A 115,343-nucleotide genomic window follows, 5' to 3' on the forward strand; every position below is an offset into this window, starting at 1 on the left:
TAAGATACAGTCAAATTCCTGATTTCTTACTTCTTCTGCCGGAATGTCGTGAACATTATCCGTCCAGGAGAAGTTCTGTAAACGCCCACCATAGCCTTCGGGTTTGCCAGGTTTAATCGGTAAGTAAAACTGGTGAGGCACCTGAGTTAGATAATACAGGTAACTACCGTGAACGTGCCAGGTCAAAATCCGTAATGGCTGCATTGGCTCTCCTACGGTGATTGCAAAGTGAAAGGAATGGGATGGGCAAGAGTAGGGTGAGCATTACTCACCTCACGAGGTTCTAAGTTCCTACCATCGGTCAATTCCTCAAGCTCAAATCCGGCTGCTTTGAGTAAAAACAAGTGACGTTCTTGCGGATGAATATTGCTGCTGGGCGGCTTGACATAATGAGACAGAATACTTCCACCAAACTCTTGAGACTGGCCTATTCGAATGGTGACTCCCGCTAGGTAGCAGATGTAGGCTAGAGCGTAAGGCGATCGCCCTTCACCTGTAAAGATAATGGCAGCATCGAACTGCTGCGCTCTAATCACCCTGATCAAATTCACTACATCACTGAATCCATTTGAATTTTGTTTTGCAGAGGTGATACCCACTTCTCCCAAGGCAGAAGCGTCTGATTCTAAGGTTTTCCAGCCGTCGGTAGAATGCATTAAAGTTTGATTAGTCCAGGGGGACAGTGAAAGCAGTTGATCGTCGGAATGAGCGGTCAAGAGTGTGATATGAGCCTGTGGTAGCGCCGAGCGCAAGGCTTGCAGTGCCAACTGTAGCTGCATCACTGTATTTAAGTCATCTAAACAAATCACTACGAGACGATGCACCGTTTGCCAGTAGTCAGGGAGCATAGGCTAGCTCTTTGAGTAAGTCATTTGCGTGGGAGAGGATAGTAGAAGGATGAAGGATAAGGGATGAAGGATAAGAAGAGAAGTCAGGGTTGGCGTATCGGGGGCTGATAACGATGCGGTGAAGGTGACGATTGAGAGGTGCCCAGCGGTTGGGGTCGGAGGCGGAGAAGATGACTACACTTTTGACCTGGAGGGCAGCGGCAAGGTGAGAAATTCCAGTGTCGTTGCAAATCAGGAGTTGAGCCTGTTTGAGCAAAGCGGCGATCGCCCCTAAACTGGTTTTGCCAGCCAGATCAACACACGGTGAGTTCATTGCAGTGGCGACAGCTTGAGTCAATTCCGCTTCTACGGCTGTCCCAGTGAGGACAATTTGAAAGCCTTGAGCCGCCAGAGCATCGGCAACAGTGGCAAACTGAGCGGGTTCCCAGCGGCGACTGCTGACGCTAGCGCCAGGATGAATGCAAATGTAACTTCCAGGCTGCAAATCGTGAGTAGTGGCGATCGCCCAAAAGTCCTGCCAGTCTGACTCCCAAATCGGAAACTCCAACTCCTCTCCCTGCGCTGGAATCCCCAACGATGTGATTAACTGTAAGTTTCTCCTGATTTCTGGTTCACCTTCTGGATAAGGGAGAAAATACTCAGGATCAGGACAATACTGTCCAGGGATAAAAAAGCCTGCACTTACCTGTGCGCCTAACAAGACGGTAAAAGGATTTGTATAAATGCCGCTACCGTGCATTTGCAGTGCTAAATCAAAACGTGTCTGTTGAACCTCAGTAAGAAACGAAGTGAGACGTTGGGGCGACAGTGTTACTTCTGGAATGCCAGGATAGCCCGGAAACTCCAGCCACTCATCCAAATAATGACTGAACCGCTGCACAAAAGTTTGTGCCAAAGGCAATCCAACGAGTGTAATGTGTGCCTGTGGCAACGCTGCTCGCAATGCCCGGAATGCTGGAACAGCGCACAGCAGGTCGCCTAATCCAGAGAGCGATCTCACCACTACAATCCGCTGAGGCTGTAAATTACAAATTTTGAATTCTGAATGGTTCATCACTTCGCTTTTGCAACCCATTCCTCAGTCACTTTGAGACATGTACTAGAAAGAATGGTACGAAGCGACTTCTAGAAATTCATCGGTCACTTGACCAAGGAAACATCAGACGTAATTCTAATCAGTTGTGCAATTGCACAATTACACTTTCTTGAGCAAAGAACATACAGAAACTATAGTCAAGACCTCTTCCTTTGTGTAGAGATTTGTTTGGTTAACCGACAAAATTTTCACATCTAGCCTTCCTAAATCAGCCTTCACAACGCTGTAGGAACGGGTCTACTCGCAGAACTTCGATTTCATAAAGGTTCAACAGTGAGATCTCTCCCACGAGATTTATGTTTAATTAAACAGGTTGAACATTACTTAGCTGGATTCATGACTGAAGCAGCATAACGAGAACTGGAGATAGACTGATCTCTGTTTGATAGAGAAGCAGCTACTCTTGATATAGAAATATAGGCGTTGCACATTTGACGAACGACTTTTGTCGGGGCACGGCAATACCGTGCCCCGACAGGGGCGATCCGAATGTTATAAATTTCCGAATCATTCTCAAGTTGTGCAATGCCGAAATATATATTGCAGTAAACCTGGGTCAAGCTGCTTGGCGCGATTCCAAGTAAGCATTATTTGCCCAGGCTTTTGGCATCACTCTACTTCCTTAACCCAGTAGCCTAATTTCTATTTGCGTTATCCAATAAGTATTGGTCGATTGCACGGATAAAGTGCTCATCCTCCATGGTCTCAGGAGATAGACGATTCTGCGCGATCGCTGCATTGACCAGGTCTTGAGCGGTTACATTACCAAACCTGTAAGCATGAATTAGACTACCGTGACTAGGGATTCCCTCTTCCTCAAAATAACCGTTACGAGCGAGATTAAAAATGTCATTTGGAGTCGTTTCGTTGGCGAATGCAGCTGTTGAGAAACTTGCTGTCAACAAAATTGCCGATGCCGTAGCAGCTAATACTCGTTTCATAATGAACTCTCCTTCATTTTTGAGAAATTTGATCGATCAGCGAACCTGTAGATAAACAATCAGCGGTATAAAATTCCAGTTGACTTGAAGTTAGACCGCTTAGCTAATTAAGTTCAGTTGAGTGCAATTGAATGCTTCTGCCCGCCTCATCTAAATTGAGTAATTGAGAAAGGTATCTCAAATCCTGCACTAACCGTTGATATAACTCAATGAGCTCCTGATGAGACAAATTTGCCTCAATAGGATAAGCAGGAGTATGTGGCAAATCTGGACAGAGTGAAAGTTTTGTGGTGAGCTGCTCTACTGAACGACGCTCAGCGGCTACATAATCAGCTTCATCAAGCCGTAAGCGAAACGCTGCAAAGAAGGTTTTCAGGGTTCGCTTGTCTACCTTAACTTCACAACTGAGAATGCGGCTGACGGTGCGTTCATTGAGGAGCGATCGCTCACTGAGCCTTTCGTAAGTGTAGCGATTGCCTAACTCATCATGGAGAACATTAGCCTGAGCCAATTTCTGCCATCCCTGCTCAGATAGCACCACGCCCCTATTACGGTTGCGTTTGTGAGAGGCAATAGGGTGCAGTTGAGCACAATTAGAAGATGAAACCTGGTACATAATTCTGCTCTCTGTCTTTCAGAGGTTTCGGATTTGGAAAATAGACGATGTGAAACCTAACTGGTTCTTATGAGTGAATGTCAATCGTGCTAGGGGTTTCTTTGCCAACAGTGATAGATGATATAAAACATTGAGAATTTTGCAAGTAGATGTTAAATGTTTTGTGTATCGCAAATGACAGCCTCTTTCAGCGCTATCTCCCTCATCCATAATGGCAGGTCAACCGAGTTTCAGTAGCCAGTGGATAAAATGTCATTGATGCACTATGCCAAAGCAATTTCTACTCCACTGTGTAATTCATACTTCGGTATCAACTCTGGTGAGGAATACCTTTAATTTAGGGGATTAACTCAAATCTGTCGCCAGTTCAAAGTCTATGATTAAGGCAACAAAACGATCAGTCGTTAGGTAATCTGAAGTATTAGAGTTACATCAAACTTAAGTTCAGGTTTATATTCAAACTTAAGTTCATATTGGTGAAAACTTCTGTATTTGAAATCACCCTGTGATCTGAATAGCACTAGGCAGAACCTAATGCACTGATGTTCTCAATAGCTATTTGTGATACAACTCAGTGGTGTGTTACCTTAATCAGGTTTGGAATGTTTTGATCAATTCCAGTGTAATGTTCCTTGCGATCGCCCACGCTTTGCCAAATTAGTGTAATAACTACTGCGTGAACTAGACACGCAGTTATCACAGTGGCGATCGGTTGGAGTTGAGCTAATTATCACACTTGGCTCACTCAAGGCGCAGAAATTGTAATTGTGAATCGGGACAGACAGCCATGAACCAATCAAACGTCATTTCAAGTGTGATTCGTATTCTGATTGTAGATGACCATCCCATCGTCCAGCAAGGATTAGCAGCCCTCATTAATGAAGAATCAGACATGGCTGTAATTGGTCATGCAAAGGATGGTATTGAGGCAGTCCAGTTGTTTCGTCAGGAACAGCCAGATGTGACTTTAATGGACTTACGAATGCCTCAGATGGGAGGGGTTGAAGCCATTACTGCAATTCGTGCTGAATTCAACACGGCTCGTATCATTGTGTTGACAACCTATGACGGAGACGAAGATATTTATCGAGGTTTACAGGCAGGTTCAAAGGGCTATCTGCTGAAAGACAGTAAGCCTAACGAACTGCGAACTGCGATTCGCACTGTGCATAGTGGGCAGCAGTATATTCCACCTCACGTTGGCGCTAAATTAGTGCAGCGCATGAACAATCCAGAGTTAACCGATCGCGAATTGGAAGTTCTTCGATTGGTGGCACAAGGTATGAGCAATCTAGAAATCAGTGCTGCTCTAAGTATTACTGAAAGCACCGTCAAATCAAACATTAATCGAATTTTAAGCAAATTAGGAGTTAAAGACCGTACCCAAGCAACCATTATTGCTTTGAGACGAGGAATTGCCAGTCTGTAAGAATATCATTCTGAACCTGCTTCCGATTCACGATTACTGGGACGAGCGATGCTTAGATCCGTTCCTTCAGAATCATCTGTACGCCTCTAGCTGGAGTAAACGTAACTCCTCGGCGCTGAGGATATTCAGGAGATTGATCTGTCAGGGCTAATCGATAATGAGAGATCAGGGTTGCGACGACTAATTTCATCTCAAATTGGGCCAATGCTTCCTCAATGCAACGGCGCGCACCACCCCCAAATGGCAAAAATTCGTAAGGAGAAAACTGCCGTTCTAAAAAGCGCTCTGGCTTAAACAACTTAGGGTTTGGATAAAGATCTGGGCGTTGATGAGTTAGATAAATGCAACCATACACTCTCGTTCCAGGTTCTAGTTGATAACCCATCAGTTCTATAGGATCTTTGACCTCCCTAGGAAAGGTAAGCGTTGCAACGGGAAAAAGGCGCAGAGACTCATTACAAACGGCAGTGAGATACGGCAACTGCACAACGGCGATTGGATCTGGAGCTTTTCCTAGCTGATTTAGTTCTACAAGTAACTTTTCGCTAACTTCGGGATGGCGATGAATCCAGTACAGTGCCCACGCGATCGCACTTGCAGTGGTTTCATAACCCGCTAACAGCAGTGTCAATAACTCATCATGCAATTGGGTATCACTCATTGGTTCACCCGCCTCATCACGGGCTGACATCAATAAACTCAGAATGTCCGAGCCCATCTGATGCTGGTTGCGACGATTGGAAATTTCATCATAGATAAGCTCTCCAATCTGCCGTTTCAGATGCTTCAAATAGCCCCAAGGGCTTTGTATTCCCCAATCCTTTTGCAGAGATGGGAAAAACAGCAAACCGCCAATAAAAGGAGACTGTAGTGAATCTGTGAACTGAATAATGAGTGACTTTAAACGGTGAAATCGTTCCTCTTGCTCAATTCCAAAAACGACCTTAAGAATCACGGCTAAAGAGATTTCTTGCGCTAACTGACGAGCAGAAAACTGAGTATCGATTGATAGCGAACTCATTGCTTTATCAGCCAATTCACAAATCAATTCTCCATAGGTTCGCATCCGTTCGCCATGAAATGGAGGCATCAACAACCGACGTTCCCGACGGTGGCGAGAACCTTCCAGGGCAAAAAGGGAGTGGTCTCCAAGCAGCGGTTGTAGTAGTTGATTCGGTGGAGTAACAAGCTGCTTTGTGTCATTGAAGAAAATTTGCTGAATCGCTTGGGGATTGCTGACAAACAACACAACTGGGTGATTGCCAATAACAGGAGCATTAAAAATTTCTCCGTAACGTTGTGCAGCAACTTCCATATAAGCGATCGAATCCCGTGCGTACTGGATTTTTTGCAGCCAGCGAGGGGCTTGGGAACCAGCAGGAAGGTTGTTTTTTGGAGTCATAACGTTAGGTTCTACTCTTGTGTAGTCCAAATTCAGAGAATTGCTATTAGTATGAATGGTTGCCATCGCAACTGAGCGAAATTTGCAAACGCTAGAGAGAGGCTATTGACTCCATTCATCCCAGGCTGCCTTTGCCACTTTTGCAATGACTTCCTCACGGGTTGTATCGCTTGCTCTAGAATCTGAAACGAAGACGGCGATCGCCAAATGTTGCCCATTTGGAAGCGTTACGAGCCCCACATCATTAGTTGCAGCCGTCACTCCATCAACAGTAGCTGAAGTCCCTGTTTTATGCGCTACAACTGTTCCCTCAGGCAATAGTCCCTTAATACGGTTTGGACCTGTCGAGGTCTCTATCATCCATTGTCGCAATGAGTCCTGACTGGAGTCTGAAAGCCCTCGCCCTTCATGGAAAGCACGTAATAAATTAACGGCTGCATCCGGCGTTGCATAGTTACGATATTGCAATGTTGGATCTTGCTCGAACTGAATCTCGTTCTCTGTGTTCGCTACAACGATATCATTTACGCCAAGACGGCTTAAATACTCCATGACACGCTGTGGTCCACCGATGAGTCGTAATAGGGCATCACAAGCCGTACTATCACTTTCAGAAACCATGTACTGTAACAATTCAGCTAAACGGAATTCCCTTCCTTGCGAATTCTCCTCTAGAATTTGACTATCTTGAACGATATCGCTTGCTTCAATCCGAATTTTTTGGTTCAACTCCAGATTTCCTTGATCGACTTGAGCCAAAACTGCCATCGCGATCGGAAACTTGTAAACGCTCTGCATTGGAAATTGTTGACCTCCATTCAGAGATGCTGACTCTTCGGTTTCCAGTACGGTGGCCGTTGCCCCAACCCGCCCTTGAGCAACCTGAGAGATTTGTTCAATGCGATCGCGTAATTGGTTGTTGCGATCGGTGTTGGATGTTGTAATTTCGCTTGGCGTACGAGTTTGACTGCTTGAGGTCGCTTCCCTATTATTGGAGTTAATACTTGTACAACCGAAAGTGAGTAGAACAGTCAGCAAAAACAGGCAAAATGGGCGAAGCCAAGCTTTTTTAATCCCTTGAATCATAAACTTTAACCTGGAGTTGGGAACAGCTAGGACTACACTCACTATTCCTAAAATTTCGGAAGCGGTTCTCCTGAATTTTGTTATTAACCAATCTTGTGTGATTGCATCAGGTGTTCGGGCTATTGCATAAATGCCATATCGACTCAAATTTTCTGTGTCGCCCCAAGCCTCAAAGACGGGAACAGGATTTCAGTATTCACGCTTATTAATCGCGCCAGCGATAATCTACAGGAATCCAGGTATAACCCTCGTCCTCTGCACAGAGATGCCCTATTCCTGGAAACGGTAAATGTGCAGTTGCAACCAAGCGACGTGATGCTTCTAAACGGGCAAACTGTGTCGCTCGTTGTTCCGCTGCGGCATTGGCATTGACATCGTAAACAACAGTAATTTCAGGATTTGCAAATTGAAGCGAAGCAAAGTGAACAATATCACTGCAAAACTCGATACTCTCGCTCCCACTTTCAACGGCATAAAAGCTGTGTCCCGGTGTGTGCTCCGGTGTAGGAAGTGCGGTGATGCCTGGTAAGATGGCTGTCTCACCAGAAAACGTTCAAGCTTACCTGCATTGAGATAGGGTGTAGTCGTCCGAACTGCTTCATCGAAATATCTGCGGTCGAGATGAGATCGCTCTACATTCGTGGGATCAAGTCATAAATCAACATCAGGCTTACCAACATAAACGGTGGCAGCCGGAAACATGAGTTGCCCGTACTCATTTAACGTCTCAAAAGGCTGCAAACCGCTTCAACATGAGTTGAGCAAAGCAAAATTTAACTTTTTTACTGACTTCCTAATTACCGCTCCCAGCGAAATTTGCGTTCGGACTCTTGAATAGGTACGTCGTTAATGCTGGCAAATCGTCGCATCATTAAACCGTTTTCGGCAAACTCCCAGTTTTCATTGCCGTAAGCGCGGTACCAAAAGCCAGAATCATCATGCCATTCATATTCAAAGCGCACAGCGATGCGATTATCCATAAAGCACCAAAGTTCTTTTTTCAAGCGGTAGTCTAGCTCTTTTGCCCATTTGCGCTTGAGAAATTCTTTGATCGCGGTCCATCCATGCAAAAACTCTGCTCGATTTCGCCACTCGGAATCTTCGGTGTATGCTAGAGCAACTCGCTCTGGGTCTCGCGTATTCCAGGCATCTTCGGCTGCTTGAACTTTGGCTGTTGCGGTTTCTAGTGTGAAGGGGGGAAGGGGTGGCTTGATTTCCATAGCGTTAGGTTCCTGCGTAGAAAGTGAATTATTTTGATTCAGAGTGAGCGAGGGCTGAGGGATTGCCATGAACTGGTTTGAGCTAAGAAAGGTGAGAACTTTGGCTCTGACCAGAGTAAGGGAAGGCTACCCTCCACTCGATAACCCTTCTCAAGCTGGAAGCGCAGCAGTCGCTCTGCTCCAGGGTAAGCCCTGATTTCAGCTCCCTCCCAAATCACTTGGGCACTGCCAGTGAGATAAAGTAAGTTTCCTCGCTCAAAGTCGAGGAACAACAGTCCTGCACGAGGATTCAACTCTAGGTTGCCAAAGGTGTTGAATTGGTGATTGCCAGAAAAGTCGGGAATGGTGAGTGTTTTATCATCGTCGATTCGCACAAAACCTGGTTTGCCGCCTCGATGGGAAACATCTACTCCTGATGCTGACCCGGCTGAGTCAGACTGATAGGCAGTTGCGATAAAAAATGTATCTGCGATCGCTATCATGGACCGCTCCGCTTCTCCCAAGGTTTCAACTGAGTAAACGGGTTTAGGCATCATCACATCATGGTCCTCTAGCTCAAACATCCGTGCCTGAATGTATTGAGGGCAGTTGCCGAAACTTTGACCTACCTGCACATCAAAGCCCTCAGAACGAACTGCGGTGACGGTACCATTCATCCGATTGCGGCGACGAGTATGCAACTCAATCCCGAGTAAACCAATGTCAATGCCACTCGCAAGTGTAGTTGTTAGGGGATCGCCAAAGAGCGGCGCAGCAGCGACTTGTAAAGTGCGATCGCTCGGTGAGGAGATGAATCCCGGTTGCCCAACCAAAATAGAAGCCCAAGGATTACCTGCTGTATCTACTGTTCCGACAATTAGATAGGGAAGTTGGGCAAAGAACTGGCGATGCTGTTCAGGAAGATAATTGCGAATGCCTCGTCGCCCTTGCTTATCAATTTGCTCCTGCACGCCCAGACGGGTCTGGATGGCTAGTTCACCGGCATGAAAAGGGGATTCAGAGTGTGACCAACCTGATGCAACCATAATCTTCCTCCTTATACTCCTGCCATTGGAATGTAGTGAGGCAAGTGTTTAACGCGATCGATCCATGCCAACACATTAGGATAAGGTGAGAGGTCAATTTTGCCATCGCGAACCAGAGCAACGTAGGGGAAAACCGCAATATCAGCAATGGTAGGACGCTCAAATTCTAACCAGGTGCGATCGCTTAAATGTTTATCGAGTTGCGCCAGGATGTACTCTGCCTTTTGAGTAGCTCGCTCGATGTTAATATTCGTCATCCTAAATAAATGATAGAGTCGTGCATTCTCAGGACCTTGGCGCACTTCGCCCGCAGTCGTTGAAAGCCAACGAACCACTTGCGCTAGGGGTAATGCATCCAATGGGAGCCACTCCTCTCCACCGTATTGCCGTGCCAAATACACCAAAATTGCTTGTGCATCTGCAAGTTTGGTCTCGCCATCAATCAGCATAGGTACCTGTCCAAAGGGGTTAAGGGCAAGGTACTCGGGTGACTTATGTTCTGCTTTCATCAAATCGACTTTAATCCACTCAAAGTCTAGATTTAGCAGAGACAAAAACAATTGAACTTTGTAGCTATTGCCAGATAGTTCGTGACCATAGAGCTTAATCATTTTGATTTTCCTTTGATTTTATGTACCGAACGTTCGGTACGCTGCTACTGTACCGAACGTTCGGTAGAATTGTCAATAAGGTCAAAAATCTCTTCTTCCGTAGTTTCAAAACCTATAGTTTCAAAACCTATGTCTAAATCAGCCACATCCAAACAAAATCATGTGTTAGAGCTGCTTGACCTGTTTCGGCAGTTTGGCTACGACGGGGCAACACTTTCAAAAATTTCTCAATCTACAGGTCTAGGGAAGGCGAGTCTTTACCACCACTTTCCGGGCGGCAAAGATGAAATGGTAGAAACAGTGTTGACGACACTAGAACAAGGGCTACAGCAAATTACTTTAGAAGCGCTGCAAACTGAAGGAGATGCGCTGACGCGGCTGCAAAAGATGTGCGATCGCCTCAACAAAGCCTATGACAGTGGACAAAAGCCCTGTTTGCTGGCAGCTTTGATGTTGGGATCAGCCAAAGATATGTTTCAGGGTAGAGTCAGCAAGCTTCTGCAAGTATGGATTGAGGCGATCGCTGCTGTTCTAATTGATGCTGGAATGGACGAGACAGTGGCTCGGCAACGAGGAGAAGATGGGGTCATCCTGGTTCAAGGAGCACTTATCCTAGCGCAAGGGTTAGAAGACCCGGCTCCATTCCGACGGATTATCCAACAGCTACCTGAAACGCTTTGCCGACCCGCATAAACCTGAAGTTTCTAAATATGGGTAAGATCAAAAGGGTGAGTGAGGCGATCGCTCTGCCCTAGTGATAGGTTAGTGAGGATAGGTGGAACTGAAGCAGGGGACACTACAGTCAACCACATGAAACGGGATAGCCCGACAGCGCGCCCTCTGCTTTGCATCTTATGGATACCTATGCTTGTACAGGTGCTTGTACAGGCTCACTCTTGGGCTATTTAGGATAATCGTTTGTTTCGAATCGAAAACTCATTGTTGCGAATCATAACGTTAATTATATTTCTCTTCGATTTATTGCTTATTGATTATCTCAATAATTGTCTGTGTGTTATCCCAATAATTGTCCATGTGTTATTTGTTTGCAATACCCGCAGTACATCAGAAGAACACCCACACATTTTGATAGGAAATTAGTATGAGCAGCGGAAGCGGATGCCCATTTACGGGCGGCGGTCAGAAATCTCAGCCTCGTCATATGCCGTCAAACCGGGACTGGTGGCCGCATTATTTGAATCTGAGTATCCTCCACCAGCACACCCCCCAAGCAAATCCTATGGGTGAGGAATTCAACTATGCTGAGGAGTTCAAGAGGCTTGACTTAGCTGCCCTGAGGGCAGATATCTATGAGTTGATGACCACCTCCCAGGACTGGTGGCCAGCCGACTACGGCCATTACGGACCGCTCTTCATCCGGATGGCTTGGCACAGTGCCGGCACGTATCGTACTGGCGACGGTCGCGGCGGCGCGGGCTCGGGTAGCCAGCGGTTTGAGCCCCTCAACAGTTGGCCTGACAATGCCAACCTTGACAAGGCGCGCATGTTGCTTTGGCCAGTCAAGCAGAAATACGGCAAGAAGATCTCGTGGGCCGACCTTATGATCTTCGCTGGCAATTGCGCACTTGAGTCAATGGGTTTCAAGACGTTAGGCTTTGCTGGTGGGCGCGTGGATGTCTGGCAGCCAGAAGAAGACATCTACTGGGGTTCTGAAAAAGCCTGGCTCGGCAATGAGCGTTACGAAGGCGATCGCGTGCTCCTGAATCCTCTTGCCGCCGTTCAGATGGGACTGATCTACGTCAACCCAGAAGGTCCAGACGGTGAGCCTGATCCGATCGGATCAGGGCGCGATATTCGCGAGACCTTTAGTCGGATGGCGATGAACGACGAGGAAACAGTCGCGCTCACCGCTGGTGGGCATACCTTTGGCAAGTGTCACGGTGCGGGCGAAGCGACACACGTAGGTCCTGATCCAGGGGGGGCTACCGTCATCGATCAGGGACTCGGTTGGAAGAACGCCTTTAACACGGGTGTTGGTGTCGATGCGATCACCAGCGGCATCGAAGGCGCATGGACCCCCACGCCGACGCAGTGGGACAACAGCTATCTCGAAACCCTGTTCAAATATGACTGGGAGTTGACGAAGAGCCCCGCTGGTGCGTGGCAATGGAAGCCCAAGGGCGACGAGGGTGCAGGTACGGTGCCCGACGCACACGATCCGTCGAAACGTCACGCCCCCATGATGACTACAGCGGACATGTCCATGAAGATGGACCCCATCTACAACCAGATTGCGCAGCGTTATCGCGACAACCCAGATGAGTTCGCAGAGCAGTTTGCCAAGGCGTGGTTCAAGCTAACTCACCGCGACATGGGACCGCGATCGCGCTATCTCGGACCAGAGGTTCCTCAGGAAGAGTTCTTGTGGCAAGATCCCATTCCCGCAGTCGATCATGACTTAATTGATGAGCAGGACATCGCCGCTCTCAAAGCCAAGATTCTTGCTTCGGGACTGTCTGTCTCCCAACTGGTTTCAACCGCTTGGGCGTCGGCCTCAACGTTCCGCTGCTCCGACATGCGCGGTGGCGCGAATGGGGCACATATTCGCCTCGCGCCGCAAAAGGATTGGGAAGTCAACCAGCCAGACCAGTTAGCAACGGTGCTGCAAGCCCTGGAAGGAATCCAACAGGAGTTCAACAGCTCGCAGTCTGGCGGGAAGCGGGTTTCGATCGCTGACCTGATCGTTCTGGGCGGCTGCGCAGGCATTGAGCAAGCAGCAAAGAACGCTGGTCACGAGGTCACGGTTCCCTTTAAGCCGGGACGCACGGATGCGCTGCAAGAGAAAACGGATGTTGAGTCCTTCGGGGTGCTTGAGCCAACTGCGGATGGGTTCCGCAACTACACGAGCGGCAAACACAGCGAATCGCTCGAAGAGCTGTTGGTCGATCGGGCGCAGTTGCTGAGCCTAACAGCCCCTCAGATGACGGCTCTCCTGGGCGGCTTGCGCGTCTTGGGCGCAAACTTTGGCGGGTACAAGCACGGCGTCTTCACCCACCGACCAGAGACGCTGACAAATGACTTCTTCGTCAATCTGCTCGACCTGGGCACCACGTGGAAGGCGACCTCTGAAGCTGAATATGAGTTTGAGGGGAGCGATCGCAAAACCGGCGAACAAAAGTGGACCGCTACCCGTGTTGACCTCATCTTCGGCTCAAACTCCCAGCTCCGAGCCCTTGCAGAAGTCTATGGAGCGGTGGACTCGCAGCAGAAGTTTGTGAAAGACTTTGTGGCGGCATGGGACAAGGTGATGAACCTTGACCGTTATGATCTTCGCGCAGTCCAAGCGACAAGCTCTGCGAGAGGTTTCTGAGCGTAACGTCAGCCAGTCATCAGTGATTATAGGTTGAGGCTACGCTAACCTGCGACAATCCTGAACGCGGGTAGAAGCGAGAGACAACAATGAGAGCGGCGTTTCAACTTGTCTTGAAATGCCGCTCTCTGCTTTAAACCCTGCGTCAAAGTATTTATAGTCCCAACGAACGGACGCTGGTTATATCGCAAAAACTTCTAGAGATAAGCGATCGCTGCCGATCTCATCTTCTCAAACACTGACTCCAAAGAGCGTTTCGATAGACTTTACTACAGATCCACCGTCCCCTTGAGTGCAAAGCAGGAGTTTCTGCTCAAGCCGTTCGCAGCCGTTCAATGTCCCGCATTGGTGGCGCACCAAACATCCGGGAATATTCACGACTAAATTGCGAAGTACTCTCATATCCAACTCGATAAGCAGCCTGAGTTGCATCGATCGCCTCACCAAGCATCATCTGACGCGCTGTTAACAGTCTCAGATGTTTTTGATATTGCAGAGGACTCATTGAGGTGACTGTCTTGAAGTGGCGATGGAACGAGGCAGCAGACATGTTCGCCTGTTCAGCTAACTCCTCAACTCGCAGTGGTTTGGTAAACTCTGCTTTGATTTGTCTGATCACTTCCGCAATGCGTTGCATATTACTGCCAGAGGTGGCAATTTGACGAACCGCTTCACCTTGTTTATCGGTGAGTAGACGGTAATAGATTTCGCGGACAATCATCGGAGCGAGAAACGGAATATCCTGCGGTGTATCTAACAACGTTGCTAACCGAATGGCGCAATCAATCAAGGACGGGCCGGCATCACTAACGCACCATCCTCTCACAGAGTTTTCTTGCTTATCGATATCTGGATTCGTTTGAGCAATAATCTCACAGAGTTGGACGGGGTCTAGCTTTAGCTTCAAGCCGAGATAAGGTTGATCGGGTGTCGCTTCTATCATGCAGACGCTCAGCGGCAAGTCCACCGACATCACCAAATATTGAGCAACACCATACTGAAAGACTTCGTCATTGAGCGATAACTTTTTTTCACCCTGCACCACGATAGCAAACAGTGGTTCACTAACATCCTGTATAGTTTTGGAATTATCACAACGCACAAACACTAAGGGATCGATCGCGGTTGGATAATAGCCGCTTCTCTCACTGCTCGTGTGCCGATCAACTAATGCCGCCAATTCTGCACATTTGGCGATCGCCAAGCGCTGCTGCGCTAGCAAAGCCTCCCTACTAGGAGAAGCGCCGATCGCAGCTTCATGGTTTAGTGTCTTGACCGTCATGCTGATTTCCTGACTGATGGAACACTTTTCATGGGTTCATTATAGAGAATGTTTTCTCTAACTAACGCCCTACTTGAGAGGATTAGGCAATCATTTGCAAGGACTATGTATTTAGGCAAAAGCGGATTCAGCCTACGATAAACCTGTCCGTGAAAAAGCAAAAAGCGTTTATTCTTCAAGCTGCTAACTAGTAGGTGAAGCTAAATCTTAACGGCAATTATCACCCTTTCATTTAGGAGAGATAGTCTCATGACAACTAACGAAAATACCCAAAAAGTTGTGCTGATTACAGGCGCGAGTAGCGGTATTGGTGAAGCTACTGCTAGATTACTTGCTCGTGAGGGTTTACGGGTTGTATTAGGGGCACGACGCACCGATCGCCTCGAAGCGATCGCCTCCGAAATCCGTGAGAAAGGTGGCGTAGCAGAATATCACGCTCTGGACGTGACTAGCCTTGAGGAGATGCAAGCCTTTGTCGAGTTTGCCAAAGACAAGTTTGGTCGCCTTGATGTAATGGTGAACAATGCAGGCATAATGCCGCTTTCTAAGTTAGACGTGTTAAAGATCGACGAGTGGAATAGCATGATTGACGTAAACATTCGTGGTGTCCTTCACGGCATCGCTGCTGCCCTGCCGACCTTTAAGCAGCAACACTCTGGGCAGTTCGTGAATCTATCCTCGATCGGCGGACACAACGTATATCCGACAGCCGCCGTGTACTGTGCAACCAAGTTTGCAGTCTGGGCCATCTCTGAAGGACTGCGGCAAGAATCGACGGATATCCGGGTTACGGTGATCTCACCTGGAGTGACCCAATCTGAACTTCCCAACACTATCACCGATGCTGAAGCAGCACAGTGGGTAGAAGAATTTCGCGGGGCGATCATCCCAGCAGAGGCGATCGCCCGTGCCATTGCCTTTGCGATCGAGCAGCCCGCAGATGTAGATGTGAATGAAATCATCGTTCGACCGACCGGGCAGAGCAGCTAAGCACTAACTGATGTTAGAGTGTTGAAATCAATACCTCTTGGCTAAGTTGTTCGACTACCAGGCCCCTCCAGCACCGCCTCCATCACTACCGCCACAGCTACCACCATCACCACCGCCATAGGTATCAGTTCCATTGCCGCCATAGATGGTGCTGATATCTTTCCCAGTGCTGCGATAGTAGTTAATGCACTCCCGAAAGTTATCTTCGCTGATACCCTCAAAAGTGCTTCTAGGCGAACCTCTTAGCCAACCGAAGACGGCAACGCTACCACTTACAGCAAATAGGAGAGAAAAAGCTAACCAGGCTGGAAACGAGGTATGGCGAGAACCTTGCAAGACTTGAACCAGCGCTTGAACGCCAACTAAAATTCCACGGTCAAACCGCTCTAGCCTGAAAGATGACTGCATCTGTGCAATAATTCGCTGAACGCGGCTATTTGGCAACATTCCAATAGCTCTGATTCCAGTCCGAATTTCAATGCGGCGATCGCCCCTAGAAACCAGTAGCAAAACTCCAGGAACTTGAGCCGAGTGATCAATGTCCCAACGGTCAAATAAGCTGGCAGCAAATTGTTTTGAGGTAATATCTGCTGGAGTTTCTGTCACAGTTATAATCACCACCTCACTGCCCTTCTCAGTATTTAACTTTGAGACAAGCTGATTCAACTCTGCCTCTGTGTCAGGGCTAAGCATTTCAGCCATATCTGTTACCCTTCCATTAAACTGCTGGAGATTGGGTACGGCATCCAAAGAAACGGCCAGAGCAGTTGGCGTAAATAACATGAGTGATAGCAGCAAAAAAGCAATCCCAAAAATTCGCTTGAGCATTCATCGTTCTGCCAGCAACCTCATAGCTTGATCCTACTGGTTCTAAACAGACTTTGTCCTCCGTATCGATAGAATGCTTTGAAATGCGGCAAAACGGGTATCTCTATGAAATGGTCTCCAGCCTTCTGCGACTTTCTTCTAAAGCTTGCTGCTCTAACTCATTCCTTAAATCTGCCTTCAACAAAGCATCCATCGCCTCATAATACAAATCTTTATCATAAGAGATGAGAACGAGATCAACTCCTGCATTAATCGCTTTAACCGTTGCATTTCTCAACCCATCCTTACTGCGATAAACAGCTCCCATACTGAAATCGTCCGTAATCAAAATGCCATTATAATTCCAGTCATCTCTCAAAATTCCTGTCACCACTGATTTAGAAAATGAAGTTGGGTGTTCAGGGTCTACCGCAACTAGTTTTGCATGACTCAGCATGGTAAGAGACTGAGTATCAGACATTAGTGTCCGAAAAGGTATCCAATCTTCACGGGCTAACTCCTCAACCGGAGTCTGAAGCTCTGCATCTTCAAGGTGAGTATCTGTCTCCACTCTTCCCAGTCCAGGAAAATGCTTTAAGGTACATCTCACACCATATTCTTCTAGAGTTTGGCAGTACCAGGAAGCTACCTTTGTGATAATGTTTGCATCTGTAGAAATTGCTCTTTGATAGATTTGTGAGAATTTATCGTTGGGGCTAATAACGCCTTTGTTTAAATCCACAACTGGCGCAAAGTTCAAATTAACTCCAACTTCGGCTAACTCGCTACCGTGAGTTTTTGCATAGTTCACAACTTCGTCTTTGCTTCGGTCAATGGCTGCGCTGTCAATCAGGCTTGAAAGTTGAGGTAGCAGCGTCAGCGGCGGAGACAATCGAGATATCATGCCTCCTTCCTGATCGGTAGCAATCCATAGAGGAGGCAATCCCTGACCTTGGCGAATTGTTTGTAAGGTCTGAATCTCCTGCTTGATTTCGTCCTTTGTTTTGTTTTGCACATTACGAGCAGTGATAAAAACTCCCCCGATCGCCCGCTTAGAAACTAACTCTCTAACTTCATCAAAGTTCCTATACCCCACCACAAAATGCCGACCTAAATTCTCTAATCGGATAATTTCTGTGTTGAGTACGCTGTGTTTAATCCAGTTGAATCTGGCTTCTGTACCGGTTGCAATGAAAAAGCCAGAACTGGCGATCGCCACCACCAAAAACTGAATAATGAGTTTTGTTTTTGTTCTTTCTCCTTTCCAGGTAATGAGTTCAGAAGCAATAATTCCTAAACTGATGAAAAGAATTAACCCAAAAGTCCATCCTCTCAACCCCGCAGCAAAAGGAGTTCTGAAGATACAGGCAAATAATAAGGTGGCGATCACCAGAAGCAGCTTTAAACTTTTAAGCAGAAAAAACATGAAGACGAATCAACCAAAGATTGCTCTATTTTAGATACAACCTCCTGGATGCTCTTTCGCAATTCAACAGCGACCCATGGTAGGTATTTTTCCAAGCTCACCTCTTCACGAGATACTAAGTTTCCTATTCCACACGTTGGATTGAGGTAATTTTGGGGTCAATGATTTTTTGGCTGATGCCAGGAAATTTGACAGCGAGGCAGATTTTGTTGCCTGCACCAAAGATGTGAGTGACTTTGCCTTCTCCAAAGGCTTTGTGGATAATGCGATCGCCCACCGTCCAGTCATCCTCATGGGTGTTGGGCAAATCAGCGACTTTTTGCTTAATCTCGGCATTCGGCTGCGTCCAGCGCACAGGAATTGCCTTCGCACTATTTGAGAGCAGCATGTCACGAGGCAGCTCTGCCAAAAACAACGACGGACTGGCAGGTTCACGAGAGCCATACAGCCGTCGTTCACGGGCATGAGTGAGAAACAGCCGTTCCTTCGCACGAGTAATGCCCACATAGCAGAGACGGCGTTCTTCCTCAATCGCGGCAGGGTCTTCCAGAGAGCGGAAGTTGGGAAACAACCCCTGCTCCATGCCTACCAGGAAGACAACTGGAAACTCCAGTCCCTTAGAGGAATGTAACGTCATCAGCGAAACTTTGGACTGCTGCTCTTCCTGCAAGTTATCCAGGTCAGAAGCAAGTGAGGCATTTGCCAGAAAGGACGATAAGTTCGCGTCCTCGGTATCTTCTTCAAATTGCAGAACCGCGTTGTAAAGTTCTAGAACGTTGCCCAGGCGCTCTTCTGCTTCGTCGGTGCCCTGAATCTTCAGGTCTTGCAAATAGCTAGAGTCATCTAAAATGCCCTGAACAATTTGGGAAGCAGGCAAAGAATCGGCTTTTTCCTGCCAGGATTGGATGACCTGAGCGAAGTTAAGGACGGATTTAGAAGACCGTCCTGCCAGAGTCTTCACAGAAGTCTCATCGCTGAGAATCTCCCACAGCGGCACGTTCAACTCTCTGGAAGCAGTCTCAAGTCGGTCGATCGTGGATTTACCAATGCCGCGACGGGGAGTGTTGATGATGCGCTTCAGACTCACAGTGTCGGCAGGGTTGGCGATCGCCCTCAAATACGCCAACACATCCTTAATTTCCTTACGATCGTAGAATCGCAGCCCACCCACAACCGTGTAGGGAATGCTGCGCTTTAGTAGCGAATCCTCAAACGAGCGAGATTGAGCATTAGTGCGATAGAGAATGGCAAAACTGCCCCAGTTCAATTCTGGATTCTGTGCCGCCATCTGCTGCATTTGACCAATTACAAACTCTGCTTCGGCGACTTCATCGTCCGCTCGAAAGCAAAAAATCGTTTCGCCTGCTCCCCGTGTTGGACGCAACACCTTATCAATCCGCTCAGTGTTGTTTTCAATCAGGTGGTTGGCAACTTGCAGAATGTTTTCAGTAGAGCGGTAGTTTTCCTCTAGCTTCACCATTGTGCGGGTGTCGTCATCGGGCAAACCATCACCAAAATCTTGCTGAAAGTCCAGCAGAATAGTGAAGTCCGCCATCCGAAAAGAATAGATTGACTGATCTGCATCACCTACCACAAAGATGGATCGGTAGTTCCAGTCATCAAACTTACGCGAATCTGCACCGTTGGTCACCAGTAAGCTGATCAAGTTGTACTGGGTGCGGTTAGTATCCTGGTATTCGTCTACTAGAATGTGGCGAAATCGCTTGTGCCAGTATGCTAAAACCTGCTCATTCTGGCGGAAAAGCTGCACCGGAATCAAAATCAGGTCGTCAAAATCAAGAGCGTTGTTTTCAACCAGGGCACTCTGATACATAGAATAGACGTTGGCGATCGTGCGTCCCCGAAAGTTCGCTTGCTCCCGCTCCATATCAGCAGGCGACCAGCCCTGGTTTTTGGCATTGCTAATGGCATAGCGAACGGAACGCGGATCAAACTTCTTGTCATCCAGGTTGAGCTGGTTCACGACAATATCTTTGACCAGTCCTTGAGCATCCGATTCGTCAAAGATCGAGAAGTTTTTCTTCCAGCTTCGCCCCTGCGGGTCTTGATACTTGTCGATGTCAAACCGCAAAATCCGAGAGCAGAGGGCGTGAAAGGTGCCGATCCACAGTTCTTTGGTAATGGTCTTATAGACGTGCGATCGCAGCTTTACCTGATCTCGCTCAGGCAGAGCTTCTAGAGGCTTGCCATACTTTGCCTGCGCCTCCCGGTCGGCAAACAGTTTCTCAATCCGTTCCTTCATCTCCCGTGCCGCCTTATTCGTGAAGGTAACGGCCAGGATATTTTCCGGGTCAACCCGATGCGTCTGCACTAGATTGGCAATTCGGTAAGTCAGTGCCCGTGTTTTGCCGGAACCTGCCCCTGCTACAACCAGCAGCGGGCCACAAAAATGTTCAACTGCTTGACGCTGAGATGGATTGAGATGACTGAGATAATCGATGGTTTGGGTCATGGATGGCTAGAGCGACAGTCAAGCGACTTAAAGAGAAGTTGCTTCTAGTCAAGAGTATCGTATTTATAAGCTTCATGGCGGAGGCAGGGCGATCGCCTATCCGCCAGTATCTCCACAGCAGACAAGTACCAGCGCCTCCACGGAAATACTGAACGCTTTTGATTGACCCACAAATTTGAGGGAATTTTGTGGGCTAGTAGATGCAGTCCAATTTGTTGAATCGAACAAACCAAAAAGTCTATTAGGGCAAAGTCGTCAACCCTTCAAATTGCTCACTTTAATTCACGTTAACCAACACAAATTTGCATTTTAGCAGTACCAAATCAGCACAGATACCGAGAGTGAAAGATTCCTCTGTAAATTTACTTCATGAACGAAACTGCCCGTAGTCAGTTCCCCATCAGTTTCATCTTCTGTAAAAAAACGGATTGTGCGAATTACCAAGAGGGGATGGGTACTCTAATCAAAGCCTCAGTTTAAAGGTGTATCAGAGACGATCCAAAGCTCTACAGCATGAATGTATATCCGTAGCAGTAGCAACTTTACGAAACACGATCCTAGTGAAAATCCTGAGAACTTCTTAAGCACATCAGAGTTTCCTCACCTAGTTAAGTGATCTTTCTGATGGAGAAGAACTCTCTTATAGAGCATTCTCACACTGCGAGAACTTTAACTGATTTTGAGAGCGGAAATCTTAAAATCAACACTTCCTTTTGCTTTTCAGTCAAATACTAATCCTGGTCGAGGGTGATTAAACATGGCAACTATCAATGGCAATTCCAGAAGCAATTCACTTCGGGGCACTAATAGTGCTGACTCTGTATTTGGGCTTGCCGGTAACGATGTACTGTTTGGTTTAGATGGCAACGACCTGCTAGATGGCGGTGACGGTAGTGACACCCTCAATGGTGGTACAGGTACAAACACCCTCAGAGGCGGTGCTGGTAACGATATCTACGTAGTAGATAGTGCCAGTGACAGAATTATTGAGGGAAGTAACCAGGGTATAGATACGGTTCAAGCATCTGCCAGTTGGGCGTTAGGCAGTAACTTGGAGAATCTCACCTTAACAGGCAGGGCAATCAGAGGAACAGGTAACGCCCTCAACAATAGAATCACTGGAAATACCTCCAACAATATTCTGAACGGTGGAGCAGGCAACGACATCGTGATAGGCGGTGCGGGTAATGATAGCCTCATCGGTAACAGTGGCAATGACATCCTTCAGGGAGATGCAGGTAATGATACCTTGAATGGTGGAATTGGCATTGATGCAATGAGAGGGGGTGTGGGTAACGACCTCTATTTTATTGACAATGTCAGAGACACCGCTATCGAAGGCGCTAATGCAGGAACGGACACCGTCAACGCGACTGTTTCCTTTACCTTGGGAAGCAATGTTGAAAACTTGACCCTTACAGGCAGCGCAGCCATCAGTGGAACAGGTAACAGTCTCAACAACACCATCATTGGTAATGGTGGCAGCAACATTCTCACGGGTGGGCTGGGTGACGATTCCCTCAGAGGTGCAGCAGGTAACGACATCTTACAAGGTGGTGATGGCAATGACTTCCTGGATGGCGGCATTGGTGACGACAGCATGGCGGGTGGAGCTGGTAATGATACTTACATCGTTGACAGCCTTAATGACACTATTAATGAAACTCCTGGTGGTGGCGTTGATAGAGTTATTTCCAGCATTGATTTTGTTTTGGGCGACGAGGTCGAGAATCTGATTCTAACGGGTACTACCAACCTCAACGGCATCGGTAATGCCTTGAATAACACTATCATTGGTAACAGTGGTGCCAACACATTAGAAGGGCGCGCAGGAAACGACTATCTCAATGGTGGTGAAGGAACTGACACCTTAGCAGGTGATGATGGGGATGATACCTATGTCATTGATAACGAAGGAGACATTGTCACCGAAAACACCGATGGCGGCGATGATACTGTAATCTCCGCACTCCGTGCCTACACTCTGGCTGACAATGTTGAGAATCTTGTCCTGGGTGGAACAGACGGGATTGAAGGCACAGGTAATGACCTGAACAACCGAATTACAGGAAACAGTGGTGACAACAGTTTAAGTGGTGGCGGTGGAGATGACACCCTCACTGGCGGCACTGGTGACGATACTTTAGATGGTGGTGACGGAACGGACACCCTGATCGGTGGTGCAGGGAATGACCTCTACATTGTTAACGACACGAGTGACACTATCGTTGAAGCAGCAGGCGGTGGAATTGATACGGTCGTTTCTATCGATACTTTTACTCTTAGCAACAACCTGGAAAATTTAGTCCTTAACGGCGAAGCTGATATCAATGGAACAGGCGATGCTGCTGCTAACAGCATAGTTGGCAACAGCGGCAATAACATCCTAACGGGTGGTGCTGGCAATGACACCTTAGAGGGTGGCGTTGGCAATGATACCTTAGAGGGCGGTGTTGGCAATGATATTATGCGAGGTGGGGCTGGCGATGATATTTACACCATCGATGGCATTGGCGACACAGTAGTCGAAAATGCTGAAGAAGGAACCGATTTGGTTAATTCCAGCGTCTCTTTCACGCTAGGTGCCAACTTAGAAAATCTGACGTTGACTGGCAACGCCAACATCAATGGAACAGGCAATGCTCTAGGGAACTCAATTACAGGCAACAACGGTAACAACACTCTGAACGGTGGTGCAGGTAATGATGTTCTCGATGGTGGTGTAGGCAGTGACACGATGTTGGGTGATATAGGCAATGATGTCTATTTCTTTGATGCTGTGGGCGATCGCGCCATCGAAAACATAAATGAAGGAACAGACACCGTCTTTGCCACAAGCGCAGCTAATGGCACCACCTTTACCCTCAGTGGTAACCTAGAAAACCTGACTTTGGGCGGCACAGCCAATCTAAACGGTACAGGCAACGACCTTGCTAACACAATAACGGGTAATGACGGCAGCAATACAATCAGTGGTTTAGCAGGTAATGATGTCCTTAGTGGCGGTGCTGGTGATGACACGTTGCTAGGTGGATTAGGAAATGATCTCCTAGACGGAGGCGTAGGTAACGACACAATGACTGGAGGCGCGGGCAATGATACTTACATTGTTGACGCGTCTACCGATGTTGTGACTGAACTGGCTGGAGAAGGCACTGATACTATCCTGGCAGGAAGTACCTTTACTCTAGTTGCGAACATTGAAAACTTGACCCTAGAAGGAACAGGAAACTTCAACGGTACAGGTAATGACCTGAACAACACCATCATTGGGAACAGCGGCAACAATATTTTAGATGGTGGACTTGGAGCAGATGCATTAAGGGGTGGCTTGGGAAATGACACCTACGTTGTAGATAATGTAGGCGATGTTGTTTCTGAAAATGTTAATGAGGGAACGGATACCGTAAATGCTAGTGTTAATTTCACCCTGAGTGCTGGGTTAGAAAACCTAACCCTGACTAGTACAGGGAACATCAATGGTACAGGTAATGAGAGTGTAAACACAATCATTGGCAACAGCGGCAACAATACCCTCGGCGGTGGTGGGCAAGATGATGTCCTAGTTGGTGGTGCGGGTAACGACATCCTGGACGGAGGTGTAGGCAACGACTCGATGGTAGGTGGCATCGGAGATGATACCTACTTTATCGATGCTGCTGGTGATGTTGTGACTGAAGCAACTAGCGAAGGGATTGATACAATCAACTCTAGTATTGGTTTTGCCCTAGCTGCAAACTTTGAAAATCTGACCTTAACTGGTTCCGCTAACGTCAATGGAACAGGTAATGATGTAGCTAACACCATTACTGGCAACAACGGTAACAATACGTTGAATGGTTTGGGTGGCAATGACACACTCTTTGGGAACGGCGGCAACGATACTCTAGACGGTGGTGCAGGTAATGATGTAATGAGTGGTGGTGCAGGTGATGACACCTACATTGTTGACAGCATTAACGACCTTGTCTCAGAAAACTCTAACGAAGGACTTGACACGGTCAGATCCAATGTCAACTATACGCTCGGTAATAACCTTGAAAATCTCACCTTGACAGGATCTGGAAACCTCAATGGTACGGGTAATGCTGGTGCCAATACCATTACTGGTACTGATGGCGACAATATCCTGGATGGTGGTGCTGGAACCGACTTACTAATTGGTGGCTTAGGAAACGATACTTACATTGTGGATAATGTGGGCGATCGCATCCAGGAAGTCTCTGGTGTTGGCATCGACGCAGTTGAATCCAGCGTCTCGTTCAATCTAGCAACCAATGGCGAATTCGTTGAAAACCTCTTCCTCACGGGTTCGGATAACATTGATGGTATTGGTAACGCCTTGAACAACACCATCATGGGCAACAGTGGCAATAACAGACTCGATGGAGGAACCGGAGCAGATAGCCTTAATGGTGGCACAGGAAATGACACTTATATTGTTGATAATGCAGGCGATCGCGTCACTGAGCTTCTAGATGCTGGAATTGACTTCGTAGAATCTAGTGTCAGCTTTGCTTTAGGCAACAACCTTGAAAACCTGACCTTGACTGGGACAGACAACATTAACGGCACCGGCAACGCCCTCAACAATACCATCATTGGCAATAGCGGCAATAACCGGATTGATGGTGGTGCTGGCGCAGATGAGATGACTGGTGGCTTAGGAAACGACACCTACGTCGTAGACAATCTGGGCGACACAATCATCGAAGCTTCCAATGCAGGCATTGACACTGTTGAATCAAGTGTCACCTTTGTTTTGGGAACCGAGCTTGAGAACCTGACTCTAACCGGCGCACTGGACATCAATGGTACAGGTAACGCAGGCAATAATACAATCAGAGGCAACAGCGGTAACAACCGAATTGATGGTGGTGCTGGCGCAGACATCATGAGTGGTGGTGCAGGCAATGACATCTTCATTGTGGACAACGTTGGCGATACTGTTACTGAATTGCTCAACGAAGGCATTGACTTGGTTCAATCGAGTATCACCTTCACACTAGGTGACAGCGTTGAGAACTTGACGCTGACCGGAACTGAAAACATCAACGGTACAGGTAATTCTGGGGTTAACACGATCATCGGTAATTCTGGAAACAACAGATTAGATGGTGGTGCTGGCGCGGATGAGTTGGTGGGTGGCGATGGCAACGATACCTACGTGGTTGACAATGTAGGCGAGCGCATCATTGAAATTGGTACAGGACTAGATACTGTCGAATCCAGCGTTACCTTGACGCTAGGGGACAACCTGGAAAATCTGACTCTGACTGGAACCAGCAATATTGACGGTACAGGTAACGAACTCAGCAACACTATCAGAGGCAATGCCGGAAACAACATCCTCAGAGGCGAGGCTGACAACGATGTCTTAGAAGGAGGTATTGGCAGCGATGTTCTAGATGGTGGCACAGGTGCCGACCTGCTCAGCGGCGGCGATGGCAACGACCTCTATATCACTGATAACGAGGGTGATGTCATTAATGAAGTAGGGACAGGAATTGATACAGTTCGTTCTAGTATTACCTCCACCCTCGCTTCTAACCTTGAAAACCTGGAACTCATCGGTGTCGGAAACATTGATGGTATTGGCAACACGGGCGACAACACCATCATCGGCAATGGAGCCAACAATATCCTCTCTGGCTTGGCAGGCAACGATACTCTGGAAGGTGGAGCCGGAAACGATATTCTCAATGGTGGCGCAGGCATTGATGTTATGCGCGGCGGGCTGGGCGATGACATTTATGGCATCGATAACCTCAGCGACACTGTGTTTGAAGACGCAGACGCGGGCATTGACCGAGTTGAATCCAGTGTTAATTTCACGCTGGGGGCTAATTTCGAGAACCTGACCCTAACTGGAACAGCTACTAACGGTACAGGTAACGCGCTCAGAAACACAATCATCGGTAACGGCAGCAACAACCGATTGGATGGGGGTGCTGGCGCTGACGTAATGAGTGGTGGAGCTGGCAGTGACACTTATGTGGTGGACGACATTAGCGATACCGTCATCGAAGCAGAAAACGCTGGAATTGATGCAGTTGAGTCTAGCGTCAACTTCATTCTGAGTGAAAACGTCGAAAACCTGACACTGACCGGAACCGGAAATATTAACGGTACAGGGAACGGACTGGCAAACACCATCGTTGGTAACAGCGGCAATAACCGAATTGACGGCGGGGCAGGGGTAGACAACCTGAGCGGTGGATTGGGCGCTGACATCTATGTGGTTGACAACGCAGGCGACATCATTATCGAACTATCTAACGCTGGCAATGACACTGTTGAGTCTAATATCACCTATACCCTTGGGGCAAATCTAGAAAACCTGACTTTGGTCGCAGGGGCAGGTGACATCAACGGCATAGGCAATGCTGAAAATAACACCATTCGAGGCAATGAAAGCAGCAACCGCTTAGACGGTAGTGCAGGCGTTGATGAACTGATTGGTGGAGACGGCGATGATACCTATGTGGTCGATAATTTAGGCGATCGCGTCATCGAAACCGGCACCGGAATCGATACCGTTGAAGCCAGCGTTACATACATCCTGGGCAACAATCTAGAAAACCTGACTCTAACAGGGACTGCAAATATCGATGGCACAGGTAATGCTCTCAATAACACCATCAGTGGCAACAGCGGCAACAACCGAATTAACGGTGGTGTAGGTGCTGATGTAATGAGAGGGGGCAACGGTAACGACACCTATGTAGTTGACACTGTTACCGATACTGTAGTTGAAGAAGTCAATGCAGGCATCGACACCGTTGAATCTAGTGTCAGCTTTACCCTGAGCAACAACGTTGAGAACTTGGTTCTTCTAACAGGTGCAGGCAACATCAACGGTACAGGCAACGGTTCTATCAACACAATCACTGGAAATGAAGGAGACAACAGGCTAGATGGTGGTGTGGGTGCCGATGAACTGATTGGCGGAGCAGGAAATGATACCTACGTGGTGGATAATGCGGGCGATCGCATCACTGAAACCACAGGCATCGACACTGTTGAAGCCAGCATCACCTATACCCTCGCCACTAATCTAGAAAACTTGACACTGACCGGTTCAACCAACATTGATGGGATTGGCAATGCCGAAGCAAACACAATCCTGGGTAACAGCGGCAATAACCGTCTAGAAGGACGAGTCGGTAATGATATTTTAGACGGCGGTGAAGGCGCTGATACGCTAGTTGGTGGAGTAGGCGACGATACTTACTTCGTTGATAACAGTGGCGATATCGTTACCGAAAACGCTGGGGAAGGCGTTGATACTATTTTCTCTAGAGCATCTTACACTTTGGGTGCAGGCACCTCGGTAGAGAATCTATTTCTAACAGGTACTGAGAATATTGATGGTAGAGGCAATGAATTTACCAATACCATCACAGGTAATGCAGGCAACAACATCTTGGATGGTAGAGCTGGTGCCGACCTGTTAAGTGGTGGAGCAGGTAACGATACTTATTTTGTAGACAACACAGGCGACGTTGTTTCTGAAACGATTGGTGGTGCTCAAGGTGGAATAGATACGATTGTTTCGAGCATTTCCTTTGACTTGAGCAATGCCAGCGGTGCCAACATTGAAAATCTCACTTTGGCAATCGGTGCCGGAAACATCAACGGTACAGGCAACGCCGAAAACAACACGATCACAGGTAACGAAGGCAACAATATCCTGAATGGAGGAGCAGGCGTAGATCATTTGAGAGGTGGTGCAGGTGACGACACCTACATCATCGACGACCTGAGCGACACCGTTTTTGAGGAAGCTAACCAGGGAATCGATACCGTTCGTTCCAGTGTCTCCATTAGCTTGAGTGATAACGTTGAAAACCTCATCCTGACTGCTGGAGCTGGCAATATTGCTGGCAATGGCAACGCCTTGAATAACACCATTGTCGGCAATGAGGGCAGTAACGTTCTGGGCGGCGGCGCAGGTGATGACTTCATCGATGGCGGAACTGGAGCAGACACAATGAGTGGTGGAGAAGGCAATGACACCTACATCGTGGACAATTTAGGAGATACCGTCACTGAAGCTGGGGATGGGCTGGATCTAGTTCGCTCTGGCGTTAACTTCACTTTGGGGGGCAATATCGAAAACCTGACCTTGACTCCTGGAGCTGGCGACATTAACGGTACTGGTAATGAGCTTGCCAACACAATAACAGGGAATACAGGCAACAACAGGTTAGATGGTGGAGCTGGTGCAGATCGACTGATCGGTGGAACAGGAAATGACCTCTACATTGTGGACAACGGTGGTGATGTCATCGTCGAACTAGAGGCTCAGGGAACTGACCAAGTAAACTCTAGCGTTACGTATACGCTGGGCAACTTCGTCGAAAACTTGACTTTAACTGGGTCAGCTTCTATCAACGGTACAGGTAACGCTTTAGCTAACACCATTATCGGCAATAGCGGTGACAACATTTTGGATGGTCGAGCAGGCGCTGATGAAATGAGTGGTGGTTTGGGCAACGATACTTACTTCATTGATGATGCAGGCGATCGCGTCGTCGAACTCCCTGGCGGCGGCATTGACACCGTTGTAGCAGGATTCACCTTTGTGCTGGGTGATGATGTTGAGAACCTGACCCTGACTGGAGAAGACAACATTGACGGTACAGGTAATGCCCTCAGAAACACTATCATTGGCAATGCTGGTAACAACAGACTAGATGGTGGTGCCGGTAACGATGTTCTAATGGGTGGTGCAGGCAATGACACTTACTATGTTGATAGTCTGCTCGACCAAGTTGATGAAATGGGTGGTTCTGGAGCTGATTTAGTCATCTCTAAAGTTACCTTTACTTTAGGAGCAGGCGTTGAAAACCTGACCCTAGCGTCGGGCGCAGGCAACATCAACGGCACAGGCAATGGACTTGCTAACCGCATTATTGGTAATCAAGGTGACAACATTTTGACTGGAGGCGATGGCGCTGACATCTTGGAAGGCGGTGGCGGCAATGATACCTACATCGTTGATGACCTTGACACTATCTTTGAGGCAACCGATGGAGGATTAGATACCGTTCAATCTACTTTTAATTTCACTTTGAGTGATAACCTGGAAAACCTATCTCTAACTGGTGATGCCCTCATCGGTACGGGCAATAATTCCAGCAACACCATTACTGGAAATGGAGGTAACAACACACTCTCTGGTTTGGGTGGAAATGACGATATCTCTGGCAGTGAAGGAAATGACCTCCTATTTGGAGGAGCTGGGAATGACATTTTGAACGGCGACAACGGGGATGACATCCTCAATGGGGGCGCAGGAAATGATGTTCTCAAAGGTGGGACTGGAATTGACCGTTTTGTCTATGACACCGGCAGTGTGTTTGCAACTGGCGATGTGGGATCAGACCGAATTGAAGGATTCCAATCCAACACCGACAAAATTGTGTTGGATAAAACTACCTTTAGCCTGCAAAGCGGGCCAGGTTTAGCTTTTAGCCAAGAGAGCGATTTTGCAATTGTTGAAACTGACGCAGGAGCAGGCAGTGCCAACATTGTCTACAGCTTGGGTACTGGAAACTTGTTCTACACAGGTGTTCAGTTTGCACAGTTAACTACAAACACTGGCTCAATTCCATCCATTACGGCGAATGATTTTGAGATTCGAGCATGATGGAATAGAGTCACCTTAGGATGAAAAAGCAGAGAGGGAAGGGCGATCGCCCTTCCCTCTCTGCTTTTGATGGTTCTTGTCAATTTTCTAATTACTGACTTCTAAGTTTTCTAAGATCATGTTTGCTCTTGGATCAAAGCCATCACCGTATTCAACCGGAGCGTGAGTTATTACGTAGAAAGCTTCACCGTTCTGTTCGCCAATGTAAACAACGCCTGTGTAGATTTCGGCTTCAGTATCTTGCTCATAAATGATTTCCTCTACTGCCCAGGGATAGGCAGAAGAACTGTTTTGACTAACTTCATCCCAATTGTTGGCTGCTAACAAGCCTTTACCGCCCAAAACTAGTTCCTTCACGTCCTCAGAGCTAGAAGCCCCTTCTGGAAAAACGATCTGGACGTAGGCTTTTTGGTCTGGCGTACCCGTTGGGCTGAAGTAGAAGCGATCGCCCTCTTCTTTGCTTCCTCCTGCTACCTCTGGCATGAAGTCCTCAGCGGGAAAGTAAGTGATAAAAGGTGAAGACTCTGAGACAAAGCGTTCTAGCTCGATTTCAGTTGTTTCCCCTTCTACACTGAGTTGAGCCGTTTTAGTCTCAGGGGCAGATGACTCGCTATAGCTTTGAGCTTCAGGGGATGATTCATCTGAAGAAGCTTCACTTTCGGGTTGGATATCCTGGCTTGCAGAGGGCGTTTGGGTTGATGGAGGAGCGCAGGCAACTACAGCAGCCAAAAGAACTCCAGTCAATATATGTCCTAAATTTCGTAGTTTCATGGGTTTGTCCCGTCTGAGTGGCTGCTGATCCTATCTCTACAATGACATAAGGCAGGATGAGCTACATCCTGCCTCAGTCAGAAACTATTTGTCAGCTAATTAGAGCGAATCCGATCGGGTTTAGACCACTACAAAGTTCACCAGTTTCCCAGGCACTACAATCACTTTTTTAACTTCCTTATCTGTGATGTAGCGCTGGGCGATCTCTGACTCACGGGCGTACTGTTCCAGGGCAGGCTTGTCTGCTTGGGCAGGCACCTGAATCGTACCTCGCGTTTTGCCGTTAATTTGAATCACTAACGGAATTTCGTCCACAACCAGTGCCGCTGGATCAGGCGTAAGCCAGCTTTGCTGATGCACTGAGCCAGAATGTCCCAACACTTTCCATGCTTCATCTGCGATGTGAGGCGCAAAAGGAGCCAGGAGCAGAACTAAAGCGTTGATTCCTTCTGCGTAAATGGGTGAGTCTTTGCAAGTGGAATCTGCTAAAGCATTGCTCAGCTTCATCAATTCTGAAACCGCAGTGTTGAATTGATATTCGCCTTCCAGATCTTCACTGACCTCTTTGATGGCGTAATGGATGGCAAATCGCAGTTCCTTTTCAGGCTTGGTTAACTCGGCTGCTGGAGTTGGAGACGCGGCAGGCGATCGCCCCTTTTCAGCAAACTCTGCCACCAAGCGCCAAACTCGGTTTAAGAAGCGAAACTGACCTTCGACATCCGCATCATCCCACTCCAGATCCTTTTCGGGTGGAGCCTTAAATAGAATGAACATCCGAGCAGTATCCGCGCCGTATTTTGCCAAAACCTGTTCTGGATCGATGCCGTTGTACTTTGACTTTGACATCTTCTCGTAGGAGACTTCCAGCGGCTCACCTGTTTCAGGATCTTTAGGGTCGGCAGGGTTAATCTGACTCGGAGGAATGTATTTACCTGTAGTCCGATTTTTGTAAGCAGCCGCCTGGACCATACCCTGAGTCAATAGACGTTGGAAGGGTTCGTCGAAATTGAGCAGGTTGCGATCGCGCAACACTTTTGTAAAGAACCGCGAATACAGCAAATGCAAGATCGCGTGTTCAATACCGCCCACGTACTGGTCAACCGGCATCCAGCCGTTCACCTTTGCCGGATCAAACGCCTGCTGACCATTCTTAGCATCCGGGTAGCGCAAGAAATACCACGAGGAATCGATGAACGTGTCCATCGTATCTGTTTCGCGCTTTGCCGGGGTGCCGCAACTGGGGCAGGGCACGTTAATCCAGGATTCTAACTGTGCTAGGGGGGAAGGTCCACGTCCCGAAAACTCTACGTCTTCTGGCAACTGCACAGGCAAATCTGCTGCTGGAACCGGAACAGCTCCACAGTTGGGACAATGAATGATCGGAATGGGTGCGCCCCAATAGCGCTGACGAGAAATCAGCCAGTCGCGCAGGCGATAGGTTGCGGTGCCTTTGCCTTTGCCGTTTTTCTCCAGCCATTGAACAGCCGCTTCAACACTTTGCCCTGGGGCTTTCCCAGCCGCAACCCCATTCAAGTCTTCAGAGTGAACGATTACCCCTTCACCGACAAAGGCTGCGGTCATGCTATCCGCATCAAGAGTCTGGTCGTTTGGCTGAACAACGACTTTAATTGGCAAATTAAACTTTCTGGCAAACTCAAAGTCACGCTGGTCATGGGCGGGAACTGCCATAATTGCGCCCGTACCGTAGCCCATCAGCACGTAGTCTGCAATCCAGATGGGCAACTTCTCGCCATTGACTGGATTGACTGCATAACTGCCTGTCCAAACGCCTGTTTTCTCGCGATCCTCAGCCGTGCGGTCAATTTCGCTTTGAGCGGCAGCGGCAGCTTGATAGGCTTGAATAGTTTCCGCTTGCTCTGAAGTGGTCAACTTTTCTACTAAAGGATGCTCTGGTGAGAGCACCATGAAGGTTGCACCCCAGAGCGTGTCAGGGCGAGTGGTGAAGATGGGCAAAGCCTCTCCAGTTTCCGTTTTGAAAACGACTTCAGCACCAGTAGATTTGCCGATCCAGTTTTCCTGCATCAGCTTGACCCGCTCGGGCCAACCAGAAAGCTGATCCAAATCCTTGAGCAACTGCTCAGCGTAAGCGGTGATTTTGAGGAACCACTGACGCAAAAGGCGACGCTCGACCATAGCGCCCGATCGCCAAGAACGCCCTTCACTATCCACCTGTTCGTTTGCCAAAACGGTTTGGTCAATCGGGTCCCAGTTAACCGTTGCTTCTTTTTGGTAGGCTAGCCCTGCCTGGAAGAACTCTAAGAAAATCCACTGCGTCCAGTGATAGTAGTCGGGCGAGCAGGTTGCTAGCTCACGTTCCCAGTCAAAGGAGATGCCCAACCGCTGAAGCTGCGCTCGCATCTGAGCAATATTTTGATACGTCCACTTTGCTGGATGAATGCCCCGATCAATGGCAGCATTCTCTGCGGGTAGCCCAAACGCATCCCAGCCCATTGGGTTGAGAACGCGATGCCCCTGCATTCGCTTGAGCCGAGCAATCACGTCGGTAATCGTGTAGACGCGGACGTGTCCCATGTGCAGGTTGCCCGACGGGTAAGGGAACATCGACAGCGCGTAAAACTTGGGCTTGTCGCTGTCGTCTAGTGCCTGATACAGCGCTTGCTCTGCCCAAACTTGCTGCCATTTTTCCTCAATCGCCGCTGGGTTATAACGGGATTCCACGCACAGGTCTCCTGATTCAAACGTTAAGTATTTACACCATTCTAAATGGTGACTTCCCGGAAATAGCCTAGCTACTCAAATTCGTGGGGCTAAGCGGGGCTAGCAGTCATCGTAATTGGTAATGGGCGATCGGTCATGGATGACGACGACGTTATAGAATCTTGAGCCAGTTAACTTAGATCTCTGTCTACTTCCTATGCTCCAGGCTCAACAGGGCTGTGACTCACCTCTAGTTAGAGTATTCGTCTACGGAACGTTGAAACCGGATGAAGCATCCTATCAAAGATATTGTGCGGGGAAAGTAGTGGCGGTGTGTGAAGCGATCGCCTCCGGTCAACTGTTTGCGCTACCAATGGGCTATCCGGCAATGACGCTAGGAAAGGGTTGGGTTTACGGATTTTTGCTGACCTTTGCTGACTCAACTGTCCTAAAGGATCTGGATGAATGGGAGAACTATGCCCCCGATCGCCCTGCTGAGGAAAACGAATATCAGCGGGAGGAGATTGAAGTCTGGGGGAGCGATCGCCAACCAGTAGGTAAAGCCTGGGTCTATCGAATGTCCCTTGAGCAGGCAAAGCACTGGGGTGGTGTTTTGCTCCCTGAAGGGCACTGGAGCAGTTTCTAGTTAGGGTCATGGCAATGCCATGACCCTACGAAATTCATACATCAGATCAGCAATGCCCTTTTTCCATCCGTTGCGATCGCTTTATTTTTATCGAGTTATTTTCGTCGAGGAGAAGTTTACCCATCGTATCAAGGCTGTTGCTTTCCTAAAGGTTTTCTGGGTTACGGGCTGTTCTCTTTAAACGACGCAGTTTACCTAAATATTCGCTAAGGAAGGGGAGTCCAGCGATCGCAGGCAACAAGTAGCGCGATGTACACAACAGTCCTAATGCAGCAGCAGTTGGTGTGTCGATAAAGGGTTGATAAAAAGCAATAATCGCTGCATCACGGGTACCCACTCCAGCAAAGGTAAGTGGCAGCAATCCTGCCAAAATTGCCAACGGAGCCAGTGCTAGATTCGCCAAAAACGGTGTCCAGGCTTTGAGAGCGAAGATAAAAAACCAGATTTGCAGTAGATGAAAAAACCAGATCAGAATTGAAGTGCCAACAATCTTGAGCAGGTGCAGGCGATCGCCCCAAAAATAGGCGTGCATGGTTTCCCAGGCTTTACCTAAAGCTTCAAGGTTGGCTTTTGTTTTTTTGGGAGCAATGAACTGACCTAGCTGAAAGAAGAACTGAGCAAATTTGCGCGACCCTAACAGCAGCAGTCCTACAATCAGCCCCGATACGACACTGAGAGTCATTACCCAAAAGATCCAGCCCTTTTGCGGGTAAAGCACCAATCCCAGAGCGCACCACAGTAACAGGGACAGCAAATCGCAGGCTTTTTCAAATACCACCAGGGAAACGGCGAGAGAGCCATCCAGGTGACCGCGATCGCGCATGAAGTAAGCTTTAGCAATGTCGCCCATTTTTGAGGGCAGCACCATGTTCAACACACAGGCAACCAGAATTAAGCGATTTGCTTCCCAAAACGGCAAAGGTGGAGAGGTTGCTTGCTGCTTGTCTCGCTCGTGGGGCATGAGTTGCTGAAGCCGCCAGCCCGTCATCAGCGTCAGCGGCACGACCATTCCCAGACTGATTCCCAACCAGAGGCGATCGCTCTGCTGAAATACCTGCACCAGTCCACGAGTGTCGATTTGCCAGTAAATCACACCCAGGATGAGTAGGCTAACCGCCAGAGAAACCAGCCGTTTCATAGATCCGAGCCTGCCGCCCAATTAGCACTAACTTGCAGCTTGCGATCCAGCGCTTGACGAGTTGGGGGAAGTAACGCAGGCTGCCATTCTTCAGGGCTAAAGCTGTCTGCACTGGCAACGTGGCGCAGGTTTTGGCGTGGGCTAGTCGTGGCGATCGCCCCTGCCCGTGCCTCCATCTGATCCTGAAGCTGCACTCCATTGGAACTAATCTGTACCCGTCGTTCAAACTGCGGCCCGTCTGCCTTACCTGATCGAAAAATCATTTTTTGCTTTAAAAACGGGACCAGCTTTTCACCAAACAGCCAGGCCAACAGCCGCAGAACGGCATGTTTGACAGGGCTAGCAACGTGAAACTGAGTTTTCTGACAGTTGCCGCGAATGCAAATTTCCTGTCCCTGCCGCTGAATCGACCACTCATCTGACCACCAGTTGCTTGTCCAGAGTCCGCCTTTTGCCCCAATTCGCCAACCGTGGTCAACAACAGGCGGCTGATTCTGACGATGAATTCTGACTAAGCCACCTTTGCGCGCTGCAACGTAGGTAGTCCACTGGCGATCGCTTGACCAGCAAACCCAATAACCACAACCCTCCAACCAAACTTCAGGTCGAAAAGTTGGAGCCTGAGCTGCTTGCATTGCGTCTAAGTAAGGCAAACTTCTTACAATACTGGCGAATACATAATGACAGTGGTAGCGGTCATCTGTTGCCCAGATCGGATGGCTGGGTTGTCCTAAATCGCGAAATAGCGTTTCAACTAACCAGCTTGCTAGAGGATTGCGGGATGCAGCCCGAACCAATCCGTAAGGCACCACATAATCAGTGTTGCGACAGTTCAAAGTAGAAGGCAATCGACCGTCAGCGCCTACCAGTTGAGCGAGGAAGGCGATCGCCCTATCCGTTGCCTGAATCGCTCGCTCATCGTGAGTTACGTCATGATAATCGGCTAGTGCATCCAGAGTGACGGTCAGATAGCCGAAATCTGGCCCACCATACTCGTTAAACCAACCTTCGGGGTGCTGCGACTGGAAGAGGCGATCGGCGATCGGCTGAATGGCGCTTGGGGCAATGATTCCCACCTTTGCAGCCAGCGCAATCCCCGCTAGTCCCGCTGCCTGTTGATTCATTGCCTTTTGCTCTACCCGTCCCGCTAGCTTCTGTGCCAGTCGCCTTAGGGGAGCCTCATTTACAGAATCAAGTAGATGCGGGGCGTTGGTTTGCCAGTCATATAGCACTCGACTTGCCGCATACAGCCCAAACGCCGCTGCTGGAAAGCTGCGCTCAAACGGGTAATACTCGTCTACTCCACCCTGGCGATCGACCTGCCGTGCCAGCGCATTCACTGCACCGACACACCAGCGCTCGATTACATCAGAGGAAACGTTGACGGCAATTTGTCTAGCTCGTGCTGCCTCTAAAGTAAAAATACCCTGCTGAAGAATCGCCGAGGGAAAATCACGAATTTTGTAATGCCAGTAGTTGCGATCGAAGCAGCCAAAAGTGGGTGAATCAGGGTCACGATCCATCTGGGTTAGCACCCGCGCCATCTGGCAGTTGACGTAGTGGCGAAATTGGGAAGGCAAGTCAGACATTGAGGTTGAGGGCGATCGCACAACGAGTTAGGAGTTCTGAAGAACTGCTATAAAAGCGTATCACCCTCACCAAATCTTACTGATAGTCTGGTTTAGTTTGATCCTATAGCACTCTACCCTTTTACATTGGACTGAATTTCTTGCCAGCGATCGCTCCCCCCCTCCTCAACAAACCTCACCTCAGCCAACCCCTTCCGCTTAGTCGGCTTAGACAACCCCTTCCAGGTTTTACGCAAGAAGTTAAAGGTTGGACCAACGAGCTCCATTGGCAGTTTAGAAACTAGCCATCTTGCCCAAGCTTGACGACCAATTAGAAAAGAACCGCTGATTACAACTTCGACGAGCCAGCGACTGAGGGGAATTTTTTCAGGACGGTAGCCAAAGTCAGGAACAGGAATGCCCTGTCGCTGCTGCACGGCTAGCCGAATGAAGCTGCCTCGCTTTTTGAAGTCGAGCATATGACCGTGCATTCCCAATGCTTGATTGACGGGAATTGGCTCTAGCGTCAGTTTGCCAGATTGCTGCATCGCGAACAGAACTTTTTCAGCAAATTCACTTCGAGCCACAATCACAGAATGTCCACCCCCTGCCTGCTCAAATTGGGGCGACCAGGCATCCCCGACCGATAGATCGGTGGCTTCGTTGGTGAAGTCGGGCGTGATCTGGCAGTTGCGCGAAATGTAGAAAGGAATTAGGTAGTTGTAGTAAAACTTTTGGGCTTTGAAGACACGCCCATCAGCGGTTTCAACCTGAAGGTAGCCAGGCCATTCGCCTGCTCGCCACTGGAGTGAAGTAATGGCGATCGCATCCTTCACCCCCTGCATCCGCAAAAACGCCCGTACTGCTCCCGCATACATGTTCGTCCCTGTATAAGGACCAGCCACAAATACGACCTTCTGAGCAGCAGGATGTCCTGCTGCCTGGAGCATTCGCAGTGCAGTGACCTGTTCGGGGAGCCCAACAAACGCCAGACGACCAGGGAATGCTGCGATTTCAGGCAGAATCGTCAGCGTCGGAGTGACGGCATAGATACTTTGAGCCGCTGCAAGAATTTCTTCTCGACTGGTAGCGATTACCGGGGTCGCGGCTTCTGGGGAATGCAAGCCCTGACGCAACACGACGGCTCCTTCAATTTGACCGCTTTCTAGCAAATGAATCAGGACTCGGCTGATTACTCCGCCCGATGCACCGCGCCGTCGAACGGCTGGGTCAGCCGCATAGCCCGTAAACACCTGCCGGTAAGCACCCAGCAGCGGACTGTTAGGCTTGCCGTTGTTCAGGTATGACAGCAGGTTAGGATAAGGAACGCCACGCCCAGAGCAAACTGCCCATGCCAGCCCCAGCGATTGGTCTTCTGCATCAGTCAAAGCTCGACGCAAAAAGGGCAGTGGACCAGATGGAGTTTCCCGAAACTCCAGCAGCTCTGGATGCAGTCCCACACATGTGCCACAGTGCGTGCAATTCTTGGGTTGAATCACCTGTGTTTGAAAGCGGCTCCAGAAGCTGTGTTTTATCCCGTTCCCCATTTTCATCGCTCTTTTTGGTTGGAATTCAGTTCTGCTCGACGCAGGCGCAATTGAATATCTTCTAATACTTTGCGGTTGACCGCCATCAGGTCTGCGACTAAGCCAAACATCCACAGTTGAAAGCCAATCAGAATCAAGATTGCCGCCAGAATCAGACTAGGTGCGCGCGATCGCGTCCCATTCTCTAGGAAGAACAAGACTAGCCAACGAACTCCTAGCAAAAAGCCCATAGAAAAGGGAATGCTGCCCAAAACCGCGAAAAAACGTAGCGGCTTGTAGGTCATTGAGATTCGCAGAATGGTAAGAAGCGATCGCTTCACATACGAGGGAATGCTTTTCACCAACCGCGAGGGACGCAAATAGCCGTTTGTGCGAATCGGCACTGACTTAATTGCCATCCCTTGCCGCCCTGCCTGAATGATGGTCTCTAGGGTGTACGTGTATTCGTTAAACACATTTAGTCGCAGCGCTGCCTCTCGACTGATTGCCCGAAAGCCGCTTGGCGCGTCCACGACATTCGTTTTGCTGGCTAGCCGAACCACCCAACTGCCAAACCCTTGCAGCAGCTTTTTGATGGGCGAAAAATGCTTAATTTGCCGAATCGGTCGCGCTCCTACCACGATGTCTGCTTCGCCTTGCAAAATCGGCTCAACCAACCTGGGAATGTCAGCCGCACAGTACTGATTGTCTGCATCCGTATTTACAATGATGTCTGCCCCCGCCTTAAGGCACGCTTCTAACCCTGCCATGAAGGCATGAGCTAATCCTTGATTGCGGGCAAAGCTGACGACATGATCTACTCCATTGGCTAGCGCTACTTCAACGGTGCGATCGCTACTACCATCGTTGACAATCAGCCACTCTACCTGATCGATGCCAGGAATCTGGCGCGGTAGCTCAGCTAGCGTCATTCCTAAGGTGGCTTCCTCGTTGTAGCAAGGAATTTGAATAATCAGTTTGGTCATCAGCAGATTTCAACGCCCGGATCAGAGTGAATTAGGCTCTAGAATAAAACGCCCTTTACCCAAACTTTACTTTTAATCGCAGCACGTTAGAGCAGCTTCCAGGTTAGGTGAAGAACAAATTCATCATTAGTCATCTATCGCAAGAGGTCAATATAGCGTGTGCACGCGATTATGCAGAGGATGCAAAATAATTGGAACTGATGAAGAAATTTGGGGCGATCGCCCTTTTTCCCCTCGTCAGAGGGATGACTTGAGTCGCTAGAAACCGTTCAAATAGTCTGAGTTTCCAGTCGCTTTCTAGGACATTCAAGACTATGGATCTTCAACTGACTGGCAAAGTTGCAGTGGTGAGTGGTTCGACGGCTGGAATTGGACTGGCGATCGCCACCACCTTGGCTCAAGAAGGAGCAACCGTCATTATCAACGGACGCACCGAAGCACGAGTAAATGCAGCTATTGATCAGATCAAACAAAAGACGCCCGATGTCAAACTGCAAGGACTGGCTGCTGACTTGGGTACCGCTGATGGTGCAAACGCTTTGTTTCAACAAGTTCCAGAGGTTGACATTCTAGTCAACAACCTGGGCATTTATGGTGCAAAAGCCTTTAGCGAAATTTCAGATGATGAGTGGCTAAAATTCCTGGAAGTAAACTTCATGAGTGGCGTTCGGCTCTCTCGACATTACTTGCCTAAGATGATGCAGAAAAACTGGGGGAGAATCATCTTTATCTCCAGTGAGTCTGCCGTGAATATTCCCGCTGAAATGATTCACTATGGGGTGACAAAAACTGCTCAGGTATCTCTAGCACGAGGTTTAGCCGAAACAACAGTCGGGACCAATGTCACCGTAAACTCAGTGCTACCAGGACCCACGCGCTCAGAAGGGGTAGAAGAGTTTATTCAAGGATTGGGAACAGAGCAAAAGATTTCACCAGAGCAGGTGGAGAAGGAGTTTTTTGAGAAAACGCGCCCCTCTTCTCTGATTCAACGCTTTGCGACTATCGAAGAAGTTGCTGCGCTAGTTGCATTTGTTGCCAGTCCTCTATCCTCGGCCACGAATGGAGCCGCACTGCGAGTAGATGGCGGAGTAGTGCGTTCAATTATTTGAAGCATGTAAAGGTTGGCGCTGGAACTGCAAATTTGCAGTTTTTCGTCCAGCACGGTGATAAAATACGGTAACTACGTCAAATTACCGTATTTTATGGAACGTCTGTCAGAACCAGATGCGCCCGTTGATTCAACTTCGGCGTTTAGCCCAGAACAACCAACTCCACTCAAACGCCTGCGGGGTGGCTTTTTGTTAGTCTTGGGGTATTTGCTGTCGCCGCTCTCCTGGTGGAACGACCTGTTTTTTAATCTACCGTTTGCCTATGGGCTGGGCTACCTGGCAAGCCGCTTTTCGCCTGATTTCTTTTTACCTGCGGCGATCGCCGGGTACTGGCTCTCTAATGTAGCGGGAATCCTGCTGATGCAACTGGGGATTATGGATGTCTTCCAGGGTGAGGCAAAAGAGCGCAATCTTAAGAAAGAACTGCTTACAGGTGTAGTTTCCTCCACGGTCTACACCTTAATTATTTTGGGGTTAATTCATTTCCACATTTTGGAAACTCCTGGGTTAGAGCTAGAAGGAAGTTCGTTTAGCTTGAGTGTGCTGTGGCCCCTTGGAGGCGATCGCTAAGATGAACTACCTACTGCTTTCATCCCTCAGTTTTGTAGTTGGAATTATTGTGGGGCTGACAGGAATCGGTGGTGCTTCTCTGATCACACCCATGCTCATCGTTGTGTTTCAGGTGCCTGCTTCGATAGCAGTTAGCTCTGACGTAGTTGCCGCAACGTTGATGAAAATTGTGGGTGGGGTAAAACACTGGCGGCAGCAGACGGTTGATGTACAGGCGGTGAAATGGTTAGCTTCAGGCAGTGTGCCGGGTTCCCTCGTTGGGGTTGGTCTGCTGCATTCCATTCGACAAAGTGACATTAATTTAGATAGTCTACTGCTGCGATTACTGGGCATTGCCATTCTGATGATCACGCTGGTGGCACTCCTGCAACTGATCCTGATGATGGTGGCTCCGTCGCTGGAATTGCCCTCCTTACCCAAGCTGAATCTAGATACTTTGAATGGAAGGGCGATCGCGATCGCGGTTGGTGCAATATTAGGCTGCATGGTTGGCATTACCAGCGTTTCATCTGGTTCAATGTTTGCCCTGGTATTAATCGCCCTGTTTCAACTAGATGCTAAGAAATTAGTGGGCACTGATTTAACTCAGGCGGCAATTCTCCTTAGCGTCACCTCTTTAGGACATTTAACGCTAGGGACAGTGGACTGGAGCTTAGTTCTTCCCATCTGGGTTGGATCAATTCCGGGTGTGTTGATAGGGGCAAAACTCTGTCAAGCCGCACCTCAGAAAGCGTTGCGATTTGCTGTTTACCTGATCCTAGTGATGGTGAGTTGGAAGTTAGCCCATTCTGCATGAATGAAGTGTATTAGAAATAGGCTCCCAGCAAACTGTAGAGCAAGCCACTAATGACTAAGCCCGTTATGATTACATAGGGAATATCGCGCTGCTTAATAAAGAAGATAAAAGACACTAGAACCCGCAGGACGGGGGTTGCAATTAAGAATAATAGCCCTAGCTGCACAATGCCGCGACGACGACCGGAAAGTACTGCATCGATTACTCCGGCAGGCGATCGAAACATATCAGGTTCGCCCTGAAAAATATGGTAGTTAACGGGTTCCATACCGTGTCGGACAAGATATAGAATGCCGCCCAATAAAACTATTGCAGTGGCAAGCCACACACCATACTTCAGTAGATTGCTGAGGATTATTCCTAATCGGCAATCAGGCGATCGCTCGTCTAACTGGTGCTGGGGATAGTCCTGACAACTGACCGACAGATCAACAACGACTGGAGGATGCTCAAGGGCGATCGACAGGGCTTGGGCGGTTACGGTTGAGGTAGGTATTTGAACTTCGGACTCGGGAGGCATCTCACATCTCTCCAAATGCGTTGTAAACCATCTTGAATGACATCACGACCAGGACAACACTAAATACAACCCGCAACACACTCACTTTTGTACCCATCAACGCTTTTGCACCCAACCAGGCACCAGGAAACACCCCTAACATTACAGGCATTGACAATCCTGGATCAATATAGCCTCGCGCCAGATACACACCCGCAGAAACAGCCGCCGTTACGCCAATCGTGAAACTGCTGGTGGTAGTCGATACCTTAAACGGTAGGCGCATGACCTGGTCCATTGCTAGCACTTTCAACGCACCAGAGCCAATTCCCAATAGTCCAGATAGAACGCCTGCGATCGACATTAGCCCAAATCCCAGTGGCACCGAGTAAGCCTGATAGCTCATTAACCCATCAGGGGTTGGATAGGTGCCATGCAGTTGTAGTTGTTGAGTCAGCGGTTCTTCTGCTTCATTTGTCAGAGCTTCTGCCCTGGGCTGCTGGGCTAAATAAGCGGAGTAGAGCAGTACGATCGCCAGCACCAGCGTTAATAGCTTGATCGAAATCATGGTTGCCAGTAGTGCTCCTACAATGGCTCCAATAGTTGTGGCCACTTCCAGAAACATACCCAACCTTAAATTGGCATAGCCCTGGCGAATGTAGGTGGATGCTGCTGCACAGGAGGTTGCAATCACTGAGACGAGCGATGCCCCAATCGCATAGCGGATATCCACGCCAAATACAGAGGTCAGCAGCGGAACGATCACCACACCGCCACCTAAACCCGTCAACGCTCCCAAAAATCCTGCCAGGAACGAGCCAGCCCACACTAATACGGAAAATTCTAGAATATTCAGATGATTGCTCCTGAATGAACCAGTTTAGTTGTTCAGGTCTCCGACTTCTCAAAGAAGTCGGAGACCTGAAGTTGCTTAATCTAAGGGTGCAGCGGGAAATTGAGTGGTCAGGTCTGCCTGGGTCAAATCGGGAATTTCCCAATTCAAATCTCCAGACTTGAAGACTTGGGTTGCGGGAAGATTTAACTCGATCGCTCCTGTATCGGGATTTTCTGTCGCGATCAATTGGGTACCTTGCAGAACTTTAATAGCGGCTGCGCTGCCGACATTCAACCCTGCTACTTTGACATCATTAGGCAAGTAGATTCCTTTGCAAGCCCAATCATCATCGGTTTCTGCTCCTGCGGGCAGAAGGTACATGACCTGATCAAAGGTGGAAGTTGATGTTTTAGACTTGTCACCATAGACGGCGATCACTTGAGCCGTATCATTGCGGCAAATCGTGTCTTCGCCCGTTTCCATAATGTATTTCTGGTATTGCAAATCCGCAATTTGCTGTTGCACTTGCTCCATCGTCATTCCTTCAGGGGGAGTGTCGGTATCTTGTGCTTGAGTCAAGTTGACTAACGTCTCAGTAATTTGGGTGTAGTCAGGATTTTGATCTAAAGGAGGTGGATCGGCGAGAGCGGGTTGAGCAACGGCAATGTTGAGGAAAAGCATCAATCCAATCAGCAGCAATTTGAACAGTTTCATGGTCAATCTCCTTCGAGTTTAGAACTAAAACAATGGGGCAGATGTGAACAGTTGATAAGTTTTGCTTTCAAGTAAAATGAACATCCCTAAACCAATCAACACAAACGGAACGATCGCACGGCCATAGCGGGTTAGAAGATGAGCGATCGCCGGGAATCGGGCTAAGCGATAAGCAACATAACACCACACTCCAATCAGCACGAAAAAAACGGTAAGAATTAGCAGCAACATGGGCAAATCACAACTGGCAAATAAGGGAACATAGATGCCGATGTTGTCTCCTCCATTGGCGAGGGTGACGGCTGCCACACTGTAGGTTTGCGGGGTGAGTAGCGCTGCCAGTTTAGATGAGGGCGATCGCTCTGAGGTCGAGCCTGACTGATGCGATAAGGTCTGAACATCGGTATCTGGTTTATCGCGATTGAGAAGCTGACTCACTCCAATGATGATTGGCAGAATTCCCAGTAGCCCGATCCATGCTTTTGGAATCAATAATCCACCTATAAAGCCAGGAAGGCTCGCCAAAATCAATACTAAAAACCCTAGATATTGACCTGCAACAATGTGATAAGGGCGGAGGATTGCATTGACCTGGGCAAAGAAGAGCATCAAGATGATGATGTCGTCAATGTTAGTGGCAGCAAAGGCAGCGATGCCTGTCGTGATGGCTTGTACGATCCAGCCCATGATGTATTTAGGTATTCATAGTGACTCCTTTAATTTTGCTTGAGATTGGTCACCACAACGTTGGGACGTGCTGCACTGCGAAACAGGTGTAGCCCAAACAGACCACTAATTACTAGCGTCAGCACTGCTAGACCACGATTTTCTAGAGTGTGGCTATCAATCAAAATCAAAATTCCTAAGCCAATCAGCACAAACGGAACGAGTTGATTACCGTAGTCCGTGAGCGATTTGGCGATCGCAGGCACTTGCATTAGGCGATAGGCAGCAAAACACCAAACTCCTACCAGCACAAAGAAAACCGCCAAAATGACTGACAAAGTGAGTCCATTGCTGCTAGCAAATAGGGGGACATAGATGCCGATATTGTCACCTCCATTCGCAAATGTCACGGCCGCCACGCCATAGGCTTGAGGTGACAAGCTAGAGTACCAGGAACGCTCAGGCGGCTGTGGTGCTTCGGCTTCTTCATCCTCATCCTGAACGGGATTGATTAAACGGCTCAACCCAATCACAATCGGGACAATTCCTAACATGCCAATCCAGGGGCGAGGCAGCACCATACTGCTAAAGAAGCCGGGAAGACTGATTGCAACCAGTGCCACAAATCCTAAATATTGCCCTGCAACAATGTGTCGTCGTCGAAACACCGAATTAACTTGGGAAAAGAACAGAAGCAGGATCAAAATGTCATCCAGGTTAGTGGCAGTAAATGCTGTAAATCCAGTTGAAATGGCTTTCAGTAACTCATTCACAGATGATAGTCCTCAATGATCAGGAGGTAAGGGAAACGGGGAAGAGGGTAGTGGACCAGTTCCTGAAGATGGCACCACGACTGGCTCAAAGGCAGTAAATCGTTCATGAATTTCATTGATACTGCGCTCCATAATCAAAACTGTGCGAGGAGAGCGAAGGCGCTGAACAACGAACGAACCGCAGGTGATAGCGAGGTAGAGCAAAAACAAGTAGGGAAACAGGTTGTAGGGGGCTTCAGGAACAGGGAACAGATTGCTTCCCGGAATTCCTACACTGCCCAACACAGGTAAACTCATGAAGCCAACGCCCACCACCGAAAACACCACATCGCGTGAACGAAGTTTGTTGATCTGCATCAAATAGACGGGAGCTGCAACGGAAATCAAAATATAAACCGTTAAGAAGCCATAGCTGGCGATCGCCCCCAGATATCCCATCATTGCGAATAAGGGAATGTGAAAGAGTGACAGCCCCGCAGGCACCAAAAACATCAGCAGCGAACACAGTGAGATTGCCACATGGGGAGTGCGATTGAAACTATGTGCCTCACCCAACATTGAGGGAAACAGCCCATGACGCGCCATTGTGAAAAACACTCGTGCCGCTGGATTGATGCTGCCTAACACACAGGCAAAAAAGCTAAACAGGGCACTAAATGCCACCAGATCTCCCAAAAAACCTACACCCACTTGATGGGCAAGAAAACCGAGAGGTTCTTCTGTGGTGGTGATTGACGTGCCTGTGCTGCTAAATCCTAAGATTTCAATGTAGGCAGTCACAATAAAGAATAGCCCTGCCATAATTGCGCTGCCTATCACAGCTCTAGGAATGCTCCGCAGCGGATTTTTTGCTTCATCACCTAGGGAAGTAGCGCTTTCAAATCCAGAAAAGGCAAATAGGACTAGCACTAACCCCATCGTCACTCCGCCCGGTGTCGCGTCATGTAAGGTTAACTGCGACCAATCCAGGGCAAAACCCGTGTGTGTCCAAATAATCAACGCCAAAACCAAGATCAAAACGATAGACGCGCCCTCCATCCACAGCATCGCCATTGCTGAAAGCTGGATGTCTTTGTAGGCGGCATACCAGGCGATCGCCGCTCCCAAAGTTAGCCAGGTGATTGCAGAAAAATGAATTCCTACATGCCCTAGCAGCATGTCGCTAAAGTTAGCAAAGCCGCACAGCACCGACATTCCAGTAAACAAATAAGCTAGTACCAGACTCCAGCCACATACTACGCCTGCGGTTGGACCCAGCCCCTTGGCAATGTAGGAATAGAGCGAACCCGGTGATGCAGAACGGCTGGCAAACTGATTGATATTGATGCTGACAAACAGTAATCCAACCATGCCAATGAGGAGGCTAAGCCAGGTTCCGCTTCCTGCCAAGGCAACAATCAATCCAAGGTTGGATGCCGGAATCGTAGTTGGAGCAATTACAGCAAAGGATTGTGCCAGCACCTCTCCAAATGGCAGACAGTCAGGCTTTAAGCCGTGTGTGCTGCGAGTAGGTTTTGAGTTTGATTGATTTACCATCAGGCAAGTTCCAGTAGTTTGATGTAAAAACAAAGCGCGATCGCTTCTGCATAAACTGATTGGTTTGCCTCAGCAAGGATCCGTTGCGAAGAGCATGAGTTCCAATGTAGAGATAAGCAGGAATAGGATCAAATACTCTTTCTTTTTGAATTGATAAAAGTAATTTATGAACGCTTAAAGCTCTTGCCTGGAGCAGGTTTGACAATAGCTCAAACAGCGTGAAGTTAATTTTCCATAGCAGTGTTCAATTCTCCGATTTTTACATAGGAAAATAGGTTTATCTTTCTTTTTTAGTGAAAAAGTGAAAAGCCTAGTTCGCTATTTCTATTGAGAAATAGTGGTGATCGTCTTCTTTTTTGCACTACACATTCAGGTCAAAAGTAGCTTAGAAACCTTTTTCAAACATTAAAATAATTCAGAATTTTGCTGTTGGTATTAAGGCATCCATTTTTTGAGAAAGCTTTGAAGCTACTAGGATTGCGTTGTAGGAAAGGTTATGGCATTATTTAAAGTACTAAATTTCGATTGATTTACCGGATTTAATGCTTAGAAAGTAAGGCACGTACAGATTGATGACGTTTGAGCAATTGCGAATTTTTCTGGCTGTCGCAGAACATTTACACTTTACTCGTGCTGCGGAAGAACTCTACATTACTCAGCCCGCCGTCAGTGCCGCTATCAGTACTTTAGAAAAAGAGTATGGAATACGCCTATTTCACCGCGTTGGGCGACACATCGAAATTACCGAAGCCGGAAAACTGCTAGAAGCAGAAGCGCAAAAGATTCTCGACCAGGTAGTTTTAACCGAGCGTGGACTGCGAGAACTCAACAGCTTGCAGCGAGGGGAATTGCGGCTGGGATCAAGTCTCACCGTAGGGAACTACTGGTTGCCAAAACGAATTACTCAATTCAAGCAAGAATATCCAGGGATTGTGGTCAATTGTACCCTGGCCAACGCCGAGGAAATTTGTGAAGGAACCGCATCAGGACTGTTTGATTTGGGGCTAGTGAATGGAGAGGTCAAACCCACGTTGCGGAATTTGCTGGAGCAGGAGGAAGTCGGGCTCGATCGCCTCCAAATTGTGGTCGGGAAAACTCATCCCTGGTACAGCCGCAGCAAAGTTGAGGTAGAGGAATTACTCACCACATCATGGGTGATGCGAGAGCCGGGTTCGGGCGTTCAGCAAGTGTTTGAGCAAACCCTGGAGCGATTGGGTATTAAGCCGTTCCAACTCAATGTAGTATTAGTTTTAACCAGCAGTGAAATGGTGAGATCTGTTGTTGAAGGGGGAATTGGTGCCGCCGCAATCTCAGCCCTAATGGTGCAGAAAGAATTGCAGTTAGGAACACTACGGGCGATCGCTGTGACTCAACAAGAGGGAAGCCTGACCACTTTAGACATTGTTCAGCCCGTGTGGAAGCTCAAACATCGAGAACGCTTTCAAAGCCGAGCGGCAGTCGCTTTTGAGCAAATGTTAATGAACCAAACTGCTCAAGAGGACGCAGCGGCGGAGGACGCAGCGGTAGAAGGCTCGGCAGTAGGTGATCCAACACTAGATGATCCAGCTGTTGGTAATCCGGCACTTTGTTGAATTAATCGATTCAAATCCAAAAGTTTTGGTCCTTCACTGCCAACAATGAGAGGTAAGGTGCCATTCCATTTGGCGATCGCCTGTCTTTGCAGCATCTCTGGCGTTAGATTTTCCCGCAACAAGCGCTGTGCTTCTGCTTCTCCTTTTGCCAAATTAAGCTGTGCTTCTGCTTCCTGTTTGGCTTTCAGGGCAACAAATTCTGCCCGCTTGGCTTCTTGTTCAGCAATTTGTTTCGCCTCGACCGCATCTCTAAAGCGATTTGAGAAACGCACATGTACCAAAGAAATATCATCTACCGCAATGTGATAAGCCGCTAACCGTTCTGTCAGCAAATCATCAACTTCTGCTTTTACCTCATTTCGTCGAGTCACAATTTCCTCAGCAGTATATTTTGCCATCACCGCTTTAAGGACTTCTTCAACCGCAGGATTAATAATCCGTTCGACGATAGCAACTCTGTCTCCAATTTCCTGAAAAATCACGTTTGCTTCCGTTGGAACAATATGCCAATTCAACGCTACATCGGTATAAACTTCCTGCAAATCCTTAGAAGAAGCTTCGGCTGAAATCTCCTGATTTTGCACGCGAACACTCAACTTCTGCACCGTATTCACAATAGGGATAATCGTGTGCAGCCCTTCATCTAACACCTGGGGCTGAACCTGCCCAAACCGCATCAAAACTCCTCGTTCTCCCGCGTTCACAATCACAAAAAAACTGGAGAGTAGGACTAAAATGATCAATGCAGCAAATACTTTACTCGCAACGCTAAGATCTCGTTTTGAGGAGCGATTGAGCTGAGACGTATTCACCTTATTGAGTGTCTTTAAATCCATCTTTACCCCTTGCCAATCTATAACACTGCTTGACGCAGCATCGGGAACACTTTGGACACTTTGTTTAACACGTAATCTCCATAGGTTCCACGAAATTCATGAACGCTGGCTTGATCCCAACGTTCATATTTATTGTCGTTTTGATGAAGTGAAAGATGTTGAATCGGTTTAACTTCGGCGCTAAAGTTTGGATCAAAAAAGAAAGGAAAGGAGAGGCGATCGCGCCCTGATTGATTCAACACTCGATGTGGTGTAGAGCGATATAGACCACCCGTCATGCGATCGAGCATATCGCCAGTATTACAAATAAAGGTGTTAGGGAGAGGGGGGGCATCGATCCACTGAGCGTTGGATTTGATTTGCAATCCACCACAGCTATCCTGTTTGAGAATCGTCAGAATGCCGTAATCGGTGTGTTCACCAACACCCCAAAGGGAGTGCTTATCAATAGTTGAAGAGTTGAACGGATAGTTAAAAATGCGAAATAGAATCAGCGGGTCATAAGTGTAGCGATCGCTAAAATAAGTTTCCTCTAACTCTAGACTGAGGGCAATTCCTGTCATCAGGGTATGCCCTAGTTGAGTCATGGCATTCATATAGTCCAGCACTGTCTGACGCAGCAGCGGAATCGTATCCGGGAATAAGTTTGCGCCATGCATCGGAGTGCTTGCCCTGACCAACGGATGAGCCTCATCTAACTCAGCCCCAAAATAAATCCCTTCTTTCTGGTCGGGTTTGCCAGAGGTCAATTCATCCCCAACCGGGAAATAGCCTCGCCACGCTCGACCGCCCAACTCCATGCGGATTTGCATCTTGGTGTCGAAATCTTGAGCAAAAAATTGGTGACTGAGTTCTTCTAAGTCGTGTTGCAACTGCTCTTCTACTCCGTGCTCCGTAATGTAGAAGAAGCCCCAGTCTTGGCAGGCTTGCCGGATTTGCTCAGCAACTAAAATGCGATCACCAATTCCAGTGATGAGGGGTTGGATATTAACGACTGGAATCGGAGACACGGACTACCTACCTCTTTAAGTTCTATTAGCCACATTGATGGCATTAGGGCAAAACGCGGTACATCAATCAGACTGCCGTAGATTAATTTTACAGCAGCCAGCCTGCTTGCGCTTTCTGAATAGGTATGCGAATATTTCAAATTAAATACGGTATCTCGATTGACTTGCCGTACTTTATTAATCGTATTTTGGACATAAGTTTTTCCAGCTCTGGCACTGTTAATGGCTGTTGATAGCCACGATTGGGTCAGCGTTGAACGCGGGTAATGAGAAAAATTGTTCTAACAACCTCAAGGAATTCCTATGTCAAATTCCAGCGATGTCAATGTTTTGGAGCTTTCTACAGAGCTGAATGATGCATCTGCATCCTGGTTGGCATTGCCCGATGAAGCAAAGCTGCCGGATGAAATCAAAACCCTATTTCAGCAACAGCGCGATGCCTATGGATTTGTCCATCCCTATTTCTATGGATATGCGCTTAACCCTGAGCATTTCTTGCGGTGGTGGCACTATTACAATGCGATTCAACACAGTGCTGGAGGGTTATCCCATCGAGAGCGAGAGTTGATTGCAGTGGTGGTTTCTGCAACCAATCGGTGTGAATCTTGCGTGTTGACTCACCAGGCTCAGTTATTGTCAGTGACGGGCGATCGCGCACTCACCAATGCCGTTGCCAATGACTATCGCACAGCCCATTTAACCGATCGCGAACATGCCATTCTAGACTTTGCCGTAAAACTCACTCGGTTAGACAGTGACTTATCACCCAACGACCTAGAACTGTTACGCAATCAAGGATTATCCGATGAGGAAATTCTAGAATTGGGTGAAGTTGCTGGACAATTCAGCCTTTCCAATCGTTTGTCTAAAGCATTTGGTTGGAAGGTAAAACCGGGTCAGCTCAAAATTCTAGATTAGTTTCCGTTTCCCGTTTCTCCTAAGTTACAGGCGCAGCAGTGCGTCTGTTTTTTGTTCTTTACCCTTTCCTATATATCAATCATTGGAGTATCTATACTATGGCTCAAAGAACTCAGTCACTACAACTCGCGTTTGCCTTTGCCGCTGGATTTATTGCAGTGTTAGTTTTTCATCAAGGTGTATTAGCGTTGTTGTATAGTATAAACTTCTCATCCCGTGCGCCTTATTCTATTGACCCAACTCAGCCCTTCGGAATTCCTCAAGTGTGGTCGTTATCATTTTGGGGTGGCGTGTGGGGATTGATTTTGGCTGCCATTTCTCCTTATTTACCTGGCGATCGCCGCTACTGGTTTGCCACATTCTTATTTGGCGCGATTGTTCCCACCCTTGTTACCTTCTTCATTGTGGCTCCGCTCAAGGGGCAGCCCATCGCCACTGGGGGAAATCCCACCGCAATTATTACGGCACTACTGATCAACGGCACGTGGGGAATTGGTACAGCCTGGTTATGGAAACTCCTGTCCAGACAAACTGTGTTGAATTAGCTCTTGCTTCTGCGTAACTCCTGCAATCTCAAAAACTTCAATCAAATAGGATTGCCATAGCTCTTCTTCTGGGCAGTAGAGTGGTGAGATAGTGGAATAGTGAAGTAGAGGGAAGTACATTTACAGTTTTGGAGGAGTTTGAGGGGAGCTATGCAATACCGAGAGTTGGGAGATCTCAAGGTTTCTGAAGTTTGTCTGGGAACGATGACCTATGGACAGCAAAATACTCTTGAAGAGGCTCATCAACAGTTAGATTATGCGATCGCCCAGGGCATCAATTTCATCGACACAGCGGAGATGTATCCCGTACCACCCCGAGCTGAAACCTATGGCGCAACTGAAACTTACATCGGTAAATGGTTAAAGAAACAGAAGCGCGATCGCCTGATTATTGCTACCAAAATTGCGGGGCCGGGTCGAGGCATGAAATGGGTGCGTAATGGAGCAAAAGCGATTGACCGGGAGAACCTCAAACAAGCGGTTGATAATAGTTTGAAGCGGTTGCAGACTGACTACATTGACCTGTATCAGATTCACTGGCCCGATCGCTATGTTCCACTGTTTGGGCAATCTGTGTACGATCCCACTCAGGAAAGGGAAACGGTAGCCATTGCCGAGCAGCTATCTGTATTTGCAGATTTGATTCAAGCAGGCAAGATTCGTTATGTCGGCTTGAGTAATGAAACGCCTTGGGGAGTCTCTGAGTTCAGTCATGCTGCAAAGAAATTAGGATTGCCTAAAGTGGCGTCAATTCAAAACGCTTACAATTTGCTCAATCGCGTGTTTGATTGGGCGCTAGCAGAAACCTGTCACTATGAAAACGTAGGACTGTTGGCTTACAGCCCGCTGGCGTTTGGGATGCTGTCTGGGAAGTACCTTTCTAAACAACCTGAGAAAGCCAGAATTACACAATTCAAAGGGTTTGGACAGCGTTATCTCAAAACGAATGTAAAGGAAGCTGTGGTTGCCTACGTTGACATTGCTCAGCGCTATAATCTTACTCCGGCTCAACTGGCGATCGCCTTCGTGCAAAGCCGTTGGTTTGTCACCAGTACCGTCATTGGCGCAACCACCTTGGAACAGTTGCAGGAAAATTTAGACAGCCTGGAAGTGATTCTGAGTGATGAGATATTAGTAGAAATTGAAGCAGTACATCACCGCTATCCCAATCCAGCACCGTAAGGCTTGATTTTTGACGGTGCTTGTGAAATCATGATGAATTAATACGGTAAATCTATCAATTTACTGTAGATTGTCGTGGAGCTACAGATTCAGTCCATTGCACGGAATAACATTGGAAGCATGTCATTAGCAGTCGAGCAAGCTGTAAATTCTCAAAATTCTCAAGCAGTGGACTACCGGGCGATCGCCACATCACTGGCTCAAGAGTTTGCTGCAACTGCCGTTGAGCGGGATGCAAAGGGGGGCACGCCCCAAACCGAGCGCGACAAGCTGCGGCAGAGCGGTTTGCTCAGGCTGGTGATTCCCCAGGAATATGGCGGAATTGGCGATCGCTGGACAACGGCTCTTCAGATTACGCGAGACTTTGCTAAAGTAGATAGCTCCATTGCTCATCTGTTTTCCTATCACCATTTAGGGGCGACTGCTCCACACATTTTTGGAACGGCAGAACAAAAAGAGCGATATTACAAACTTACGGCAGAAAATAACTGGTTCTGGTGTAACGGGTTTAATCCGCTTGACCGTCGTGTCTCACTTACCCCAGAGGCAGATTACTTCCGGTTAAATGGCATCAAGAGTTTTTGTTCGGGTTCCGTTGATTCCAACCTGATTCCAGTGAGTGCTGTGTTGCCTGGAGTGGAGGGGTTTGCGATCGCCATTGTCCCTACTGCTCGTGAGGGTGTGACAGTAAATGGTGATTGGGACAACATGGGTCAGCGGCAAACTGACAGTGGCAGCATCACTTTTGATAATGTGCTTGTTCAACCAGAAGAGATCTTGCGCCCTGATTTAAACAATGGTGTGTTCAAAACCATTCGCTCTTGCTTGACTCAAATCACTTTTGCCAACATCTATCTCGGCATTGCACTGGGGGCTTTGGAAGCAGCTCAAGCATACACTCGGACGGAGAGCAGAGCGTGGTTGACTTCTGGAGTTGAGCAGGCAACACAAGATCCTTACATCTTGCAGCACTACGGTGAGATGTGGGTGAATTTGCAAGCGGCGATCGCTCTGACTGATCAGGCAAATACACAGGTTCAAGCAACCTGGGAGCGAGGGGATCAACTCACAGCAGAGGAAAGAGGGAAATGTGCGGTGGCGATCGCTTCTGCCAAGATTCTCGCGACCAAAGTTGGACTGGATGTGACAAGCCGCATTTTTGAAGTAATGGGTACTCGCTCAACGGCTTCTAGATATAGGTTCGATCGCTACTGGCGCAACCTTCGCACGTTTACCTTACACGACCCGGTGGACTACAAAATTCGGGCGATCGGTGACTGGGCACTTAACCAACAGCTTCCTAAGCCTGATTATTACTCATGAGTACACTGCATCTGGCTGGGTTCATGCATTCCTCTCACGTGGTGTTAAGCCACGCGATTTGGCGGCATCCCCAGACAGAGTTAGGCTTTTTGCAGCCTGAGTTTTATCAAACCATTGCTCAAACACTGGAGCGGGGCAAATTTGATCTGGTGTTTTTTGCTGATGCGCTTGCCTTGCCTGACCAGTATGGCAATAGTCCTAAAGTGGGCTTGCAGTACGGCGCTCAGGGAATGGTGAGACTTGATCCCATGCTGATTGCAACGGTGATGGCAACCGTCACAAAGCATATTGGTATCGGGATCACTCGCTCGACCACCTACTATCAGCCCTACGATCTGGCGCGGATGTTTGCCACGTTAGACCACTTATCCAACGGACGAGCTGCCTGGAACGTCGTTACATCCGGACGCACGGCTGAAGCAAAAAACTTTGGCGTAGAGCAACATCTAGACCACGATCGCCGTTATGACCGGGCAGATGAGTTTATTCAGGTCACCGCAAAACTGTGGGATAGCTGGCAACCCGATGCACTGATTCTTGACCAGGAAAACGGCATTTTTGCCGATCCCAGTAAGGTCAATTATGTCAACCACGAAGGAGAATGGTTTAATGTTCGTGGTCCACTGACAGTTCCCCACTCGCCTCAGGGAAAACCTGTGATCATCCAGGCGGGATCATCCGATCGCGGCAAAGATTTTGCGGCAAAGTGGGCAGAAGTGATTTTTGAGATCAAGCATACGCCTGCTCAGATGAAGGCGTTTTATGACGATATTAAGTCTCGTCTGAGTCAGTTTGGACGACACCCTGATGACTGCAAAATTCTTCCCACGTTTACACCCTTTGTGGGAGAAACAGAGGCGATCGCCAAAGCAAAACAGTCTTTCCACAATGACTTAATTCATCCACTTGTTGGACTCTTTACCCTATCTAGCCATGCCGACTATGATTTCTCTCAACATGACTTACACCAGCCCCTTGTGGACATTCCCTTTAAGGGGTTGCGGGGACTGTTGGAAGTCGCTCAAGAGTTAACGCGATCGGAAAATCTTACCTTAGCCGATATTGGTCAGCTTTACGGTCAAGGAGTTTTAGCCCCTCAAATCGCAGGCACTCCCCAACAAATTGCCGATTGGATGGAGAACCTATTTCGAGCAAAAGCCTGCGATGGATTTGTGATTTCCCCGGCTCACTTACCCGGAACGTTTACCGAATTTGTGGATTGGGTTGTACCAGAGCTACAGCACCGGGGACTGTTTCGCTCTGAATACACCACCACCACATTGCGAGAACATTTACAACTGCCCACTGTGAGGCAGCCTGTTGAGGTATGACCATCATGAAGATCCAGAATGTCCGTCTTTCACTTAGCCGTCGATTTCTTTTAGTTGTAGCCAGCACCTTCGCGGCTACAACTATCATTTCAAGCTGCACTCCTTCCCAAGAAGTGAGTGAGTCACCTGCGGGTGAATCGCCCGCAGCAGAACAAGCAGAAGGTGGAACGCTAACTGTTGGTGTGAGCCCGGTTCCCCATGCCCAGATCTTGCAGTATGTCAAAGACAATCTGGCAGAGGAAGCTGGCTTAGAAATTGAGATCGTAGAATTTTCAGACTACGTGCAGCCTAATCTGGCACTCAATGACGAGCAAATTGATGCCAACTATTTCCAACATGTTCCCTATATGGAAGATTTTGGCGCAGAACGGGGAATTGAAATGGTGGCTGTCGCACCCGTCCACATTGAGCCACTAGGCATTTACTCGAACGAAATCGAATCTCTAGAACAGGTTCCCGATGGAGCAACGATCGCCATTCCCAATGATGCAACCAATTTGGGGCGATCGCTCAAACTCTTAGAAGATCAGGGACTACTCACCCTACGGGAAGGTGCAGGTGTAGAAGCGACAGTACAAGATATTGAAGAGAATCCCAAAAACCTTGAATTTGCTGAACTAGAAGCCGCCCAACTGCCCCGTGCCTTAGAGGACGTAGAACTGGCAATCATCAACGGTAACTATGCCTTGCAGGCTAACCTGTCCCCCAGTGAAGATGCTCTTGCCCTAGAAACTGCCGAGGACAATCCTTACGCTAATGTACTCACTGTTTTACCTGACCGGGAGCAAGACCCAAACGTGCAGAAGCTAGCTGAATTACTCACTTCAGAAGAAGTGAAACAGTTCATTGAGGAGGAATATCAAGGTTCCGTGATTCCTGCACTGTGATTGGCATTTTAGTCATCTACCCTGAGCGATTCAATGAGGTTGAACAGGATGAACTCAAAGTAAGGACAATTTAACTTTGTACCCCTCAAACGTCTATTTGTTCTATTGACGGCAGCTTTTACATTAACCACCTTAGTTTCAAGCTGCTCTACTCCTGAAACTACATCCTCTGGGCAAACCACTCAAAGCGAACAGCCTGCTCAAGATGAAGTGTTGACGGTTGGAGTTACGCCTGTTCCGGCAGGGGAAATTCTGGCATTTGTGCGAGATGAGTTAGCTCCTGAAGCCGGGCTGGAGATTGAAATCGTTGAATTTAATGAGTTTAATCAGCCCAACCTGGCTCTCAAGGAAGGCGAGTTAGACGCAAATTACTTTCAGCACATTCCATTTATGGAAGATTTTGGCAAGCAGCATGAGATTGATCTGGTGCCGCTCAACGCAATTCACCTGAACCCGGTAGGTGCCTTCTCAAAACGGTTTCAGTCGCTAGATGAACTTCCTGATAATGCTACAATCACTGTTCCTAATGATGTCACGAATTTGAATCGTGCCTTGCAGCTTTTAGCAGAGAATGAGCTGATTACGCTGCGAGAGGGAGTTGGAGAACTGGCAACCACCAAGGATATTGTTGAGAATCCTAAAAACCTGCAAATTGTTGAAATTGAAGCGCCTTCTCTGGTGCGATCGCTAGATGATGCGGATGTCTCTATCATTACCGGCAACTTCGTGGTGCAAGCAGGGATGAATACACGGGAGGATGCGATCGCCCTCGAAAACCCAGAAGGCTCACGCTACGCCGTCCGACTAGCCACCCTGCGCGGACAAGAAAACGATCCCCGTATCCAAACCCTCAACGAACTTCTGGTTGATCCTCAAGTACGGGAATTCATCGAAGAAAAATATGACGGAGCCGTTATCCCCGTTTTCTAAATACCCTCACTCCTCACATCTTTAAAGCCGTGATTAGCATCCGTGACCTATACAAAATTTATACTTACCAGAGAGGAGAAGGAAAAATTACCGCTCTAGATGGTATTAGTCTTGAGGTGAAAGCAGGAGAAGTGTTCGGTGTTTTAGGGCAAAGTGGCGCAGGCAAAAGTACTCTAATTCGCTGTGTCAATTGCTTGGAGAAACCCACTTCAGGCTCAGTATGGGTTGGAGATGAGGAAATCACTGCTTTGTCGGGTGCAAGGTTGCGAAGAGCCCGTCAGCGGATTGGCATGATCTTTCAACACTTTAACTTACTTAGTTCCCGTACTGCTGCTGAAAACATTGCATTTCCACTGGAACTGATAGGCTACAGCCGCTTAAAGCGGCGGATACGGGTAGAAGAATTGCTATCGCTGGTGGGGCTAGAAGGTAGAGGAGGTGCTTATCCCGCTCAGTTGTCAGGCGGACAGAAACAGCGAGTTGGCATTGCTAGAGCGCTAGCAGCTAATCCCAACGTATTGCTTTGTGATGAAGCCACTTCTGCTCTAGACCCACAAACAACTCGTTCCATTTTAGAGCTACTGCGAGACTTAAATCGCCACATGGGTTTGACTATTTTGCTGATTACCCACGAAATGGGTGTGGTTAAGCAAATATGCGATCGCGTTGCCATTCTTGAAGCCGGAAAAGTGATAGAGCAGGGAACCGTGAGTGAGTTGGCGGCGCAGCCTGATTCTTTCATTGCTAGAGAACTGTTTCCTCAACGGAATGGTTTTAAGTCTCGCCCTGGTTCCGTCTTGGTCACGATCGCCTTTCGAGGTGAGACTGCCAACCAGCCACTCATTTCTGATTTGGCAAAACGATTTGACGTGGATGTCAACATTATTAGCGGCACTGTGGATACAGTGGGTGGTCAGCGAGTTGGACAACTTCACGTTGAGTTGTCAGGTAAGGATGTCCGCTCAGCGTTGGACTATCTTCAAGTGCAAGATTTAAGGCATGAGGTGCATTGATGCTTGATCCCGTGTTGATGGAAAGTCTTTGGCAAGCGACGGTTGAAACTTTCTACATGGTAGGAATTTCCGCCCTACTAGCCGTCCTGTTTGGTTTACCCCTGGGACTGCTACTTGTGATTACTGCTCCTAATCATATCTTGCCAAACTCTGCAATTCAGAAGGTTCTGGGGTCGATCGTAAACGTGGGGCGATCGATCCCGTTCATCATTTTACTGGTGGCAATTATTCCGTTTACGCGATTGATTGTCGGCACTACCATCGGCAGCACGGCGGCACTGGTGCCACTCACAATTGCAGCAATTCCTTTTTTTGCTAGAGTCGCTGAAACTGCACTGCTAGAAGTCGATCGCGGCTTAATTGAAGCAGCACAGTCGATGGGCTGTAATCACTGGCAAATCGTCCTCAAAGTACTAATTCCTGAAGCGTTGCCTAGCTTAATTCTAGGTATCACCATTATGGTGATTAGCCTATTGAGCTATTCGGCAATGGCGGGTGTTGTAGGGGGAGGGGGGTTGGGCGATTTGGCGATTCGCTATGGGTATCAGCGGTTTGATACGACGGTGATGATTGTGACGGTAGTATTGCTAGTTATCCTGGTGCAGATTGCTCAGTATGTGGGCGATCGCCTCGCTATTCGCTTGAGAAAGCGATAGTTTTTGGGGAGTTTCTTGGAGAACAGCCAAACAGCCTTGGAGGTTTCCCAAAACCCCCAGCAGGGGACGTGCTCGTCCCCCTCCGCAAGGATCTGTGAATTTGTGGCAGAACGCGCTTCGCATCGGTGAGTGGCAAGGGACTAACTTGTAGGTGGTGAAGCAAAGCGGAACCCAACATAGTCCTTGTTGTTGTACTGACAACAGTTATTCAGCTCTCAACATAAATCTGGTTTGCTGCTAAAACCTCAGATAAAACTCCCATAATTCTCCTCTTTGGTGTGCGTTATCTATACCCCTGTGAGCGATCGCACCAATGACAAATCCAACTCGTTTAACAGTCGCTCTTTCCACTGTTGTAGATGAGTATCTGTGCGTTTGCGAGGACGGGGGAGATCCAAAACGAATTCTCGATGGATTCGTCCTGGGTTGCTTCTCATCACAATAATGCGATCGCTTAACACCAGAGCTTCCTCGATATCATGGGTAACAAGTAACATCGTCGGACGGTCGTATTCCCAAATGTGCAGCAGATGATCTTGCAATTTAGTGCGGGTAAAGGCATCGAGCGCACTAAACGGCTCATCTAATAGAAGGATTGAAGGTTGTGTAATCAGGGCACGAGCGATCGCCACTCGCTGAGCCATGCCACCTGAAAGTTGGCGCGGCAGCGCATTCGCAAAGTCAGCTAATCCTACTTTTACCAGCGTTGTGGCGATCGCTGCTTCACTATCTGCTGCTTGCTCCAGTCCAAACCGGACATTGTCCTTTACAGTTAACCAGGGCATTAACCGGGGTTCCTGAAAAATCATGCCTACTTCAGGATGAGGATTGGCGATCGGTTCATTGTCAATCCAGACATCCCCTTCACTGGGAAAATCTAGTCCTGATATGATTCGCAGTAGCGTACTCTTGCCGCAGCCACTTGTTCCCACCAGGCTGACAATTTCCCCAGGATGAACTTCTAAGTTGACTGCGTCTAGCGCCAAAAAACTGTTGTCAAATTGCTTGTAGACATTTTCGACTCGCAACATTCCTGGTTCTTCCCCGGATTTATATCACAACCTTTTTTCTGCTTAATTCTTTTGGGCTTGCAAACTGTAGGAGTCTTGCCAACTCACCAACCGTCTGCCGATCGCCACCAATCCTGTATCTGTCAGCTTACCCATGATGGCAAACAGGAGAATGCTAGCAATGATGATGTCTGGGCGACCCGTCGTTTGACCATCAATTAGGAGAAAGCCCAGCCCTCGACTGGCTCCCATAATTTCAGCCGCCACCACAAACATCCAGCCCAAACCTAAGCCATTTCGCAAGCCCACGATGTAGGAAGGTAATGTGGCAGGCAAGAAGACTCGCCAGATTAACTGAGCTTGACTAAAGCGATAGACCCGCCCCACCTCTACCAGTTTGCGGTCAACCTGCTGAATGCCCGCCATCAGCGTCAGATAAACGGGGAAAAACACACCAACGGCGATCAGAGCAATTTTGGATGTTTCAGCAATTCCTAGCCACAGAATAAACAAGGGCACCCAGGCTAGTGATGGAATGTTTCTCAATGCCTGAAACAATGGATCGAGCAGTTGATTTGCGACACGCGAGTATCCAGTCAATGCCCCCAGAATTGTGGCGAGAACTCCACCAATGAGAAATCCTAGAAAAACACGATAGAGCGTGATTCCAATGTGAATCAACAGTTCACCGCTGAGGGTGAGTGTCCACAAAGTGAGGGCGATCGCAGAGGGTGCAGGCAACAGGTTGGGAGGAAACACACCGATTCGAGACAACAGTTCCCAAACAACCAGTAACCCAACAGGCAGAATGAAACCCAGCGTCCAGTGTCCTCTTAAACCTAGTCGTCGCCGACGGGACTGAGATCGAGTTCGCTGAACAGGCGCAAGCGTTGCAGAATTTAGGCGTTTGGGAGGCGACGGATAATTCATGAGTGTGAGTGCTGCGGGTGATGGACAACTTTCTGGTGACTGATAACTCTCTGGTGACTAGCAACCTTTTCAACAAACTGTGGATCGACCAGTTCATCAGCAACCTGATTGACATCAATTGAGCCAGGAATGACACCACTGCTCTTAAGCACATCTCCTGCCGCAACAATCGTGTCTTTATGCACCTGACCAATCACCGCATTGGATAAATCTGTTCGTTCTAATTGCTTGGTTGCAACTGCATCGCTAAGTTTCGCTTCCTTCTGCAAAATCGCTTTTAACTCATTTGGATTTTCCAAAGACCACTGCCTTGCCCGTTCATACACTGCCAGCACCCGTTCTACATAATCGGGGTATTGCTGGGCAAATGCTTCTCTCACATTCAAAAAGCCATAGGTATTTAAGTCAGGATCGCGGAAAAATAAGCGAGAACCCTTTTCTAACTCAGTTTGCGCCATGTGAGGGTCAAGCCCCGCCCAAGCATCAACATCTCCTCGCTCCAGTGCAGTTTTGCCGTCTGCATGCTGAAGTTGGACAACCTCAATATCCTGTTCTGATAAACCGACTTGATCCAGTGCCCGCAGTAAGAAAATGTGAGGATCAGTTCCTCGGGTCACCGCAACTTTCCGTCCCTGAAGGTCTTCAACCGTGTTGATATCAGAATCAGCCGTTGTTACCAAGGCAGTCCACTCCGGCCTTGAGTAAATGTAAACCGACTTAATCGGATTGCCATTCGCTTTGCCCAGCAAGGCGGCAGCACCAGCCGTAGAGCCAAAATCAATACTGCGGCTGTTGAGCAATTCTAGGGCTTTGTTGCTGCCCAAACTCTGAACCCACTCAACGCTGACGTTATCTTGAGCTAACTCTTCTTCTAGCCAGCCCTTGTCCTTTAGTACCAGGCTAACCGGATTGTAGTAAGCAAAATCGAGCTTGATCGTGCCCGGATTGTCTCCAGCGGGAGCACTGCAACTGCTCGTTACCAAAATTAGGCTGAAGACTAGCGAGAACAGGAACGCAAAGCCAGGAACCTGCCTTGGATTCAGTGCTCTAAAGCCTCTCACCCAACGGGGTATCAGTGTGCGTCTGCTGTTAGCGATCATGGGATACTTCCTCAAAAATAAAACCGACTCAGGGAACAGTCCTTACAAAAAACGCAAAGCTTGAGGTGAAAAGGCTTAGCCGCTTCACAGGGAATTAGAATAAGTAGAATTTCAAAATTACTGTATCTCTACCGAGTTACCGTAAATTCTTGGAGAATCATTGCATACTTTTGTAGATGCAGGCAAGATGGAGGCAAAATTTTGCTTAAAGGTTGAGCAATCTGTTGCGTTGATCGGGAGCAGCGTGACGACCTTGACGGAAATTGCCGAATGTATGGCATTGTTGGAACTGACAGGCTTATCCCTATCTCCAAATTCTGGTTCTAGCGTTTCATGGCACTAGATTACACACCGTCTGATAACACCCCGGCCGGAGTGTCCGGCTCTTATGTGGGCATCGATTTTGGCACTTCAGGCGCACGGGCGATCGCCATCAACACCCACCAACAAATCCAAGCTCAAACCAGTTTCCGATTTGAAGATGATCAGGATTTGGCAACGATCTGGCAAACGGCACTGTTCACCCTACTTGAACAGCTTCCTGTAGAAATTCGTCAACAGTTAAAGGCGATCGCCATCAATGGCACCTCTTCCACGGTGCTAATTTGTGATGCTCGGGGCATTCCGCTCGATCAGCCGATTCTCTACAACGATGCGCGTGGAATGGCGGTGATGGATCAGGTGAAAACGATCGCCCCGCCCAATCACACCGTAATTAGCGCCACCTCCAGCCTTGCTAAACTGCTATGGTGGGCTACTTGCACAGAGGTGATGTGTGTTTCTTCTGAAGCCTATTTCCTACATCAAGCTGATTGGCTTGCATTTCTGTTGCACGGTCAACTGGGTATCAGTGATTATCACAATGCCTTGAAATTAGGATATGACGTCGGTGAGTTACGTTATCCCAACTGGATGCAAGAGTTACCTGTCTCTTTTAAGCTGCCGCAGGTTGTTGCTCCGGGGACACCGATTGAAGTGGTAAAAAGGGAAATTGTCACGCAATTCCATTTGCCTGCCGACTGTTTGGTGTGTGCGGGAACGACCGATAGCATTGCTGCCTTTCTTGCTAGTGGAGTTCAGTTTCCAGGTGAGGCCGTCACGTCTCTCGGCTCCACTCTGGTGCTAAAGCTGCTCAGCGAAACCCGTGTGGACGATGCTCGATATGGCATTTACAGCCATCGTTTAGGAGATTTGTGGTTAGTCGGTGGCGCATCCAACACAGGCGGAGCCGTACTAAAACAGTTTTTCACTGATGCAGAACTGAAGCATTCAAGTGAGCAAATTCAACCCGCCCAAGTCAGCCCGCTTGATTATTACCCGCTGCTCACACCTGGCGAACGCTTTCCGATTAACGATCCCCAACTTCAACCTCGATTAGACCCTCGACCCGATCGCCCAGTAGAATTTCTGCACGGTCTGCTAGAAGGCATTGCTCGAATTGAGGCGAGAGGCTATCGGCTGCTGCAAGAATTAGGCGCAACTCCGCTATCTCAAGTCTACACAGCGGGCGGTGGTGCAAAAAATCTGATTTGGGCTGAGATGCGATCGCGCCACTTACAGGTACCTGTCCTTCCCTCTGCCCAAACTGAAGCAGCCTACGGAACTGCACTATTAGCAAGCAGGCAAACGCCATACCTGGACAGGTGAAATATTAAAAATCTCCAAATTCCTTGAGAATTTGGAGATCCAGGAACTCAGCGATAAGTGATATGTATCTTTAGCTTTGTGGTTCAGCTACGGCTGCTTTAGCTTTAGGCTGCCAGCGCTTAAGTTGAGCGATCGCCACTGCCGTAACTAAGGTGCCAGCAGCGATCGCCACCACATACAGTCCACCTTGAGTCACCGCATTGGGAATCGCCAGTACAAAGATGCCGCCATGAGGAGCGCGGAGGGTGCAGCCAAACAGCATCGAGAGTGCCCCGGTAACGGCTGACCCAGCAATGCAGGCAGGCAACACTCGAACCGGATCTTTTGCCGCAAATGGAATTGCCCCTTCCGTGATAAACGCAATGCCCAGTACCGTTGCAACCTTGCCTGCATCCTTTTCCTCGTCAGTAAACTGACGTTTCGCCAGTAAAGTTCCCAGTGCTAGCCCTAGAGGAGGAGTCATGCCCGCCGCCATTACCGCTGCCATTGGTTCAAATACACTGCTCGCCAACAAACCGACTGCAAAGGTATAAGCGGCTTTGTTGACTGGACCGCCCATGTCTACTGCCATCATGCCGCCCAAAATTAAACCGAGAATGACTGCATTGGTTTGCCCCATGTTTTGTAGAAAAGCGGTGAGTCCATCCAAAATTGCTTTGACGGGCGCTCCAAAGACATAAATTAGCAATAATCCGACCGCTAAAGTGGAGAGTAGAGGAATCACCAGAACGGGTTTGAGTCCTTCCAGATTAGCTGGCAAGTTGATCTTATCGCGCACCAGTAGAGCAATATATCCTGCTAGAAAGCCAGAGAGAATGCCGCCCAGGAAACCCATTCCGAGATTGGCTGCTAACATGCCGCCAATTAGTCCTGGTGCTAAACCGGGGCGATCGGCAATGGAAAAGGCAATAAAGCCAGAGAGAACTGGAACAATCAATGCAAAGGCAGACTCACCGCCAATTTGCAGTAAAGCAGCGCCAAAACTTCCCTCTTCCGGCTCCAGCCCAAATACAAACGACAAAGCAATGATCAAACCACCTGCCACAATTACAGGCAGCATGTAGGACACGCCTGTTAACAAGTGGCGATAAGGGCCCGATCGCTTCGCACTTCGGTCTGCTTTTGCCTGCTGAACTGACTGTAGATAATCTCCTTTACCATTTCCAGCCACAGCCTGTTCTGGTTCTGGTAGGGCTAAAGCATCGTTGATGACTCCTTTACCCACCTTCAAAGCTTGCTTGGTTGAGGTTTCATAGACTCGCTTTCCCTTAAACCGAGACAAATCTACATAGGTATCTGCCGCAATTACTACCGCATCTGCCTGTGCAATGTCTTCTGGTGTAAGTTGATTCTTCGCTCCAACAGAACCCTGCGTTTCCACTTTGATCTCATGCCCCAATGCCACAGCCGCTTTGCGTAAAGCTTCAGCCGCCATAAAGGTATGAGCAATTCCAGTTGGGCAGGAGGTAATGCCAACCAGATGTTTTTGCCCGTTAGAAGGTGAGTTTGAGGCAACCGAAGTAGCAGCCGATGAAACCGTTGCCTCAACTGGAAGAGCGGGCACATCAACTTCTGATTGCTGCACCTCTGATTCCTGCTGCGCCTCAGAAACCGCCTCTTCAATCACCGCTTTGGTACTGCGAATGGTACGACTGGTGGAAGTTGCGTAAACTGGTTTTCCCATAAAGCGAGACGGGTCAACGTGAATATCTGCGCCAATGATGACTAGATCTGCATCAGCAATATCGCCCTCTGATAAGGGAGTTTTGACTCCTTCAGATCCCTGGGTTTCAACCTTGATGTCATAACCCATCACCTCAGCGGTTTTTCGCAGCGCTTCAGCCGCCATAAAGGTATGAGCAATTCCAGTCGGACAGGCGGTGACAGCCGCAATTCTTTTGATTGTTTTCATCGTTATTAGAGGTTGTTAAATGATTAAACCTATAGAACCTGCACATCAACCTTACTCATGTAAGATTCAACCATTTTAGGTGGAGGTAAGCGGGGCCCAACCTGGCTGAGCGCACCGATGGAGAAAGCGGTTGCGAGTCGGGCACAGTCTGCTAAAGTGAGTCCGCGTAACTTTGCAGTGATAAAGCCAGACACCATTGCATCTCCTGCGCCAACAGTGCTGATAACTTCAATCAGAGGCGGACGGGCAACCACGATCGCCTCTCTTTCTGCAAAGATGGCTCCTTGGGCTCCCATTGAGACGACAACAGAGCAAATTCCTTTCTCCAGAAGGGTTTGGGCAGACTGGGCGATCGCCTCCTCCCCCTCCAACGGGTGACCGACCAATTCCTGCAACTCATCAATATTGGGTTTAATCGCGTAAGGAGCAAAGGGAATTGCCTGTCGCAAGCTCTCACCACTGGCATCAAGAACAACGGTTTTGTTTTGTGCTTTTAGCTCAGACACCAGTTTCCCGTAGATATCGGTGGATAGCCCAGCGGGAACGCTGCCCGATAGCACAAACCAGTCGTGGTCGTGGGTTAGAGTGGCGATCGCCTGACGCAGCTTAGCAATATCACTTTCTGTCGGTGGCTGTCCCGGAAAGTTAATATCAGTGACTTGTTTTTGAGCAGCATCAATGATTTTGATATTGACGCGAGTTTTTCCAGGAATGGTGACAAATTGGTTTTGGATACCTTTTTGGGTAAAGAAATAATCGAATAGCTCCGCATTTTCCTTCCCTAAAAAGCCAGAAACGCTGACCGAAAAGCCAAAATCGGTGAGAAATGAGGCTACATTTACCCCTTTGCCGCCGGGGTCTGCCTGCTCCCATTCCACCCGATTCACTTCACCTGCCCTGAAATGAGAAATGGAAGCCGTCTGGTCAACGGCCGGATTAAGAGTAATGGTGGCAATGTTGGAATGCATAGGAGATGCACAAGGTAATTACACTAAATTGCGGACTTCCTGGGCGTTGCGGCAGTTCAGCGCCCGTTTTGCTAAGTCCTGAGTTTGAGAAAGGGAAAGGCTGCGAAGTTTGGCTTTGACAGCCGCCACACTGGGGATGCTGATGCTCAGTTCCGCTACGCCCAACCCTGCCAGGATTGCCGCTCCTTTGGGGTCGCCTGCCATGCCGCCGCAGACTCCCACCCATTTACCTGCCGCCGTTGCCGCCTGTACGGTTTGGTGAATCATTCGCAGCACGGCTGGATGCAGTCCATCTGCCTGTTTTGCCAGGACGGGATGACCGCGATCCATCGCCAAGACATATTGCGTTAGGTCGTTTGTACCGATAGAGAAGAAATCAACTTCTTTAGCAAACTCATTTGCCATTAATACTGCCGAAGGCACTTCGATCATCATGCCGATGTCTACCGGCGGTGCGCCGATCGCCAACCGCACTTCTTCAGCAATTTGTTTTGCTGCCTGAAGTTCCTCTAACGTCGCGATCATCGGAAACATAATCTTGACCGAACCGGTTTGAGCAGCCCGATAGATCGCCCGCAGTTGAGGACGAAACAAGTCGGGACGCTGTAAACACAGCCGAATTCCACGCACACCCAAAAACGGATTTTCTTCAGATGGCAGGTTCAAATAAGGCACAGACTTGTCACCGCCAATGTCCAAAGTGCGAATGATCAGCGGTAAACCATTTAATGCCTCAGCCATCTGAGTGTAAGCAGCAAACTGTTCCTCCTCTGACGGTGGCTCTGAACGATTCAAAAACAGGAACTCAGTCCGAAGTAGTCCAACACCCTCTGCACCCGCATTTACCGCCTGTTCTGCTTCAACAGCCGCACCAATATTTGCCACCACTTCCAGCCGATGCCCATCGGTCATGATGGCAGGCTGGAATCGGGCAAGCTGTTCCTTTTCACGTAGCGCCTGCAAGTCTTGCTGGGCGACTCTGGCGGTCCCCAGGTCAACTTCAGACGGACGGGGATAGAGGTTGCCGCTTTCGCCATCTAGAATGCAGCGAGTGCCATCAGTTAAGTCAAGGACGGCTGGACCTGCACCAACGAGCGCCGGAATATCAAGCGATCGCGCAATAATCGCACTGTGTGAAGTTGGTCCACCATAAGCTGTGCAGAAACCCAAAATAAGGGTTGGATCAAGTCCTGCCGTATCTGATGGAGTCAGGTCTTCGGCAATCAAAATCACCGGAGCAGAAGGCAACACAGGCTCATCTTCAACCGTATCGGCAAGCAGCCGCAGCACTCGACGCCCTACATCGCGCAAATCGGCTGCTCGACCCGCTAGCAATGGATCTTTAAGCTGTTCTAGCGCACTCGCTCGCTGCTCATAAACCTGTTGCCATGCCCAGGCTGCACTGCGCTGGTCTTTGAGGTGATTCACTACATCCGCTAAGAGTTCGGGATCACCCAAAAACTCCTGATGCGCTAAAAAGATAGCTGCTTTACCCGCACCCGATCGCGCTTTTACCTCTTCATACAGGTCTTGCAGTTGTGCTTTGCCAGTTTCAACGGCTTGCCGCAGTCGAGTTTCTTCTACCACTGGATCTTTTGCCGTATGTTCAAACACGATCTTGCCGCGCTTGAATTGGAATAAGGGGGCGATCGCCAATCCTGGTGAAGCTGCAATCCCAGGAACCGCAGGCGACTCAAAGGTTAAAGCTCGTCCTAAAGTAACTGTGGAGGTTTCCTCCGCTTCCTCTCCCAAACCTGCCTCAATCTCTCGCCTGAGGGCTGCCAGTGCTGCATCCTCATCCTTGCCCTGTGCCATCAGGCGAACGGTTTGTCCCCCTTCCACACCCAGCTTCAGCAACGACACCAAACTTTTAGCATTAGCAGTCTGACTTCCATAGCGCATCTGAATTTCCGATTCAAACTCCTTCGCCACATTCACCAGAACGGTAGCTGGACGGGCATGAAGTCCTGTTTTGCCAGGAATGGTTACATCTACCGCCTTGGCAAAGTCGTTCTTCGCGAGATCCGTCTCCGTGGCACTTGCCCCATTGCCATTAGAAGTTTGATTGGTCAGGCAAGCAATGATGTCATCGGGATTCGTCGTTTTGGATAACCGCTGAATTGTTGGCTCATCATCCAAAACATGAGTCAGGTTAGAGAGAATTTCCAGGTGTTCGTCAGATTTTGCCGCAATTCCCACCACAAGATAGACCTGCTCCCCCGGATTCCACTCCACCCCAGCCGGGATTTGCACGACCGAAATGCCCGTTTCTAAAATCAAATCTCGATCTTTGGGCAGCCCATGCGGAATCGCAATCCCGTTTCCCAGATAGGTATGAGCAACCTTCTCTCGTTCCATCATCGAGCTGATGTATCCCGGCTGCATATTGCCATTCTCAATCAGCAGCTTCCCTGCCTGAGAAATTGCATCTGCTTTATTAACAGCTTCCGCCTTTATCTTGATACTTTTTTGGCTCAGGTTAATCATGTCTTTTCAAAAGTCAGATATTAACGATTTAAGCAAAGCAAGCTTTTAATAGAATGAGAAAAACCCCTCATTTCTTCTATCTTTAGGAAGAGGATGTGAAGGAATATCTGTTGCTTACAACAAGCTTACAACAATTAGATTATTGATACATACATTACTAAACATGGCCGCAAAAATGTATTGATAAATTCATTTCTTAATCTTAAATCAGAAAATATCCTCGACTAGGCGAGCTCCCTTCATAGATCAAAATAAAACTTTAAGCGCCTTAACACCTGTTTTATAACTCGTGGCAGTGAAGTTAGCGCCATTTCAAGTGGATTGTAGAAGGATTGGACTGTGTGAGGCATACCCTTCGATAACCCATTTAGGATTGCTATGTGAAGTTGATTAAACAGAAAAAGGCAACCTCATCATTTGTTGAGCTACGCTAGTATTAACCCAACCTGCAAAAACTACATTAACCTCCTTCCCTACACCTTTCAAAAGCTGGACAAAAAGAAGTTTTTATCGGCAAGAATTTTACTTTTGGCTAACAAACCTGATTAACAAAATAGCTGCTTCTCTACTGAACTCTGTGGAGTAAACAACATGATTACAACCAGAAAACTAGATATTTCTCCCTTGAATCAAGAGCTAAAAGAACAGGAATTTGTGCTTTGGTTCGAGCAGGTTGGCATTGGTGATGTACCCCTGGTAGGCGGCAAAAATGCATCTCTGGGAGAGATGATCCAGCAACTCACGCCCAAGGGAGTGAACGTTCCAACGGGCTTTGCCACAACGGCTCATGCCTTCCGTTATTTCATGGAGAAAGCGGGGCTAAAAGCTCGGCTTCAACGTTTATTGGCTGACCTGGATGTAGAAAACATCAACAACTTACGGGAACGAGGACGACAAGCCCGCACGTTAATTTTAGACACGCCCTTTCCATCGGAGTTAGAGGAGGCGATCGTAGATGCCTACGTGCAGCTTTCAGCACGATATGACGTTGATATCGAAATGTGTGAAGCATTGAATGGAGCAGAGCGACAGGCTTGCCTCAGTCGCTACAGCGGTGTTGATGTAGCCGTCCGCTCCAGTGCAACCGCTGAGGATTTGCCGGACGCAAGCTTTGCCGGACAGCAAGACACTTATCTCAACATCAATGGCATTAATGGCGTTTTAGAAGCCTGCCATATGTGTTTTGCCTCTCTGTTTACCGATCGCGCCATTTCTTATCGCACAATTAAAAACTTTGACCATTTTGAGGTTGCTCTATCCGTTGGCGTGCAAAAAATGGTGCGCTCTGACCTGGCATCGGCAGGTGTAATGTTTTCAATCGATACGGAAAGTGGCTTTAAAAATGCGGCACTTGTCACGGCTGCCTATGGATTAGGTGAAAACGTGGTGCAGGGAGTGGTTAACCCAGATGAATACATTGTGTTCAAACCCACGTTGAAACAAGGTTTTCGCCCAATTCTAGAAAAGCGTCTGGGTAGTAAAGAAATCAAAATGGTGTATGACATTGGTGGCAGCAGACCCACCACAAACCTGCCCGTGCCTAAAGTCGATCAGGGAAAATATGCTCTGGAAGATGATGAAATTCTGAAGTTGGCAGAATGGGCTTGCATCATTGAAGACCATTACTCTAACGTGCGAGATGCATACAGCCCAATGGATGTGGAATGGGCAAAAGATGGCACAACAGGTGAACTGTTTGTCGTGCAGGCTCGTCCCGAAACGGTGCACTCCCAGAAGGGAAGCAATGTTTTAAAGACCTATAAACTCACGGCAAAACAAAAAGCAGAACCGTTGCTCAGAGGTCGTGCAGTCGGTGAAATGATTGGTCAGGGTAAGGTACGAACCATTATTGATATCCGTAAGCTAGATGAGTTTCAGGAAGGAGAAGTGCTGGTAACGACGCGTACTGATCCTGACTGGGAGCCAATTATGAAACGGGCCAGTGCGGTCATCACGAATCAGGGCGGACGCACCTGTCATGCTGCAATTATTGCACGGGAATTAGGAATTCCAGCCATTGTAGGCTGTGACAACGCCACTGAAATTCTCCGAGATGAGCAGGAAGTTACCGTTTCCTGTGCCGATGGGGAGGAAGGGCACGTCTACGACGGCATCCTGCCGTTCGAGATTGAAGAACTCCAGTTAAATGACTTGCCGCGCACCCGTACCAAGGTGTTGATGAATGTAGGCAATCCTCATGAAGCGTTTCGGCTATCACTAATTCCGAATGATGGTGTGGGGTTAGCCCGAACAGAGTTTATCATTGCCAATCACATTAAAGTGCATCCATTGGCACTGCTGCATTTCAACCAGCTTAAGGATAAAGCCGCTAAGTGGGAAATTAGTCAGCTCACCACTCAGTATGAGGAGATGTCAAACTACTTTGTAGACAAACTGGCATCTGGAATTGGTATGTTAGCGGCAGCATTTTATCCCAATCCAGTCGTGGTGAGAATGTCGGATCTGAAGAGTAATGAGTACGCCAACCTAATTGGGGGACGGGACTTTGAGCCAGAAGAAGAAAACCCGATGATGGGCTGGCGTGGAGCATCACGTTACTACGACCCGAAGTATCAGGCTGCTTACGGACTGGAATGCAAAGCCTTTAAGCGTGTACGGGATGAAATGGGGTTGACAAATGTGATTCCGATGATTCCGTTCTGCCGCACTCCAGCAGAGGGGCGTAAAGTTCTAGATGAAATGGCTAAGCACGGACTGGTGCGAGGGGAGAATGGCTTGCAGGTATACGTGATGTGTGAGTTACCTAGCAACGTAGAGCTAGCCGATCGCTTCAGTGAAGTGTTTGACGGTTTCTCGATCGGTTCTAATGATCTAACCCAACTTACATTAGGACTTGATCGCGACTCAGCTTTGGTATCTCACTTGTTTGACGAGCGCGATGAAGCGGTGAAACGCAAGCTAGAGCGAGTAATTGCGACGGCAAAACGGTTTAATCGCAAGATTGGCATTTGTGGGCAGGCACCCAGTGACTATCCGGAGTTTGCTCAATTCCTGGTGGAGCAGGGGATTGATTCAATCAGTTTGAACCCAGATTCGGTGTTGAAGACATTGTTGGCGATCGCCAAAACCGAAGCATCAATGTCCCAAAGTCAACCCACTTAGCCCTACAGTCTTGAAGCGAGTTAACTCACAAAACTCGTTCCAAAAATCCGACTTGGTAGGCAGAGTTTTTAACTCTGCCTTATTTTGCGTCTCATGCTGATGGAGCACTTTATTCTTAGAATAATAGAGTCGAGAGTGTTATCTATCAGAGGAACCTGGTAAAGGAATCTCCTGTCTTTGAATCTTGACATTTAGCTTAAGATTTCTCATTCTATTCCAGAGACTTGTCTCACACTACTCCTTTAAAACTTTCGATTGTAGTTAGCAAGGGTCGTAACAGCGTGTTTCTGAATCGTTCTCTGTGGGGTTGCTTGGGCTCAGCAATTCTTCTTCTATCCATTCAGCCTTACTCTGCGGCTCAAACTGTAGCTCCTGAGTCAGTAACTTATCAGGCTGCAACTCCTTCTACGACGACGCTAGAGCCACAAATTGTAGTACCGGAGCTGTTGCCACCAGACCCCGTCTTTCCAGAAGCTCAAGAAGTGCGACTGGTGCTGAAGTTAGGGGAGCGCCGGGTTTATGTCTATCAAGATGATGAGTTAAAAACGACCTATCCAGTGGCGATCGGTAGAGCGGGATGGGAAACTCCAACAGGCAGTTTTGAGGTTTTGCACATGCTACAAAACCCAGGATGGACAAATCCGCTCACTGGGGAAACCATGCCACCTGGACCTGAAAATCCACTTGGGGAAAGGTGGATTGCCTTTTGGACAGATGGCAATAACTATATTGGTTTTCATGGCACCCCCAATCGCGAAAGTGTAGGGCGTGCAGCTTCGCATGGCTGTATTCGAATGTACAACGAAGATGTTCGTGAGCTATACGAAATTGTCACTCCTGGAACAGCAGTCATTGTGGAACCGTAGATATAACCACACTGTAAGAGTTAGATCAAAAATAAGGGGAGGGTTCACCCTCCCCCTATTTTTTAGTACGATCTAATCGAACTAGTTCTTTACCGGTTCTTACCAGTTCTTACCAAAGTGCCCGAGGATTAGAATCTGGGGTTGGCGTTGGGCTAGGAGTCGGGGTCAACCTAGGTGTGGGAGTTGGGCTAGGAGTTGGGGTCACCCTAGGTGTGGGAGTTGGACTTGGAGTCGGAGTCACCCCAGGTGTGGGAGTTGGAGTCACTCCGGGCGTGGGAGTCGGAGTCACCCTAGGTGTGGGAGTTGGACTTGGAGTCGGAGTCACCCCAGGTGTGGGAGTTGGAGTCACTCCGGGCGTGGGAGTCGGAGTCGGAGTTGGAGTCGCCCCAGGTGTGGGAGTCGGAGTCGGTAACGTTGGCGAAGGGGTGGGCGTTGGAGGGGGAGAGTCTTGAGCTTGAGCTAGCTTTAGAGATGTAACGGTTAGGCTAGCAGCAGACAACAAGGTTACCGCAAAAAATAAAAACTTCAGCAAATTGGACGACCGCTTATCCATGTGTTTTCTCCTCACGGTGTATCGGTGGTTTGGTTGTGCAATTCCCTAAATGAGGGAGCCGTTCTAGCTGCCAACCTCTTTTTCCCCAGGTTTTGTGGGTAGAGAAGTAAAAGCAAAGCTAACACTCCCGTCAAATGGGTAAAAGGTTCATTCTGGAGAACCCGGCAGCCTCAAAGGGGATCGGTCGCAGGACAGGTTGTCGCCCGCCAAGTCACCATTCTCCCAAATTCCCGTCTTTTGAGATCCATCTACGGATATAAATGTTCCTTGCCCATTACATTTGTTGGCTTGAAATTCGCCAATGTAGCGATCGCCATTTTCTAGCGTCCAAATTCCCTGTCCCTGGAATTGATCGTCTCGAAACTGACCTACATAGTTGCGACCATTTTCGAAGGTAAATGTTCCACAACCGTTCCGTTTCCCATCCCGAAACTCGCCATCGTAGCGATCGCCATTGGGATACATCATGCTGCCTCTACCATCCAGAGGGGCAGTATTTGAAAAGCTGCCATAAAAGCGAGTGCCATCTTCATACTCATGGTCGGGCGCTCTATCAAAAAGGGACGGTAACGGTGGCTCATTGCAGACTAGTGGCGGAAGTTCAGTTACCGTGCGAGTGCGAGGAAAACTAGCGATCGCAGCAATCACCGCTAACCCAACTCCAACTCCTACCAAAATCTCCCAGGGAATCGAACGCGATCGCCCCGGAGTAGCAACTGGTTGCAGAGCAGCTACTTCTGTCGGTTTTTCAGGAGGTGACTCAACCGGAGCAGGTTTAGATTCAACTCCGGGAACTTGGGGAGATATCCAGACTGGTGGAACTTGTTTATGTTTGGGAGGAGGAGACGGTGTCGGGGACGGCTGGATGGGTGAGCGATCGCTCTCTGCCTGAAGCATCGCAGCCAACTCTCCTGGTTTAAAGTCACCCTCTAGCGGACAGCGTTTCTGCTGCCGATCAAGGTAGACATATCGACTTTCGACTTTATGCAGTTTGGTTGTCCTGCTAATCCGCCAATTTTCTAGACAAGCACCCGTCAACTGAGCTGCCGTCAAATCAGTAGCTTCTAACTGGGCAGAAGTCAGATCAGCCCCATTCAAATTCGCTTCACTCAAGTTCGCGCTCCTGAGATTGGCCCCACTTAAATTTGCTTCACTCAAGTTCGCGCCACTTGCATAAGCTCCATCCAGCTCCGCGCCGCTCAGATTTGCCCGCTTAAGATTAGCCCCAATCAGACAAACCCGACTGAAGTTTACATGGCTTAAGTCAAATCCACTCAGATCAGCCTCAAAAAGATAAGCTCTACTCAAATCTGGCTTAACTTCGGGATTTTCGCCTCTCCAACGGTTCCAGGCTTCTACTCCTTGCTGAATCAGGGAGAGGTAATCATTGTCTGTCATGGAGAGTCCCCTTGCACAGCTAAGATAAAAAGCTAAAAAATTTCCCAGATTACGCTGATCCTACATAGAGGAAAAGCTGCATCGGTGACAAATTTTACTGCTTTATTTCCCACTCTTACTGACTTTAATGCCACTGATTACCCGTCTCCGACAAAAATCTACTCTACATCCTCAGATTATAAGAATGGGATTGCAACTGTGTTGCAATGTCATATATAGAATATAGAAATTTCAAAAAGTTCGTGAGAAACACATCCTACGAACTTCTAAAGCCCACTTACCTTACAACGGATAGGATTAAAGCCCTTCACACGAATTGCCTTTAAAGCGGTGAATGGTAGCACAGCATGGACACGCTACCATTCACACAGAAGCTCTACGAATTAGTCAGCTAGGAATTCTCCACAGTCCCAGGCTGGTCAAGGTATAGTTCGTGGACAAGCTGCATATCCCAAAAAGACGCCTCAATCTTATGTCCATCTGGGTCGCGGACAAAACAGCCATAATAGGGTTCTCCGTATTCAGGTCTGCTTCCTGGTGCCCCCTCGTCCATACCACCCGCTGCTAGAGCCGCCTCATAAAATGCGTGGACAGAGTCTTTAGTAGGCGCAATAAAACCAAAGTGGGTTCCATTCCCAACTGTTGCACGGTTACCGTCGATCGGAGTTTGCACCCAAAATTCTGGATACTGCTTGCCGTAAGCGACTGCACCTGGATGCTCCATAATCCGCTTGCAGCCTAGTGTGGGCAATACCTGGTCATAGAAGGCGATCGCCCGTTCAAAATCGTTTGTGCCAATCGAGATGTGTGAAAGAATACTGGGACTATCTTCCATTACCTTATCCTCCATCTGCTGTGCTTTGAAGACGAAAAGGCACACCAAAAAGCAAGCACAAAAGTGATGTGCTAACGCCATTCAAGGACTTAACTAAGACTGAGTAACCGACCCCAAAACAATATCAGTACATACGTACTGCGTCAAGAGCTATGCCTGTAAACACAAAACTAGGGGCAGCGACTTGAACAGATCGGCTGAAAAGACACAGCCTTACCGCTTCAAGTTTCTACCCCTAAGTTACGAATGCTTCGCTTCTCAGCGTTATGCCGAAAATTCTGAGCCAGTTCTAATAGACGGGCTAGTGCAACAACAAATAAGCCGTTAGTCCGGCATGAGCTTCAAGCCCACCTATCATAGATGCTGCACTGTCAGCCCGAATTCTACTAGCCCTCTACAGTGATCTTGCCACCCATTCCTGCGCCTCGGTGAGGAGCACAGTAATAGCTGTAATCACCAGCAGGCATGTCGGATGAGAAAGTAACCTCAAACGATTCGCCAGGAGCAAACATCAGCTGTTGATGTGAAAGTTTGGTTGCCAAATCCTTACTGTTAGTGGGGATGGCTTTGTCATCAAAAACGACGTTATGGGGAGGGAGTTTGTTATTGACCCACTTAACGGTGTCGCCACTTTGAACAGTCAAAGTAGACGGCTCAAACTTCAGCATGCCGTTGTCAGCGCCCATCTTGATGGTGTGAGTTGCCGCCGATGCGGGAGAAACTACTAGTAGGAAGGTGCTAACAACCAATGCAATTGTGCAGAGGGCTAGACTTAAACTCCTTGAAACTAGAGCAATCAATTTCATGGTTACCTCTAGAGGTTTAAATTTAACTTGTTGTGAAACTTACAAATGTAGAAAATCTTAGAGGCCGAACCTCGTCAATTCTTCTCATGAAGGGTAAGCCATAAATGAACTTACTCCATAAGTTTCACAATTATCAAATCAGATCTTAGCCCGAATGTTTACCTTCTAAAGCTTTCCAAAGGTCAATATTGGGTAAATCCAAGTTTTTGTGGGACAAATTTGCGGCTCTGCGCTAAAAAGAGGCGCTTCCCCACCCCGGAGCTTTCTGGGCTGCCCTCAAAATAAAAGCTGCCAGGTTCTCAACTTCTGACTGGGATACCCAACTCTCAGGCATCTGACGGCAGAAGAAGGATTCCTCTGTCCCGTCGTAGGTCATCGGTTGTCTGAGAAAAGTGACTAAGCCGTTGATGTTGTCACGCGGAGGCATGGCTCCTCGCAGGGCTTCAATTGACAGAGAAACGAGTGGATCTGGCAAAGTTGCCCCACCCACATGGCAGTTTTTGCAGTTTTCCTCAAACAGGCGCTTGCCTTGAGAGAGGTTTTCAGCAGAAAACAATTTGGTCTGCTTTTCGTCCAGGTCAAGAGCGATTGGCTCAGAAACCTTCAGATATCTCACGACATAGGGGTCTAGAGTAGCTGCCTGTGTAGGTAGGCTCCAGGTAATCAGACCAACACTCACGATGAGCAGAATTAGCAGGTAACGAACTGTAGAACGCAACATGACACAGGAATGACCGCTTACGCTTGCAGGCTTTACCGTAATTGCCTTGGAACATTCTTAAAAGAGAGGGGCAGACGTAGAGGCTGCCCCAAGGAAAAACAAGTTTTTCTAATGGTCGGACAGAGAGCTGGCAGAAATTTAGTAGTAAATTTTGCCGCCGCCCCACTTTTCACCTACAACTTTGGGTTGTAGAAGGATGTGACCTGAAATGGCAACGAGGTCGTCTTCAGTCAGGTTTCTCATCTTAGGGAAAATGTCTGTGCTTTGAGTGCTGGGGTGCAGTTCGGCAATAGACTCTAACCCGTCATAGGTCGTGGGATCGTGCAAATAATCGACCAGAGATTCCAGGTTATCTCGAGGTGGCGATGCCAGCGCTAAAGCTTCTGGATCTAGACCCACATTGGGGTCAGTTTTGGTAACGCCGCCTACGTGACACTGACCGCAGGCATAGTTAAACAGGCGCTTGCCCTCAGAAACCTGCTCCAGGCTGAGAACAGTCGTTTCTCCTGCTTCGTTTAGTTTGACGGTGCGGGTGGCTTGGTCGAGTTCAGCGGCGATCGCCCTTCCTGTAAACAATTGAAAAGCGAAAAATACAGTGACCACAACAAGCCAAATGTATCTCTTAAGCATGGTTCTCCTTAAACACGTCGCTCAGGTATTAGCAACTCAACACAGCAAGGCTCAATCTCAAGATTGAATCTTTTGGCAAAAATTTGCTGAACAGGCAAGCTGATTCCTAATGATCAGGATAAAGTTCACAATTAGAACTCAGACTTTTCTCTCCAGCAACTTTAAGTATGATTACTCTTGACATCCTCTAAAACCATTCAGGCTACAAGTTCCTGAATAGGCAGGATTGAGCTGTCCTAATTCAATATCATGCCACCGATCGGGCGCTTTCCCAAGCCAGATTAGAATTGGAGACATTGCTTAATCTCAAAAAGCGCCAATGTCATGAAAGTGCGCCTGTTCCCAGAAGAAATCAGGGGACACTCGCCCCTCGATAACGCCAATGCCCTCATCCTCAAGCGCCTGTTGTTGCTGTGGCATGTGTTTTGTGATCAGTCCACCGTCTGGGGCAACGATGCGATGAATGGGGAGGCGATCGCCCGCCTTCTTCAAGAAAATTGGAATTGTGCGGTAATAGCTGCGAGCTAATCCCAGTGCCATTAGCAAGTGAGCTGTGCTAACGACTTTACCGGACTGAATTCTCGTCACAAACTCTGTAAACCTGCCTTTGGCATTTTCTGGTAGGGGGGAAAATTGGTATGGACTGATCTGCACTTGATCCCCCACCTTGATCAAGCCATCCCTAACGACCATCCCCAGTAGCCCGCGTTTGCCTTTTATTCGGGTGGCAAGTCCAGGCTTGAGTTGATTTAACTGAGAACAGGGGTCACAGGGAAACGTAATCCGGATTAAAGCAGACTGACCCACCTGTAAAACCTGCCCCGAAGCTAAGGACTCGATTGGTGCATCAATCAGCAAATTTTCTCGTAAATCTCCAGGGTTCAAATCAAATTCAGCAAGGGTAGGGGTATCTACAAGCAAAATCTGACGGGGGTTGCCGGCGATCGCATAAACATCCCCTTCCACACCCACGCCACGTTTAAGCAGCAACTCTTCACGTTCAGTAGTTGCTGCTCCTTTATGCTGCTTTGCAAAAAGCTTTACTGCTTTCACAGGCTCCTCATAACCTAATTTGGGACTGCAATAGCATAAGGGCTTTTCTGAAAGCTTGGAGTACGTATTTGCACTGAATCATCCACAGAAGGCTTAAAATCAGAACTGATCCAGATTTGTTTTACCTTCGAACCGACTGCACCAAGGTGTAAAGATGACCCTAAGCCCCGGCGATCCTGCTCCTGAATTTAGCCTGCCCGACGGAGAAGGCAACAGTGTTAATCTTTCAGATTTTCGTGGGAAACGAGTGGTGCTTTACTTCTACCCCCGCGACAACACGCCTGGCTGCACCAAAGAAGCCTGTGGTTTTCGGGATGCCTACCCGGACTATCAGTCCAACGATGTAGTCGTGCTGGGGATCAGCACCGATGATGCCAAAGCGCATACTAAGTTCACAACTAAATACAACTTGCCGTTTCCGCTGTTGTCAGATGCAGCTGGGCAAGTTGCCACAACCTACGATAGCTATGGGCTAAAGAAGTTCATGGGTAAGGAATACATGGGCATTAGTCGGAATACGTTTATCATTGGGCCGGACGGCAAAATTGAAAAGATCTACCGCAAAGTCAAGCCAGAAGCTCATGCGGCTGAGATTTTGGCAGATCTAGCTAACGTGTCAGGGTGAATACTTTACCTGTTCCATCTTTACTCTCTATGGCGTAGCACTTTTAGTAGCACCATCACTTATGCTTCGGCTGTGGCAAATCATCCAAACCGCTTTGGGCATTATTTTTCGTCACCCGATTACGGGCACTAGCATCATTCCTGTGATGCCCGACGGACAAATTGTATTAATTCGACGACGGGATAATGGCTGTTGGGGGCTACCAGGCGGCATTGTCGATTGGGGAGAAGACATTCCCACGGCAGTGAAGCGAGAACTCGCTGAAGAAACCGGGCTGGAGTTGGTCAAAATCCGCCGTCTGGTCGGCGTTTACTCTGCACCTGATCGCGATCCTCGATTTCACTCCATTTGTGTGGTAGTCGAGGCGGAAGTAACAGGCAAAATGTCAATCAAAGATAAGCTAGAAATTCTTGACGTAAGAGCGTTTCAGCCTTCAAGCCTTCCTCAGGGTAAGCTCTCCCACGATCATGACCAGCAATTGCAAGACTATTTCAGCGGCGTGACTACCCTAGCCTGATCAGATTGTGTCGGCATCTCAAGATCAACAGCATTTTCTGAAATGACATAGGTTGACTGTTAGAATCACTAACTGGCGGCTCTAACTGGCTATTCTTGACCTGGCTATTACCCGTCTAGCTGTTACCTTGTAGTTTAGGATGACCTTACCAATCCGCAACTCCCGTATTCGACTGTCTCAAGGGCAACTGTTTTGGCGCGAAGTGGGTCAAGGGACGGTATTGGTCTTTCTACACGGCTCTTGGAATGACAGCAGCCAGTGGTTGCCGTTGGTGGAACGTTTGAGCCAAACTTACCATTGCCTAGTGCCTGATTTGCTGGGGTTTGGAGAATCAGAGCGCCCTGAACTGCATTACTCCGTTGAGCTACAGGTGGAATGTCTGGCGGAGTACCTGGAATCGTTGAAATTACGTCAGGTTTACCTGATTGGGCATTCTCTGGGCGGGTGGATTGCATCCAGCTACGCGCTGCGCTTTCCAGACCAGGTGAAAGGGTTAATATTGCTGGCGCCAGAGGGAGTACAGCTAGAAGGGAAGGGCGATCGCTGGCATTGGTCACGCTGGCTCACTGGACGACCGCCACTGGCTTATCGGTTCTTACAACTCCTGTTGCCCTTTGCCAAAGTGTTTGGTTGGCGAGAATGGGTCGAGCGATCGCTCCAGCTTCGCCAAAAACTGATGCGATCGCCTGTTGCCTGCAAACTCTTGTTCAACCGTCGCGCGTCTGAAATCCGGGCAGAACTATTACCCGAAGACAAAATTTCATGGCTAAAACTGCCTATCCTGATTTTGCAAGGAGAGCAAGATGACGCAGCAGCAATTCGCAGTCATCAAGTCTTTGCCCAAGCTCCCCAAGCAGAGCTAAAAGTGATTTCCAGCTTCGATCCAGACCTATTGCAGACTGAAGCTAAGGCGATCGCCACCGAAATTCGTAAGTTTATAGAAACTGCCTGAAGCACGCTAAATTGCCGATCAAATCATAAATTCTGTAACGTTCGTAGTGACGATTTCAGTCGTAGCAGGCTAAAGCTTGAACTATAAAGTTGAAACTATAAAGTTTGTGCAACTTTCAAGTTAGTCAATTCGCCCATCTCGTCATTATGAGTGTCTTTGATCGTTCCAACCCAACATCTGTAACATCTCAGTTGAAATTAAACCAAATAATCGCTGCCGGACTGAATCGTCGCTGGTCGTGGAAACACCGTCTGGGCATCAGTGCTTTGCTGGGAGCGATCGCCTTCATCCTGGTTTTGATTACTCCTGCCCAAGCCATCGAAGTCCAGATTCAGCCTGATGGCCCGCAATTGGGCGATACCATCGCAGTCATCGTGCAAACCAGTTCAGCCGATGTCGAAGCCCCCACCGTTACTATGAATCAGACGACCTACCCAACCTTCGCGATCGGGAGCAATCGATTTCGCGCCCTGTTGCCCACCACCCCACTAGATGCACCAGGACGTTATGAAATTCGGGTGAATGGCGAAGGCGACCAGCGCAATTTGGCAGTTTGGTTGCGCGATCGCTCCTTTCCTACCCAGCGCATCACCCTGCGTGGCGGCGGTGTAGATGGCACCGATTACGAATTTGATCGAGTCGCTGAATTCAAGCAACTGGTCACTCCAGAAAAGTTTTGGACGACTCCCTTCATTCGCCCTAATGCGGGTGAAATTACCTCTGGGTATGGAATTCGGCGTTACTACAACGGTGTGTTTGCCCAAGACTACTACCATCGCGGCGTGGATTACGGCGGTGGTACCGGTTCCGCAGCAATGGCTCCTGCTGCTGGGAGAATTGCCCTTGTGGGGCGCGAATCTGACGGCTTTCAGCTACACGGCAATACTATTGGGATCGATCATGGACAGGGCGTTGCTAGCATTTTTCTGCACTTAAGCCGGATCGACGTGCAAGAAGGCGACTTTGTACAACCTGGACAGGTGGTTGGAGCAGTCGGGGCAACAGGTGCAGTCACCGGACCGCATCTACACTGGGGGCTCTACGTTCATGGACTGGCTGTTGACCCAGCGCCCTGGCGATACGACGGCTTTGAGTAATCTCACACCAGATCGGAAATTAAGATTAGCTTAAGTCGGACTGATTTCGTGCGATTTCCAAATTCTGGGGCAAACTAAACTCAAGAAGATTGATTGTAAGTTTGTCACCCAAGTGGCGCGGTGGAGCGTAAAAAACTTTATGAGTATCGAAAAAATTGTTGACCAAGCTCTACAGGATGGTTATCTGACCCCTGCCATGGAAGCAGAAGTTGGGCGCATCTGCGACACCGCCTCTGAGCTGTCGATTGAAGAATACATGGCGTTGGATCGATTGATGGGAGCTTTGCTGACCGGCGAAGTGGTTGCAGTTCCCCGCAAGCAGTTCATTAACGTAATGGAAGAGTTGGTACTGACGGAGGCGATCGCCCGCGTCGCAGAAATTGAAGCCACGAGTGATGTCACCCTCGACCTGGGTGACATCGCCGCCTACGCGCTCAACCGCCTGCCGCCGCTCTATGCCACCACTGAAGAGGGTGCTGACTACCAACGAGGACGGGCAAAAGACGAACTTCAAACGCTGATTGCTCAGCAGGTGAGTGAGGCGATCGCCCGCAACCTAGATAAACCCGAATTCTTCCCAGAACGGCAAGTGTTGGGCAAAAATGCAGGTGATGAAGTGCTGACTCAAGTCAGTGCTTTGCTGCAAACCTATGCTCCCAAGTTTGAAGCTGGATCAAAGCCCAGTGGCGATCGGGGCATTGCTTAGAATTTCGACTAAGAGCTTTGAACTGAATAGCCCTAAACTTTAAGCGGAAGTGCAGCAGAATAGCTACACTTCCGCTTAAAGTTTGCGATCGAATCCTCAAAGTCTAGCCTTCGGTAGTCAGCAGTTTTTGCGGTCGAGTATTAGGGGTTTGTCTGCTTGAATTAGTATGAGGGTGGGGGGGATAGGGCTAAAGCTTCGGCTTTTAAGCCTCTTCAGGCTATACCCTGCCTATTCTAACTAATTATTTTTGAATCAAGTTCTTTAATTCTTCATCAGATCTCTACTGAAAAGCTAGACTCAGTACAGGTTTAATTATCTAATCTAGTAATAGCTAGTCCCCCAAGGATTAAATCTTGAGATTATAGATTTGCCAAGGCTTCTAGTAATAAATGGATGACGCACTGAGATGAGGCAATGCGATCGCAGCCTCCAGCCCCAACTCCTCTTTCTAGCCCCTCAAACTTGAAATCAGAATTAAGTGCAAATCCTGGTTTCATAGGAACTAAAACACCACTTACTTTGCCATGAAAGCCCAACAGCGTACCCGCAGCCAGGAGCGGATTCTTAACCTGCTTAGAACTTTGAATCGAGCGGCTTCTGCTCAAGATATTTATGTAGAGCTGCGTAGTCGCAACGAAGGAATGGGGCTAGCAACGGTCTATCGCTCTTTAGAAGCGCTCAAACTGGAAGGAGTGATTCAGGTTCGCACGTTAGCAACCGGAGAATCGCTTTACAGTTCTATTCAGGAAGACAAACACCATTTGACCTGTTTGCAGTGCGGGGCATCTATTCCGATTAATGAATGCCCCGTTCACGATCTAGAAGACCAGCTGCACCAGTCTTACCGCTTCAAAATCTACTACCACACTCTGGAGTTTTTTGGGCTGTGTACTGAATGCCAGCTGGCTCACGCAAGCGATAACACTTCTGACTAAGATCCAAACATCTTTGGCTCGTCCTTATCTCTATCTCCAATCATGGAGCGCATTCCTTCAACCGTAGCAGGAATGCTGCGTGGGTCCATAAACATAACCTTGCTGCTGCCGCTGGTGCCAATCTTAGAACCCATGTCGATGTAGTTTTGAGTCATCAAAAACTGAAGTGCTTCATGAGCATTGGGATCAGATTTCAACGTACTCGCGATGACTTGTAAAGCCTCAGCCGTTGCTTGTGCCCGCAACACTTGCTCTTGGCGTTCTGCTTGTGCTCGTAAAACAATTGTTTTTTGCTGTGCCTCAGCTTCCAAGATGGTTGCTTTTTGGCGAGCTTCGGCTTCCAAGACGCGGGCCTCAGCACTACCTCTTGCTGAGTTAACGGCTGATTCTCTTTCGCCTTCAGATGTGAGAATGGATGCCCGCTTGCGCCGCTCCGCCGACATCTGGAGCTCCATCGACTCCTGTACAGCTTTAGAGGGAACAATGTCTCGCAGTTCAACCCGGGTCACTTTAACGCCCCAAGGGTCAGTTGAGACATCTAGCTCTCGTAGCAACAGTTCGTTGATTTCAGAGCGAGCGGTAAAGGTTTCATCTAGCTCTAGCTTACCCATCTCGGCGCGAATCTGAGTTAGTACCAGATTGACCATTGCCGATTGAAGATTCTCGACCTTGTAGTAGGCTTTCTCCAAGTCCATGATGCGCCAGTACACGACGGCATCAACTGAAATCGAGACGTTGTCACGAGTGATGCACTGCTGCGGCGGAATGTCAATCACCCGCTCACGAATGGTTTGCTGGTAAGCAATGCGATCCAGGAAAGGAACCGTGAAATTAAGTCCTGGCGAAAGTTTTCTACCGTTGTATCGCCCTAACCGTTCAACTAATGCTTCGTTTCCCTGGTTAACGATGCGAACCGATTTTGTCAGAACAGTACCACCAAAAACTAAAAATATTAAGAATCCTACCAAGTCACCCACGTTAAACAACCTCCAATTTTTGGGTTTTCATTAGGGGAACTGCTGAGGCTGTGCCCGCAGCAGGCTTTCTGGCATGACGATAAGTGTGTTGCCCCGACGTTCTACGACGTAAACTCTTTGGTTGGGAGCGATCGCCATTTCATCATCTTCGCAACGAGCCTGCCAGGAATTTCCCTCATAAAGTACTCGACCTGTTTGCCCTGGCAGAATTTCTGTGATTGTCTGTGCTTCCGTCGCATCAGCAATTAACCGATGTTTGCTTTGAGGAATAAAGCGGCGAGACAAGACAGTGAGAATTACAGACAGTGTTAGCCAGAGAACAACCTGAATCCCGAAGTGAGGCACTACTAGCGCCACCAAGCCGACCACAATGGCGCTGACTCCCATCGTGAATTCCACAAATGCTGTCGGTAAAGTCATCTCCATGATGCAGAGAATTACACCCGCAAGCAGCCAAAGAACTGTGGGACTTAGCGACATATATTCAGCTCTCGATACACAGGTCTGTCGATATTCAATAACTTCACCTGTAGCAACAGCAATTCCGCTATTTCAGCCTCAGAGAATCACTACAGGCTTGCTTAGAGTAAGCTTGCCCACATTTCAATCTAACTTAGTGTTTGTTTACATCACTGTGACGTCAGCTTATCTTCCGTTTGTTTATACCCACTTTTTATACCAACTTTAAGGCTGCATATTTTTGAACCTGCCCCGCGTATGCGAGGCGGGTTCAAAAATATGCAGCTTCATGTAGAAACGGTATTACATCGTTGCAATGTCAGCTTATCTTTAAGGGTAATTGTTCGTCTTGTTTGAGTGCATGAGCCGTCCCCATTCTTCGATTGAATGCCCCAACCCGGAGTGCCTTCATTCCAATAATTCGCTCGGTAGCCGTATCTGCGATCGCTGCCAAACGCCACTGCTCTATAACTACCTATGGGCAGTCGGGGCAGTAAACCACATCCCGACTGGAACCCGGATAAACGGTAGATATGGCGTGGTGGCTCCTAGAATCTGGCTGGATACGCAGCCGGGGCGATCGCCCGATGTCCCATCGAGTTTACCTGATGCAGCTTTGCCCTACTTGCACCTGTATCCCCAACGGCTTTATGTACCGGGAGTGTTTGGGTTTTGCGCCCTCAAGGGAGGCGACGTAGCCATGCTGCTGGAGAATGCTCCTATTGACCTGACAGGTAAGCTTTACCCAGCGATCGCCACAGTTTGGTCACGGGGAACAGCGGTGCGTCAGGTTTACTGGCTGTGGCAAATTCTGCAACTGTGGACTCCACTTCAGGAGATGGGAGTTGCTGCTAGTCTCCTGACTCCAGATAATCTGCGGATTGAGGGATGGCGAGTGCGGCTGCGAGAGCTTTACAGTGATGAGCCCGAGATTGATCAGCTGGATACTACTGAGCCCGAGGTAGGCGAGTCAAATACGAGTGAGCTAGAGACTGCTGAGCCAAATGAGGGGAGGTTAGAATCCACGACAGAGGAGACAACCAGTCCGCGATCACTTAAAGAATTGGCAGACGTTTGGCTAACCTGGATTGACGGCTCACAGGAAGCGTTGATCCAACCCTTACGAAAGATTTGTCAGCAAATGCAGTCTGCTACGTCTAAGGAAGCGGAGGGGGCGATGCAAAGCAGTTCCCCCTTTGGGGCGATTGCCACTCAACTCAACCAGCTTTTGCTAGAACAGGCAGCTCAGCAGCCCCTCCAGCTCAGCATCGCTGGCGCAACCTCAACGGGTCCAAAACGGACACACAACGAAGATGCTTGCTATCCAATCACGCTGAATGCGGCTGAACCGCCCCAGTTTAGTGAGCTGCTGCCCCATCTGGCGATCGTGTGTGACGGCATTGGTGGGCACGCAGGTGGAGAAGTTGCCAGCCAGCTTGCCCTGCGCTCTCTGCAGCTTCAGTTTCGGGCACTGCTGGCTGAGATTGCTGAGCAGCCAGAACTGATGACCCCAGAGGTTGTGACTCAGCAAATAGAAGCAATCATTCGTGTGGTCAACAACCTAATTGCCGCGCAAAACGATACTCAGGGACGAGAATTGCGTCAGCGCATGGGTACAACCCTGGTGATGGCACTGCAACTGCCCCAGAGAATAGAGACTCCAACTGGTACGAGTAACACCCATGAACTTTACCTGGCACATCTGGGAGACAGTCGTGCCTATTGGCTGACTCCGCGCTATTGCCACACGCTCACCGTGGATGATGATGTCGCTACTCGGGAAGTGCGGATGGGGCGCAGTCTCTACCGAGATGCTTTAAAGCGACCCGATGCTGGAGCCCTGACTCAAGCTTTAGGCACACGAGATGGTGAGTTTCTACATCCAGTTGTGCAGCGGTTCGTTCTGGAGGAGGATGGTGTGCTGCTGCTTTGCTCGGATGGGTTGAGCGACCACAATCGGGTTGAGCAGTCGTGGGAGCCACTAACCCGCCAGTTGTTTAAGGGAGAGCTTACTCTAGACGAAGCTGTTCAAGCCTGGATCGATGTCGCCAGCGAGAAAAACGGACACGACAACATTTCTGTGGTGCTGTTGCAGTGTCAGGTTTCACCTCAGTATCCTCAACCGCTCGAGCCAAAACTGCCACCTGCACCGCTCGTCAGTCAGTCAGAACTGTCAGAATCTTCCAGAGCATTGCTGTATGGGGACGAAGAAGAATTTGAGTCAGAAACAACCGATTTTGCAACCCGTTCTCGACAGAAGGCGAGTCCGCTGGCGATCGCTTTTGGGCTTGCCGTCTTAATGTTTCTACTGGGGGTAGTGGGCGTTGCTGCTTGGCGACAAATCAATCCCGAAAGCTTTAACCGAACCTGGGAACGACTGCTCCAGCCGTCTTCTCAATCCTCCCCTTAAAGCAGCCCCCTTACATAAATGGTGTGAATCGCTGTACGTCTCTGTCAGGCAGCGATTCCCCGCAAGCAGTCTATTGAGTAGTGCTACCCAATGGGACAAGGGGTTTGAGTGCATGTCACCTTATATGCAAAGATAAGGATGAGGAGTCTGATCCAAGGCTGAGGCGAAATGCGCTGACTCAGACGTAAACATTAGCGACTACTTGAGAGAGAACACCGAAAGTTTATGAAAGTTGGCGATCGCGTTCGCGTAAAAGAATCTGTTACTGTCTACCATCACCCCGAACACCGAAACGAGCCTTTTGACATCAATGGGCAAGAAGGCGAAGTAATCGGGATTGCAAGTGAATGGAAAGGTAAGCCTATCAGCGCTAATTTTCCAATTCATGTCAAGTTTGCAGGCAAACTCAGAGCGCACTTGCGCGAAAGCGAACTGGAGTTGGTTGAGTCATGACCGCCTGTTCCAGGCTCGGTAAAACCAACCCAACAAGTTGAAATCGCCTTGCATCTTGATCAATTCCTGGCGATGCTGGTTTGCTAGCTGCTGATATTCTTCACAATATTCTTCAAACGCCTGCCGTAAACGAACTTCTTCATAAAAGGTGTAAGTGACGCGGTAGCTAGCAAAAATCTCAATCTCTGGCTGAGCCGCTTGAGGAATCAATAGGGAATGTTGGTCGGGCATGGGTGCAATCTAGCAATATTTCAGCAACTTAATAGAACACAGTAGCGACTTAGCTCAAGATTAGCGCAAGGAAACGTCCGTAGGTGTGAGGACGGAGCCTCAGGGCACTGCGCTACCATGGAGCAATCCTAAATGGTTTGTGAAAGTTCCCTAAATAGGCGCTTTCACAGACTATCTCGTTCATAAATTAAATAGGACTGCTCATTAATCTGAAGTTAATGCTGTTTCTATTTGAAGCTGCATATTTTGGGACATGTTCTGTGTACGCAGCTACGCTCTAAGACACGCTGCCCAAAGAGAATTAGATGTGAGCTACGAACTTAACAGGGACTAGCAATGAAAACACAGGAAGCTCAAGCAAATGAGACGTTAAAAGATTATGCTCATTTAGCAATTCAAAAACACTTTAAGAAATCTATAAAACACGAATCAGATGTATTGAAGGGTAGCGATCCAGAACCGCTGCATCAAATGCGAGTGGGGATGCGTCGCTTAAGGACAGCCCTAAAGGTATTTGAACCTGCCTTAGATCTACCGGAAGCAGTAAGCGATCGCCAAATCAAAAAAATCGCTCAATGCTTGGGGGCGGTTAGAGATCTAGACGTTTTAGAGATAGCACTCAAAGAAAGCTATCGCCCACACCTGAAGGGAAAAGAACAGAAGAAATTAGATCAGGTTGTAGAGAGTTTACAAAAGCAGCGCGATCACCAATTTAGCCGAATTGAAAAATTATTTGAAAGCCAACAGTACCGCAAATTCAAACAATCCTTCAAAGGCTGGTTGGAGCAACCTAGCTATAGGGCGATCGCTCCGCTACCGCTACTGCAAGTTTTGCCAGATCTGTTGTTACCTTTGATCAGTAATTTGTTGCTGCATCCTGGTTGGCTATTCAGCACCTGGGTAGAATCTGGTGAAATCAAACTACCGACTTCAGTTGATTTAGAACATATCAACCAACAGCTAGATGAGCAGGCAGAAGTGCTGCACGACCTTCGCAAACAGATGAAGAGAGTACGCTATCAAACTGAATTCTTCACCGATTTCTACGAACCTACTTTCATGTTGCGGGTACGAGAATTTCAGGCTGTGCAGGAAATTTTGGGGGAATTGCAAGATGCTGCTGTCCTCAATGACTTTTTGACCAGTGAACTGCAACTCAACTGGCAAGAACAACTGCCGACACTAGCTGAGCAGCTTGAAGAAAATCGGATTCGCGCCTGGGCAAATTGGCAGCCCATTCAGCGGCAGTATTTGAATCCCGATTTTCAAGAACAGCTTCGTCAACTGGTTGCTACGCCCCTAAAGCCATCCCTTCAGCCGGTAAACCACTAAACCCAAGTATTCCTTCAAGGCGCGGGTCGTTTGTTGCAGCGGCTCAGCGTCTGGGATCAGGCTTAAGACCAGTCCCTCCGTAGTTTGGCTTGCTTCTTCAGCATTGCGCTCTGTCACTAAAAAGTCAGTAGGTGCGGGGATCGCTTCGATCCCTTGTTTTTGGAAGATTTTTAGCGATCGCGGCATGTGCATTGCCGAAGTCACCAGCAGCACCCGATTCAAATTGCGTTCCTGCAAAATTTGGCGGACATTAACCGCATTTTCATAAGTGTTAAGCGAACTAGGGTCCTGTAGAATTGCCGTCGCTGGCACACCCAATGCTTCAACAATTTTTGCCATATCGGCTGACTCTGGTGGACCGCCATCCTTCCAGTCAATTCGACCACCGCTAAGAATCACAAGGGGTGCCTTGCCTTCCCGGTAGAGTTGTGCGCCATAAAGGGTGCGATCGCCTGCCTCACTCACATCTACCCAGGGGCGAGGAGGTGTTTCGGGCTTGATCCCGCCGCCCAAGACCACGATCGCATCTGCTGTCGGTAGCCTAAAGGTAGGAATATGCTGCCATTCCAGCGATTGCACAAGTTGGTTGGCGACCCAGGTATTGCCCCCAGCTAGCAATAGCACCAGCGCCAAAACGATGTTCAACGCGGCAAGTCTTGGCTTGCGCCAGAGCAGCACTAAAGCCAGCAGCAGCAGCAAACAGGATAATCCCAACGGGTAAACGAACAGGGGCAGTAGCTTAGATAGGAAAAGGAACATAAAACAGGGAAAGGGAATAAGGGATGAGGGATGAAGGGGTAGGAGGGGGGCTTCTCTGCCTCCCTCCTACCCCCTACCATTTGACCAAACAGTTCAACTTTATTCAGAGCAATGTGCCATGCAAATTGAGACGCTAGCAGTTCATGCGGGTCGTCAGGTCGATCCTACGACGGGGGCGATCGCTCCTCCCATTCAGCTATCAACGACATTTGAGCGAGCAGCAGATGGCAGCTATCCCCAAGGCTATATCTACACCCGCACCAGCAATCCTAACCGAACAGCTCTAGAGCAATGTCTTGCTGCCTTAGAGGGGGGAACAGTGGCAGCGGCGTTTGCATCCGGGTCTGCGGCAACCATGAGCATCTTTCAAGCGCTTGCTCCCGGTGATCACGTAATTGCACCCTGTGATGCCTACACCGGAACCACAACATTGCTGAAAACGATGTTTGTCCCTTGGGGAATGTCAGTCACATTCGTAGACATGACCGATCCCACGCAGGTACAGCAGGCTTTGCAACCCAACACTCGCCTCGTTTGGATTGAAACACCCTCAAATCCGATGCTAAGAGTGACAGATATTGGCAAAGTTGCTGATCTTGCCCATCAGGTTGGAGCGGTTTGCGCTTGTGACAACACCTGGGCGACTCCAATTTTGCAACAGCCACTTCAACAAGGGGCTGATTTAGTAATTCACGCAACCACTAAATATTTGAGCGGACATAGTGATGTGTTGGGTGGGGCAGTGGTAGCGCAGGCAGAGTCTGAGTTTTTTGACAAAGTTCGGCATATTCAAACTGTAGGCGGCGCAGTGGCAGCTCCATTCGACTGCTGGCTGACACTCAGAGGAATTCAAACCTTGCCCTGGAGAATGCAGGCGCATTCTCACCATGCCATGCAGATCGCTCGTTTTCTCAGTCAGCACCCTGCAGTTGAAGCGGTTCACTATCCTGGATTGGAAACGCACTCAGGTCATGCGATCGCCGCTCAGCAGATGCGAAACTTTGGCGGAATGCTCTCGTTTCAGGTTAAAGGCGACAAACAGCAGGCATTTGCAGTAGCGGCAAAATTGCGTCTCATCACTCGCGCAACCAGTTTGGGAGGCGTTGAAAGCCTGATCGAACACCGAGCCTCAATCGAAGGGGCAGATACCAAAACCCCTGAAAATTTGCTGCGACTATCGGTCGGTTTGGAAAATATTGAAGACCTGATTGAGGATTTGGAGCAGGCGATCGCTAGTTAGCAAGAGCAACGTTTTTCAGGGCAAAGCTTTTCTTGTTATAGCCCTCTGCCTCTTATCTATTTCAGGAGGCAGAGCCTCGCTGTAGGCATCCCCAGGTTCCACCTGGGGACGGGATTCTCATCTAGAATTCCAAAGGACGGAGCAGCTCATCCAGCCAGATTTCTACCTGCTGGCGCAAACGCACAGATGGATTGGCGGTAGAGGCAGCAGATTCGGGGAGACAGTCAATCGCCCGTTGGTAGTCAGCCGCAGCACAGTTCCAATCACCCCAAAGATGGTAAGTGCGTCCTCGCTCAGCATAAATGTGTCCTTCTAGCCGACCCAGGTGTAGCCCCAAGTCAAAGCTTTCAACGGCACGATCATACATTTGTAGGTCACGGAAGGTAATGCCCTGATTGATCCAGGCACGGACATTACTAGGGTTTAGCTCAAGCGCCATTTCGTAATCCAAGATTGCATCCAGGTACAGCCCTTGGGTGACGTAATAGTTGGCGCGGTTGTTGTAAACGCTGTCTAGGCAAGGATTTAAGTCTAGGGCCGTATCGTAGTCGGCGATCGCTTCCTCTAACTGACCATTCTGAAAATAAACCAGTCCTCGGTTGTTGTAATCAGTCGCGTTGTCAGGATGGCGCTCGATTAGTTCATTAAAAATTTCAATCGCTCCCAGGCGATCGCCTTGCTGCACCCGATTCATTGCCTGCTGTCGCAAGAGCGTATTGCGATCAGTCTGGCTCAACTCAACCGGCTTACGACTAACCACGTTACAAGACCGACGCTGTTTTGGCTGCCAGCGCGTTGGCGTCCGATGAACTGAGCAGGTAGGGCAGGCACTTGCTGTACTGCTCAAGCTGTTTCCATTCTTGCAACTTTTGTTTAGACGGCTTAGGCGGTTAGAAGGGCGCGTATTCATTCTATCCTCGGGGTATATAGGCTCAAGAGAGACACGATCAAGCGGAACTAAGTCCAGCGTTCTCGGTCTAAGGGGATTTTCAGTAGCGGAGTCTATGGTTTAAGTGTCTTTCGCCTTGGCGTTTGACACATCTATCCATGTGTCACTTGATAATGTGTCTTAGCGATAGATGTCAGCGTATAAGTACTGAAACCTTCATCCCTGCCTCCAAACGGATTCAGGGAAACATCAAGTGAGCAGAAGCACCCGTGAATTAGAGTTAGAGCGGAACTACAAGCAATTCATTCTTCCATTGAGGACTAACCGAAGTCCGTGTAATTTCCGAATCTTTGTAAAAAATTTGCAAATCTCGTCATATATCAGCCGATTTTGTAACAGCTTTAGAAGTTGACACGAGCCTGTAGAGTCGGACGCGGTAGAATGCAAAGGAATTGCAATGCTGCGAGGGCGCTATTTAGGCTATGACAACTACGACCACCAACTCCAACCCTTCAGACCTCTCTACGGATGATTATGTGGTGGTTGGTTTAGCCACTTGCTTCATCAAAGAAGAGGGTGAAATTCACCAGGTCAAAGTCGCGGAACCGATTCCCTCGGCAGCGCTGGAGGCAATATTGAAGGGAATTCCAACCTCCTATGAATTGGCCTGTGCTACCACTTTAGGGTCAGTGTTAGTTGAGGGTGAGCCACGGATGCTAACTAGCTTTCCGGCGGAGGCTCAGTTTTGTGATGAATTTGCTAGCCGGGCGATCGCCGCTGCCCGCACTTACAAAACTCGCCCTGTTGCAACTGAGCACATTCCTCAAGGGACAACTCGACAGGACTTCAATTTTTCCTTAGAGCGCAAACGAGTTTTGAATTCTGAGCGCATCATCAAAAGCGAGGATAATGTTAAGCAACACGCTTATACCCATCAGGTTCTTTGAACTGCATAAAATCTCATAGCTTGTATTTTGTTTAAAAGTTTGAAGCGGCTCTCACTGGTTGAGAGCCGCTTCAAACTTTTAAAGCTTAAATTTGCTTGTTTTGAAATTATCTGAAACCGACCGCAGCCTGCCAAACGAAAGCCAGCAGGAAGAAAAAGACGGGAATCACAGGCAAAACATCCACCAGGGGATCAAAAATCGCATAAGCTTCGGGTAACTTTGCCAACAGCAATGCCGCTTCCATAAATGAGCCTACCTCTTCAACACAGATTTCATAATTGCCATGTATCTTAACACAGCTACGTGAGATGTTATCAGTTCATGTCTTAAATCATTCCTCAAATAAAGCCTAAGTTTTTGGGTTAGGAAGCAGTCAAAATTTCTGTCACTTAACAGGCGCGGAATATATCTAGCGAATTAGTTTTGTAGGTAGGGCGACATGCTAAAGTCAATGCGTTAGACGGGCACCTGCCCCTGTCTAAGCAAGCATCTCAGCATTTGTCCTATTTACTTTTCATCCTTGCCCATGCCTCAAAGAGCCAGCGGTATCTTGCTTCACCCAACTTCTCTACCAAGCCGATTTGGTATTGGAGATGTGGGATCAGAAGCCTATCAGTTCGTTGATTTTCTACACAACAGCAAGCAGCAGATCTGGCAAATCCTGCCTTTGGGGCCGACCGGGCACGGTAACTCTCCTTATATGTCTTACTCGTCAATGGCGGGTAATCCAATGCTGATCAGCCTAGATTTGCTGCGAGAGCAAAATTTGCTGAGCGAGGACGATTTCGCTAATCTGCCGAAGTTTCCACTGGATCGGGTAGATTACGATTTGGTGTCTCAGGTTAAAACTCCTCTGCTGTTTCAAGCTGCAGAAAACTTCAGTGCGAATGCCTCTGCCGAGCAGCGTCAGGAATTTGATGCATTCTGCACTACACGAGGGTTTTGGCTTGACGACTATGCATTCTTCATGGCGCTGAAAGAAGCTCATGATGGCAAGGGGTGGCATCAGTGGGATGAGGCGATCGCCACTCGTCAACCTGCCGCAATAGAACAATGGCAACAACGGCTAACATCCGAAATTTTTCGCCATAAGTATTGGCAATTTGAGTTTTTCCGCCAGTGGTCCCACCTGAGACAATACGCTAACGAACGCGGCATTACCATCATCGGCGACATGCCCATCTACGTTGCCCATGATAGTGCTGACGTTTGGGCCTATCCTCAGATTTTTCATCTCGATCCTGAAACCCTAGAACCTGCTTTGATGGCAGGCGTGCCTCCCGACTACTTCAGCGCTACTGGACAGCTTTGGGGTAACCCGATTTATAACTGGGAAGCAATGCAGGAGCGGGGATTTAAGTGGTGGCTACAGCGCTTTCAGGCAATGCTAGATTATGTTGACCTGACGCGGGTTGACCACTTCCGGGGCTTTAGCGCTTATTGGGCGGTTAAGCAGGGTGAAACTACCGCGATCGACGGCGAGTGGGTTGATGCGCCAGGCGAAGAGCTTTTCCAGACGATAGAGAGAGAGTTAGGCATCCTGCCCATCCTGGCAGAAGATTTGGGGCTAATTACACCAGACGTAGAAGCACTACGGGATAAGTTTCAGTTCCCAGGGATGAAGATTCTTCAGTTTGCCTTTGGTGGTGGACCTGACAATCCCTATTTGCCATTTAATTACGGGCAAAACTATGTGGTTTACACAGGTACTCATGACAACAACACAACGGTTGGATGGTATGAGGAACTGCAGGACTACGAGCGCGAAAATCTATTTCGCTATTTAGGCTGCACGAGCTCAGGTGGAATTCACTGGGATCTGATCCGGCTGGCTATGAGTTCTGTCGGCGATCGCGCTATCTTCCCTTTGCAAGACATTTTGGGGCTTGGTTCTGATTCCCGTATGAATAGCCCTGGACAGCCTGCTGGCAACTGGGAATGGCGCTATCGGTCTGAGGCATTGTGGTCAGGATGGAGCGATCGCCTGCGGATTCTCACCGAAACCTATGGACGTGCCCCAAACCAGAAGACAACGTCATAGTGCTTTGCGTCAGTTTTAAGTGCAAGTTCTAATTGCAATAGCAGCATCGGTGTTACTGCAACGGTGCTGTTGCTGGCAAACTTGCTGAATCTTGGCTAGCAGAGAAGGTTACCTCCTCAACATTGCCTGCAGCCCCCATGCTTTCGGGTTTACTGTCGTTGTACGAAACTTGAACGCCGCCCGCGTTGCCAGCCCGCACTGTAAGCTGGCTATCTGCTGTCCAAGTGCGCTCGGTCCCTTCTGGCAAAATTCCCTGAAAGTCTGTTTGCCCGTCTACCTCAACTCGTAACCAAGACTGCTCAGTCAAAGTAACTGCGACTCGCACAGGTTTATCAGAGGCAGCAGGCGTTGTAGCTTGAGGTGCAGGGCTTGCCGTTGGAGAGGCTTCAGGGGTGGTCGTCTCAGTCGCAGGAGCTTGAATCACATTATTTGTTTCTGCGCTCACCCAGGAGGCAGAGCGGCTCATCAGGTAGGACAATCCGCTTACGGCTGCCACAATCAACAAAACATAAATCAGGTAAAGATGGATCGGACGCAGTTGAGCCGCAGGAGAATTTTTCCAGGAAGGCTGGGTTGTCCGCAATCCAGAACCCGCTGGAAAAGCATTAGCAACCTCCGCTCCACTCAACCCTAGAGCATCAGCATAGCGCTTGATAAAGCCTCGAATATAAACAGGCTCAGGTAATTGGTGTAGCTTGCCGTGTTCAATTGCGTTTAACAGACGAGCTTGAATTAGCGTTTTTGCAGCGACTTGCTCCAAAGTCAGCAGACGTTCTTCGCGAGCTTGTCTGAGGTAAGCTCCGATTTCTGATAATTTATCTGACTGATTTTGCTCTGCTTGAGAAACTATATCTTTATTCATAACTTCCATACCCTTCGATATCTAGCGACCTACCACTATTGGATTTGGCAACTCTTGCTGGAACTGACTAGCCTGAGTTTTCAGAAAACTGATTTCAGTATCTTGCAGTGGACGATACTGCCCGCTGGGCAACTGCTGAAGCTGAATGGAGCCGATCGCAACTCGATGAAGCTGGAGAACTGGAAACCCCAGTTGAGCTGCTACCCGCCGAATTTGTCGATTTCGTCCTTCTCGTAACACAATTTCCAGGAGTGTTTGAGTGTCTTTGTCTGATTCTAAGACTCTAACTTCAGCAGGCAAAGTAAGTCTGTCTGACAACATTACGCCCTTTCGCCACGCTTCTAGAGCAGACTCGGGGGGATGACCTTGAACCCAAACATGATAGGTTTTAGGCACCGAGTGCCGAGGATGGGTCAGGCAAAACGTTACAGTGCCATCATTAGTCAGTAGCAGTGCGCCTGTAGAATCTGCATCTAGCCGCCCCACTGGATACACCTTGTAATCTTGTCTCAACTGGTGAGGCAGCAGATCAAGAACAGTTTCACGGTTTTGAGGATCGTTGCAGGTCGTCACTACTCCAGCAGGTTTATGTAGCAGCAGGTAAATCAATTCTGGACGCGATTCGGGCTGGAGTAATTTACCATCTACCTCGATCCAATCGCGATTGGGATCTGCTTTCTGCCCAAGCTGAACTACGCTCCCGTTAAGCCGAACACGCCCTTCTAGGATCATCTGCTCAGCCCCCCGTCGTGAGGTGACTCCCCACTGCGCGAGAATTTTTTGCAGTCTTTCATCCATAGGTAGTGTGCCGAATGAATAGAGAACTCATTAGTTAGGTTAACAGTAAGCCGAAGCCAGCGCGATATGTACAAATATTACAGGAAGTGGAATAGATCCAGAAGCTTTGTTGCTTAAGAAGCTTTATTTTTTGAGGTTGGTTCAAGTTGGTGCCAGGGAAGGCAAACCTGTAGCCAAGCTCCTCCTGTATCTGGGTGGTTACTTGCATTCACGGTTCCAGCGTGAGCTTCTACAATCTGGCGAACAATGGCTAAACCTAGTCCGCTACTGTTTCGCTCTCCCAGATCAACCTGATCATGACCAAAGTCTTGGGCTGAGTCGGTTACCGATGTTACACTTGGAACACGGAGTGGGACATTGTGCGATCGCGACGGATCAGCGCGGTAAAATCGCTCAAATACATAAGACAGAGCATTTTCTGGAAAACCAGGGCCAGCATCAATTACTTCTAAACGAATTTGTTGATTGGCTACACACCCGTCCGGTTCGGATAAGCCCTGGCTCAGTGCTTCAATTCCTACCTGCACCCGAATTTGTTGACGAGGCGGACTGTATTTGATGCTGTTATCAAGTAGGTTGAATAAAACGCGATACATACGCGGTTCATCAAGCTGCATGAGCAGTCGATCTGGTCCAGAATAGTCTAGCCGCAAATGCTTCTTTCGAGCCAGAGGTTCAAGGTTAGCCCAGGCAGAAAAAATGAGTTCAACTAAATCAGTTGTTCTGGTTTTAAGGGAAGCCCCTGGAGTGTTCCGATCAATTTGGCCTAAGTCCAGTAGATCTTGAACTAGATTACTGAGGCGAATAGTTTCATTAATTAGCCGATCGACCCAACCTCTGAGGGGTGGCTCCAATCGAGTTTGAAGTGTCTCAGCGACGAGGCGAATTGAGGTGAGCGGTGTCTTCAACTCGTGGGCTACATCCGATGCCCAGCGATCGCGCTGCTGCACCAGAGTAACGGCTTCTTGCCGATTTTCTAGGAAGATGCCAACCTGATCGGCAGGCAAAGGTAATCCGTAACCCCGCAGCGCATAAGCTTGCTGCTGTGACAACTTGGATGGATCGGGGCTAACTGGGTAGAAAGTCCAGTCGCTTGTACAAGGATTTTTAGCTTCGCGGGTTTGCTCGATCAGGTGGTCTAATTCATAGGAGCGAACTAGCTCCAAAAGCAAACGTGGCTTTGATTGCTGGTCTGGAGCCATTGCCAGTAGTTCACGGGCTTTGACATTGCACCACAGCAATCGGTTTTCATCGTCTACTTGCAGGTAGCCAATCGGAGCTATTTGCAAGATCTGTTTATAAATTTCAACCTGCTGCTCTAATTGGCAACGGTCTCTCTGGCTGTGGGTGATTGCTAGGGCTAGCTGAGAAGTAGAGGAAAAGGCAGAGGTAGCAATATCAGTCTCTACATCTCCTAAAAGCTTCTTGAGCCGGACATTGTAGCGCGATCGCTGCCACCTCCAGAGAGCTAACCCAACTATCAATCCTAATAAGAAACACAGGACTCGCACAGCTAACTCAATTGCAAATAATTGCAAACGATTGTGGTTAAACCCACAATTAGCTTACTGCGATTTCTTAAGTAGACACTCTACATATCGTGAATCTAACCAAATCGGTAGCCAAACCCGCGCACAGTCATCAAATATTCTGGATGGCTGGGGTCAACTTCCAACTTCTCACGCAACCAGCGAATGTGGACATCCACCGTCTTGCTATCTCCCATAAAGTCTGGACCCCAGACTCGCTCAATGAGCTGTTCACGTGACCAGACCCGCCGGGGATGACTCATGAACAGCTCCAAAATCCGAAATTCTTTAGGGGAAAGACTAATTTCTTCGCCACGTACTGTGACTCGGCACTCCTGTGGATACAGAATAATGTCTTGAAACTTTAGAGTGGTTTCCTCGGGTTGGGGATGAGCATGACGATGGCGGCGAAGCAACGCTCGACAGCGAGCAATCAGTTCACGCATTCCAAACGGTTTGGTCAGATAGTCATCTGCACCAACTTCTAAGCCAACCACACGGTCGGTCTCACTACCCTTGGCGCTCAACATGAGGATAGGGACACTATTGCCTTCATGACGAATCAGACGGCAAAGGTCTAACCCATTCACGTAAGGCAGCATCAAATCTAAAATGATTAGATCTAAAGATGAAAACTCAGAGTAGCCCCCCTCTTCAGACTTACAGGCGAGATCCAAGGCGCTGCGGCCATCTTCCGCAGTCAGCACCTCATACCCTTCCTCACTCAAAGCCAAAGCAACAGTTTCACGAATTAACTCTTCATCCTCAACAACCAAGACCCGCCCTAACCTGACATCCTGTTGATGAGATCTGGTAGCTTCTAGCGTTAGCATATTCAGCATTTAAGCACTGGTATTTAGGCAGTCCAGATTGATCCTACCAAAATGCCGCCAGTCTGCTTGATCTGCAAGGGTTAATAATTCCTTTTATTCTGTTACTTGAGTTACATTTCTGCCGATACATTTTCAGAGAAATCAGGCAGTGCGCGACAGAAATTCGATTTGGGGCAGTAAGGGATCTTTGACAACGCCGATGCCAATGAATCCCCAACGTTTGAGCAGACCGTTCAACTGAGTATTTGGGATCGACTCTACAGCAAAGCGATCTGCTACTGCTGCACCGTGAGTGTTGAGATAGCTGAGCGCGTCAAAATGTTCTTGAAACATCAGCAAGTATCCGCTGTCAGATTGACTAGACTGCTCTTGAGCAGGCGGATTTGTTGGTTTAGGATGGGCAACCAGGTATTGACCATCTACCCTGGAACGAACCAGGTAAAAGACCTGTGACATAGTTTTTTTTGCAGCGTGCTAGTTAATGTCCTTGAGCTTGATGCGGGGATCAACAACTTTGAGCAGCAAATCTGCCAGCAAGTTGCCCAAGATTAGCATCACTGCACCCATCATTAGACTAGCCATGACCAGATAGAGATCTTGAGCAGTAACTGCCTGCAAGATTAACCGTCCCAAGCCAGGCCAATTAAAGTAATTTTCGGTGATGAATGCGCCACCTAGCAGACTGGCAAACTCGAAGCCCAGTAGTGTAATCAATGGGTTAATTGCGTTGCGAAGTGCATGAACATAGATCACGCGGTTTTCGGGCAACCCTTTGGCACGAGCAGTCTGAATGTAGTCTTGCCGCAGTACATCTAACAGTTCTCCTCGTGTGATGCGCTGTAGTCCAGCGAATCCAGTAATGCTCAATGCGAGGGTTGGCAAGATCAGATGCCAACCAATATCAAGGAGCTTGCCAATAGGGGAAAGGTCAGCGTGATCGATACTAGTCATGCCGCCAACTGGAAATAGAGGAGAGGTGAGCTGTGCAAAAAACAGCAGCAGCAAGCCGGTGATGATGGTTGGGAAGCCTTGTCCGATGTAGCTAATCACCCGCAGGATGCGATCGCTCCTCTTATTCTGATGCACTGCTCCTACGATCCCCAGAGGGATGGCGATCGCCCAAGTGATAATAATCGAGGCGATCGACAGCAGCAGCGTTGGCGGAATCCGCTCCCACAGGAGTGAAGAAACTGGGCGCTGATAGGCAAAGCTAATGCCAAAGTCTCCCTTAGTCACAATTTGCTTAAGCCACAGAAAATACTGCTCGATCGCGGGTCTATCTAACCCAAACTGCGCCTCTAGAGAATTGATTGTTTCCTCCGAAATCTGAGGATTTTGTCGCAGCGTGTCCAGAAAGTTTCCTGGAGCCAGTTGGATGATAAAAAAGCTCAGAGCTGAGGCCAGCAACAGCGTCAATAGAGCTTGCAGAAGCCGCTTCACAATGTAAGACGTAGTTTCGCCTGTGATGAAGCGGATGGAGCGATCGCGAAAGGCTCTAAGACGCTGCTGGGCGGGAGGAAATTTAGTGTGGGTCATGCGCTCAAGCTGACGAGGAGACGATTCAAGCAAGCTACCCAATCAGGAATTTGACCGGATAGCTGGATTTAGTACTCGACCAAGGTGACGATTGGCACGTTTGGTAGGCGATCGCGTCCACCCAAAGCCGTTAGCTCGATGATAAAACCAAAACCCACTAATTCGCAGCCAGACTGCTCGATTAACTTTGCCGTTGCAGCCGCTGTGCCACCTGTCGCGATCAGGTCATCCACAATCAGGATGCGGCTGCCGGGGTGAAAAGCATCTTGGTGTATTTCCAAGCAATCCATCCCATATTCCAGCTCATATTTCACGGAGTGTACGGCAGCAGGTAGCTTGCCGGGTTTGCGAACTGGAATGAACCCAATCCCCAGCTTGTAAGCCAATGGAGTGCCAAAGATGAACCCGCGCGACTCCATACCTACAATGTAATCGGCTGATAAATCGGCACATTTTTCTGCCAAATGATCGATGGTGTAGCGCAGCCCTTCGGGATCACGAAGCAGAGTTGTAATATCTCGAAACAAAATGCCGGGCTTAGGAAAGTCTGGAATGTCTCGAATAAGGGATTTTAGATCCATGAAGCGATGGGGATTTAAGGAAGGAATAGTCAATGTCGTAGAAATCCTACCACCTACAGCATCCTATCGGTGTTGCTAAGTGGAGAACGCTTTTAGACGTGAAATTTTGGTTTCGTTCAAAATGCTTCTCCTATTCAAGCAGAATCACCTGGTTGGACGAGCTATATACGAGCTATATAGATGAGGGCGATCGACTCAAAGGGATCATACTTTGGAACTATCCGATGTTTTGCCTGGGAAGAACACATCATGAAACCTTTTCAGTTTTTCCTGATTGCGGGAGCGATCGCCGTCTCTGCCACCGTCAGTGGCACCTCCACCGTCTCTTGGAGCAGCGCCAGCAAACCGCAGCTCAGTGTAGCTAGCTCCTCCCACATCCCAACCCAACCCTCCCTTCAAGCACAAGCGGAAGCAGTGAGTAATTCCTCTGTGACTGTAGCGTCCCGCGTCGGGTCCTATCCTCGACAAACTTTCGAGTTGGTAGATGAAGCTCAACCCGGCAGCGATTTCCATCGATTTCGTGAGCGGCTCAAGCAGGCAATTCGCGATCGCGACTCTGCCTTTATTCGCTCGATTATTCCTGCGGGAGGGCTACCGACCTTTGCAGCAACGACTTTAACTGCAGACGATCTAAACGTGGATAATCCCGATGCTCCGTTTTGGCAACAGATAGAAAGGGCGATCGCTCCAGGTTGCGTAATCTATACGTCAGCTCGCAGTCTCGAAGCGGATGCAGATTCTCAAACCTGGGTTTGCCCAAATGTGTTTGCCTCAACCTATATTGAGACGGGTGCAGAGATCTTTATTGTGGGTGAGAATGTCAATGTGCGTCAGGCAGCAAGTTCCTCTAGCCCCGTGATTGACGTTTTATCGAACGAAATTGTCAGGCATGATTCAGAGGCTTGGCAGCGGGGGATATCTGATCAAGAGCGTGCATCACTAGAAACCTTTGAGGGCTGGCGACCCATTATTACGCCTAACGGACTGCGGGGCTATGTTTCCAGTCGCTACTCCTACACTCCCTCGGGCTACCGGGCGTTGTTTGAGAAGATTGGCGGCGAATGGCAGATGACAGTGTTTTTAGAAGGAGATTAGGCAAAACTGGGGGGATGCCTAATCTTCTTTGATCCCCGAGAAGTTTTCAAACCAGCCCCGCTTCCAAAAAAAGTAGACGAGACCAGCAGCGATCGTCCCCATCAGTAGCATTGCCACTGGATAGCCCCAGTACCAGTTCAGTTCTGGCATATTCCAGGGTGATTTTTCTGTATTAAAGTTCATCCCGTATACCCCAGCAATAAAAGTGAGCGGAATGAAAATACTGGATATAACCGTCAGCAGCTTCATCACCTCGTTCATGCGGTTGCCGACTGATGAAAGGTACACGTCCATCAAACTCGCTGCCAGTTCTCGGTAAGTTTCTACCATGTCTAGCACCTGAACCGCGTGGTCATAGCAATCCCTTAGATAAATCAGCACCTCTGGGCTAATCAGGGTACTGCCATCACGAATCAGGGAGTTGATTGCGTCTCGTTGAGGCCAAATCGACCGACGTAGGGTAAGCAATTCGCGCTTTAAGGCGTAGATTTTTTCGAGTGTTTGACGAGTCGGTCTCATTACAACCTCGTCCTCTAAATCCTCAATTTGTTCGCCATAGCGCTCTAAAACGGGAAAGAATCCATCAATGATCGTGTCGAGCAGGGTGTAAGCCAGATAATCGGCTCCGTGTTTGCGAATGGTGCCTTTGCAGGTACGAATGCGATCACGCACAGGGTTGAACGTATCTAGCTCAGGCTCCTCTTGCACCGTCAACAAGTAGTGCGGCCCTAAAATAAAACTGACCTGCTCACTAACAAAACCTTTGCCATCGTCGCAGGGCATCACCATTCGGGCAACAATGACCAACTGTTGGTCATACTCTTCTACCTTTGGGCGCTGTGGCACATTGACAACATCTTCCAACACCATCGGATGAAGGCTAAACACATCCCCCAACCGCCTCAACACCTCTTCGCTGCCTAACCCTTGCACATCTACCCACGATACTGACTCGGTATCTAGATAGGGGGCAGAAGCTTCTGGTGTGGGAAGGTGAACGCGGGTTGCCTTGGTTTCGTTGTAGTCAATCAGGATGATATTGGGAATCGGGGCATCATCTTCAATGTTGAGCGTCCCTGGTGCGCTACCTGGTTCGTCGTAAAAGTAATCGACATAGGACGATTCTTCTTCATTAGACGAAGCTGAAACAGCGGGTTTGGGCGGGTTAGATTTCGAAGATTGCCACGACAGTTTACTGATCATGCTGAGTTTGTCCGAGGTGTTTTGATAAAACCAGATAGAAATGGCTTAACTCCAGTCTTCCCGCTGGCTGCCTCGCCCTTTGTAAACTTTGGCGATTTGATGAATCTGGCGAGTTTTTTCGTAGAGCGCAGTTTCGCTAAGCTGCCACTGTTCTAGCACCTTTTCCAGATCTGCCTGAATGTCGCGTGCTCCTGGAAAGCCCCGATAGCGAATGCGGAGCCGGGCAAGTTCTACCAGGTTATAGTCATTGGGTTCGCCAGCTAAAAGGCTATTGATAATGTCGCGATCGCTCTTATAAAGCGGATGCTGCTGGTCTTTGCTAGCGCTAGTAGAGTCGTTTGAAGAGGCCATAAGCTAAAAGTCAATAGGTGTGAACCTTTACAATAAGGTCTTAATCCCATACACAATCTTAAGGCTGTAGATTTTATTTAATGCTTTGATGCCGATTTTTTCGGAAGACTGGCGATCGCCAAGGGTGCAGTAACAGCTCGACCTCAAGCCAAATGTGAGCAATCCCAAACAAACCGTTGTACTTTAATAAAGTGACTCGTTATACTACGGTGCAACATAGAGGGTTGAGCAAATGTCCTTGCTATTCCTTGTTCCACTGACAGTTACTTTGGGATCAGGCTGTGTATTCAAGGCTGCCAAAGATACCTCCACAGAAACTGCGACCGTTGCATTTGCAGTTGGATTGGTTGGTCTGGCTTTCACGCTGATTTTGTCGCCCTGGGAAGTGCAGCTTCCGTTAGTCGTGCTGCTTTTGGCTAACGTCAAATGGGCGGCTATCCTAGACTTCTTGTTTTTCCGTCGTGAAGATGTGGCTCCTGCCAGTAGAGCTAGGGATGGCAGTAATGCTGTAGCATCCACTATTTCGACTTCAGCTGTAGAAACTATTTCAACGATAAAGACGGATGCAGAGCAGAATCCAGCCGAGAAAGTTGTTTTAGGGAAATATCGTGGGGCTGTTTGTGAACTGGGTCAGCCAGTAGAGCGATCGCCTCATCAACCTACGGTAGAGCTTCAATATCGAGGAGCCAAAGTCCGCTGAGGCGACTGAAGTTAAAAATCAGGCGTTCTCTAGTTTTGGGCGCTAACGATTGTAGCGAAAGGCTGTGATAACATGGTTGATTGTATCTGTATTAAAGAGACGGCTTAACCTAATCATGGCACTGCTGCAAGAGCGCAAACACGAAATCATCAACGAGTACCAAATTCACGAAACCGACACCGGATCGGCAGACGTTCAGGTGGCAATGCTAACTGAGCGCATTAACAAACTCAGCGCCCACCTCAAAATCAACAAGAAAGACCATGCCTCTCGTCGGGGCTTGCTAAAGATGATCGGTCAGCGTAAGCGCTTACTTGCCTACATTCTGAAGCAAGACCAGGGACGCTATCGGGCTTTGATTACCCGCCTCGGAATTCGTGGATAGCGCGGACTAAAACCTGATAGGAAGAGTGCATGTCTCCTGAACCCCAACCTGATGCTCAATCAGATTCTAAAGATGCTGCGAATGCCGTAAACCGCGAGCGCTTACCCTTCGAGCCGACCAAGAGCCGCAAAAAGCCTGAAAAGAAAACTCCGACAGCACCGGTCAAACCAGAAAGAAAATCTGACTCTAAAAAGTCAGACGCTAAGTCGGAGGCTAAAAAGGTGGCTGCTAAAGCAGTGAAGAGCGATCGCTCGGGTCAAAACACTGCAGCTAGTATGTCCATTCCAGATGCAGTCAGTCGGCGAATGGTACGGCGAATGGCACTATTTTGCGGCATTCCATCTGCGTTGGGGATCTCAACATTTTTTGTCAGCTACTTCGTCATCACTCACGACCTAGTTGCGTTGCCCAATGCAGCCGTTGTGCTGGTCAGCATGGGCTTCTTTGGATTAGGTGTGGTTGGGCTAAGCTACGGTGTACTCTCTGCATCGTGGGATGAAGCTGCTGCGGGTAGCGCCCTCGGCTGGTCAGAATTTACAACCAATCTAGGAAGAATGACTGAAGCGTGGCGCTCAGCTGGAAAGAAACCCTAATCGGTATTCTGATTGTGCGGATGCACTTTGATCCCGTTTGCACCAGAGCAATCTCGCCACGAATGCTTCTGCAGTACGTTCTGATTTAACGTAAATTTGTTCCAATTCATTGAGATTCATCAATAGAATTAAGCCATACGTAGCCTAGAGCTAGCTCAGACGTAAAATATCGAAGGCTGAGCTAATCATCTAGCCAAAGGATTTTTGCAAGCTGTTAACCGATAACTCACGTTAAGGACTTTTGACATGATTGTGGTCATGAAGATCGGCACTCCTGAAGCCGAGATATCCCGGCTAGCTGAAGAGCTACAGACCTGGGGACTGTCGCCCGAAAAGATTGTTGGCAAGCACAAAACTGTAATTGGGCTGGTCGGCGACACAGTTGACTTAGACCCACTGCAACTCCAGGAAATGAGTGACTGGATTGAGCAAGTTTTGAGGGTAGAAAAGCCGTTTAAGCGAGTCAGCCGTGAATATCGTCATGGCGAAGCTAGCACCGTTATTGTGTCTACGCCTAATGGACCTGTGGCTTTTGGCGAACACTCCCCGATCGCTATTGTGGCTGGACCTTGCTCGGTTGAGAACGAAACGATGATCGTTGAGACGGCTCGGAGAGTCAAGGCGGCAGGGGCACAGTTTTTGCGGGGTGGTGCTTACAAGCCTCGTACTTCACCCTACGCTTTTCAGGGACACGGTGAAAGCGCATTGGGTTTGCTAGCAGCTGCCCGTGATGCAAGTGGTCTGGGCATCATCACTGAGGTAATGGATACTGCCGATTTAGATAAAGTGGCAGAAATCGCTGATGTGGTGCAAGTGGGTGCCCGAAATATGCAAAACTTCTCGCTACTCAAGAAAGTTGGCGCACAAGATAAACCCGTACTGCTGAAGCGGGGAATGTCTGCCACGATCGAAGAGTGGCTGATGGCAGCAGAATACATTTTGGCGGCAGGAAACCCCAATGTGATCTTGTGTGAGCGGGGAATTCGCACGTTCGATCGCCAATATGCTCGCAACACTCTAGATTTATCGGTAATCCCTGTACTGCGATCGCTGACTCACTTGCCGATCATGATTGATCCAAGCCACGGCACTGGCAGAGCGGAGTATGTGCCCTCAATGGCAATGGCTGCGATCGCGGCTGGCACTGATTCCTTAATGATTGAAGTTCACCCGAACCCTGCAAAGGCTCTGTCAGATGGGCCTCAATCCTTGACTCCAGATCGATTCGATCGTCTGGTTCAAGAACTATCCGTGATTGGGAAAGCGGTTGATCGTTGGCCCTTATCTCTTGCAGCTCTGGCATAAGCTACCTATCTGAAAACGCTACATAAAGAAGGAGTCAGGATTTTATCCTGACTCCTTCTCTGTAATAGTCACAGCGGTAATAGAAATATTGCACTATAGTCTCTTACCTAAAATTTTGGGTCGTTCTCATCTTTAGGCTCGTCCGATCCTTTCTCAACTTGCAGTTGCTCTAGCTCTGCTTCGATGCAGTGCAGTAGTTGATTGAGGGCCGGCAATGCTTCTAGTCGATCGGCTGAGAAACTAGAGCTAGTACGGGCGCGATCGCGAATTTCATTCACCTTAAGCTGAAGCTGTTTGGCAATACCCAAAGCATCTCGTCCTAGATTTGTCAGCTGCTGCTGTTGGTAAAACTTGAGCGCGGCTCCCCGCAACACCTGTAATGTTGCCTCTTCGCCATGAGCCGTAGGCATCACCCGAAACCGCAACAGCAGTCGTGTTTGTTGATAAAACCGTTCAATCTCAGCTTGCTTTGGCTTGTCAACAGTAATTAAAGGAAGCTGAGTCATTTGCTTCAACTCGCTGATTACACCCTGGAAAGTCGTTACGTCCAGCTTGTCAATCACCGATTGCAAAACCCCGTCCTGGCTCCAGAGAATTCGCCCATGCTGCTGCTGTCGTTCAAAATAGAGCCGCCCAATTCCACCAAACAAAATGCGCCCGAGCAATTCTTGCAGCAGTTCTTTGGATTGCAGGGTTGCTAGGACTTCTACTGGGCTAGAAAGGTATTTAGCCTGTACATCTAGCGTAGGCAAGGAATTGAGCAGAGGAACTGAAGCTGGAGAATGTTCTTGCTCAGGCTGTTCTGGTTCGGGTAGTGCCAGGAGCGTGTTTTGTGGATCGGGCTGCGCTAAGGGCTGCACTCCAGCATCCTGGGGGGGCACAAAGGGAATTTCTGGCGGGGGCGAAGGGGTCGCGTGAGAATTTCCTCGCTCGTGAATGTCGGTTAAGTTTAAGCTCTCTGGGCTGTCTACCACAAGCGTTGCTTGCAGGTTGCGATTGACCGGCGGTTTAGATCGGGGGCGACCAGAGTCTCTTCGTCCAACGACGGGAGAGCGTCCTGGTTGAGTCGTGGGACGGTGGCTACCTGCGTGGCTCAGATGGGCAGATAAAACAGCCTGGAGTGCCTCAGAAGAGATGCGGCGGGGCACTAGAGTATAGTTCAGGTAGGAAATAATTCGCCGAACATAGTCAGACGCGGCAGTGTCTTCAGGGCTGACCATGCCCAGGTTAAGGTGACTTCCTTCTAAAAATAGAGGAAGAACCTGGTAATAGAGACAAGCTTCAAATGGTAGAACGCCATCGATGAGGATGAACATCTGTTCGATATTCAACTGCTCTACCCAATCTTCTTTGAACTGGTCTAGAACGGACTGGTAAACAGGATTGACGCGCTTTGGCTCAATGCGATCGCTCAGGGGAAACGCCATAGGAACAGGTTCCGCAATGCTTTGGATGGTGAGAGTGAGCTAATCCTGAAATGCACCCTGGCAACGGAGATTAGGAGGCGCTCCGCAACGCCTGAGCAGCTAAGTAAAGTTTAATCCATTCGCCCATGATTTGATTGGTTTTCTGATCGAGGTCTTGGGCGATCGCTTCAACGGTTTTACCGGCTTTCAGGGCATTTAACAACTGCTGTTGATCGAGGGTGAGGCTATGCCAAAATTGCTGCCACTGGTCAGGAGTTAGCCCCAAGCTATGTTCTTGTAGGGACGTTCCTAGCCAGGTGGTCACCAGGTCAGGGTGCTTTTTCAGAGCAAAAACTCGAATTGCATGATAGCTAATCTTTTCGCGCAGGCGATAAACCTGCTTGATCGGCAAATTCAGGTCTTTGGCGATCGCTTCTTGCGATCGCCCCTGTAGATGCAGATGTAGCCACCGTGCTGCAACGGGATCAACTTGCTCCTCTAGATAAGTCGCAAACTCCTGGCTGACGGCAGACCGGAGCATCTGTTGTTCTTCCCAGGCTTGATTGTCCTGGTGTTGGGAAATCGCCTCTGAATCGAGTAAGCTCACCGGGTTGTCGGCGTCATCGGGCGTAATTTCCTCAGACACTAGTCGCACCAAATCACCAGCCGGAACCTGCGTCATGCCGCCCCGCTGCGATCGCCGCAAATAGTTAACAAATCGATAAACTAGCAAGGGCTGATTGCGAATAGGGCGTAAGCAATATTCTTCGATGCTGGCTAACATCAGAGCATTTCGCAAACGAGGATTGGTGGCGCATTGACCAATCCATAACATTTGCTGACGCATATAGCGGTCGTTCTGAATTAGCTCTTGAATCACTTCTTGCAGCACATCCATCACGCTGCGGTGGCGATCGCGAGACAACGCAACCCAAGTGCGAATTTTGCTGCGGATCAGGAACAGGCTGCCTAACCGCTGAATCAATTTACGGTAGGCTTGCTCTGGATGCGCTCCTAGATATCGCTGCTGCAAAATCCGATAGCGGTAGTCAATCGCCTGCTGAGCGATCGCAAGCTGTTCCGGGGAAAGCTCGTTAAACCGATCGGGGTCTTCCCCCAATAGCCAGTTGAGGATACTCTCCTGAGCTACGGACGGTTGATCTGGAGAGTCTGTTTTGAGGCGCGATCGCCACTCTTGCCGGAGATCCTCAACCACTGTCATGGAACAATAATCCTTCAACGTATCACTTCATCAATGGGTTTGCTTCATCAGTGGGTTTGAAGTAGCCTAATGTATCGCCGCTAAATAAATCCCCCTGAGCTACTGAATGTAGGGTCAGTGCAGGGTCTTACATTTTATACCAAGTAGATCCACCCGCCGATCAGGAAGACATTAGGCTGACTAAAATCGACCCTACCTGAATCTGTCCCCCAATATTAGTCTGAAGGCGAGGCCCAAAGCACTCACCCGCTTGGGTCATCCGCCCAACACTTTACCGGTCCGAATCAGCTTCGTCTGTTTCTTGAATTGCAGACACAAGCTGCTGCAAGGCTTGTGTTAATTGGTCTAATTTTTCCAAAGCCGTATCTTGATTCTCAGCCAGGGTTTGCACCGCATCACTCAACGCAAAAATTTGATAGCCCTGCTGCTGAACCTGAGTTGCCAGAGCGTCTACGCGATCGGATAGACGATCTACCGTCTCAGTCGTTGCTAAAACAGCTTCCCCGATCTGCTGCACAATTGATTCCAGGCGATTTAGCTTGACTTCCACTCCTCAACAACCTTTTTGTCCAAATTGATTTACGTTTAAGCCTACTCTATTGCACCCGGATCTGGTCAAAGTTGTTGTTGTCTTGCCAACCTCTCTTTAATTTAAAGACACCGATCTTGAGATAGATTGTCTATATCTTTAGGAAAAGATTACATTTAGTTCATCAAGTCTTACAGAGTGCTAAGGGCGAATGGATGTGCTACGAAATTTCTCAGGGGTAGAGCAGCATCACGAATCTCAAGGAAGCTGTGGCGTCGAAAATAGCCAACCGAACTTGGCTCCCCGTTTTACAACGTTTAGGAATATTCCTCCTGAACGGGTAGGATTAAACGGAGAATACGACCATGGTGGTTTAGCGAAAAGAGTGTCTTTGAGATTCAGCCAGAGTTTTGAAGCAACCGAAATCGAAAACCTGCGAATTATTCAGCGGGGAGCAGTAGTTGTGCTGCTAGGGAAAATTCCTAATCGACGGCTGCTCACTCAAATGATTGCTATTGCTTTGGGGACAAGTGGCGCAGTGGATGTAGAAATCAATGGCATCAGCGTCGTTCAGTCTTATAAGCCCAATTTCAGAGCAAACCTTGGAGACTCGATGGAGTCAAGTGCGGGATCAAGGCGCGATCGCCACAGCAATAAGTCTTTTCAGACTTGTTAGACCTGGAAACACACTCGAAATATTTCTTTAAATTGTTCAATTTCCCAGATTATTTGTAGTGCTACAGTCAGCCTAGATAGGAGATGAACAATAGCCGTACATAAACGCTTTGGCAAAAGCAAAGGTTTGACAATGGGTGACTAATTGAAATAGAAGCTTGAGCGACCTAAATCTTCTACAGAGCCGAGCATACTTGCGAATAAACTGCTTGGCTTGTAACCAAACATCCTCAACTGGATTGTGCTCAGGTGCATTAGGAGCCAACCGAATACAGGTGATTCTCCATGCCCGCGCCGATAAGCCACCATTGATGTGCCCTAGAAATTCCTGCACAACCTTTGAGCGGTGGTAGCTCACCCCATCCCCAATAATCACCAGGCGAGTGTCCTCTGGGTACAAGGACTGGAGATACTGCAAGAATGCAATGGTATTGTCCTGGTTGCCTGCACCATACGCCTTGACGACAAACTGCTTAGTGAGATAATCCAGTGCACCATAATAGGTTTGCCGTTGCTTAGTAGACTTGATTTCGACATCTACCCGTTGCTTGCGCCGACTCCACCCATAGCCACTCATATCACCCCACAACAGGTGGCATTCATCGAGAAACAAAACTCTTACCTGCCCGCAAGCGATCTCAGCTTGATGCGCTGCCAACAACTCTTCAAGTTCTCTTTTTTTCCTGGATCAGGGCTGCATCCTTGTCGGGATGGGCAGGTTGTGCCTTCTTCCAACTAAAGCCCGCTGCTTTGAGCAGAGCATAGTAGCTCTGCAGCGATTGGTAGACCACCCCATACTCATCCTCAATCTGGTCAATCACCTCCTCCAGTGTCCAAGCATCCTGCCCATCGAGCCACTCGAACAACGACTGCTTCTGCTCGGCATCGAGATAGCCCTCAGTACCCCAGTAGTTGGAGCGCAATCCCGCTACTCCTGAGCGTTTATAGCTTTGGCGACTGGCAGTGATAAAGCCAATCGACACTTGCAGAATATCGCGAATTTGTCGATAACTCTGTCCGCTCTGACTCATCTGCACAGCAAGAGCACGTTTGAGTTCCTTTGAAGGGGGGTTACTTTGAATAAACTGTTCGAGCGTTTCCATCAGCTAAGGGGGGAGAATTTGGGGCACACCCTCACCCTATCATCTGTTCACATCCTACTTAGGCTGGCTGTAGTTGCTTACTTCCTTCCCGATTAAAGATTAGGTACTAAAAGATCAGGGAGGTACCCCTGCGTCGCAGGGGTGCCTCCCTGATCTTTTAGTGGGACAAGAAGTAGTGGGACAAGGAGTAAATTAAGACGAAAGCAGGGAGGTAAAGCCAAACCTTGGCTCCCTGCTTTTATAGATGTAAACCTTTTAAGTGATCTCAAACACTAATCCAAAGCGGTTTTGTAAGTTGCAGGTTTGGTGATCTGTTACGTTTGTGTCACTTAGCTCCAGGTTGTAAAAATCTACCCACTCATGGTCAAAATACGGTCCAGCGTGCCAGGTCCCGACTTCTAGCTTGATAAAACAGTTACTAGGAATGCGGAAAGCAGCAAGGTCATTGAGTGAGGGTTCTGCTGCTTCACTGGGTGGCGCGACTACAATCAACCAATCCTTGCCCTCTAGAGAGCCAAGACACTGAGTACAGCGAACGTGTCTGGTAATTTGAGAAAATCTGCGCCCCTTTTGCTGAAGTCGCATGATGTAAAAGCGTGGCATACCCTGGTCAAGACTTAGACGAGCATCTTCTTGGTCACAGGGCTTGCCATCCTCGCTAGCAAAAATGACCTGTCCGTAAGCTTGAAAGCTTTCAGCGGTAATTTGCTGGGCAGGAAGGTGTTGGACTGAGGTGGATTGCATGAGGGGCGCTAGGGTTCAGGGGTTAGTGATTGTTCTGGTTTCCAAGCTGGACTAGGAAGCAGGGTGATACGCTTTTCTTTTACGCTATCCCAAGACCTAATAGGATAAAGCGCAGCACAAAGACGGCTGCCAAGATCCAAATAGCAAAATTGATTTCGTGAGCTTTGCCCTGGAAGGCTTTGATGAGTGGGTAGGTGATGAAGCCAACGGCTAATCCTTCGGCGATCGAATAGGTCAGCGGCATGAAGATGATGGTCAGAAACGAGGGAATGGACTCTGCCGGATCTGACCATTTGATACCCGATACGTTACCCACCATGAGCACTCCGACGATGACTAGAGCAGAGGTGGTCGCAAAGCCTGGAATGGCAGAGAACAAAGGAACAAAGAAGATGGCGAGTAAAAAAAATCCGGCGGTTATAACAGCAGTAAACCCAGACCTGCCGCCCTCAGAAATGCCAGCCGCCGACTCGATATAAGTTGTAACGGTGCAAGTACCGAAAATCGCGCCTGAAGTCGTGCCGACTGCATCTGCCATGAAAGCCTTCCCTGCTCTGGGCAATTCGCCCCGTTCGTTGATCAGTCCTGCCTGAAGTCCGACCCCTGAGAGGGTGCCAACGGTGTCAAACAGATCTACAAACAGGAAGATGAAGGTGACTGCTAAAAAGTTTGTCAGGTTTGTGCTGTTGATTTGTCCAAGTCCAACAAAGGCTTGACCAACTAGATGCACAGGAAACTGAGGCAATGCCACGATGCCGCTGGGCGGGGGTGAAATCTGAAGAATCCAGCTTAAGGCGGCAGTAGCGAGAATGCCCCAAAGCAAAGCACCTTTGATTCGACGAGCAATGAAGGCAGAGGTGATCACAATGCCGAAGATGGCCATCAAAGTTTGAGGTTGTCCTAAATCTCCTAAAGCAGTTTTGGTCGCTTCATTAGCAACAATGATTCCGGCTCCACCAACTGCTGGATCGCCTGATAGCCCAACGTAGGCAATGAACAAACCGATGCCGACAGCCGTGGCGTGTTTAAGGCATTCAGGGATCGCTGTAATAATTTGACTGCGAATGTTGGAGATTGTCATTGCGATGAAGATGAGTCCTTCAATCAGAATGGCTGCCAAGGCAGTTTGCCAGCTGATCCCCAAATCCAGCACGACTGAGAAGGCAAAGAAAGCATTCAATCCCATGCCAGGTGCCAGAGCAAAGGGATAGTTTGCTAATAAACCCATGGTTAGGGTAGCGATCGCCGATGCAATTGCCGTTGCAATCACCAGTTCCCCAAACAGATCACCAGCTTCCTGTAAGAAGATGGCGTTAGAAAGGATGTCAGGATTTACCACCAGAATGTAAGCCATCGTGACGAAGGTGGTGATCCCGGCGATGACTTCAGTTCTTAGGTTGGTTCCCAGTTCGGCAAATTTGAAGAAGCGGGCGATCACCCCTGTGTCCTCAGGCGGTTGTGACCCAGGGGAAGAGTTTGGTTCAAGTTCAGTAGATCCACTACTCATACGGCAATTTTGGATTTTAGGTTTTGAAGGAATTTCTGGTGGGCGATCGCACTTAACTATCGATAGCCGCCAGAGACGACCATGATATTACGGCAGGTCTAGCCGCAAAGTGTGCAGTTGGCTACACAAGCACCTGAAATTCCTTAAGTCCCTCTGGCGTTTCGTAATTTATTTCAACCTGGTCAACGATTGCAGCGGGAGGTCCTTTATGACACCAGCGCAGCATTTCTTCAACGGTGGCGCGATTGCCTTCAAACACGGCTTCAACTCGGCGATCGCGCAAATTGCGAACCCAACCCTTCAGCTTTAACAGTTGGGCAGTGTCGGTAGTCGCAGCCCGATAGCCAACTCCTTGAACGCGACCAGAGACAAAAACGTGAGCGCGAATAATATTGGCTTGAGACGAGTCACTCGATGAGCTATTCATTTAGGTTAAGCTCCCTGCACTTTGTCTAATTGAATCCTGAAATATTCTCCTCAGAATTAAAGAATTGAGGGGGGAGT

107 protein-coding genes (1 of these 107 only partly in view) are annotated in these 115,343 nt (G+C 48.6%); 41 read left to right on the top strand and 66 right to left on the bottom strand.

Annotation, left to right across the window (positions count from 1 at the left end):
• From H6F88_RS08580 to H6F88_RS08600, 5 genes are all read right to left on the bottom strand, one after another.
• Positions 1-204: the 5' portion of a glycosyltransferase family 4 protein gene (locus H6F88_RS08580; RefSeq protein WP_190642330.1), read on the bottom strand. The gene continues 804 nt to the left of window position 1, outside the view; the window shows 204 of its 1,008 coding nt (coding positions 1-204); the start codon lies at positions 202-204; the stop codon falls past the left edge of the window.
• 8 nt (positions 205-212) lie between these two features.
• A complete protein-coding gene (locus tag H6F88_RS08585; protein WP_190642331.1) occupies positions 213-848 on the bottom strand; it encodes a glycosyltransferase family 9 protein in 636 nt (211 codons plus the stop codon).
• The gene (locus tag H6F88_RS08590; protein WP_190642332.1) at positions 838-1,902 is read right to left on the bottom strand and encodes a glycosyltransferase family 9 protein; all 1,065 of its coding nucleotides are present in this window, start codon (positions 1,900-1,902) and stop codon (positions 838-840) included. Before H6F88_RS08590 ends, H6F88_RS08585 begins: the two co-directional genes overlap by 11 nt.
• 677 nt (positions 1,903-2,579) lie before the next feature.
• Positions 2,580-2,885, bottom strand: coding sequence for a hypothetical protein (locus H6F88_RS08595; protein ID WP_190642333.1), 306 nt, complete (start codon positions 2,883-2,885; stop codon positions 2,580-2,582).
• A 103-nt stretch (positions 2,886-2,988) separates the two neighbouring features.
• Complete coding sequence (locus H6F88_RS08600) at positions 2,989-3,501, bottom strand: hypothetical protein (protein ID WP_190642334.1); 513 nt, start codon at positions 3,499-3,501, stop codon at positions 2,989-2,991.
• Between the two features lie 787 nt (positions 3,502-4,288).
• Here H6F88_RS08600 and H6F88_RS08605 point away from each other — a divergent pair.
• Positions 4,289-4,930, top strand: a complete 642-nt coding sequence (locus tag H6F88_RS08605; RefSeq protein WP_190642335.1) for a response regulator transcription factor — start codon at positions 4,289-4,291, stop codon at positions 4,928-4,930.
• A 52-nt stretch (positions 4,931-4,982) separates the two neighbouring features.
• Here the strand turns inward: H6F88_RS08605 and H6F88_RS08610 are convergent, their stop codons facing one another.
• The 5 genes from H6F88_RS08610 to H6F88_RS08630 all read right to left on the bottom strand — a co-directional run bounded on the left by H6F88_RS08610 (position 4,983) and on the right by H6F88_RS08630 (position 10,274).
• Entirely contained in the window at positions 4,983-6,332 is a 1,350-nt protein-coding gene (locus H6F88_RS08610; RefSeq protein ID WP_190642336.1) for a cytochrome P450, read from the bottom strand.
• Between the two features lie 102 nt (positions 6,333-6,434).
• Positions 6,435-7,418, bottom strand: coding sequence for a class A beta-lactamase (gene bla, locus H6F88_RS08615; RefSeq protein ID WP_190642337.1), 984 nt, complete (start codon positions 7,416-7,418; stop codon positions 6,435-6,437).
• A 797-nt stretch (positions 7,419-8,215) separates the two neighbouring features.
• Positions 8,216-8,638, bottom strand: coding sequence for a nuclear transport factor 2 family protein (locus H6F88_RS08620; RefSeq protein WP_190642338.1), 423 nt, complete (start codon positions 8,636-8,638; stop codon positions 8,216-8,218).
• 38 nt (positions 8,639-8,676) lie between these two features.
• Complete coding sequence (locus tag H6F88_RS08625) at positions 8,677-9,663, bottom strand: pyridoxamine 5'-phosphate oxidase family protein (RefSeq protein WP_190642339.1); 987 nt, start codon at positions 9,661-9,663, stop codon at positions 8,677-8,679.
• An 11-nt stretch (positions 9,664-9,674) separates the two neighbouring features.
• Positions 9,675-10,274, bottom strand: coding sequence for a glutathione S-transferase (locus H6F88_RS08630; protein ID WP_190642340.1), 600 nt, complete (start codon positions 10,272-10,274; stop codon positions 9,675-9,677).
• 129 nt (positions 10,275-10,403) lie between these two features.
• Here H6F88_RS08630 and H6F88_RS08635 point away from each other — a divergent pair, with 129 nt between their 5' ends.
• Positions 10,404-10,967 (top strand): TetR/AcrR family transcriptional regulator, encoded by a 564-nt coding sequence (locus H6F88_RS08635; protein ID WP_190642341.1) that lies wholly within the window; start codon positions 10,404-10,406, stop codon positions 10,965-10,967.
• A 409-nt stretch (positions 10,968-11,376) separates the two neighbouring features.
• Positions 11,377-13,605, top strand: coding sequence for a catalase/peroxidase HPI (katG, locus tag H6F88_RS08640; RefSeq protein ID WP_190642342.1), 2,229 nt, complete (start codon positions 11,377-11,379; stop codon positions 13,603-13,605).
• A gap of 313 nt (positions 13,606-13,918) precedes the next feature.
• On the opposite strand, the gene H6F88_RS08645 is transcribed toward katG, so the two are convergent.
• Positions 13,919-14,887 carry an AraC family transcriptional regulator gene (locus tag H6F88_RS08645; protein WP_190642343.1) on the bottom strand — a complete coding sequence of 323 codons (969 nt, stop codon included), beginning with the start codon at positions 14,885-14,887 and terminating at the stop codon, positions 13,919-13,921.
• A gap of 249 nt (positions 14,888-15,136) precedes the next feature.
• Between H6F88_RS08645 and H6F88_RS08650 the strand changes: the two genes are divergently transcribed.
• Positions 15,137-15,877 (top strand): SDR family oxidoreductase, encoded by a 741-nt coding sequence (locus H6F88_RS08650; protein ID WP_190642344.1) that lies wholly within the window; start codon positions 15,137-15,139, stop codon positions 15,875-15,877.
• A gap of 54 nt (positions 15,878-15,931) precedes the next feature.
• On the opposite strand, the gene H6F88_RS08655 is transcribed toward H6F88_RS08650, so the two are convergent.
• The 3 genes from H6F88_RS08655 to pcrA all read right to left on the bottom strand — a co-directional run bounded on the left by H6F88_RS08655 (position 15,932) and on the right by pcrA (position 20,583).
• The gene (locus H6F88_RS08655; RefSeq protein ID WP_190642345.1) at positions 15,932-16,705 is read right to left on the bottom strand and encodes a TPM domain-containing protein; all 774 of its coding nucleotides are present in this window, start codon (positions 16,703-16,705) and stop codon (positions 15,932-15,934) included.
• Positions 16,706-16,808: 103 nt separating this feature from the next.
• Positions 16,809-18,110, bottom strand: a complete 1,302-nt coding sequence (locus H6F88_RS08660) for a glycoside hydrolase family 3 N-terminal domain-containing protein (RefSeq protein WP_190642346.1) — start codon at positions 18,108-18,110, stop codon at positions 16,809-16,811.
• Positions 18,111-18,234: 124 nt separating this feature from the next.
• On the bottom strand, positions 18,235-20,583 hold the full coding sequence (gene pcrA, locus H6F88_RS08665; RefSeq protein ID WP_190642347.1) for a DNA helicase PcrA: 2,349 nt from the start codon (positions 20,581-20,583) through the stop codon (positions 18,235-18,237).
• Positions 20,584-21,340: 757 nt separating this feature from the next.
• Between pcrA and H6F88_RS08670 the strand changes: the two genes are divergently transcribed.
• Entirely contained in the window at positions 21,341-30,238 is an 8,898-nt protein-coding gene (locus tag H6F88_RS08670; RefSeq protein ID WP_190642348.1) for an RTX toxin, read from the top strand.
• Positions 30,239-30,325: 87 nt separating this feature from the next.
• Here H6F88_RS08670 and H6F88_RS08675 read toward each other — a convergent pair whose 3' ends face one another.
• Together H6F88_RS08675 and leuS are read right to left on the bottom strand one after the other, a co-directional pair.
• Positions 30,326-31,009, bottom strand: a complete 684-nt coding sequence (locus H6F88_RS08675) for a hypothetical protein (protein WP_190642349.1) — start codon at positions 31,007-31,009, stop codon at positions 30,326-30,328.
• Positions 31,010-31,129: 120 nt separating this feature from the next.
• A complete protein-coding gene (gene leuS, locus H6F88_RS08680) occupies positions 31,130-33,709 on the bottom strand; it encodes a leucine--tRNA ligase (protein ID WP_190642350.1) in 2,580 nt (859 codons plus the stop codon).
• A 196-nt stretch (positions 33,710-33,905) separates the two neighbouring features.
• Between leuS and H6F88_RS08685 the strand changes: the two genes are divergently transcribed.
• A complete protein-coding gene (locus H6F88_RS08685) occupies positions 33,906-34,334 on the top strand; it encodes a gamma-glutamylcyclotransferase (protein ID WP_190642351.1) in 429 nt (142 codons plus the stop codon).
• Positions 34,335-34,479: 145 nt separating this feature from the next.
• On the opposite strand, the gene H6F88_RS08690 is transcribed toward H6F88_RS08685, so the two are convergent.
• The 4 genes from H6F88_RS08690 to H6F88_RS08705 all read right to left on the bottom strand — a co-directional run bounded on the left by H6F88_RS08690 (position 34,480) and on the right by H6F88_RS08705 (position 39,552).
• The gene (locus H6F88_RS08690; RefSeq protein WP_190642352.1) at positions 34,480-35,472 is read right to left on the bottom strand and encodes a lysylphosphatidylglycerol synthase transmembrane domain-containing protein; all 993 of its coding nucleotides are present in this window, start codon (positions 35,470-35,472) and stop codon (positions 34,480-34,482) included.
• Entirely contained in the window at positions 35,469-37,061 is a 1,593-nt protein-coding gene (locus H6F88_RS08695; protein WP_190642353.1) for a hypothetical protein, read from the bottom strand. Before H6F88_RS08695 ends, H6F88_RS08690 begins: the two co-directional genes overlap by 4 nt.
• Positions 37,062-37,174: 113 nt before the next feature.
• A complete protein-coding gene (locus H6F88_RS08700) occupies positions 37,175-38,593 on the bottom strand; it encodes a Coenzyme F420 hydrogenase/dehydrogenase, beta subunit C-terminal domain (protein WP_206756432.1) in 1,419 nt (472 codons plus the stop codon).
• Positions 38,590-39,552, bottom strand: coding sequence for a glycosyltransferase family 2 protein (locus H6F88_RS08705; RefSeq protein WP_190642355.1), 963 nt, complete (start codon positions 39,550-39,552; stop codon positions 38,590-38,592). The genes H6F88_RS08700 and H6F88_RS08705 overlap by 4 nt, the downstream gene beginning before the upstream one ends.
• Before the next feature lie 314 nt (positions 39,553-39,866).
• Between H6F88_RS08705 and H6F88_RS08710 the strand changes: the two genes are divergently transcribed.
• The 3 genes from H6F88_RS08710 (at position 39,867) to H6F88_RS08720 (ending at position 42,027) form a co-directional block, all read left to right on the top strand.
• Positions 39,867-40,661: an SDR family oxidoreductase gene (locus H6F88_RS08710; RefSeq protein WP_190642356.1), complete on the top strand. Its 795-nt coding sequence runs from the start codon at positions 39,867-39,869 to the stop codon at positions 40,659-40,661.
• Between the two features lie 93 nt (positions 40,662-40,754).
• A complete protein-coding gene (locus tag H6F88_RS08715) occupies positions 40,755-41,231 on the top strand; it encodes a hypothetical protein (protein ID WP_242050466.1) in 477 nt (158 codons plus the stop codon).
• 1 nt (position 41,232) lies between these two features.
• Positions 41,233-42,027 (top strand): sulfite exporter TauE/SafE family protein, encoded by a 795-nt coding sequence (locus H6F88_RS08720; RefSeq protein WP_190642357.1) that lies wholly within the window; start codon positions 41,233-41,235, stop codon positions 42,025-42,027.
• Between the two features lie 10 nt (positions 42,028-42,037).
• Here the strand turns inward: H6F88_RS08720 and H6F88_RS08725 are convergent, their stop codons facing one another.
• The 6 genes from H6F88_RS08725 to H6F88_RS08750 all read right to left on the bottom strand — a co-directional run bounded on the left by H6F88_RS08725 (position 42,038) and on the right by H6F88_RS08750 (position 47,050).
• Positions 42,038-42,547, bottom strand: coding sequence for a DUF1634 domain-containing protein (locus tag H6F88_RS08725; RefSeq protein ID WP_190642358.1), 510 nt, complete (start codon positions 42,545-42,547; stop codon positions 42,038-42,040).
• Between the two features lies 1 nt (position 42,548).
• Positions 42,549-43,382: a sulfite exporter TauE/SafE family protein gene (locus tag H6F88_RS08730; RefSeq protein ID WP_190642480.1), complete on the bottom strand. Its 834-nt coding sequence runs from the start codon at positions 43,380-43,382 to the stop codon at positions 42,549-42,551.
• 75 nt (positions 43,383-43,457) lie between these two features.
• Positions 43,458-44,075: a hypothetical protein gene (locus tag H6F88_RS08735; RefSeq protein ID WP_190642359.1), complete on the bottom strand. Its 618-nt coding sequence runs from the start codon at positions 44,073-44,075 to the stop codon at positions 43,458-43,460.
• 24 nt (positions 44,076-44,099) lie between these two features.
• Complete coding sequence (locus H6F88_RS08740) at positions 44,100-44,762, bottom strand: cadmium resistance transporter (RefSeq protein WP_190642360.1); 663 nt, start codon at positions 44,760-44,762, stop codon at positions 44,100-44,102.
• A gap of 29 nt (positions 44,763-44,791) precedes the next feature.
• Complete coding sequence (locus H6F88_RS08745; protein ID WP_190642361.1) at positions 44,792-45,514, bottom strand: cadmium resistance transporter; 723 nt, start codon at positions 45,512-45,514, stop codon at positions 44,792-44,794.
• Between the two features lie 12 nt (positions 45,515-45,526).
• Positions 45,527-47,050 (bottom strand): APC family permease, encoded by a 1,524-nt coding sequence (locus H6F88_RS08750; RefSeq protein WP_190642362.1) that lies wholly within the window; start codon positions 47,048-47,050, stop codon positions 45,527-45,529.
• A gap of 572 nt (positions 47,051-47,622) precedes the next feature.
• Between H6F88_RS08750 and H6F88_RS08755 the strand changes: the two genes are divergently transcribed.
• Positions 47,623-48,642, top strand: a complete 1,020-nt coding sequence (locus tag H6F88_RS08755; RefSeq protein ID WP_190642363.1) for a LysR substrate-binding domain-containing protein — start codon at positions 47,623-47,625, stop codon at positions 48,640-48,642.
• Here the strand turns inward: H6F88_RS08755 and H6F88_RS08760 are convergent.
• Entirely contained in the window at positions 48,543-49,478 is a 936-nt protein-coding gene (locus H6F88_RS08760; RefSeq protein ID WP_190642364.1) for a prohibitin family protein, read from the bottom strand. The genes H6F88_RS08755 and H6F88_RS08760 overlap by 100 nt on opposite strands.
• Positions 49,479-49,495: 17 nt before the next feature.
• Complete coding sequence (locus H6F88_RS34355) at positions 49,496-50,479, bottom strand: 2-oxoglutarate and iron-dependent oxygenase domain-containing protein (RefSeq protein ID WP_347277682.1); 984 nt, start codon at positions 50,477-50,479, stop codon at positions 49,496-49,498.
• Between the two features lie 312 nt (positions 50,480-50,791).
• Between H6F88_RS34355 and H6F88_RS08770 the strand changes: the two genes are divergently transcribed.
• The 9 genes from H6F88_RS08770 (at position 50,792) to H6F88_RS08810 (ending at position 59,273) form a co-directional block, all read left to right on the top strand.
• Entirely contained in the window at positions 50,792-51,406 is a 615-nt protein-coding gene (locus H6F88_RS08770; protein WP_190642366.1) for a peroxidase-related enzyme, read from the top strand.
• Between the two features lie 98 nt (positions 51,407-51,504).
• A complete protein-coding gene (locus H6F88_RS08775) occupies positions 51,505-51,951 on the top strand; it encodes a hypothetical protein (protein ID WP_190642367.1) in 447 nt (148 codons plus the stop codon).
• 150 nt (positions 51,952-52,101) lie between these two features.
• Complete coding sequence (locus H6F88_RS08780) at positions 52,102-53,133, top strand: NADP(H)-dependent aldo-keto reductase (RefSeq protein ID WP_190642368.1); 1,032 nt, start codon at positions 52,102-52,104, stop codon at positions 53,131-53,133.
• Between the two features lie 120 nt (positions 53,134-53,253).
• Entirely contained in the window at positions 53,254-54,456 is a 1,203-nt protein-coding gene (locus H6F88_RS08785) for an acyl-CoA dehydrogenase family protein (protein ID WP_190642369.1), read from the top strand.
• Positions 54,457-54,479: 23 nt separating this feature from the next.
• Positions 54,480-55,787, top strand: coding sequence for an LLM class flavin-dependent oxidoreductase (locus tag H6F88_RS08790; RefSeq protein WP_199333515.1), 1,308 nt, complete (start codon positions 54,480-54,482; stop codon positions 55,785-55,787).
• A 5-nt stretch (positions 55,788-55,792) separates the two neighbouring features.
• Entirely contained in the window at positions 55,793-56,674 is an 882-nt protein-coding gene (locus H6F88_RS08795; RefSeq protein ID WP_190642371.1) for a MetQ/NlpA family ABC transporter substrate-binding protein, read from the top strand.
• A gap of 105 nt (positions 56,675-56,779) precedes the next feature.
• Positions 56,780-57,604 carry a MetQ/NlpA family ABC transporter substrate-binding protein gene (locus H6F88_RS08800; protein ID WP_190642372.1) on the top strand — a complete coding sequence of 275 codons (825 nt, stop codon included), beginning with the start codon at positions 56,780-56,782 and terminating at the stop codon, positions 57,602-57,604.
• 29 nt (positions 57,605-57,633) lie between these two features.
• Positions 57,634-58,617 (top strand): ATP-binding cassette domain-containing protein, encoded by a 984-nt coding sequence (locus tag H6F88_RS34360; RefSeq protein ID WP_190642373.1) that lies wholly within the window; start codon positions 57,634-57,636, stop codon positions 58,615-58,617.
• Positions 58,617-59,273 (top strand): methionine ABC transporter permease, encoded by a 657-nt coding sequence (locus H6F88_RS08810; RefSeq protein WP_190642374.1) that lies wholly within the window; start codon positions 58,617-58,619, stop codon positions 59,271-59,273. The genes H6F88_RS34360 and H6F88_RS08810 overlap by 1 nt, the downstream gene beginning before the upstream one ends.
• A 287-nt stretch (positions 59,274-59,560) precedes the next feature.
• Here H6F88_RS08810 and H6F88_RS08815 read toward each other — a convergent pair whose 3' ends face one another.
• The 3 genes from H6F88_RS08815 to H6F88_RS08825 are packed head-to-tail and all read right to left on the bottom strand — an operon-like array spanning position 59,561 to position 62,313.
• On the bottom strand, positions 59,561-60,304 hold the full coding sequence (locus H6F88_RS08815; RefSeq protein ID WP_190642375.1) for an ABC transporter ATP-binding protein: 744 nt from the start codon (positions 60,302-60,304) through the stop codon (positions 59,561-59,563).
• Positions 60,305-60,346: 42 nt separating this feature from the next.
• Positions 60,347-61,213, bottom strand: a complete 867-nt coding sequence (locus H6F88_RS08820) for an ABC transporter permease (protein WP_190642376.1) — start codon at positions 61,211-61,213, stop codon at positions 60,347-60,349.
• Positions 61,210-62,313, bottom strand: a complete 1,104-nt coding sequence (locus H6F88_RS08825; protein ID WP_190642377.1) for an aliphatic sulfonate ABC transporter substrate-binding protein — start codon at positions 62,311-62,313, stop codon at positions 61,210-61,212. Before H6F88_RS08825 ends, H6F88_RS08820 begins: the two co-directional genes overlap by 4 nt.
• A 160-nt stretch (positions 62,314-62,473) precedes the next feature.
• Here H6F88_RS08825 and H6F88_RS08830 point away from each other — a divergent pair, with 160 nt between their 5' ends.
• Together H6F88_RS08830 and H6F88_RS08835 are read left to right on the top strand one after the other, a co-directional pair.
• On the top strand, positions 62,474-62,656 hold the full coding sequence (locus H6F88_RS08830) for a hypothetical protein (protein ID WP_190642378.1): 183 nt from the start codon (positions 62,474-62,476) through the stop codon (positions 62,654-62,656).
• Positions 62,647-63,960 (top strand): FGGY-family carbohydrate kinase, encoded by a 1,314-nt coding sequence (locus tag H6F88_RS08835; RefSeq protein ID WP_190642379.1) that lies wholly within the window; start codon positions 62,647-62,649, stop codon positions 63,958-63,960. Before H6F88_RS08830 ends, H6F88_RS08835 begins: the two co-directional genes overlap by 10 nt.
• 70 nt (positions 63,961-64,030) lie before the next feature.
• Here the strand turns inward: H6F88_RS08835 and H6F88_RS08840 are convergent, their stop codons facing one another.
• The 3 genes from H6F88_RS08840 to ptsP are packed head-to-tail and all read right to left on the bottom strand — an operon-like array spanning position 64,031 to position 69,327.
• The gene (locus H6F88_RS08840; protein ID WP_190642481.1) at positions 64,031-65,863 is read right to left on the bottom strand and encodes a PTS fructose-like transporter subunit IIB; all 1,833 of its coding nucleotides are present in this window, start codon (positions 65,861-65,863) and stop codon (positions 64,031-64,033) included.
• Between the two features lie 38 nt (positions 65,864-65,901).
• On the bottom strand, positions 65,902-66,840 hold the full coding sequence (gene pfkB / locus H6F88_RS08845) for a 1-phosphofructokinase (RefSeq protein WP_190642380.1): 939 nt from the start codon (positions 66,838-66,840) through the stop codon (positions 65,902-65,904).
• An 18-nt stretch (positions 66,841-66,858) separates the two neighbouring features.
• Positions 66,859-69,327 carry a phosphoenolpyruvate--protein phosphotransferase gene (gene ptsP / locus H6F88_RS08850; protein ID WP_190642381.1) on the bottom strand — a complete coding sequence of 823 codons (2,469 nt, stop codon included), beginning with the start codon at positions 69,325-69,327 and terminating at the stop codon, positions 66,859-66,861.
• A gap of 591 nt (positions 69,328-69,918) precedes the next feature.
• Between ptsP and ppsA the strand changes: the two genes are divergently transcribed.
• Both ppsA and H6F88_RS08860 read left to right on the top strand, forming a co-directional pair.
• Entirely contained in the window at positions 69,919-72,450 is a 2,532-nt protein-coding gene (gene ppsA, locus H6F88_RS08855; RefSeq protein WP_190642382.1) for a phosphoenolpyruvate synthase, read from the top strand.
• A gap of 281 nt (positions 72,451-72,731) precedes the next feature.
• Positions 72,732-73,316: a L,D-transpeptidase gene (locus H6F88_RS08860; protein ID WP_347277678.1), complete on the top strand. Its 585-nt coding sequence runs from the start codon at positions 72,732-72,734 to the stop codon at positions 73,314-73,316.
• 109 nt (positions 73,317-73,425) lie between these two features.
• Here the strand turns inward: H6F88_RS08860 and H6F88_RS08865 are convergent, their stop codons facing one another.
• The 8 genes from H6F88_RS08865 to H6F88_RS08895 form a co-directional block, all read right to left on the bottom strand.
• Complete coding sequence (locus tag H6F88_RS08865) at positions 73,426-73,869, bottom strand: hypothetical protein (RefSeq protein ID WP_190642383.1); 444 nt, start codon at positions 73,867-73,869, stop codon at positions 73,426-73,428.
• A 147-nt stretch (positions 73,870-74,016) separates the two neighbouring features.
• Positions 74,017-75,267 carry a pentapeptide repeat-containing protein gene (locus H6F88_RS08870; RefSeq protein WP_190642384.1) on the bottom strand — a complete coding sequence of 417 codons (1,251 nt, stop codon included), beginning with the start codon at positions 75,265-75,267 and terminating at the stop codon, positions 74,017-74,019.
• Between the two features lie 391 nt (positions 75,268-75,658).
• On the bottom strand, positions 75,659-76,102 hold the full coding sequence (locus tag H6F88_RS08875) for a VOC family protein (protein ID WP_190642385.1): 444 nt from the start codon (positions 76,100-76,102) through the stop codon (positions 75,659-75,661).
• A 386-nt stretch (positions 76,103-76,488) separates the two neighbouring features.
• Complete coding sequence (gene petE / locus H6F88_RS08880) at positions 76,489-76,908, bottom strand: plastocyanin (protein ID WP_190642386.1); 420 nt, start codon at positions 76,906-76,908, stop codon at positions 76,489-76,491.
• Between the two features lie 232 nt (positions 76,909-77,140).
• Positions 77,141-77,629, bottom strand: a complete 489-nt coding sequence (psbV2, locus tag H6F88_RS08885; RefSeq protein ID WP_190642387.1) for a photosystem II cytochrome PsbV2 — start codon at positions 77,627-77,629, stop codon at positions 77,141-77,143.
• 138 nt (positions 77,630-77,767) lie between these two features.
• Positions 77,768-78,259: a photosystem II cytochrome c-550 gene (gene psbV / locus H6F88_RS08890; protein WP_190642388.1), complete on the bottom strand. Its 492-nt coding sequence runs from the start codon at positions 78,257-78,259 to the stop codon at positions 77,768-77,770.
• 171 nt (positions 78,260-78,430) lie between these two features.
• Entirely contained in the window at positions 78,431-78,556 is a 126-nt protein-coding gene (locus H6F88_RS33920) for a hypothetical protein (RefSeq protein ID WP_277882153.1), read from the bottom strand.
• 9 nt (positions 78,557-78,565) lie between these two features.
• Complete coding sequence (locus H6F88_RS08895; RefSeq protein WP_190642389.1) at positions 78,566-79,312, bottom strand: MOSC domain-containing protein; 747 nt, start codon at positions 79,310-79,312, stop codon at positions 78,566-78,568.
• A gap of 154 nt (positions 79,313-79,466) precedes the next feature.
• On the opposite strand from H6F88_RS08895, the gene bcp reads away from it, so the two are divergent.
• The 5 genes from bcp to H6F88_RS08920 all read left to right on the top strand — a co-directional run bounded on the left by bcp (position 79,467) and on the right by H6F88_RS08920 (position 83,209).
• Positions 79,467-79,937, top strand: coding sequence for a thioredoxin-dependent thiol peroxidase (gene bcp, locus H6F88_RS08900; protein WP_190642390.1), 471 nt, complete (start codon positions 79,467-79,469; stop codon positions 79,935-79,937).
• A gap of 61 nt (positions 79,938-79,998) precedes the next feature.
• Positions 79,999-80,454, top strand: a complete 456-nt coding sequence (locus H6F88_RS08905; protein ID WP_190642391.1) for an NUDIX hydrolase — start codon at positions 79,999-80,001, stop codon at positions 80,452-80,454.
• Between the two features lie 139 nt (positions 80,455-80,593).
• Positions 80,594-81,406 carry an alpha/beta hydrolase gene (locus H6F88_RS08910; protein WP_190642392.1) on the top strand — a complete coding sequence of 271 codons (813 nt, stop codon included), beginning with the start codon at positions 80,594-80,596 and terminating at the stop codon, positions 81,404-81,406.
• A 146-nt stretch (positions 81,407-81,552) separates the two neighbouring features.
• Positions 81,553-82,503 (top strand): M23 family metallopeptidase, encoded by a 951-nt coding sequence (locus H6F88_RS08915; RefSeq protein WP_190642393.1) that lies wholly within the window; start codon positions 81,553-81,555, stop codon positions 82,501-82,503.
• Positions 82,504-82,642: 139 nt separating this feature from the next.
• Positions 82,643-83,209 (top strand): late competence development ComFB family protein, encoded by a 567-nt coding sequence (locus tag H6F88_RS08920; RefSeq protein ID WP_190642394.1) that lies wholly within the window; start codon positions 82,643-82,645, stop codon positions 83,207-83,209.
• A gap of 359 nt (positions 83,210-83,568) precedes the next feature.
• Here the strand turns inward: H6F88_RS08920 and H6F88_RS08925 are convergent, their stop codons facing one another.
• A complete protein-coding gene (locus H6F88_RS08925; protein ID WP_190642395.1) occupies positions 83,569-83,706 on the bottom strand; it encodes a hypothetical protein in 138 nt (45 codons plus the stop codon).
• A 27-nt stretch (positions 83,707-83,733) separates the two neighbouring features.
• On the opposite strand from H6F88_RS08925, the gene H6F88_RS08930 reads away from it, so the two are divergent.
• Positions 83,734-84,144: a Fur family transcriptional regulator gene (locus H6F88_RS08930; RefSeq protein WP_190642396.1), complete on the top strand. Its 411-nt coding sequence runs from the start codon at positions 83,734-83,736 to the stop codon at positions 84,142-84,144.
• On the opposite strand, the gene H6F88_RS08935 is transcribed toward H6F88_RS08930, so the two are convergent.
• Both H6F88_RS08935 and H6F88_RS08940 read right to left on the bottom strand, forming a co-directional pair.
• Positions 84,141-85,121: an SPFH domain-containing protein gene (locus H6F88_RS08935; RefSeq protein ID WP_190642397.1), complete on the bottom strand. Its 981-nt coding sequence runs from the start codon at positions 85,119-85,121 to the stop codon at positions 84,141-84,143. The genes H6F88_RS08930 and H6F88_RS08935 overlap by 4 nt on opposite strands.
• Before the next feature lie 30 nt (positions 85,122-85,151).
• The gene (locus tag H6F88_RS08940) at positions 85,152-85,601 is read right to left on the bottom strand and encodes an NfeD family protein (protein ID WP_190642398.1); all 450 of its coding nucleotides are present in this window, start codon (positions 85,599-85,601) and stop codon (positions 85,152-85,154) included.
• 340 nt (positions 85,602-85,941) lie between these two features.
• Between H6F88_RS08940 and H6F88_RS08945 the strand changes: the two genes are divergently transcribed.
• A complete protein-coding gene (locus tag H6F88_RS08945; RefSeq protein WP_199333517.1) occupies positions 85,942-87,990 on the top strand; it encodes a protein phosphatase 2C domain-containing protein in 2,049 nt (682 codons plus the stop codon).
• Between the two features lie 225 nt (positions 87,991-88,215).
• Positions 88,216-88,443, top strand: a complete 228-nt coding sequence (locus tag H6F88_RS08950; RefSeq protein WP_190642399.1) for a ferredoxin-thioredoxin reductase variable chain — start codon at positions 88,216-88,218, stop codon at positions 88,441-88,443.
• On the opposite strand, the gene H6F88_RS08955 is transcribed toward H6F88_RS08950, so the two are convergent.
• The gene (locus H6F88_RS08955) at positions 88,438-88,674 is read right to left on the bottom strand and encodes a hypothetical protein (RefSeq protein ID WP_190642400.1); all 237 of its coding nucleotides are present in this window, start codon (positions 88,672-88,674) and stop codon (positions 88,438-88,440) included. The genes H6F88_RS08950 and H6F88_RS08955 overlap by 6 nt on opposite strands.
• Before the next feature lie 336 nt (positions 88,675-89,010).
• Here H6F88_RS08955 and H6F88_RS08960 point away from each other — a divergent pair, with 336 nt between their 5' ends.
• Positions 89,011-90,006, top strand: a complete 996-nt coding sequence (locus H6F88_RS08960) for a CHAD domain-containing protein (RefSeq protein ID WP_190642401.1) — start codon at positions 89,011-89,013, stop codon at positions 90,004-90,006.
• On the opposite strand, the gene H6F88_RS08965 is transcribed toward H6F88_RS08960, so the two are convergent.
• Positions 89,974-90,765: a YdcF family protein gene (locus tag H6F88_RS08965; RefSeq protein ID WP_190642402.1), complete on the bottom strand. Its 792-nt coding sequence runs from the start codon at positions 90,763-90,765 to the stop codon at positions 89,974-89,976. The genes H6F88_RS08960 and H6F88_RS08965 overlap by 33 nt on opposite strands.
• 118 nt (positions 90,766-90,883) lie before the next feature.
• On the opposite strand from H6F88_RS08965, the gene H6F88_RS08970 reads away from it, so the two are divergent.
• Positions 90,884-92,005: an aminotransferase class V-fold PLP-dependent enzyme gene (locus H6F88_RS08970; protein ID WP_190642403.1), complete on the top strand. Its 1,122-nt coding sequence runs from the start codon at positions 90,884-90,886 to the stop codon at positions 92,003-92,005.
• A 121-nt stretch (positions 92,006-92,126) separates the two neighbouring features.
• Here the strand turns inward: H6F88_RS08970 and H6F88_RS08975 are convergent, their stop codons facing one another.
• Positions 92,127-92,765 carry a tetratricopeptide repeat protein gene (locus tag H6F88_RS08975; RefSeq protein WP_199333518.1) on the bottom strand — a complete coding sequence of 213 codons (639 nt, stop codon included), beginning with the start codon at positions 92,763-92,765 and terminating at the stop codon, positions 92,127-92,129.
• Positions 92,766-93,376: 611 nt separating this feature from the next.
• Here H6F88_RS08975 and H6F88_RS08980 point away from each other — a divergent pair.
• Positions 93,377-93,841 carry a hypothetical protein gene (locus tag H6F88_RS08980; protein WP_190642405.1) on the top strand — a complete coding sequence of 155 codons (465 nt, stop codon included), beginning with the start codon at positions 93,377-93,379 and terminating at the stop codon, positions 93,839-93,841.
• Between the two features lie 106 nt (positions 93,842-93,947).
• Here H6F88_RS08980 and H6F88_RS08985 read toward each other — a convergent pair whose 3' ends face one another.
• The gene (locus H6F88_RS08985) at positions 93,948-94,085 is read right to left on the bottom strand and encodes a photosystem II reaction center protein K (protein WP_190642406.1); all 138 of its coding nucleotides are present in this window, start codon (positions 94,083-94,085) and stop codon (positions 93,948-93,950) included.
• A gap of 282 nt (positions 94,086-94,367) precedes the next feature.
• Here H6F88_RS08985 and malQ point away from each other — a divergent pair, with 282 nt between their 5' ends.
• Positions 94,368-95,882 carry a 4-alpha-glucanotransferase gene (gene malQ, locus H6F88_RS08990; RefSeq protein ID WP_190642407.1) on the top strand — a complete coding sequence of 505 codons (1,515 nt, stop codon included), beginning with the start codon at positions 94,368-94,370 and terminating at the stop codon, positions 95,880-95,882.
• A 52-nt stretch (positions 95,883-95,934) separates the two neighbouring features.
• Here malQ and H6F88_RS08995 read toward each other — a convergent pair whose 3' ends face one another.
• The 7 genes from H6F88_RS08995 to H6F88_RS09025 form a co-directional block, all read right to left on the bottom strand.
• Entirely contained in the window at positions 95,935-96,744 is an 810-nt protein-coding gene (locus tag H6F88_RS08995; RefSeq protein ID WP_190642408.1) for a RodZ domain-containing protein, read from the bottom strand.
• Between the two features lie 21 nt (positions 96,745-96,765).
• The gene (locus tag H6F88_RS09000) at positions 96,766-97,542 is read right to left on the bottom strand and encodes a pseudouridine synthase (protein ID WP_190642409.1); all 777 of its coding nucleotides are present in this window, start codon (positions 97,540-97,542) and stop codon (positions 96,766-96,768) included.
• A gap of 113 nt (positions 97,543-97,655) precedes the next feature.
• Complete coding sequence (locus H6F88_RS09005; protein WP_242050468.1) at positions 97,656-99,080, bottom strand: HAMP domain-containing sensor histidine kinase; 1,425 nt, start codon at positions 99,078-99,080, stop codon at positions 97,656-97,658.
• 68 nt (positions 99,081-99,148) lie between these two features.
• A complete protein-coding gene (locus H6F88_RS09010; RefSeq protein ID WP_190642485.1) occupies positions 99,149-99,904 on the bottom strand; it encodes a response regulator transcription factor in 756 nt (251 codons plus the stop codon).
• A gap of 141 nt (positions 99,905-100,045) precedes the next feature.
• Complete coding sequence (locus H6F88_RS09015; RefSeq protein WP_190642410.1) at positions 100,046-100,360, bottom strand: hypothetical protein; 315 nt, start codon at positions 100,358-100,360, stop codon at positions 100,046-100,048.
• An 18-nt stretch (positions 100,361-100,378) separates the two neighbouring features.
• Positions 100,379-101,440 carry an ABC transporter permease gene (locus tag H6F88_RS09020; protein WP_190642411.1) on the bottom strand — a complete coding sequence of 354 codons (1,062 nt, stop codon included), beginning with the start codon at positions 101,438-101,440 and terminating at the stop codon, positions 100,379-100,381.
• A 68-nt stretch (positions 101,441-101,508) separates the two neighbouring features.
• Entirely contained in the window at positions 101,509-102,021 is a 513-nt protein-coding gene (locus H6F88_RS09025; protein WP_190642412.1) for an adenine phosphoribosyltransferase, read from the bottom strand.
• Between the two features lie 249 nt (positions 102,022-102,270).
• Between H6F88_RS09025 and H6F88_RS09030 the strand changes: the two genes are divergently transcribed.
• A complete protein-coding gene (locus tag H6F88_RS09030; RefSeq protein ID WP_190642413.1) occupies positions 102,271-103,116 on the top strand; it encodes an SH3 domain-containing protein in 846 nt (281 codons plus the stop codon).
• A gap of 18 nt (positions 103,117-103,134) precedes the next feature.
• Here the strand turns inward: H6F88_RS09030 and corA are convergent, their stop codons facing one another.
• Together corA and H6F88_RS09040 are read right to left on the bottom strand one after the other, a co-directional pair.
• Entirely contained in the window at positions 103,135-104,319 is a 1,185-nt protein-coding gene (gene corA, locus H6F88_RS09035; RefSeq protein ID WP_190642414.1) for a magnesium/cobalt transporter CorA, read from the bottom strand.
• A gap of 45 nt (positions 104,320-104,364) precedes the next feature.
• Positions 104,365-104,670 carry a DUF3288 family protein gene (locus tag H6F88_RS09040; RefSeq protein WP_190642415.1) on the bottom strand — a complete coding sequence of 102 codons (306 nt, stop codon included), beginning with the start codon at positions 104,668-104,670 and terminating at the stop codon, positions 104,365-104,367.
• Positions 104,671-104,902: 232 nt separating this feature from the next.
• On the opposite strand from H6F88_RS09040, the gene H6F88_RS09045 reads away from it, so the two are divergent.
• From H6F88_RS09045 to aroF, 4 genes are all read left to right on the top strand, one after another.
• The gene (locus H6F88_RS09045) at positions 104,903-105,370 is read left to right on the top strand and encodes a DUF4278 domain-containing protein (RefSeq protein ID WP_190642416.1); all 468 of its coding nucleotides are present in this window, start codon (positions 104,903-104,905) and stop codon (positions 105,368-105,370) included.
• 115 nt (positions 105,371-105,485) lie between these two features.
• Complete coding sequence (gene rpsO, locus H6F88_RS09050) at positions 105,486-105,755, top strand: 30S ribosomal protein S15 (protein WP_190642417.1); 270 nt, start codon at positions 105,486-105,488, stop codon at positions 105,753-105,755.
• A gap of 29 nt (positions 105,756-105,784) precedes the next feature.
• A complete protein-coding gene (locus H6F88_RS09055) occupies positions 105,785-106,348 on the top strand; it encodes a PAM68 family protein (RefSeq protein ID WP_190642418.1) in 564 nt (187 codons plus the stop codon).
• 246 nt (positions 106,349-106,594) lie between these two features.
• Positions 106,595-107,653, top strand: a complete 1,059-nt coding sequence (aroF, locus tag H6F88_RS09060; RefSeq protein ID WP_190642419.1) for a 3-deoxy-7-phosphoheptulonate synthase — start codon at positions 106,595-106,597, stop codon at positions 107,651-107,653.
• A 107-nt stretch (positions 107,654-107,760) separates the two neighbouring features.
• On the opposite strand, the gene H6F88_RS09065 is transcribed toward aroF, so the two are convergent.
• The 3 genes from H6F88_RS09065 to H6F88_RS09075 all read right to left on the bottom strand — a co-directional run bounded on the left by H6F88_RS09065 (position 107,761) and on the right by H6F88_RS09075 (position 110,831).
• Positions 107,761-109,080: a hypothetical protein gene (locus tag H6F88_RS09065; protein ID WP_199333519.1), complete on the bottom strand. Its 1,320-nt coding sequence runs from the start codon at positions 109,078-109,080 to the stop codon at positions 107,761-107,763.
• A 70-nt stretch (positions 109,081-109,150) separates the two neighbouring features.
• A complete protein-coding gene (locus H6F88_RS09070) occupies positions 109,151-110,281 on the bottom strand; it encodes a HetZ-related protein 2 (RefSeq protein WP_190642420.1) in 1,131 nt (376 codons plus the stop codon).
• 271 nt (positions 110,282-110,552) lie between these two features.
• Complete coding sequence (locus H6F88_RS09075) at positions 110,553-110,831, bottom strand: hypothetical protein (RefSeq protein WP_190642421.1); 279 nt, start codon at positions 110,829-110,831, stop codon at positions 110,553-110,555.
• A 190-nt stretch (positions 110,832-111,021) separates the two neighbouring features.
• On the opposite strand from H6F88_RS09075, the gene H6F88_RS09080 reads away from it, so the two are divergent.
• On the top strand, positions 111,022-111,486 hold the full coding sequence (locus H6F88_RS09080) for a hypothetical protein (RefSeq protein ID WP_190642422.1): 465 nt from the start codon (positions 111,022-111,024) through the stop codon (positions 111,484-111,486).
• 72 nt (positions 111,487-111,558) lie between these two features.
• Here H6F88_RS09080 and H6F88_RS09085 read toward each other — a convergent pair whose 3' ends face one another.
• The 5 genes from H6F88_RS09085 to H6F88_RS09105 form a co-directional block, all read right to left on the bottom strand.
• Positions 111,559-112,143, bottom strand: coding sequence for an IS630 family transposase (locus H6F88_RS09085; RefSeq protein WP_190642423.1), 585 nt, complete (start codon positions 112,141-112,143; stop codon positions 111,559-111,561).
• A gap of 7 nt (positions 112,144-112,150) precedes the next feature.
• On the bottom strand, positions 112,151-112,588 hold the full coding sequence (locus tag H6F88_RS09090) for a winged helix-turn-helix domain-containing protein (RefSeq protein ID WP_190642424.1): 438 nt from the start codon (positions 112,586-112,588) through the stop codon (positions 112,151-112,153).
• Positions 112,589-112,843: 255 nt separating this feature from the next.
• Positions 112,844-113,332 (bottom strand): ureidoglycolate lyase, encoded by a 489-nt coding sequence (locus tag H6F88_RS09095; RefSeq protein ID WP_190642425.1) that lies wholly within the window; start codon positions 113,330-113,332, stop codon positions 112,844-112,846.
• A 79-nt stretch (positions 113,333-113,411) separates the two neighbouring features.
• The gene (locus H6F88_RS09100) at positions 113,412-114,839 is read right to left on the bottom strand and encodes an NCS2 family permease (protein ID WP_190642426.1); all 1,428 of its coding nucleotides are present in this window, start codon (positions 114,837-114,839) and stop codon (positions 113,412-113,414) included.
• A 121-nt stretch (positions 114,840-114,960) separates the two neighbouring features.
• The gene (locus H6F88_RS09105; protein ID WP_190642427.1) at positions 114,961-115,266 is read right to left on the bottom strand and encodes an acylphosphatase; all 306 of its coding nucleotides are present in this window, start codon (positions 115,264-115,266) and stop codon (positions 114,961-114,963) included.
• Positions 115,267-115,343 lie beyond the last annotated feature (77 nt).

This window comes from Oculatella sp. FACHB-28, assembly GCF_014696015.1.
GTDB lineage: Bacteria > Cyanobacteriota > Cyanobacteriia > Elainellales > Elainellaceae > JAAUTN01.

Coding starts and splice junctions, on each gene's coding strand:
- H6F88_RS08585 (WP_190642331.1), bottom strand. CDS start 848: ATGCTCCCTGACTACTGGCAAACGGTGCATCGTCTCGTAGTGATTTGT.
- H6F88_RS08590 (WP_190642332.1), bottom strand. CDS start 1,902: ATGAACCATTCAGAATTCAAAATTTGTAATTTACAGCCTCAGCGGATT.
- H6F88_RS08595 (WP_190642333.1), bottom strand. CDS start 2,885: ATGAAACGAGTATTAGCTGCTACGGCATCGGCAATTTTGTTGACAGCA.
- H6F88_RS08600 (WP_190642334.1), bottom strand. CDS start 3,501: ATGTACCAGGTTTCATCTTCTAATTGTGCTCAACTGCACCCTATTGCC.
- H6F88_RS08605 (WP_190642335.1), top strand. CDS start 4,289: ATGAACCAATCAAACGTCATTTCAAGTGTGATTCGTATTCTGATTGTA.
- H6F88_RS08610 (WP_190642336.1), bottom strand. CDS start 6,332: ATGACTCCAAAAAACAACCTTCCTGCTGGTTCCCAAGCCCCTCGCTGG.
- bla (WP_190642337.1), bottom strand. CDS start 7,418: ATGATTCAAGGGATTAAAAAAGCTTGGCTTCGCCCATTTTGCCTGTTT.
- H6F88_RS08620 (WP_190642338.1), bottom strand. CDS start 8,638: ATGGAAATCAAGCCACCCCTTCCCCCCTTCACACTAGAAACCGCAACA.
- H6F88_RS08625 (WP_190642339.1), bottom strand. CDS start 9,663: ATGGTTGCATCAGGTTGGTCACACTCTGAATCCCCTTTTCATGCCGGT.
- H6F88_RS08630 (WP_190642340.1), bottom strand. CDS start 10,274: ATGATTAAGCTCTATGGTCACGAACTATCTGGCAATAGCTACAAAGTT.
- H6F88_RS08635 (WP_190642341.1), top strand. CDS start 10,404: ATGTCTAAATCAGCCACATCCAAACAAAATCATGTGTTAGAGCTGCTT.
- katG (WP_190642342.1), top strand. CDS start 11,377: ATGAGCAGCGGAAGCGGATGCCCATTTACGGGCGGCGGTCAGAAATCT.
- H6F88_RS08645 (WP_190642343.1), bottom strand. CDS start 14,887: ATGACGGTCAAGACACTAAACCATGAAGCTGCGATCGGCGCTTCTCCT.
- H6F88_RS08650 (WP_190642344.1), top strand. CDS start 15,137: ATGACAACTAACGAAAATACCCAAAAAGTTGTGCTGATTACAGGCGCG.
- H6F88_RS08655 (WP_190642345.1), bottom strand. CDS start 16,705: ATGCTCAAGCGAATTTTTGGGATTGCTTTTTTGCTGCTATCACTCATG.
- H6F88_RS08660 (WP_190642346.1), bottom strand. CDS start 18,110: ATGTTTTTTCTGCTTAAAAGTTTAAAGCTGCTTCTGGTGATCGCCACC.
- pcrA (WP_190642347.1), bottom strand. CDS start 20,583: ATGACCCAAACCATCGATTATCTCAGTCATCTCAATCCATCTCAGCGT.
- H6F88_RS08670 (WP_190642348.1), top strand. CDS start 21,341: ATGGCAACTATCAATGGCAATTCCAGAAGCAATTCACTTCGGGGCACT.
- H6F88_RS08675 (WP_190642349.1), bottom strand. CDS start 31,009: ATGAAACTACGAAATTTAGGACATATATTGACTGGAGTTCTTTTGGCT.
- H6F88_RS08685 (WP_190642351.1), top strand. CDS start 33,906: ATGCTCCAGGCTCAACAGGGCTGTGACTCACCTCTAGTTAGAGTATTC.
- H6F88_RS08690 (WP_190642352.1), bottom strand. CDS start 35,472: ATGAAACGGCTGGTTTCTCTGGCGGTTAGCCTACTCATCCTGGGTGTG.
- H6F88_RS08695 (WP_190642353.1), bottom strand. CDS start 37,061: ATGTCTGACTTGCCTTCCCAATTTCGCCACTACGTCAACTGCCAGATG.
- H6F88_RS08700 (WP_206756432.1), bottom strand. CDS start 38,593: ATGAAAATGGGGAACGGGATAAAACACAGCTTCTGGAGCCGCTTTCAA.
- H6F88_RS08705 (WP_190642355.1), bottom strand. CDS start 39,552: ATGACCAAACTGATTATTCAAATTCCTTGCTACAACGAGGAAGCCACC.
- H6F88_RS08710 (WP_190642356.1), top strand. CDS start 39,867: ATGGATCTTCAACTGACTGGCAAAGTTGCAGTGGTGAGTGGTTCGACG.
- H6F88_RS08715 (WP_242050466.1), top strand. CDS start 40,755: ATGGAACGTCTGTCAGAACCAGATGCGCCCGTTGATTCAACTTCGGCG.
- H6F88_RS08720 (WP_190642357.1), top strand. CDS start 41,233: ATGAACTACCTACTGCTTTCATCCCTCAGTTTTGTAGTTGGAATTATT.
- H6F88_RS08725 (WP_190642358.1), bottom strand. CDS start 42,547: ATGCCTCCCGAGTCCGAAGTTCAAATACCTACCTCAACCGTAACCGCC.
- H6F88_RS08735 (WP_190642359.1), bottom strand. CDS start 44,075: ATGAAACTGTTCAAATTGCTGCTGATTGGATTGATGCTTTTCCTCAAC.
- H6F88_RS08740 (WP_190642360.1), bottom strand. CDS start 44,762: ATGGGCTGGATCGTACAAGCCATCACGACAGGCATCGCTGCCTTTGCT.
- H6F88_RS08750 (WP_190642362.1), bottom strand. CDS start 47,050: ATGGTAAATCAATCAAACTCAAAACCTACTCGCAGCACACACGGCTTA.
- H6F88_RS08755 (WP_190642363.1), top strand. CDS start 47,623: ATGACGTTTGAGCAATTGCGAATTTTTCTGGCTGTCGCAGAACATTTA.
- H6F88_RS08760 (WP_190642364.1), bottom strand. CDS start 49,478: ATGGATTTAAAGACACTCAATAAGGTGAATACGTCTCAGCTCAATCGC.
- H6F88_RS08770 (WP_190642366.1), top strand. CDS start 50,792: ATGTCAAATTCCAGCGATGTCAATGTTTTGGAGCTTTCTACAGAGCTG.
- H6F88_RS08775 (WP_190642367.1), top strand. CDS start 51,505: ATGGCTCAAAGAACTCAGTCACTACAACTCGCGTTTGCCTTTGCCGCT.
- H6F88_RS08780 (WP_190642368.1), top strand. CDS start 52,102: ATGCAATACCGAGAGTTGGGAGATCTCAAGGTTTCTGAAGTTTGTCTG.
- H6F88_RS08785 (WP_190642369.1), top strand. CDS start 53,254: ATGTCATTAGCAGTCGAGCAAGCTGTAAATTCTCAAAATTCTCAAGCA.
- H6F88_RS08790 (WP_199333515.1), top strand. CDS start 54,480: ATGCATTCCTCTCACGTGGTGTTAAGCCACGCGATTTGGCGGCATCCC.
- H6F88_RS08795 (WP_190642371.1), top strand. CDS start 55,793: ATGAAGATCCAGAATGTCCGTCTTTCACTTAGCCGTCGATTTCTTTTA.
- H6F88_RS08810 (WP_190642374.1), top strand. CDS start 58,617: ATGCTTGATCCCGTGTTGATGGAAAGTCTTTGGCAAGCGACGGTTGAA.
- H6F88_RS08815 (WP_190642375.1), bottom strand. CDS start 60,304: ATGTTGCGAGTCGAAAATGTCTACAAGCAATTTGACAACAGTTTTTTG.
- H6F88_RS08820 (WP_190642376.1), bottom strand. CDS start 61,213: ATGAATTATCCGTCGCCTCCCAAACGCCTAAATTCTGCAACGCTTGCG.
- H6F88_RS08825 (WP_190642377.1), bottom strand. CDS start 62,313: ATGATCGCTAACAGCAGACGCACACTGATACCCCGTTGGGTGAGAGGC.
- H6F88_RS08835 (WP_190642379.1), top strand. CDS start 62,647: ATGGCACTAGATTACACACCGTCTGATAACACCCCGGCCGGAGTGTCC.
- pfkB (WP_190642380.1), bottom strand. CDS start 66,840: ATGCATTCCAACATTGCCACCATTACTCTTAATCCGGCCGTTGACCAG.
- ptsP (WP_190642381.1), bottom strand. CDS start 69,327: ATGATTAACCTGAGCCAAAAAAGTATCAAGATAAAGGCGGAAGCTGTT.
- ppsA (WP_190642382.1), top strand. CDS start 69,919: ATGATTACAACCAGAAAACTAGATATTTCTCCCTTGAATCAAGAGCTA.
- H6F88_RS08865 (WP_190642383.1), bottom strand. CDS start 73,869: ATGGATAAGCGGTCGTCCAATTTGCTGAAGTTTTTATTTTTTGCGGTA.
- H6F88_RS08870 (WP_190642384.1), bottom strand. CDS start 75,267: ATGACAGACAATGATTACCTCTCCCTGATTCAGCAAGGAGTAGAAGCC.
- H6F88_RS08875 (WP_190642385.1), bottom strand. CDS start 76,102: ATGGAAGATAGTCCCAGTATTCTTTCACACATCTCGATTGGCACAAAC.
- petE (WP_190642386.1), bottom strand. CDS start 76,908: ATGAAATTGATTGCTCTAGTTTCAAGGAGTTTAAGTCTAGCCCTCTGC.
- psbV2 (WP_190642387.1), bottom strand. CDS start 77,629: ATGTTGCGTTCTACAGTTCGTTACCTGCTAATTCTGCTCATCGTGAGT.
- psbV (WP_190642388.1), bottom strand. CDS start 78,259: ATGCTTAAGAGATACATTTGGCTTGTTGTGGTCACTGTATTTTTCGCT.
- H6F88_RS33920 (WP_277882153.1), bottom strand. CDS start 78,556: ATGTCTCCAATTCTAATCTGGCTTGGGAAAGCGCCCGATCGGTGGCAT.
- bcp (WP_190642390.1), top strand. CDS start 79,467: ATGACCCTAAGCCCCGGCGATCCTGCTCCTGAATTTAGCCTGCCCGAC.
- H6F88_RS08905 (WP_190642391.1), top strand. CDS start 79,999: ATGCTTCGGCTGTGGCAAATCATCCAAACCGCTTTGGGCATTATTTTT.
- H6F88_RS08910 (WP_190642392.1), top strand. CDS start 80,594: ATGACCTTACCAATCCGCAACTCCCGTATTCGACTGTCTCAAGGGCAA.
- H6F88_RS08915 (WP_190642393.1), top strand. CDS start 81,553: ATGAGTGTCTTTGATCGTTCCAACCCAACATCTGTAACATCTCAGTTG.
- H6F88_RS08920 (WP_190642394.1), top strand. CDS start 82,643: ATGAGTATCGAAAAAATTGTTGACCAAGCTCTACAGGATGGTTATCTG.
- H6F88_RS08925 (WP_190642395.1), bottom strand. CDS start 83,706: ATGAAACCAGGATTTGCACTTAATTCTGATTTCAAGTTTGAGGGGCTA.
- H6F88_RS08930 (WP_190642396.1), top strand. CDS start 83,734: ATGAAAGCCCAACAGCGTACCCGCAGCCAGGAGCGGATTCTTAACCTG.
- H6F88_RS08940 (WP_190642398.1), bottom strand. CDS start 85,601: ATGTCGCTAAGTCCCACAGTTCTTTGGCTGCTTGCGGGTGTAATTCTC.
- H6F88_RS08945 (WP_199333517.1), top strand. CDS start 85,942: ATGAGCCGTCCCCATTCTTCGATTGAATGCCCCAACCCGGAGTGCCTT.
- H6F88_RS08950 (WP_190642399.1), top strand. CDS start 88,216: ATGAAAGTTGGCGATCGCGTTCGCGTAAAAGAATCTGTTACTGTCTAC.
- H6F88_RS08955 (WP_190642400.1), bottom strand. CDS start 88,674: ATGCCCGACCAACATTCCCTATTGATTCCTCAAGCGGCTCAGCCAGAG.
- H6F88_RS08960 (WP_190642401.1), top strand. CDS start 89,011: ATGAAAACACAGGAAGCTCAAGCAAATGAGACGTTAAAAGATTATGCT.
- H6F88_RS08965 (WP_190642402.1), bottom strand. CDS start 90,765: ATGTTCCTTTTCCTATCTAAGCTACTGCCCCTGTTCGTTTACCCGTTG.
- H6F88_RS08970 (WP_190642403.1), top strand. CDS start 90,884: ATGCAAATTGAGACGCTAGCAGTTCATGCGGGTCGTCAGGTCGATCCT.
- H6F88_RS08980 (WP_190642405.1), top strand. CDS start 93,377: ATGACAACTACGACCACCAACTCCAACCCTTCAGACCTCTCTACGGAT.
- H6F88_RS08985 (WP_190642406.1), bottom strand. CDS start 94,085: ATGGAAGCGGCATTGCTGTTGGCAAAGTTACCCGAAGCTTATGCGATT.
- malQ (WP_190642407.1), top strand. CDS start 94,368: ATGCCTCAAAGAGCCAGCGGTATCTTGCTTCACCCAACTTCTCTACCA.
- H6F88_RS08995 (WP_190642408.1), bottom strand. CDS start 96,744: ATGAATAAAGATATAGTTTCTCAAGCAGAGCAAAATCAGTCAGATAAA.
- H6F88_RS09000 (WP_190642409.1), bottom strand. CDS start 97,542: ATGGATGAAAGACTGCAAAAAATTCTCGCGCAGTGGGGAGTCACCTCA.
- H6F88_RS09010 (WP_190642485.1), bottom strand. CDS start 99,904: ATGCTAACGCTAGAAGCTACCAGATCTCATCAACAGGATGTCAGGTTA.
- H6F88_RS09015 (WP_190642410.1), bottom strand. CDS start 100,360: ATGTCACAGGTCTTTTACCTGGTTCGTTCCAGGGTAGATGGTCAATAC.
- H6F88_RS09020 (WP_190642411.1), bottom strand. CDS start 101,440: ATGACCCACACTAAATTTCCTCCCGCCCAGCAGCGTCTTAGAGCCTTT.
- H6F88_RS09025 (WP_190642412.1), bottom strand. CDS start 102,021: ATGGATCTAAAATCCCTTATTCGAGACATTCCAGACTTTCCTAAGCCC.
- H6F88_RS09030 (WP_190642413.1), top strand. CDS start 102,271: ATGAAACCTTTTCAGTTTTTCCTGATTGCGGGAGCGATCGCCGTCTCT.
- corA (WP_190642414.1), bottom strand. CDS start 104,319: ATGATCAGTAAACTGTCGTGGCAATCTTCGAAATCTAACCCGCCCAAA.
- H6F88_RS09040 (WP_190642415.1), bottom strand. CDS start 104,670: ATGGCCTCTTCAAACGACTCTACTAGCGCTAGCAAAGACCAGCAGCAT.
- H6F88_RS09045 (WP_190642416.1), top strand. CDS start 104,903: ATGTCCTTGCTATTCCTTGTTCCACTGACAGTTACTTTGGGATCAGGC.
- rpsO (WP_190642417.1), top strand. CDS start 105,486: ATGGCACTGCTGCAAGAGCGCAAACACGAAATCATCAACGAGTACCAA.
- H6F88_RS09055 (WP_190642418.1), top strand. CDS start 105,785: ATGTCTCCTGAACCCCAACCTGATGCTCAATCAGATTCTAAAGATGCT.
- aroF (WP_190642419.1), top strand. CDS start 106,595: ATGATTGTGGTCATGAAGATCGGCACTCCTGAAGCCGAGATATCCCGG.
- H6F88_RS09065 (WP_199333519.1), bottom strand. CDS start 109,080: ATGGCGTTTCCCCTGAGCGATCGCATTGAGCCAAAGCGCGTCAATCCT.
- H6F88_RS09070 (WP_190642420.1), bottom strand. CDS start 110,281: ATGACAGTGGTTGAGGATCTCCGGCAAGAGTGGCGATCGCGCCTCAAA.
- H6F88_RS09080 (WP_190642422.1), top strand. CDS start 111,022: ATGGATGTGCTACGAAATTTCTCAGGGGTAGAGCAGCATCACGAATCT.
- H6F88_RS09090 (WP_190642424.1), bottom strand. CDS start 112,588: ATGGAAACGCTCGAACAGTTTATTCAAAGTAACCCCCCTTCAAAGGAA.
- H6F88_RS09095 (WP_190642425.1), bottom strand. CDS start 113,332: ATGCAATCCACCTCAGTCCAACACCTTCCTGCCCAGCAAATTACCGCT.
- H6F88_RS09100 (WP_190642426.1), bottom strand. CDS start 114,839: ATGAGTAGTGGATCTACTGAACTTGAACCAAACTCTTCCCCTGGGTCA.
- H6F88_RS09105 (WP_190642427.1), bottom strand. CDS start 115,266: ATGAATAGCTCATCGAGTGACTCGTCTCAAGCCAATATTATTCGCGCT.